Consider the following 115,343-nt stretch of genomic DNA (forward strand, 5'->3'; position numbering starts at 1 on the left):
AGCTCCCGCTCACGCACCGGCAGCACGTCGGAGGCCTCGATCGTGCGCAGGTAGCTCTGCCGCTCGGCCACGTCGGTCGCGTCGATGAGGCTGCGCACCTGGTCGACCAGGTACACCCGCAGCGCGTCGAGCGGGCACGTGTCCGGCCCCCGGTCGCGCACCGCCTCCGCGGGCCCGGAGACCCACGGCGTGCGACCGTCGAAGAAGAGCTCCTCCTTGGTGGAGAAGTGGTTGAACACCGTCTGGACGGCGACGTCGGCATGGCGGGCGACGTCGGCCGTGGTCACGCCGTCGAACCCGTGCGCGGCGAACAGCCGCTGCGCCACGGCACGGATGTGCGCACGAGTCTGTGCCTTCTTCTGCGCCCGACGCTGACTCAGCTCACCCACGGTGCCAGCGTAAGCACGTTCCGTGCGTCCCGCCAACAGGACTGGCCGGCCGGTATGTATCCGACGCGGGGGCGGTAGGACCCATTGCGGGAGGCCCGCGCCCACCAGGCACGATGACGGCCGGTGATCAGGCCCACGCCGGACGGAGGTCACGCCCGACCACCCCGAGGAGGACCCCCGGTGCTCACCCGAGCGGCTGTGCTGCGCGAGCCGGAGACCGAGTACGAGATCGTCGAGCTGGAGGTCCTGGACCCCGGCCCGGGCGAGGTGCTGGTCGAGATGGCCTACGCCGGCCTCTGCCACTCCGACGAGCACCTGCGGCACTCCAACCCGGGTGGGCGGTACCCGATCGTCGGTGGGCACGAGGGCTCCGGCGTCGTCCGCGCCGTTGGGCCCGGCGTCACCTCCGTCGCCCCGGGCGACCACGTCGTCACCAGCTTCCTGCCCGCGTGCGGGCACTGCCGGTTCTGCGCCCGGGGCAGGTCGAACCTGTGCGACAAGGGCGCGACCATCGCCTCCGGCAAGCTGCCCAGCGGCACCTTCCCCTTCCGCCTGGACGGCGAGCCGCTCGGCGGGTTCTGCATGGTGGGCGCCTTCGCCCGGCACACGCTGCTCAGCGAGTTCTCCTGCGTCCGCATCGAGCCCCACGTGCCGCTGGACACCGCGGCGCTGGTGGCCTGCAGCGTCCCGACCGGCTGGGGCTCGGCGGTCTACTCCGGCGGCGTGCACCCCGGGCGACACCGTGGTGGTCGTGGGCCTCGGCGGCGTGGGCGTCAACGCCGTCCAGGGCGCGGCGCACGCGGGCGCGCTGACCATCATCGGCGTCGACCCGGTCGCCATGAAGCGCGAGTTCGCCGAGTCCGTCGGGGCGACCCACACCGTGGCCGGTTCCGGCGAGGCGGTCGCGCTGGCCCGTCAGCTGTCGCGCGGCACCGGTGCCGACGGCGTCGTCGTGACGGTGGGCAAGATGTCGGCCGAGGTCTACGCCGGTGCGGCCGCGTGCCTGGGCAAGGCCGGCACGCTGGTGCTCACCGCCCTGGCCGACCGTCCGGGGGAGGGTGACGTCTCGCTGGGCGGTCAGCTCGCCACGGTGTTCGAGCACCGCATCCAGGGCTCGCTGTTCGGCTCGTGCAACCCGTTCCGCGACATCCCGGCGCTGCTGCGGCTGCACGAGGAGGGCCGGCTGGAGCTGGACCGGCTGATCACCCGCCGCTACTCGCTGGACGAGGTCAACCAGGGCTACCGCGACCAGGCCGCCGGCGTGACCATCCGCGGACTCCTCGACCACTCCCGCTGACGCCCCGCGGAAAGCTGTCACCCCCCGGGCATGGGAAGCGATACATGCGTCGTCGGGCCCAGGACGCATGTATCGCTTCCCATGCCCAGGTGCTACCGGCGGGGGTTGCGGTCGGGCGCGGGAGGGCAGGCAGTGCGGATGAGTGAACCCCGCATCGCCGTCCTCGACGTCGACGGCACCCTCGTCGACACCAACTACCAGCACGCGCTCGCCTGGTACCGGGCGCTCCGGTCGCTGGGCGAGACGTTCCCGGTCTGGCGGATCCACCGGCTGATCGGCATGGGCGGCGACCGGCTGCCGGCCGCGCTCGGGGGCGAGGACGTCGAGGCGCGGATCGGCGACCGGGCCCGCGAGCGGTGGACCGAGGAGTTCGACGAGGTCATCGACGAGGTGGCGCCGCTGCCCGGGGCGGTCGACCTGGTCCAGGCGCTGCGCGAGCGCGGGCACCGGGTGGTGCTGGCGAGCTCGGGCAAGGGCAAGCACGTCGACCACGCGCTGGACCTGCTCGGCGTCCGGGACCTGGCCGAGGCGTGGACCACCAGCGACGACGTCGAGTCCAGCAAGCCGGCGCCGGACCTGCTGCAGGTGGCGCTGAAGAAGCTCGGCGAGCCCGTGGACGCGCCGAGCGTGGTGATCGGCGACTCCGTCTACGACGTGGAGGCGGCGAAGAACGCGGGGATGCCGGCGCTGGTGGTGCGCTCCGGCGGGTTCGGCGACGACGAGCTGCGCGAGGCCGGGGCGCTCGACGTCTTCGACACCCCGGGCGACCTCGCGGCCGCCCTGGACCGCCTCGACCTCACCGCCTGAGGAAGGACCCCGTCCTCCTCACCCCTCGCACGCTCGGGGCGAGCCTCGGGACGGGGCCACGCGGGCAACGGGTGCTTCTCCGCGGAAGGGGTCAGCCGGCCCGGCCGTAGGAGCCGGGTCCGCGGTCGAGCCGGCGGAGGGCCTCGTCGGGCCGGTCGGTGATGAGCGCGTCGACGCCCAGCGAGACGAGGAAGTCGATGTCGGCGGCGGTGTTCGCCGTCCAGACGTGCATCTCCTTGCCGGCGGCGTGCGCCTGTTCGACGTAGGACGGATCGGACCGCAGCAGCGCCACCCCCGGTCCGACGGCGCTCATCGAGCCGGCCAGCAGCTCGGTGCGCACCGGCCGCAGCCGCTTGCCGATCAGCTGCACCGTGGGCACGCCCGGCGCCATCGCGCGCACCCGGCGCACGGCCAGCTGGGAGAAGCTCATCACCCGGAACGCGGGCTTCCCGGCCCACTCGGCGGGCCGGTCGCCGGCCAGCAGCCCGTAGCGGCGCAGGCAGCGGACGAGCTCCTGCTCCACGCGGGCGGCGTGCCGGGTGGGGTGCTTGGTCTCGATGGCCAGCCGGACGGTGCCCGGCGTCGCCGTCACGTACTCGAGCAGCCCTTCCAGGGTGAGCACCCGGCCGTTCTCGACGTCGGGCTCGTCGGTGACGGCGAGGATCTCGTCGTCCTTCCACCTGCTGAGCCGGCTGCGCCGTGCGCCGAACTGGAACTGCTCCATCTCGGCGAGGCGCAGCGTGGAGACGACGCCGCGGCCGTTGGAGGTCCGCTGCACCTTGCGGTCGTGCACGCAGACGAGCACGCCGTCCCGAGTCATGCGGACGTCGCACTCGACGGCGTCGGCGCCGAGGGCGGCAGCGCGCCGGTAGGCGGCCAGCGTGTGCTCGGGCGCCTCCGCGGTGGCGCCGCGGTGGGCGACGACCTCGGGCCCGCTCACCGGCGGCAGGAAGGGCACGCAGCGGGACGGTCGACCGGCACGCCGCAGATGATCCCCGCGTGCCGCGCGCTGCGCGACCGTGGGGTCACCCGGCGAGACGGGCCCGGTACTCCGGCACGGTGATCATCGGTGGCCGCTCGTCGACGGCGACCGGGCTGCTGTGCGGCATGAACCCGCTGCCGTCGTGCCGGAAGCGGGTGAGCAGGCCGCTGGGCTGGCGGGTGCACGCGGCCCGCGCGAGCACCGTCGCCACCACCTGCCCGGCCATCTCGCCGAGCGCCTCGATGGGCTGCGAGGTGTGCCGGCGGACGCCGAGGTCGACCTGCGCGAGGGAGGAGAGCCCGCCCAGGCGCAGCAGGTCGACCAGCAGGCCCACCTCCACCCCGTACGCGGACACGAACGGCACCTGCTCCAGCGCGGAGCGGCGCCCGGCGTACTCGCCGCCCAGGGGCTGGACGACGCCGGCGAGCTCGGGCCAGAGCGCGTTGAGCAGCGGGCGCGCGGTGAGCTCGGTGACCCGTCCGCCGCCCGCCGGCACGACGGTGCCCTCGACCTCCAGCGGGCGGGTGTAGCAGCCCTTCACGTACCGCACCTGCGGATCGGTGAGCAGCGGGGCGAGCAGCCCCGGGACGTAGTGCGTGACGTCGCCCAGCAGGTCGGCGTCGAGGAAGACGACCAGGTCGCCGGTCGTGGCGGCCAGCGACTTCCACAGCGCCTCGCCCTTGCCGGGACGGGTGCCGTGCTCGGGCAGGACGTCGGTGGTGGCGACGACGTCGGCCCCGGCGGCGCGGGCGGCCGCGGCGGTGCCGTCGGTGGAGTCGGAGTCGACGACGACGAGCTCGTCGACCAGCGGGACCGCGCGCATCCAGTGCTCGCGCACGTCGGCGACCAGCCGGCCGACGGTCGTCTCCTCGTTGCGCGCGGGCAGCACGACGCTGACCCGGTGGCCGCCGCGGCGCTTGGCGCGCAGCAGTCCCGCGGGATCCAGGTCGGCGAGCGAGGTCGCGGCTGTGGTGCGCTCCTCGAACCAGGCTCGGGCGTCGGGTCTCACGGTGTCCACTGTCGACCACGCCGACCGGCGATCACCAGTCCGGGGTCCCGCTGTTCACCGGATGGTCACGGCCCCGTCCCGCGGCTCCCGGCTCCCTCCGGCGGAAGGTGCACGAACCGCCCGGCGGAAGGTGCACGAAGTGCGCGGAGGAAAGTGCACGAACCGCGCGGGGAGGGGGAGTCAGGCGGGGACGGGGGACTCGGCGAGCAGCGCGGTCAGGGTCTCGACGGTGAGGTCGTGCGGCAGCGCCCGGCCGTGCAGCAGCTGCAGGCCGGCGGCGACGGCGCCATCGCGCTGCTCGGTGGTCGCGATGCCCCCGGCGATGGACACCAGGCCGAGGTCGGTGGTGGTGCGGCCGATGGCGGCGAGCACCAGCAGCGCCCGGTCGGTGTCGTCGCGGGCGGCCAGGGCGGGCAGCTCCACGCGCACCATGTCCAGCGGCACCCGGGCCATCAGGCCGAAGAGGCTGTAGCCCAAGCCGTAGTTGTCCAGGCAGAGCCGCACGCCGCTGCGCCGGATCGCTGCCAGCTCGGGCACGAGGGCGGCCGAGGACGTCAGCAGCGTCTCCTCGGTGAAGGAGAGGACGAACCGCGACGGGTCGACCCCGGTCTCGGCGAGGGCGTCGGCCACCTCGCGGGCGAGGCCGACGGCGGGGGCGGGGCCGGGCGGCAGGCTGACGGCGAGCGCGACGGACCGGTCCGGCAGGGTGGCCAGTTCCGCGCAGGCCTGGCGCAGCAGCCAGCCCTGCAGCGCGGCGGTGCGGCCGTGCCGGTCGGCGGCGGACCACAGCTCCGGGCCCTGGACGGCGCCGATCCCGGGGTGGCGGTACACCGGGGTGGCCTGCACCAGCGCGATCCGGCCGTCGCTGGTGCAGGCGGCGTCGAAGCGGACGGTCGTCGTCCCCTCGGCCTCGGCCAGCTCCAGGCTCATCTCGTCGGCGCCGGCCAGGACGAGGACGTCGTCGGAGACGCGCACGCAGCCCTTGCCGGCGCGCTTGGCCTCGCGCAACGCGCTGTCGGCGGCGCGGAAGGCGGCCTGCCCGCCCAGGGAGGCCAGGCCGGCGACGCCCACGCTGGCGCCGACGGCGAAGGTCGTGCCGTCGGTGCGGAAGGGCATGGCCATGACGTCGACGATCCGCCGGGCGACGTCCTCGCCGTCGGCCACCGAGCCGGCGACGACGACCGCGAACTCGTCGCCGCCCAGGCGCGCGACCAGGTCGTCGTCCCGCACGACGGTGTGCAGCCGGCGGGCGACCTCGATGAGCAGGTGGTCGCCGGACTCGTGGCCGGCGACGTCGTTGACGGCCTTGAAGCCGTCGAGGTCGAGGACCAGCAGGCAGCGCTCGTCGTCGGAGACGGCGCCGAGCTCGCGGAAGAGCAGCGCACGGTTGGGCAGGCCGGTGAGGTGGTCGGTGTAGGCCATCCGCTCGAGCTCCCGCTCGCGGGTGCGCCGGGTCGTGACGTCGCGCAGGTAGAGGACGCGGCGGGTGCCGCCGGGCCGCTCGGAGGAGATGACCTCCAGCTCGCGGGTCCGGGTGCCCTCGACCGGCACGCGCAGGTGCAGGGCCGCGCCGTCGCCGGCGGCCTGGGCGAGCGCCGCCGCGCGCACCGGCTCACGGTCCTCGGGGACCAGGAGGTCGAGCAGCGAGACGTCGTCGGACAGCTCGCCGTCGATGCCGAGCAGGCTGCGGGCGGCGGGGGAGGCGAACAGCAGCCGGAAGCCGCCGTCCATGATCGCGATGCCGTCCGAGCTGGACTCGATGAGGTCGCGGAAGTCCTCCTCGCTGCGCACGAGGTCCTCGGAGACACGGCCGTCCTCGCGGATGCGCAGCACCAGTCGGACGCTCATCAGCACGAAGGCGAGGCCGCAGCCGAGCAGGGCGGCGGTGCTGACGTCCTCGCCCTGCAGGACGCCCCACACCATGGCCGCCGGCACGCCGAGGATGGCTGCGACGACGAGCGAGAGCCCGGCGGCGCTCACCTGGGGGGCGGACGCGCGCGCGGAGCGGCCGGCCGCGCGCAGCGGCGCGCGGTGCGCGGCGAGGCCGGCGCACAGCAACGCCGCGGCGACGGCGTAGTCGGAGACCGCGGTCCAGCCCCAGCTGGGGTCGACGATGGCCATCGCCTCCGCGCCGGCGGCGCACGCCTGCAGCGAGACGCCGGCGATGAGCGTGGTGGCCGAGCGGCGCATCGCCGCGGTGGACACGGTGCACAGGGCCCCGACGCCGCCGAGCATGACCGCGGCGTAGGCGCCGTAGACCAGCACGAGCGAGCGCAGGTCCTCCGGCGCGGCGGCCGGGCTGACCAGCGGGGTGCGCAGCAGCTCGGTGATCACCAGGATCGCGGTGACGACGATGGCGCCGTCGAGCACCAGCGCGCTCCAGCGGGTGCGGCTGACCCCGCGGGCCAGCAGCGCGCAGGTGATCAGCGGTGAGGTGGCGCCGGCCAGCAGGACGACGTCGTCGACGCCGAACCCGTCGAAGGCCGGCCCCGGGAAGGAGCCGGCGAGGAACTGGGCGACGGCGAAGCCGAGGGCGCCGACAGCCGGCGGCCACCAGGGCCGGGCCGACGCCCGGTCCATGATGCGCAGCCGGCGCACGATCCCCACCGCGCAGCTGGTGGCGACCGCGCCGAGGACGAGCTCGTCCCACTGCATGCCGGTGCCGTCGGGCGCGCTGTGCGGCACCGTCAGCGCGAGGCCGACGATGCCGAGGACGACGGCCCAGCGGATCGGGCGGGGGACCTCCCGCACCCAGCTCACGGCGCGGCCGCCGGTGGCGGGGCGTCGAGGGCGACGGCGTCGAAGGTGCGCCAGGCGCCGGCGGCGAGCTGCTCTGCCTCCAGCGGGCGGGAGAACGCGTAGCCCTGGACGAAGCGGTGGCCCATGTCGCGCAGCAGCGCGAGCTGGCCGGGGGTGGCGACGCCCTCGACGATCACCGGCAGGCCGAGGCCGGCACCCAGCTGCAGGACGGTGCGGCACAGGGCCTGGCGCTGCGGGTCGGTCTCGATGCCGGCCAGGAAGTGCTGGTCCATCTTGAGCAGGTCGACCGGCATGCCGACGAGGTAGGCCAGCGACGACCAGCCGGTGCCGAAGTCGTCGACGGCGACGCGGACGCCGAGGTCGCGCAGGGTCTGCAGGTCGGCGGCGACGTGCGCGTCCAGCAGCATCGACTCGGTGATCTCGACGACCAGCCGGGAGGCGGGCAGCGCGCCGGCCTCCAGCGCGGCGACGACGTCGGAGACCAGCTCGCCGCTGCGGACCTGGCGGGCGGAGACGTTGACGGCCACGGACAGCTCGTCGTCGGTGGTGCGGGCGACGGTGCGGCAGGCCTCGCGCAGCACCCACCGGCCGAGCTCGCTGATCAGCGGGGACTCCTCGGCCAGCGGCACGAACTCCTGCGGGGAGACGTCGCCGAGCTCGGGGTGCCGCCAGCGCAGCAGCGCCTCCACGGAGACGGTGCGGTGCAGGACGACGTCGACGACGGGCTGGAACGCCAGCCGCAGCTCCCCGCGGGCCAGGGCGCCGGCGAGGTCGGCGGCCAGGGTGCTGCGGCGGTCGCGGGCGATGCGCAGGGCGTCGTCGTAGCGGTGCACGGAGCCCAGGCCGGCGGAGCGGGCGCTGTAGAGGGCGAGGTCGGCGCGGCGCAGGGCCTCGCCGGGGTCGACGTCGGAGGCCAGCCCGGTGACGCCGGCGGTGGCGGTGAGCGGCCCGGCGTCGGTGGCCAGCCGGCCGATGGTGGCGACCAGGCGGGTGGCGACCACCTCGGCGTCGGAGACGGTGCCGTCGACGAGGACGACGAAGTCGCCGTCCTTGCCGCGCGCCAGCCAGTCCTCGCCGCGCAGCTCGCGGGCCAGCCGGGAGGTGAGCACCCGGAGCACGGTGGACTCGGTGCCGCGCGGCGTGGCGGCGGCCAGGCCGTCGACCGACACCAGCACGAGCGCGACGGGGGAGGCGTCGACCTGGCGCTGGACGGCGCCCAGCCGGCGGCTGAGCGCGGTGCGGTTGGGCAGCCCGGTGACCGGGTCGGTGAGGGAGAGCTCGAGCAGCTCGGGGTCGGTGCCCCGGCCGCGGGAGGTGACGTCGCGGCAGTACAGGACGATCGCGCCGACGTCGGGGTCGGCGCGCAGGTCCCGCACGGTGGCCTGGACCAGCCGCCACTGGGCCTCGCCGGTGCGCACGCGGACGGTGCGGACGGCGAACTCGCCGTGCTCACCCGGTGCGGGGCTGCTCGGGCCGAAGAGCCCGGGCCGGTCGTCGGGGTGGACGGCGTCGGGCAGGGACAGGCCGACGACGTCGCCGGGCGCGCGGCCGAGCAGGGTGGCGACGGTCGGGGAGGCGAAGGTGATGCGCAGCTGCCGGTCGAGGATGACGACCAGGTCGACGCTGCTCTTCACGAGCGTGCTGAACGCCGCCTGGCTGCTGCGCAGGTCCCTGGTGAGCCGGTTCTGCCGGCGGCTCAGCGCGGTGAGGGCGGCGGTGAGCGGGACCAGCCCGAGCAGGGCGACGAGCAGCCGGAGCAGGGGGTGCCCCGGCAGTGCCACGGGGACGACGGCGGCCAGCGCGATCCCGAGGGCCAGCACGGCGACGATCCCGGTGCGCCGTCGGGAGGGCGCGGCCGGGTGCGCAGCCGTCGGCTGCCCCAGGTCGGGGGCGGTGGTCACGGTGGAGTTGTCGGCGTGCGCGCGGCCCTTGCTGCAGCGCAGTTCCCGGGGCGTCACCCGGACGGGGGGCCCGCGCTCCGCCGGGCCCGTCGACCGGCTCGTCGACCGAGGCGGCGAGGTCTTGCGGTTCTCTTGCGGTTGCCCGCAGGGCACCCTGCGTCTCCTCGGCCAGTGTCGTCGGTGGGAGGGGTGGAGATGCCTCTCCGGACGGCACCGATCGCTGACCCTGGTCGAGGCGTCCCTGATCCGACGACGGCACCCGCTCCCACGGGGGGAGCGGGCGCCGTCGTCGGTGTTCCCGGCCCTTCCCCGTGTGATCGTGGAGCTCGCGTGGCGGCACGCCGGGAGGACGTCGGTGCGGCGCCACCGGAAGTTCATGATCACGCCAGCGCTGCGGTGGGCGGGTCGAGGTGCGGGACGCCGGAACTGCGCCCACGATGCGGGCATGGTTCCGAGGCAGAAGCCTGATCCGGTACCGGCACCTCGCGGCACGGGGGAGCGCGGCACGGTCGACCGCAGGCGGGTGGCGCTGCTGCTGGAGACCGCGGAGGTGCTCGCCGAGCGGGCGCGACGCACGGACGACGCCGCGCAGTCCCAGGTGCTGCTCCGGCGGGCCGCCCAGCGCCGCGCGCAGGCCCAGCGGCTCGCCGCCTCGGGCCGCGCCCCGGAGCCGCGCCGGCTGACGGGTGCGGCCTGGCCCGGCCGGCTCGCGCCCTCCTGAGACGCCCCGGCTGCCCGGCGTGACCGGTGCTCCGGAGCACCTCCCGTCCTGCCCACCTGAACCAGATCGCGCGGCGGGGTGTGCGCACCCCGCGTACCTTGCGGTCATGCTGGGGGGACTGCCGCCGGCCCCTCGCTGGGCCTGGATCGTGATGGCGCTGAGCGTCGTGGCGATCGCGGTCATGTCCTACCTGGTCGTCAACCGGCCCCCGCCGCCCGGTTTCACGGCCCCTGCCGCGGCGGGGGGCTCGGCCGCCCGCGAGGACGCACCCCCGGCCGAGGCGGAGGCCGGGGCCGAGCCGTTGCGGCTGCTCGTGGTCGGTGACGGCACCACCGTCGCACCGGCCGGTGAGCCGGGCTGGGCCCAGCTGCTGGCCGACGACCTCGCCGCCGACGGCCGGCCGGTCGCGCTCACCGTGCAGGCCGCCGCGGGCGCCGGGTACGTGGAGCCGGCATCGGGCGGCGAGACCTTCGACGGCCTGCTCCGGGCGGCGGGACCGGGCCACGACGTCGTCGTCTTCTTCGGGTCGCGGGACGACATCGAGGCCGCACCGGACATCCGCGCCGCGGCGGAGTCGGTGTTCGCCGTCGCGCGGACGGCGTCGCCGGGCGCCGAACTGCTGGCCATCGGCCCGGCGTGGCCGACGACGGACCCGCCGGGCTACATCGTGACGAACCGGGACGCGGTGTCCGCGGCGGCCGCGGCCGCGGGCGTTCCGTTCGTCGACCCGCTGGTGGCCGGCTGGCTGGCCGAACCCTCGCGCATCGGGCCCGACGGGGTCGGCCCGACGCGGGCGGGCCACCGGTACGTCGCCGACCAGATCCGTCCGCTGGTGGAGGACCTGCTCCCGGCGGACCGCTGACCGGTGGAGGGCCGTCGCGGACGGGTGGACGCTCCGCCTCTGCTCCCCGGTGCGGGCAGAGCCGGAGTGCGTGGCGCACGCAGGTGCCGCAGCGGGGCGGAGGGCGGACCGCGCGCCATGCCGCGGCCCCGGGAGTCGCGGCAGATCGGCCGTCCACAACCGATCGGGGGAGAACCGGGGCCTGTCGTCGCGCCACGGGGCGGGGGAGATGGCAGAGTGCCGGGTGTGAAGACCTGGCTCGAGAGCTGGCCGGTGTACCGGCAGCTGACCGGTTCGGACCCGTTGGGTCGCGGCAAGGCCGCCCGCAGCAAGGCGACGGAGGCCACGGTGTCGCGCACCGCGACCGCCGACCGCGTGGTGAAGAGCGTCTGCCCGTACTGCGCTGTCGGCTGCGCGCAGAACGTCTACGTGAAGGACGAGAAGGTCGTCCAGATCGAGGGCGACCCGGACTCGCCGATCAGCCGCGGGCGGCTGTGCCCCAAGGGCAGCGCCAGCAAGCAGCTGGTCACCAGCCCCTCGCGGGTCACGACGGTCAAGTACCGCCGTCCCCACGGGACGGAGTGGGAGGACCTCGAGCTCGACACGGCGATGGAGATGATCGCCGACCGCGTCCTGGAGGCCCGCCGCAAGGGCTGGCAGGACACCGACGCCGAAGGCCGGAAGCTCGGCCGGACCATGGGGATCGCGAGCCTCGGCGGGGCGGCCCTCGACAACGAGGAGAATTACCTCATGAAGAAGCTGTACAGCGCCCTGGGCGCTGTGCAGATCGAGAACCAAGCACGCATATAGCACTCTGCGACGGTGCCCGGTCTGGGTGCCTCGTTCGGTCGTGGCGGTGCCACGAACTTCCTGGAAGACCTCGCGAACTCCGACTGCATCGTCATCGAGGGTTCGAACATGGCCGAGTGCCACCCGGTGGGCTTCCAGTGGGTCGGTGAGGCCAAGGCGCGCGGCGCCAAGGTCATCCACATCGACCCCCGCTTCACGCGGACCAGCGCGATCGCCGATCTGCACGTCCCGCTGCGCATCGGCACCGACATCGCGTTCCTCGGTGGCCTGATCAACTACGTCCTGAGCAACGACCTGTACTTCGAGGAGTACGTGGCCGCCTACACCAACGCCGCGGCGCTGGTGCGCGAGGACTTCGTCGACAGCGAGGACCTCGACGGCCTGTTCTCCGGCTTCGACCCCGAGACCCGGACCTACGACGAGTCCTCCTGGCAGTACGAGACGGAGGAGCCGCCCGAGTCCGCGGCCGACGACCCGGCCGAGGCCGCCGAGCAGCGGGAGCTCGACGACGACCCGAGCGTCCGCCACTCCGACCAGGCGCAGGCAGCCGGCAGCGGTGGGCCGCCGATCCCCGGCAAGCCCAAGCGCGACGAGACCCTGCAGCACCCGCGGTCGGTCTTCCAGATCCTCAAGCGGCACTACGCCCGCTACACGCCGGAGATGGTGGCGGAGGTCTGCGGCATCGAGCCGGCCGTGTTCGAGCAGGTCGCGCAGTGGGTGACCGACAACAGCAACCGCGACCGGACGACGGCGTGGGTGTACTCCGTGGGCTGGACGCAGCACAGCGTCGGCGCGCAGTACATCCGCACCTGCTCGATCCTGCAGACGCTGCTGGGCAACATCGGCCGCCCCGGCGGCGGGATCCTCGCCCTGCGCGGGCACGCCAGCATCCAGGGCTCGACCGACATCCCGACGCTGTTCAACATCCTCCCGGGCTACCTGCCGATGCCGCACGCGCTGCAGCACGGCTCGCTCGAGGAGTACGTGGCCGATGCCGCCGGCAAGGCCGGCTTCTGGGGCAACAAGCGCGCCTACATGACCAACCTGCTCAAGGCGTGGTGGGGCGACGCGGCGACGGCGGAGAACGATTTCGCCTTCGACTACCTGCCGAAGATCAACGGGGACCACAGCTCCTACCGCACGATCGCCGACATGATCGAGGGCAAGGTCTCCGGCTACTTCCTGGTCGGGGAGAACCCGGCGGTCGGGCACCCGAACGGCCGGATGAACCGGTTCGGCCTGGCCAATCTCGACTGGCTCGTCGTCCGCGACCTGCAGCTGATCGAGTCGGCGACCTTCTGGAAGGAGTCGCCGGAGATCGAGACCGGCGAGCTGGCGCCGGAGACGATCGGCACCGAGGTCTTCTTCATGCCGGCGGCCACGCACGTGGAGAAGGACGGCACCTTCACCCAGACGCAGCGCCTGCTGCAGTGGCGGGACAAGGCTGTCGAGCCGCCGGCCGACGCCCGCAGCGACCTGTGGTTCTTCTTCCACCTCGGTCGCATCCTGCGCGCGCGGCTGGCGGACTCCACCGACCCCCGGGACCGCCCGCTGCTCGACCTCACCTGGGACTACCCGCTGCACGGGGAGACGCAGGACCCCAGCGCCGACGCGGTGCTGCGCGAGATCAACGGCACCGGTCCCGACGGCCGCGCGCTGTCGTCCTACATGCAGATGAAGGACGACGGCTCCACCTCCGGTGGCTGCTGGATCTACTGCGGCGTGTACGCCGACGAGGTGAACCAGGCCGCGCGCCGGAAGCCGGCCAAGGAGCAGGGCGCCGTCGCCTCGGAGTGGGGCTGGGCCTGGCCGCTGAACCGCCGGATGCTCTACAACCGCGCCTCGGCCGACCCCGACGGCAGGCCGTGGAGCGAGCGCAAGAAGTACGTGTGGTGGGACGAGGCGGCCGGTGAGTGGACCGGCCTGGACACCCCGGACTTCGAGAAGCACAAGCGGCCGGACTACGTGCCGCCGGAGGGCGCCCGTGCTCAGGACGCGCTGGCCGGCACCGACCCGTTCGTCATGCAGGGCGACGGCAAGGCGTGGTTGTTCGCGCCCGCGGGCGTGGTCGACGGCCCGCTGCCGACGCACTACGAGCCGGTCGAGTCGGTCGCGGAGAACGCGCTGTACAAGCAGCAGGCGAACCCGACGGTGGAGCGCATCCCGGGTCCGTGGAACCGGGAGAACCCGTCGATGAGCGAGGTCTTCCCGTTCCAGGTGACCACCTACCGGCTCACCGAGCACCACACGGCCGGTGCCATGAGCCGCACGCTGCCCTACCTGTCGGAACTGCAGCCGGAGTTCTTCGTGGAGGTCAGCCCGGAGCTGGCGGAGCTGCGCGGGCTGACCAACGGGGAGTTCGCCACGCTGGTCAGCGCGCGCACGGCGATCGAGGCGAAGGTGCTGGTCACCGAGCGGATCCGGCCCATCCGGCTGCGCGGCGGGCAGGTCGTGCACCAGATCGGCATGCCCTACCACTGGTCCTACAGCGGCCTGTCCACCGGCGACACCGCCAACGACCTGCTGGGCATCTCGCTGGACCCGAACACCCACATCCAGGAGGACAAGGTCAGCACCGCGGACATCGTCCCCGGGCGGCGCCCGCGCGGGCCGGGGCTGATCGACTTCGTCGAGGAGTACCGCAAGCGGGCCGGCGTGCAGTCGGGCCGGGTGGGCCTGAACGGCCGTGACCCGGTGGACGCCGACGCGGGTCAGGGATCGAAGCTGTGACGACCGCTGGGATCAGGTTCCCTGATCGTGGCGCGTCCTCCCGCACGGTGGACGGCCAGGGAGGACGCCTCCCGGTGAGGGAGGACGTCGAGACGAACGGGAGGGCAGCGCGATGACGATCAGCTCGGCGAGCCCGGGCCTGGCGATGCCGGACCCGAAGAACCGGCTGTTCGGGCCGCTGCCCGACGTGTCGGCGGAGGCCGGGTACGAGGAGGACCACCCGAAGCGGGTCGGCTTCTTCACCGACACCTCGGTGTGCATCGGCTGCAAGGCCTGCGAGGTGGCCTGCAAGGAGTGGAACACGCTCCCGATGGACGACTCGTTCGGCGTCAAGGACGCCATGGGCCTGTCCGGCATGTCCTACGACAACACGGGGCAGCTCGGCGCCAACTCGTGGCGGCACGTGGCGTTCATCGAGCAGAGCCGCGCCGTCGACCTGCCGATGCCGACGTTCGGCCGGCCCGGCGACGACCGGCACGACCACGGTGCCTCGCCGACGACGCCGGGCGACGACTTCAGCCTGGCCAACGCCCAGCAGAGCGTCCTGAACGCCGAGGCGCTCAGCGAGTTCGACCCGCAGACCGGCCAGACGGGCGCGGACAAGCAGATCCGCTGGCTGATGAGTTCCGACGTCTGCAAGCACTGCACGCACGCGGGCTGCCTCGACGTCTGCCCCACCGGGGCGCTGTTCCGCACCGAGTTCGGCACCGTGGTGGTGCAGCAGGACATCTGCAACGGCTGCGGCTACTGCGTGGCGGCCTGCCCCTACGGCGTCATCGACCAGCGCAAGGAGGACGGCCGGGTCTTCAAGTGCACGATGTGCTACGACCGGCTGACCGACGGGCTGCAGCCGGCGTGCGCCACCGCGTGCCCCACGCAGTCCATCCAGTTCGGCGACCTCGACGAGCTGCAGGAGCGCGCCGACGCCCGGCTGGCGACGCTCAAGGCGCAGGGCGTGGAGACCGCCCGGCTGTACGGCCGGGACGAGAACGACGGCGTCGGCGGGGACGGGGCGTTCTTCCTGCTCCTCGACGAGCCGGAGGTCTACGGCCTGCCGCCGGACCCGATCGTGACGACGCGGGACCTGCCGGCGATGTGGAAGGCGGCCGGCAAGGCCGCAGTGATGATGATCGGGGTCGCGGTCACGGCCGTCCTCGGTTCGCGGAGGCGCTGACATGACCGGCGGTATCACCAGCCCCGACGCCGGGTGGCGTCAGGCCGACCGCGGCCCCTCGACGCAGCACACGACCAAGAAGCGCCGCAAGCGTGGCGGCGGTCGGGGTCGCGGCGAGGTCGCGATGGTCGACGACGTCGAGTTCACCTCGTACTACGGCCGGCAGATCGTCAAGACGCCGGTGTGGAAGTCGCCAGACGTGCCGCTGTACCTGTTCCTGGGTGGGGCGGCCGGGTCGTCGTCGATCCTCGCCGCGATCGCCGACCTGACCGACCGGCCGACGCTGACCCGCGTCGGCCGGTACACCGCCGGCGCGGGCTCGCTCCTGTCGGTGGTCGCCCTCGTCCACGACCTCGGGCGGCCGGAGCGGTTCCTGCACATGCTGCGGGTGTTCAAGCCGACGTCGCCGCTGTCGGTGGGCACCTACATCCTGTCGCCGTTCAGCGCGGCGGCCGCGGCGACGGCGGCGGTGGAGCTGCTGGGCTGGTTCCCGCGGCTCAAGCGCTTCGGGGGAGTGGTGTCGGCGATCTTCGGCGGACCGCTGGCCACCTACACCGGTGTGCTGCTGGCCAACACCGCCGTCCCGTCGTGGCACGCGGCCCACGAGCAGCTGCCCTACGTCTTCGGTGGCTCGGCGATGGCCGCCGGCGGCGGCATCTCCATGATCTTCGTGCCGGTCGACGAGGCCGGGCCCGCCCGCAAGATGGCGGTCGCGGGAGCAGCGATCGAGCTCGCCGTGGTGCACAGGGTGGAGAACGACCACGGCATCGAGAGCGAGCCGTACCACGAGGGTCGCCCCGGAAAGCTGATGCAGGCGGCGAAGACGTGCACCGCTGTGGGCGCCGGGCTGACCGTCCTGGCCGGGCGCACCCGGATCGGGGCCATCGCGTCCGGAACGCTGCTGGCGGCCGGCTCGCTGCTCACCCGCTTCGGGGTGTTCGAGGCCGGCATCGCCAGCACCAAGGACCCGAAGTACGTCGTCATCCCGCAGCGCGAGCGGCTGGCCGCCCAGCAGAACGGGCACGCCTCGACGATCACCCGCTGACCGGTCCGGCGCCCGCGGGCGCCGGACCGGCGGTCGGCCGGGTCTGCTGTCGCGCGACTGCGGCCAGGGCCCCGGTCGGGCACTGGCCGCTGATCCCGGCCACCGGAACCGTTCGGCCCGGTTCCGTGCCTTCCGTCGGTCTCGGCGCCTATCGTGACCGGACCGTGCCCTGCGCGCGGCGGCGGTGCTGGAGCGGTGGGCGGTCGAGGTGGACCGCCCGGTGAGGGTGGTAGTGCGTGAGCGGAAGCGATCCGCAGGGCCCGGCGCCCTGGTACCCCAGGGGCGGCGTGCCCGCGCCGCCGGACGCCCCCGGGAGCAGCGGCCCGCCCGCGCCGGTTCCGCCCGCAGCGCCGATCGAACCCGTGCCCATGGTCGGTCCGCAGGCCTGGCTGGCCGAGGCCGCGCAGACCATGCCCCCGGCCACGGCGGCGCCCGCCGCCCCGCCCCCGTGGCCGGACCGGCAGCCACCGGCGCAGCAGCCACCGGCATGGCAGCAGCCGGTCCCCCCGCAGCAGCCGGCCACGCGTCAGCAGCCGACGCTCGTGGGTGGCCCCTGGGCGTCGCAGGAGGAGCAGCTGCCGCGGGTCACGGCGCGGCGCCGCACGCGACCGATCGGGCTCTCCCTCGCCGCGGTGGCGGCCGTGGCCGCGGTCATCGCCGGCGGGCTCGTGGTCTCGGACCGGTTGTCCCCGGCGTCCGACGAGCGGTCGGCCGGCGAGGCGACCACCGGCGGTACCGGCGAGCAGGGCGACGGCGCGTCGCCGTCGGCCGGTGCCCCCTCCGGCAGCTCTGCGCCGCTGCAACCGGTGTCGGTGACGGCCACGTGCCAGGCGCCACCGGGGCTGGACGCCGCCGGTAACCCGGTCACCTACGAGCCGCAGCTGACGCTCGACGCCGTCGGGGCCACCGCCTGGCGCTGCCCGGGGGCGGCGGTCGGGCAGCAGCTCGTCTACGACTTCGGTGCGCCGGTGACCGTGACGTCGGTGGCCCTGGTGCCGGGCTACGCCAAGGTGGACCCGGCCGACGGCACCGACCGGTTCCTGGAGAACCGCACCGTGACCGCGGTCGCCTGGCAGTTCGACGACGGCCGCACCGAGCGGCAGGACATCGCCGCCCCCTCGGCGGGCATGGCGGAGTTCCAGCTGCCGGAGGCGGTCACCACGCGGCGGGTGGTCCTGGAGATCGCCGGCACGGGGAACGACTCCGCCGTCCGGGACTTCACCGCGATCAGCGACGTCCGGTTCGCCGGCTCCTGAGCCGCCGGGATCAGCCGGTCAGGAACCGCTGCACCGCCTCGGTCAGGGCATCGGCGAGCACCGCTCGTCCGCCCGGGTCGGTGAGCATCGCGGCGTCCCCGGGGCTGCGGAGGTTCCCGGCCTCCAGCATCACCGCCGGCACGTCGGCCCGGTTCAGGGTGCCCAGGTCGGTGCGCACGTCCAGGCCGTCGCGGCCGGTGTAGGTGGCCGGGGTCAGTCCGGCGCCGACGAGCGCATCCCGGACGACGACGGCGGCCCGCTCGCTCTCGCCGGCGATGTCGTCGGTCCACCCCGGCACGACCCCCGGCATGATCACGTGGAAGCCGCGCCCGCCCGCCGCTGCGCCGTCGGCGTGCAGGGAGAGCAGCAGGTCGGCGCCGGCCCGGTTGGCGATGGCGGCCCGCTCGTCGATGCACGGCCCCCAGCCGGCGTCCTCGTCGCGGGTCATCACCACGGTCGCGCCAAGGGCCTGCAGCCGCTCGCGCACGGCGAGGGCGAGTTCCCAGTTGACGGTCGCCTCGGCCACGCCCTGGTCGGTGGCCGTGCCCGTGGTGTTGCACGCCTTCTGGAACCCGCCGGCGTCGACCGGACGGCTGATCTCCCCGGGGTGCCGGCCGTTGTCCCGGTTGTGGCCCGGATCCAGGGCGACGGTCCGCCCGGCGAGCGGCAGGGCTGCGCGGCTCGGCTCGGCGGTCGGTCCCGCGGGGCCGGCAGACGGCGGATCCCCGGCCGGCGCCCGGGCGGAGGCGTCGGAGCTCCCGTCGTCGGGCAGGCGGGTCAGGGCGAGCGCGACGGCCGCCACCGCGCACAGGACGACCGCGACCAGCAGGGCAGCCCGTCGTGCGCGCGGCCACGCACCGCCGACTGGGCCCATCGCCGATCCTCCACCGGTCGCCGGGGACGAAGGGGTTCGAGACCCGGCCGGAGGTCCCAGTCTGCACGCGTTCCACCGCGGGGGTGGGCGAGCAGGCGAGGGGACGTGATCGCGGAACCCCACGGGGACCGGCCGCGGCGATCGGGTGACCGGAGCCGGCCCGGTGATCACCCACCGCGGTGGCGCCCGGTCTCCGGCGTCCCGACGCTGCTCACCTGGTTGGCGTCATCGGCTGCGTGCACCGACGGAGGCCCGCGGCATGAAGCGGTGCAGGCCTCGTCATGGGGCAGGTGTTTACGGCACGGACGTGGGTAGGAAAGGGCGGCTCTCATGGCGCGGCGCTCGACGTCCCTCCCGGGACGGGGGCCTACCTGTGCTCGGGGGAGGGCGGGTCCCTGTCGCCAGGCAGGGACCGTCGAGCGCGAGGAGGCGGAATGGGCCGGCACGGCGGGCGGCATGTGGTTCCAGAGGCAGGGCGGCCCGAGGTGTCCCGGGCCGGTCGCCACCGGGCTCCCGAAGAGGGACAGCCGGCAGTGCCCTACGACGGTCGCCACCGGGCTCACGACGTGGCGCCTTCCCGGGAGGTGTTCCTCCGGGAACGGGCCATCCCGGCGCTGTGGGGTGCGAACGGCGCGCTGGCGGCTGCTGCATTGGCGGCTGCCCTGTTCGTCGGACAGTCGGATTCGGGCCTCGGGCTGCTGGCGGACCCGCCGTACCGACTCGGGCCCTGGGACTCGGGGCCGGACAACGGGGCAGGCGGCGCCGGTGCTGCTGCCGACGTCGCCGAGGTCGGCCTGCAGTTCTCCCTGAACCCCGGGGTCCCGAGCCAGAACTCGCCCGGTGCTGGTCGGGCCTCGCTCGAGGGGGATGCCCTCTTCGCCGAACCCCTCGCGGCGCAGTCGCCGGCGCCCTTCGGCAGCGTTTTCCGCGCGCCGTCGGCCGGTCCGGTCGGAGCGCCGACGCCCGCAATCCCCGCGCAGCGCGCCGGTGGGCAGGCAGCGCCTGGGCCGGTGGCGACTGCCGACGCCGGCCTCGCCTCCCCAGCCGCCCAGCCGGAGAGCCGGATGGTGGGTACGCAAGCGCCGGCGGGGGAGCCGGTGGCGCCCGCGGCGGAACCCGGGAACAGGACGGTGGAGCCGGTGGCCCCCGTGGCGGAGCCCGGGGACAGCACGGTGGAGCCGGTGGCTGGGCCGGTGGCTGGTCCGGTGAGCCGGGTGGTGGAGCCGGTGGCCGAGCCCGTGGCTGAGACGGTCGCGCCGCTGGTGGAGCCGGTGGCTGGGCCCGTGGCTGGTCCGGTGAGCCGGGTGGTGGAGCCGGTGGCCGAGCCCGTGGCTGGTCCGGTGAGCCGGGTGGTGGAGCCGGTGGCTGAGCCCGTGGCTGGTCCGGTGAGCCGGGTGGTGGAGCCGGTGGCCGAGCCCGTGGCTGGTCCGGTGAGCCGGGTGGTGGAGCCGGTGGCCGGGCCCGTGGCTGGTCCGGTGAGCCGGGTGGTGGAGCCGGTGGCTGAGACGGTCGCGCCGGTGGTGGCGCCGGTGGCCGAGCCCGTGGCTGAGACGGTCGCGCCGCTGGTGGAGCCGGTGGCTGAGACGGTGGCGCCGGTGGTGGAGCCGGTGGCTGAGACGGTGGAGCCGGTGGCTGAGACGGTGGCTGAGACGGTGGCGCCGGTGGCTGAGACGGTGGCGCCGCTGGTGGAGCCGGTGGCCGAAACGGTGGAGCCGGCGGCCCAGACAGTGGCCGAGACGGTGGCGCCGGTGGCCGAGCCCGTGGCCCAGACGGTGGCGCCGGTCGTGGACGAGGTCGTGGCCCCGGTGGAGGCCGTCAGTGCCCCCGTGTCGGAGGCAGCGGCGTCAGCCGGAGACGCCGACGTCCCCTCGAAGCCGGCGGACATCCCGCTCGGCGGGGGCGAGACGCTGTCGGGCGGACTCGGCTGAGGACGTCGATCCGCACGGCCGCCGCTGCCCAGGGGGACTACCGCGGTGGCGGGTTCGCGGACGCCTCCGTGCGGCGGGACGTCGGCGGTCGCCACCCCGTCGTGTCGCGGCGCGGGGGCAGCGACCGTTCCGGCCGGGCACGCGGGGCGACGGTGCCGCGGGTGGGCGCCAGGTCGACCGGGTCGACGACGATCGAGCGGAACATCCCCGAGTCGAGCGCCGGCACCAGGTCCGGACGCGCCGCGGGCACCTCCACCTCGGCCTTCCGCAGGTCGAACACGCAGGGGGTGCTGGCCGGTGAGCCCAGGTAGGGCCGGGACGATGCCCCCGCCATCGGGCGCCACGGCAGGCCCAGGACACGCAGCACCCGGAGCACCCGGTCGTCCAGGATGGTGACGAGGCCGTGGACGCCGGTGCCGGTGGCGTACCGCCAGACGCCGTGGCACAGGGCGAGCGTGATCTCGGCGCCCGCCGCACCGGTGCGGTAGCGGGGGTCCACGGCCAGGCTGGCCACGTCCCACACCGCCTCGGGCGTGAGGTCGATCGTCGCCAGGCTGTCCGCGACGGGCAGGTGCCACGGCTCGCCCGCCACGTCGGCCAGCGTCTTCACCGGTGCGGGGCCCGCCGGGATCAGCCGGATGGCGCCCAGGGCGCGGCCGCTCTCGTCGTCGACCACCGCCACGAAGCGCGACCGATCCTCGTACGGGCCGTACTCCTGCTCCATGACCGCCGGGGTGTTGCCGAAGGCCTGCAGGAAGACGTCGGCCTCGACCCGTCGTGCGGCATCCCGCTCCCCGGCGGAGTGCGCCACGAGCAGTCGGAGGGCCATCTCAGAAGGACTTCGCGACGACGGTGCCGGCCGCGAAGAAGTCGGCGGTGAAGGCAACGGCGGCGTCCGGGTCGAACGCCTTGCACGTGTAGACGTCCACCGAGAAGAACAACCGCGGCTGCTCCCAGGCGTAGAAGTGCGCCCCCGAGGTCTCCCAGTGGATCCAGCCGGCCCAGCCGTACCGGTCCGAGCGGTGCGTCACCGGCTCGAGCAGCTGCACCATGTCGACCTCGCGGGACAGCGCGGAGAGGTACGTCCGGATCTGCGCGTCGTCCACGGGCCGGGCCGGGATGCCCTCGATCACCAGCCGCTGCCGGACGATCTCCGGCGCGAGGTCCTGCCAGGCGACGGGGCGGGGGAGCAGCTCGCGGGCGGGGGAGGAGGGCAGCACACCCCCATGGTTCACAGTGCGCTGCGGAGAGTGCTGATCCGTGACGGCGTGTCGCGGCCCGAGGTGCAGATGACCCGTGGTCAGTCCCGAGCCGGATCCCGGCCGAGCTGGGGCATGAGCGCCTCCTCGACGAGCCCGGAGTCCGAGGCGGCCAGCCAGTCCAGGAAGTCCTCGACCGGCATGGGACGGGCGACGGCGTACCCCTGCGCGACGTCGCAGCCGAGACGGGCGAGGGTGGCGCTGGTCGCCAGGGTCTCGACCCCCTCGGCCACCAGGCTCAGGCCCAGGGCGTGGGCGAGGGCGACGGTGCTCTGCACGATCGCCGCCGCCCGGGGGTCGCGGTCGACGTCGGCGGTCAGGCTGCGGTCGAGCTTCAGCTCGTCGGCCGGCAGGTGCCGCAGGTAGGCCAGCGAGCTGTAGCCCGTGCCGTAGTCGTCGATCGACGTGCGGACGCCGGAGGCGCGCAGGGCGGCGAGCACCGCGCGGCCGCGCTCGGGGTCGGCCATGAGGGTGTCCTCGACGAGCTCCAGGGTGAGCGCCCGTGCGGGCAGGCCGTGCCGGTGCAGGGCGGCGGCGACCTTGCCGGCCAGGTCGAGGTCGGTGACGTTGGCCGCCGAGAGGTTGACCGACACCGGCACCTCGCGCTCGGGCCACCACCGGGCGGTTGCCGCCAGCGCGAGCTCGAGCACCCGGTCGGTCAGGGGCCGGAGGAGGCCGGCCTGCTCGGCGGCCGGCAGGAGGTCGGCGGGGGAGAGCAGCCCCCGCGTGGGGTGGTCCCACCGGACCAGTGCCTCGGCGCCGGCGATCCGGCCGTCGCGCAGGTCCATCTGGGGCTGCAGGAAGATCCGGAGCTCGTTCCCGTCCAGAGCGGTGCGCAGCTCCTCCATGGTGCGCAGCCGGTCGCTGGCACCGGTTCCGGTGACCGGGTCGGGCACGTAGAGGTGCACGCCCTCGCGGGTGCGCTTGGCGCTGTACATGGCGACGTCGGCGCAGTGCAGCAGCTCCTCGACCGTCGTCGCCGGGGCCGGCGCGGTACCGACGCCGATGCTGACGCCCACGTGCAGCCGCACGTCGGCCACCGTGAACGGCGCCAGCAGCTGCTCGCGCAGCCGCTCGGCGAGCGCGCGTGCCTCGTCGGGCTCGGCGACCGGCATCAGGACGGCGAACTCGTCGCCGCCGAGCCGGGCCAGGACGTCCTCGGTTCGCAGGGAGCCGCGCAGCCGCGGGCCGACCTGGCGGAGCAGGTCGTCGCCGGCGGAGTGGCCGAGGCTGTCGTTGATCTCCTTGAACCCGTCCAGGTCGAGCAGCAGGAGGGCGGCGGGCCGGTCGATGACCGCCGAGGCGACGACGCGCTGCGCCCGCTCGAGCAGCGCGCGCCGGTTGGCGAGGCCGGTGAGCTCGTCGGTGCGTGACTCGAGCTTGACCTGGTTGTACTCGCGGACCTCGCGGAAGGTGACGGCGATGCGGACGAGGCCGGCCAGCACGCAGCCCATGGCCAGCCAGCCGGCGAGGTCGGGCACGGGATCCGACCAGGCCGGGCTGAGCACGACGAGGCCGGCGACGAGGCTGGCCAGTGGCACGGCGAGCAGCCGCCAGCCGATGCGGGAATCGAAGGCGTCGACGGGAGCCGGCCGTTCGACGGCGCCCGTCGCGGCCGCGGCCGTCAGGACGACGCCGGCCAGCCAGCCCAGTTCGAGCGGGCCGCCGTCGACGTAGGTGCCGCGCACCTTCAGTGCGAACAGGACCAGGTCGGAGATGCAGACGGCGCCGAGCCCGGCGCCGAGGAGCACCGCGGTGCGGTCGAGGCGCATGCCGAGGATGCCGCCGACGGCCATGACGACGGCGATGAGCAGCACCGTCGTGATCGGCGCGACGAGGTCGACGGCGGCGACCGGTGCCTCGCCGGGGTCGGTGCGGAGGTAGGGGCCCAGGACGAAGGCGACCCCGGCGGACAGGCTGCCGAGGGCGGCCACGACGCCGTCGAGCCACATGCTGGGGTGGAAGCGGGCGACCCGGACGCGGATGAGCACGACGACCGGGACGTACATGACCAGGTACGCCGCGAGCAGGACCGCGTGCGAGAGCCAGGACGCCGGTTCGTTGCCCTGCAGGCCGGCGGACAGCACCCGCAGGGCGTTGCCGACGGCGCCCAGGGTCAGTGCGACGGCGAGCGCCACCCAGGCGACCCGCTCCGTCCGGACCCGGCTCGCCGCCAGCACGCAGGCCGCGGCGGCGGCGAGGTAGGGGAGGTTGAAGAGGACGACGTCGTAGGTGCGGTCCCATGCGGCGCCGTCCGGGCGTGGCCCGATGCCGGTGGCGAACAGCGCGGCCAGGCCGATCGTCAGCACCAGCGCACGGCGGGCAGGCCTCGGCGTGGCCGCAGCCTGCGATCGCTGGTCCATGCCTACGACAACGGTCACGGACCCGGCGGGCTTGACGGATGAGCGCCCGGGATCACCCCGAGGAGGGAGGCACGGCGGCCCCTGCGGTCAGATGAGGCCGCTGTCCAGGGACTGCTGCCAGGACATCTCGTCGATGACGGCGCGCTTCTCGACGTCGTCGAAGCGCACCTTCTTCCAGCTGTGTCCCTGCTCGGTGCCGGCCGTGGCGCTGCGGTGCCACTCGCCCTTGCGGGTCAGGAACCAGGAGCGGCCGTGGTAGCCGGAGCCGGTGAAGATCCAGCCGGACAGGCTGGTGAGCCCGTTGCGCTGCTTGTGCGGCTCGCGGGCGTAGGGAAGCAGGTAGAGGCAGACGTCGGTGAACTCGGCGGCGGTCAGCCGGCGCAGGGTGTGCGCGGCGGAGCGGATCTCCTGCTCGGTGCGCTTCTCGTCGCGGGCGTAGAGGATCCAGACGGCGTCCTCGTCGGCCAGCTCGAGCAGCGTGGTGCGCTGCCGGAGACGCTCGGCCTCGGCGGCTGCTGCCTCCTCCTCGCGGCGGCGTTCCTCGGCGGCCGCGGCCGAACGAGCGCGCACCCTCGCCAGGGCCAGGTCGCGATCGCAGACCCGCCACCCCTGCCAGAGGTCGGAGTGGTCGGCGCACACCATGCGGGAGCACTCGGTGCACTCACCGACCGCGGGGTCACCGCACCGGCAGCGCGCGGAGCCGGGGCCGTCGTCGCGGGTCTGGATGTAGACCTTGCCGCAGCGGGTTTCCGTCACGGTGGCAACCGACGCCGTGGCGTCGCCGACGGCAGCGGGCCGGCCGGCCGGGACGAGGGCGTCGCAGCGCCAGTACCCGGGAAGGATCTGCGTGCGTGCGTCCGTCGCCCCACACGAGGGACAGGGCATGAGCCGAAGGCTAAGGGGCCAGTAGCACCGGACCGCGGAAGGGCTTGGATGTCGTCCGACACGGATGAAGCAGGCGTAACTACCGTCCCGGTTGCCACGGCAGCGCAGCCCCGGTCGCTGCCGGCCGGCAGTCACCGGGCGATGCAAGGTGGCCGGGCCTGGAGGCTTGATGGACCAGGAAACGATGCGCGGCGTGGAGCGGCGGCGACATGGCTGGCTAGCTCATCAGCGCGGGCTGTGGCTGCAGCCGGCCCGACACGAGCCGAGGACGCAGAGGACGGCCACGAACCGCCGGCGCGGTAAGGGCCAGGTGGCGAAGGCCGACGTGCGGGATTCACGGGACACGGTCCGCTGGATCGCTACTACGCCCCGTGTGGATGTCGCCGGACGGAAACCTCAGCCTTACGACGGATCCCCTCCTGCGGACCTAGCGGCTCTGGAGCCGACGCCGGCGCCTACGGCTGTTCATCTCTTCACCAGAACGGTGTGAACGACGTCCGCCATCGCACGTCGAAAGGCCGGGCGGGAGAAAGACTCCGCGTGAGTGCGGATGCGGTGGGCGTCGTAGGTTGATTCGTCGAAGGTTCTCAGCGCTCGGGCCCAGGTACTCACGTCGTCAGACCCGTCCGTCGGCACCAGCTCACCGGAGACGCCGGGAAGTACGGAATCCCGCGCACCTCCGGCGTCGATGGCGATAACCGGCGCGCCGCAGGCTTGGGCTTCGACCGGCACGATGCCGAAGTCCTCGATGCCTGGCATGAGAAGGGCACGGCAGCGGCGGAAGAGGTCGCGCAGACCATCGTCGTCGACGCGCCCCACGAATCTCGTCTGTGGTCCGGCCAGCTGTTCGACCTCGGTACGCGAGCGACCGTCGCCGGCGACGACCAAGGGGACCCCGGCTTTCTCGGCGGCCCGGACGGCCAGGTCGGGTCGCTTGTACGGGACCAGCCGTCCGGCGAGCAAGAAGAAGTCCTCACGTTCGACGGCGCCATCCGCCGTGTAGAAGTCTGTGTCCACGGGAGGGTGAACAACGACCGACTCGCGGCCCCACCAGTCCGCGATGCGTTCTGCGACGGCGCGGGAGTTGGCGACCAGCGTGTGCACCCGCGCGGCGGCGCGACGGTCCACGGGCCGGAATGCCGCCGAGAACGCGCCAAGAGCGACTCCCCCCAATCGTCCGCCGAATTCCCCGGTGCGCATGACAGGGTCCCAGACCCACCGGGCGGGGGAGTGCACGTAGGCAACGACCGGAGCTGACGTCGCATGGACGACCTGCGTCGCGAAGGCGTGATGAGAGGCGATGACGACGTCCGACTCAGGGATCGTCATACACCGCATGGCCACCGGCAGTGCCGGCAGCAGGTGCGCGTAGGTCGTCCCGCGCAAGAGCCGGCTCAGTGGCGTAGTGCGCAGGCGCGCCTGCATGTCATGAGCCAGGACACCCGGGCGGGCGATCGGCGCCAGAATCGGCGCGCCGGGCCACTCGAGCGCCAGTTGCTCGACGACGGCCTCGGACCCGGCAAATTCGGTGAACCGTTCGTGGGCAAGGGTCACGCGCGCGCCGTCTGCGCTATCGGGCATTTGCACGTGGTCATAATGCCGGTGCACGCGTCGCTACAGCGATCTCGTGCGCGTTGATTGTTCGGCCCTTGAAGATGCTGCGGCGGCCGAACCATGCCGGTTGCCCTGTGCAGCGGCGGACACGACCGACAGGATGCCGCTGTATCACCGATGTGGGGGGAGATCGCTGTGACGTCGACCGACACGCTGACGCGCGGGCGTCATCATCAGGCGGTTGACGGACTGCGTGCCGTCGCGGTAGTCGCCGTCATCGCCTTCCACTTGTCGGAGCGTCGAGTGCCCGGCGCCTTCCTTGCCGTCGATGTCTTCTTCGTCATATCCGGCTTCGTCATCACCTTGACCTTGCTCCGGGAGCATGACCGCACTGGTCGGATCAGTCTCATCGACTTCTACCGCCGTCGCTGGTGGAGGCTCACGCCGGCGCTAGCACTCGCCGTCCTTCTCGGGCTCGTCCTGACAACGGTCTCAAGTCACCAGTCGCTGGGTACATGGTTCCGCGAGGCCGTGCTGGGGCTGACCTACACCTACAACATCGGCCAGGCCGTCCGGCAGGACGGCGGCGGGACGATTCTCAACCACCTGTGGTCGCTCTCCGTCGAGGAGCAGTTCTACCTGGTGTGGGCGCCTCTGCTCGCACTGTCTCTCGGGCTCGTCGCAGTGCGCAGTCGCCGCATGGTATTCGTGGCAGCAGCCGTGCTGGTCCTCGCCATCGGACGGTCAGTCACTGCGGTCGCCCTTGGTAATCTCAGCGCCTTCTTTCTCCCCTGGACCCGCTTTGACGAGTTTCTCTGCGGCGCGCTAGTGGCCGTGGCACTGCACGGCGAGCAGCGGCCGGCGCGCCTGTTCACTTCGGCGTGGCCGGCGGTCGTTGCCGCAGCCGCTCTAGTCCTGATGATCCCGTTCGTGCACATCTTCGTCGACGACTGGATGTACCACGGCGGCTTCCTGCTGGTGGCGCTGCTGACGGCGGTCGTCGTCGGCCACGCCGCCGCACCCGGTGGATCGGTGGTCAAGACGGTGCTCAGCTGGGGGCCGGTGGTCTGGCTCGGGCAACGCTCGTACGGCGTCTATCTCTACCACCTGCCGCTCATCTTGGCGATGTTCACCATGGGTGCGCCCCGTTGGCTGTACGGGACGGCGGCGCCGGCCCTCACCGTCCTGCTCGCCGCGGCGTCCTACAGATGGGTCGAGGTGCCGCTCCGGCGGCGCGGACAGCGACGACCTGCTTGGCGAGGAAGCGAGCAGGTTCATGCAGCACCTGGCGGGGAGGCGCAGTCGGCGAGGCGCGTCCGGCGTCCTGAGGGGGTTTCGGAAGGCTGACTGCTGACTCGCCGGCGATGCGACTTCTACGAGCGTGTCGCGACGCGCAACGCGGGAACCGGACGCATGTGTACCAGGGGCTGGCGAGCGCCCCGAGGCCTGCGCGCGTCGAGTCTCGGCGGACGTGACCCAGCCGATGCCGGTCATCAGCACGACGGACGGCCTCGAGCACGTGCTGGTGGCTTCCGGCCGTCGTTCAGCGCTTCCCGTCTCCCCGGGGGTAGACGCCGGAGCCTCGGCCGGCGCCCGAGCATTGGGTCACCGACCAAGCCACGGCAGCGATAGGCGCCGACGAGGGCACGCGCGCTTCTTCTCGGAAGCTAGAGGCTCCTGACTTCTACCCGGTCCACGAGCATGACAGCTGGCTGGGTAGCCCGGTTCTGCTGTCCGCCAGCCCCGCCTACGGCAAGGTCCAGGATCAAGAAGTTCGGGTCGGTCAGCTGTGGGCCGAACGCGTACGGCTTGCCAACGCCCAAGTCGGGGGTGATGGTTCGCCCGCACTGCTTGTCGTCGAAGAAGAACGTGAGCCGGCCGGGTTCGACGCGCGCTGTGTACTTGTGGAACCCGGCGGTCAAGTCGACGTTGCCGCAGACCGCGTCACCGCCGTGCCAGGTCCGGTCGCCGTTCCAGTTGTGCACTGCCCTGTGGTAAAGCGTGTCCCAGGTCGTGTACTGCTCCATGATGTCGAGCTCGCCGACCGGGAGCTTCTTCGCGGCGCAGCAGGTTTGTTCGGCGTTGAGGGTCCAGAACGCCGGCCAGTAGCCGTCCTGAGCGGGCACCTTGATCCACGCGGAGACCTCGCCGTACACGAAGTCGAACTTGCCAGCGGTAGAGATGGCACTACCGGCTGTGGGGGTGGCCGGTATCCGCAGGTGCCCTTGCCCATCCAGGGTCTCGGTGTCGCCGCAACGGATGTTCCCGAACGCCGCGGAGGAGTGGTAGGTGCACGACGACCAGTCGCGCCACTTGGTGCGGTCGAACGACTGCCCAGCGGGGCCGGTGAAGTCATCGACGAAGAGCAGGTTCGACGGCGGCTCTGGTGCCCGTTCCTGCTCTGCCGCGGGTGCGGGTGCGGGTGCGGCGAAATACAGCAGGCAGTCCGCCTTGCCGTCCAGCGCAACCCCGACACGAACTCGCACCTTTGCCCCAACGCCGGCCGGGTCGTGTGCGTCGACGCGGTACCGACTATTCGACGTGCCGTAGTCGTATCGCGTCTGTCCGCGGAGGGTGCCGGCCACCGAGGAGTCCCCGTTGTAGGACCGCACCTCCCATTCCGTCAGTACGGTTTTAGTGGAGGTCCAGCGCACCTCCAGTCTGGTGCGCTGCACCCCGCGGCTGTCGGTGAAGGGAGCCCCCCACTGGGCAGTGACCTGCCACGGTTTGCCAGAGGTGCACGACTGACTCTCTGCGGCGGCCTGCGCTACCGCGGGAAGCCAGGCAACGGGTAGTAGCAGGGCGCACAGGCAAACGGCGATCGCGCGCAGCGTAGTCATGAGTCGTCATCCGGTCATCGTCGGCAAGCAACATGGGCCGTTGGATCAGGCGATGCGGCGGGCCCAGGGCAGAGCCTCGGGCGGGGCGCATGCGGCCCTCTCCCTGGCCTGGCGGTACGTCGCCGCTAACGGCAAATGATCACAAAGCGTAGTTACATCGTAACGCTATATTGCTATTGAGGCAATCCGTAACCGACCGATCACAGACAGGCGGGCATCTCAGCGGAAACGTCGCCCGACTGCTCCGACGCCTCGTAGCAAGGGGCACTGATCGCGCACGCGGCCGATCGGAGCCAGTCAGCACGGCAACCGGCGCCCCTGCCGGTCATTGGCGACTCAGGGGCGACCTGCAGTGGACCCCGCCGTCGCGACGTCCGAGTGCCGCCCACTCAGAGCCTGGGGTGGCTCATTCCTGCGAAGGGTCGCCCGAGGCGCCAGAACCCGCGCTGTCGGCCTGGGCGATCTTCCCTAGAGCAATTTCATACGCGCTGGCCAATCCATGACGCGGTGCGTACCCAGCCGCACGCAGCGCGTCGTTCGGAAACCGCATTCTCCAGAGGGGGTTGCGCAACGTGAGCCTGCGGAAGCGCAGGAAGTCGTGTGCCCAGTCGGCCACGCCGGGGATTCGTGCCACTCGGAACCTGGGGTCCCCACTGGCCTTGAAGGCTCGCCGTAGGAAGTCGGCGTGGGTGGGCTCGGGGTACTCGTCCTCGGACAGGTTGTAGACCGCCACGCTTCCCGGCTCACCGCGCCCCGCGAGGGCGCCCTCCATCGACCAGATGAGGGCGTCGGACACGTCGCGCACGAACACGTGGTGCGCGTGGCGATGCGCCGTAAGCACGCGCTTGATGGGGTTCCAGTCCCGGATCCGGAGGATGTCGTCGATGTCAACGACGACCGTCGGCCGGAAGATGACGTAGCGCACTCGCTTCGCCGCTGTTCGGATGGCCAGTTCCCCGGCCAACTTTGTCCGCCCGTAGGTGCGGACGTAGGGAAGCGCCCAGTACTCCGAGGGCACGTCGTGATCGACCGTCAGGACGGGGGCGTCCTCCGACATCACGCGGCCGCGGCCGCTGCCGTAGACGGAGACCGAGCTCGTGTAGCAGAACGCGTCGACGCCGGCCCGTTCCGCCGCTTCGGCGAGGTGCCGGGTCGCTTCGGCGTTCACCCTCGGCATCCGCTCGGCATTGCCGATCGCTGCGGCGAGGTGCAGCACCGCGACGCACCCGTCGATCAGGCCGTCGTAGTCGTCGGCTGTGGCCCGCAGGAGGTCGAACGTCCGCCACTCCAGCTCGGCACCTCCTGTGTGCGAGTCACCGGGCGTGCGGGAGGTGGTGGCGCGCACGTGGTAGCCGCGTTCGAGCAGGTCGGCGAGCACCACCCGGCCGATCCGACCGGTGGCACCGGTGAGGAGGACCGTCGTCGGCTGTCCCTCGCGCTTGCGAGCTCGCAGGACCGCTGCGGTGTCCGCGGCCGCGTGCGCTTTGAGGTGGTCGGCCAGCCTGATCGCCATGGCGACGATCATCTGGGTGGGATTGCAGTGACCCACGGTCGGGAATACGGACGTTCCGGCTACGTACAAGCCGGCGACGCCGTGCACCTGTCCGTCCGCATCCACCACTCCCTGGGTGGGGTCCGTCGACATCCGAGTCGTGCCAGTGGGGTGCGCCACGTCGACGAAGGACGAGGGGAAGTTCTCGCCGTTGGCCACCCAGTCGGCGAGGTCGGGTGCTGGGAAGCCCATCCGAGCCAGCTGGTCGGCGACCAAGACGGCCATCCGCCGCATGGTGTGTGGTTCGTCGTCGTGGATGCGCCAGTCGATGCGGGGCAGCCGCTGACCGAAGCGATCCCGCCGGTCGGAGAGGGTCACCCGGCTGGCCGGGTCCGGCCGCTGCTCCACCATGCCGACCAGTTCCAGGCCGGCAAGTTTCCGTGGCACGCCGTTGCGCTCGATGAAGTAGTCGCGGGCGCCGCGCGCGAGGAATCCCACGTTCTTCGTCAGGGCGACGACATCGTCCGGCATCCGGGGCCGGCCACCGAGGACCCGCCGCATGGCCGCCCACGGGTCGTCAGTGGCCCATTGCTCGCCGAGCCATGCGGAGCAGTTGAGCAGCCCCTCCGCCTGTTGGACCTCCGGGCTCAGGCGGAAGCCGGCGCGGAAGAAGTGCCCGTGCACGTTGTAGCGGCCCAGTCGCTTCTGGAGATCGCCCGTTCCCCGGACGGGGAACGTGCCGACGGTGCCCCTCGGATGATCCATCAGGTAACGGCCCACCAAATCGTGGTCGTTCCCCAGTCCGTCCGGCGTGACGGTGTCCGAGGCGAGGAGGAGTCGAGCGTTCTCGATCCCGCCGGCGGCTAGGACGACGGTCTCCGCTGCCAGCGAGCGGGTCCGTCCGTCCGGACCGGTGAAGCGGACGCCTCTCGCGGCCCGGCCCGACTCCACGGGGTCGACTCCGGTCACCGTCGCATGCAGCACCACGGTGACGTGGTCGCCGAGCCGCTCCAGCAGGCCGCGGCCGAACCTCGTGTACTCGAAGGGGTAGGACTCCGCCGGGTCGCGGCTGAACTGCCAGAAGAACGACAACAACTTCGAGGGATCCGGCGTCGCGGTCGGCGGGCGACGTCCCGCCAGGTCCCAGAAGCGGTCGTCTTGAAAGCCGTTCCCGACCGCGAGACCGAGATGGGAGGTCGTCCGCTCGAGGTAGGGAACCAGCTCATCGAGGCTGAACGGCCATCCTGACGCCGGCACCCAAGAGCGGTACGAGAAGTCGATGGCGTCGAAGGGCGCGCACCGACCGCCCCATGTGTGCGAGGAGCCGCCGAGTATGCGGTTGCGGACGCTCCACTGATCGACAGCCCTCGCCCGACCGACGTTCTCGACGTCATTGAGCTGGTCTACATCGGGGTCCCGTTCGATCCCGCCGCTCTCGAGCACCACGACCCGGAGCGCCGTGCCTGAGAGCTCACGGGCGAGTGTGGCGCCGGCTGGACCGGTGCCGACCACGCAGACATCACACGCGGTGATGGCGGAAGACGCGTCCTCGCCGGCCGCGCCCAGATCTATGACGGGCATGTAGCTCCCGGACGTCCGGCCCCGGAGTCACCAGGGCGCCCTGTGCTGCTCAGAACTCGTGGCCGTTCGGATCGCGCGGCCCCTGGAATCTAGGCGAGCGCTTGAGGGCGACGCCAGAGGTTCGGCCGACCACGTGCCGCTCGTTCAACCTGCTGGCTGACGACCATCCGGCATTCCGGGGCACTGCTGCGGCCACCACTGCCGTCGCGGTCCGCGTGCGGGCAGAATGCCCCCAGCCGGACGGGACAGGTCCCGTGCCAGTCGCCCCAGGAGGCTCCGTGTCGGTCAGGCAGTGCCACGTCGTAGTCCTGCTCGCGTCGGCGGGTCGCCCGGGACTGCTCGGTGAGGTGGTCGCCGACCTAGGACGCCAGACGTGGCAGGACTTCACGCTCGTGCTCTCTGTGCCCGACGCCGACAGCCTGCCCTCCACCCCCCTGCCGGAGAACGCGATCGTGGTGTACGGCCGCGGCCTGGCTGCCCAGCGCAATGCTGGGCTGGACGCAGTACCTGAGGCGACGCATATCTTCTGCTTCGACGACGACGCAGTGGTCCGTGAGGACTACCTGGAGCAGGCGCTGGCCTTCTTCGAGTGCTGCCCGGATGCCGTCGCTCTCACGGGACGGGTGCTCGTGGACGGGGCTACCGGCGAGGAGGTGTCGCGGGAAGCCTCCGAGCAGGCGCTGGCGACGTCGCGGCTGGAACCGCCTGGCGGTCGCTGGGAAAGCAGTCGGGAGTTGTACGGCTGCAATTTCGCCTTCCGCCCTGACGCTCTGGCCGGCCAGCGGTTCGACGCCCGGCTTCCGCTCTACTCGTGGCTGGAGGACCATGACTTCGCCCGACGTGCCATGCGCCATGGCCTGCTCGCTCGAGTCGAGGACTGTGTGATCGTCCATAGAGGCGTGAAGTCCGGGGGTCGGGTCGCGCACGAGAGACTCGGGTACTCGCAGGTGATGAATCCGGCGTACCTCCACCATGTGGGCAGCTTCCCGTTGTGGCTGACACTCCACGAAACCCTCCCACGTGTGGGGAAGAACGCGCTCCGCTCGGTCCGCAGTACGGAACGGTCGTGGCGGCGCGAGCGGTTCCGTGGCAACTTGCGGGCGGCCGTGGACGTCGCCCACCGGCGGTTCACCCCTGAACGCGTGCTGGAGATCCCGGTTCCAGAAATTCGCCCCCCGGCCGGCTGAGCGGTCCGCGCGTCAGGTCCGGCGGCCGTCACTCAGTTCGCTTCCTACCAGCGGTCTTGGAGGTGGGAGTGGTCCTGACGTCGTGGCGCCGTCGGCTGGGGAGCAGTCGCCGCGTCAGCCGCCCCATTTCTTCCACGGCCACTCGGGCGTCGGAGGGCCGGGGGAGCAGGAAGTCGCTGGGCCGAGCCTTGATCAGCCGGCAGGCGACGCTGACCATGTAGCTCGTCAGGACCACGTTGCTTATCAAACTCGTCCAGCAGGCCCCGTACACGCCGAACGGAGGCACGAGCAGCACGAACGAACCTGCGTTGGCGACGAGGGTGACGACTAGTCCGAGGCTGCGCAGGCCCGGGCGGCCCCACGCGGCGACAGCGGAGGCCGCCATCAGGCCCGGAATGCAGATGAGGGCTGAGACCAGCAGCATCACCGTCGGCAAGGTGGCCGCGGCGAATTCCGGGCCGAACAAGAAGCCGATCCAGAGGGGCAGCGTGATGCCGATCAGCGTGCATCCCAGCACCCCGATGAGCAGCGTGGTCCGGGTGGTCGCGGTCAGGCGCCGTGCGTCTGTCGATCGGCTGTCGACGCCGTATAGCGCGCCCTGAACCGCCAGCGCGACGACCAGCGGGAGATCCGAGATGGTCGTGGCGACCGTGTAGAGCCCCAGGTCCTCCACGGTCGAGAGAGGGACCATGAGGAGAGGCGCCAGTCGTGCCAGCAGCATGCTTGCGACCGAACCGAGCCAGGCACGGCTGCCGAACGACACGATGTTCCTCAAGGGAATGGGTGAGGAGGAGTCTCCCGAAGGCGATGCGACCGGGAGGAACAATCGCCAGTAGGCGAGCCCCGTGATCAGCGGGATGAGCGCGCTGACCAGGACCGCGACGAATACGGTCAGCTCGCCGAGAAGCCACAGTGCGCCGAAGGTGAGAACCCGCAACGATGAGTTGATCAGGCGTTCGGTCGCGACGGCGAACCACATCTGCCGACCGGTCGCAGCTCCCCGGAGGACCCCTACCAGCAGAGCTGGCACGGTAAGGGCCGTCGCGAGGAGGATGAGTTCCCCGAGGCCTTCATCGCCCGACGAGAGGAAGGGGCGGGTGTAGTACACGGCAAGCAGGCAGAGGCTGCCGAGCGTCGCCGTCAAGAGGAAGGCCCACAGGACGGCCGGCCGAGTGATGCCTGGGCGCTTCGCGATGTAGTAGGTGAGCGCGTCCGGCAGACCCAAGGTCGCGACCGCCAGCATGAGTACCGACGGTGCGAGCGCCGCTGCCATCTCCCCACGGCCGTCGACATCGAGAGCTCGCGCCAGGATCGGTGCCGTGATCAGTCCTGCCGCCGGGATGAGGAAACTGGAAGCGGTCATGAGAGCGACCGCACGTCGGAATGATGTCTCCGGAGCCCCGTCCGTCGCCATCGGTCGCCCACTCTTTCTTGTCGTCCGCGCGCAGGGCGTCATCGTCTGCGTCGGCTGATGATGCCCGCCCGGCCGTCGAGGTGGTGCGGGGCCTCGGCGCCTGCGCGCGTGTCAGGCTCAGTCCACGGGGTCAGCGAGGTCGCTGACCGTCGTCGTCGACCCGACGTCGTGCGAGGGCCTCGGCAGCGGCCAGCGCTGGGACGACAGGTTGCAGACAGCATGGCCGTGCTGCCCGTCGCCCGACATTCGACGTGCTCGTACCGACGGGCCGTTCGCACGGATGTGGTGTGCCCGCAGATGAGAGCCGTTGCCACCCGGCACCCGGAACGGCAGAGTGCGAGAAATCGCCGATTCCGACGGAAGCTGACTCATGAAACGTGTGATCAGGGGGCGCTGGTCGTCGGTCACCGCCGCAATCCCGTTCCGCAGGGCGCGGCGTGGAGGCTCACCTTTCGCGGAAATGTACGAGAACGTCGATTGCAGTGCGACACCGATGGAGAGGTGTGGCTCGTCGACCGCCTGGGTTCGGCCGGTCTGCGGTGCGCCTTCGATATGGGCGCCAAGGTCGGGGATTGGCCGGCACCGGTTCTCGGGCGAGCCCCCGCTGCTTGCGTGGACGCCTTCGAGATCATGCAGTCGACCGCGGAGCTCATGGCGCAGCGCTTTGCCGGGGCCGACTGTGTGGTCGTCAACGCGATCGGTCTGATGCAGGAACCGGGGTCTCGCTCGAGTACTCTTCCTCCGGCACGACGCAGACCGGCGTCTTGGACTACCCCCGCGAGGCGCCGCACGGATGGGCGTGAGTACCTGTTAGGCCGGGGGATGCGTATTGCCAGGAGTGCGGCATCGAGCGCATCGACCTGCTGAAAAGGGAGATTGCGGATAGGACCGGCTGAGCAGTCATCGGCCGGCGCTCTTGCGGGCCACGTGGTGACGCCTCGGCCCCAGGTGCCGCCCCGTGCAGAGACCGTGATCGGTCTACCGGCTTGGGGTGCCCTGGGCAGCGTCGGTCTCGTGCGCCGGAAAGGTGCTCCGCCGTTCCAGTATGGAGGGAGTCTTCAGGGCAGAGCCTGCCGGAGCCGTGGAAGGCGCGGTCGCCAGTAGGGCCCCCTGATCGTGGATGCACTGTGTCATCGACTGCTCTGGACTACCGTCGACCTGCCGTCTGCGTTGGGAGGACGCCATGGCTGACGCTGATGAATCGCCTCCCGCAGGCGGGAGTCACGGCGACGAGGTGGAGCCCTTAGACGCGATCGTTCTCGGAGCCGGGATCAGCGGGCTGGTGTCCGCGTCGATCTTGGTCGATCAGGGCAACTCGAGGATTCTCGTCGTCGACGAGTACCGGAGCGCTGGAGGCAACCACCTCGACTTCACGTACGGCCCGTACACCTTCGACGTCGGAAGCTTGATCTTCCAGGACGATTCGCCGCTGCTCCAGCACTTTCCCGAACTGCTCTCCAGATACGTCGCGATCGACCCTCGATGGTCACGTCTCAACCCGCAGGGACGGGTGACCGAGTACCCATTCTCCTACCGGGACGACTTTCTCTCTGCAGGGCCGTTCGAGTGCGCCCGGCTGGTGCTCTCCGCAGTGGCTGGTCGGCTCCGGTACCGGCACCCGAGAAACGCGCGGGACTTCGCACGCCGGTGGATCGGCCCCCGGTTGCTTCGCCGGTCCGGCCTGGAGAGCTACATGACTAGGTTCTGCGGGCTGCCGCCGGAGCGCATCGAGCTCCAGTTCGCCGAGCAGCGCATGATGTGGATCGCCGAGCACGCCACGGCCGCCTCGCTCGGCCGGCGGGTCCTGCATGCCTGGCGGAGTCGTCGGTCAGGCCGAGCTGGCAGCGCACCACCGGGTGATGAGCGGCGCAACCAGCAGCTCGCCCGGCCGCCTGAGGGCTTCGCGCACCTGTACAGGCCGGCCGTGGAGCGGCTCGAGACCCGCGGGGTGGAGTTCGCGTTCGGGGCACGTGCCGATCGGCTGAGCAGAGAAGGTGCCCTCTTCCGACTCGACATCGGCGGCCGGGTCATCCGGTCGCGTCGCGTCCTGTCCACGATCCCGCTGGACCGGGCCTTGGACCTCATCGGCGCGTCGTCCGATGAACAGCTCCCGACCGTGACCCTCATCAGCCTCTTCTACAGCTTCGACGGGCGACGAGGCTTCTCCGACCCGATCCTCTACAACTTCTCGCACGGTGGGGCGTGGAAGCGTCTGACCGTCCATTCGGACTTCTACGGGCGGGCGGGCGGGCGCGAGTTCTTCACTGTCGAGGTGATCGGGGATCATATCGGGCGGTCGACCGAGCAGGCGGACCAGGACTTCCGGCAGCACACGGCTGACAACGGGCTCCTCGTCGGGCAGCTCAGCCTGGAGGGCAGCCATGTCCTCGAGCACGCCTATCCGATATACACGGCGGGCGCAGGTGAACGATCGAAGCGGAATATCGCTCGCCTACGAGAGTTCGGCCTGGAGTCCTTCGGCCGGCAAGGTGCTTTCCAGTACCAGCCGACCGCCCGGGTGTCCACCCGAGAGGCGGAACGCATTCTCGGCGCACGGTGAGGCCAGGGTGGTCACCCATGGTGGGCAAGGGGTTGGCGCCCTCGCGCCTGACCAGGCAAGATCATCTCCGGACGCGACCACGGGAGCACGGTGTGAGTAAGACGCCTGACCAGCGCCTTGGCACAGGGGGTCATGGGGGGCCTGACGCATCCGGCGGCACCGGATCAAGGGCGTCTCTCCCGGGGGAGGCTCCCATCGGGCGGATCAGCGTAGTCATCGCCAACTACAACTACGGCCGATACGTCGGTCAGGCCATCGAGAGCGCCCTGGCACTCGAGTGGGACGACGTCGAGGTCATCGTGGTCGACGACGGCTCTACCGACGACTCCCGCGAGGTCATCGACCGGTACCGCGATCGGGTCACCGCTGTGTACCAGGAGAACGCGACGCAGCGGGTCGCGCGCAACCGCGGCTTCGAGCTGACCACCGGGGACGTCGTCATCCACCTCGACTCCGACGACGTCCTCTTCCCGTCGCTGGCCCGGGAAGTGGCCCGTGTGTGGCATCCCGGCATCAGCAAGGTCCAGGTCCAGATGCAACGCATCGACGAGGACGGGCGCCCGGCGGGAGGCGTCTTCCCGACCTTCCGCCACGAACCGACCCCTGAGCAGATCCGGCACTGGGCTCAGCGCACGTCGGCCTACCCCACACCGCCCGGCTCGGGAAACGTGTACTCCAGGGAGTTCCTGGAACGCATCTTCCCGCTCGACGACAGCTGCGGGGCCGCCACCGACTCGGCGTGCCTGGCCGCAGCCCCCTTCCTGGGTGACGTCGTCACTATCGCCCAGCCGCTCGTCGGATATCGAGTTCATGGTGCGAACGTGAGCGACATGGTCGCCGATTTCCGCCGCTTCCCCAAGGCGGTCGAGCGGGCGCGTCAGCGGCGGCTGTACGCGAACCGGGTCATGGGTACCGCGGCGGATGAGCGGGCGTTGTCCCGGAGTCGGGAACTGCTCCAGCTGAGGGTTGCCGCTCACCGGATGGTGCCCGATGTACGAGCTCTTCCGGACGAATCGCGGTGGCGTCTGCTTCGCGACGCCGTCCTCTGTCCGGTCCACCCCGGTCCCGAGTCGCTGGGCGCCCGAGTCCAGATCCTCCTCTGGTCTCTGGCAACTCTGCTCGCACCCCGGGGGATGGCTGAGAACCTGGTACGACTCCGCTACCGGCGGGATGTCGCTCGGGTCACAGACCGCGTGGCCGCTGGTGTCCGGGCCCTACGACGCCCGGGGTAGGCCGGGTCGGTATGTCACGATCATGTCCGACGCGGGGGTGTTCGCCCCGCGCGCAGCTGCTGGGTCTACTGCAACAGTGCTGAAGGGGAGTGAATGTCGCTCGCTGCGCTGTCGCAGGCCATAGCGTCCACGCCGAATCCCGTCGTGTCCACGGACCTGTTCGACACGGTGCTTCTCCGCGATCACACGACCGAGACGCAGCGGCTCGCCAAGGCGGCCCGGCGCGCCGGGGTGCTGCTCGGGGTGGATCCCGACGTCGTGGTCAAACTCCGCTGGACCTGTCATGACAGCGCGTATCGCGCCGTGGCGATGGAGCGACCGGGTGGCGAAGCGACCCTGCAGGCGATCTGCCGCACGATGGCTTCGGCCATGGGACTCGACGACCGGGCCGCCGCTGTCCTGCTCGACACGGAGGTCTCGGTCGACATCGAGCATCTGCGGGCCAACCGCCGCCTGACCGCCGTCCTTCGCCGAGCCCGAACGGCGGGGGCTCGGGTGGTCGCGGTGTCCGACACCTACTACTCCGGTAGGGAACTCCGCAGGATCCTGAACGCTGTGGTCGGGGATGCGCCGATCGACGCCGTCTACTCGAGCGCTGACCTCGGCCGCACCAAGCACGCTGGCGGGATCTTCGACCTGGTCGCCGAGGCCGAGGCCGTGCCAGTGTCCCGGATCCTCCACGTGGGCGACGACCACCCGGCCGATGTCGTACGGGCGCGGGCGGCCTCCTGGGTCCCGATCCACCTGCCTCGCGGAGGTGCCTACCGCGCCGTCGCCACAACGGGCCGTGTCCTGGGCATGCCCTCCCGATTGCGCAGACTGCGTTGAGCCGGCGAGCCCTCAACGTTCGCCAGTTCGGCGAAGAGATCCTGGGTCCGGTCGTCGCGGAGTTCTGCCTCCGTCTCTGGTCGGTCACTTCGTTGTTCGAGCGACCCGATGACGCAGCGCTGCTCTTCTGTGCACGCGGTGGGCTGCGGATGCAGCTGGCTTATGAACGCTTCCTGCAGGCGACGGCCCTGCCGTCGGCGGTCCGGATCAGCCCGCTGATGGTGTCGCGCCTGGTTGCGGTGCGGCCGACGCTCCAACGTTCCCTCGAGGAGGGGCTGCCCACACTGCTGCCCGCGGCCACGGCCGCGTTGACCACGGAGTTCCGCCGGGGCACCATCGCCGACGTCTTCCGCGCCGTGACCGGGGTCTCGCCGGAGCAGGGTGATCAGCGCTGGAATGCCGACTTCACCCCAGCGGGCTTGCTCGAACTCCTCCGGCAGCCGCACGGAGCAGCGGGAGCAACTGCTCTCGCTGAGCAGGCGCAGCTCTTCACCCGGCACCTGCGCGAGGTACTCGGTGACCGACGGACCGCTGTGCTGGTCGACACCGGGCTCTTCGGGACGACGCAGGACCTCCTCGCGGAGGGGTTGCCGGATCTCAACATCAGCTGCGCGCTGATGGTGCGGTCGTTGCGGCCGAAGATCGCCGGGGTCGACCCGCGCACCTTCGGACTCTCCGTCGAAGCCTTCGACTACTCACCGATCCGTGCTCGTACGGCGGTCCTGCGGTACTGGCACTACATCGAGTGGCTCTTCGAGCCAGACCTGCCAAGCGTCCGTACCTTCGTGACCGAGGACGGGAGGGTTCGGTCCAACCTGGAGGTGACCGGTTGGCCGGACCGTGTGGAGCCTGCCCCGGAAAGCGCCTTTGCCGGCGTCCTGCACTACCTCGACGGGCTCGGCCCGGGGCCGGCCGAGCAGATCAGTGCTGATGCTGATCGAGCATGGCGGCGATACCGGAGGATCGTCGTGTGGCCGCACAGGGAGGACGGCGACGTCCTAGCAGTGGGCACGAGGTCCCACGATTTCGGCCGCGCCGCGACCTGGGATCAACCCACGGTGCACTCTGTCGTCGCGGCTCTGCGCGGCAATCCCATGTGGCGAGAGGGTGAGGTGGCGCGAAGTGGGTCGCCGTTCCGGGCTCCGCTGCTGCTGGCACTGGAAGCGGCCCATGCGGCCCGGTTGGCGCGGCGGATGGTGCGTCGTGGCCGTCGGACGGGGCCGGGAGAGCCGCTGCAGCAGTGACCGGAGGTGGAAAGCCTCTGGTGAGATCATGCCGGACTGAGCGCAGGCAGGGAACGAGGCCTGAGGTCGGGACATCGGCCTTGGTGTGCCGCCTGTCGGACGGCCCGCCCCCGTGACGCCTGGGGGTCATGGTGGCGAGGGGCCCATGCGTCGATCCGCCACCCCGCTCTGGCGCCGCCTCAGTGCGGCCACGCCCACCGGCGGTCACACGGTTGACGAGCGGCGGTGGAACGTCCGACCGGGCCGCATCGGCCAGGCGGGCTCAGCACGATGCCGGACCGCGCCTCAGACATGCGAGGATGCGGTCGACGGTCGTCCACCGCGGACGTGGGGTGGGCCGCGACGATCATGGGTGGCTCCGTGAAAATCATGCACCTGCTCAAGCACAGCGTGCGTGGCAACGGCCACGTGCACGTGGCAGTCGACCTCGCGTGCCGGCAGGCGGACGAGGGGCACACTGTCGTCTTCGGCAGCGCGGGTGGCACGTTCGACGAGCTCCTGACACGGCACGGTGTCGAGGTGGCGACGCTCCCGCCGGCTGAGGGCGTCCAGGGTGCCGCGCGGAGTGGAGCGGCATTGCTCTCCCTTAATCGAAGGACCCGGCCCGACGTCATCCACGCGCACATGATGACCTCTGCGGTCTTGGGGTTCGGCGTGTCGAAGCTGCTTCGGATACCCATGCTGACGACGATGCACAACTCGTTCGAGAAGCACTCCGTGCTCATGCGTCTGGGCAAGGTCGTCGTCGCGGTCAGCGAGGCGGAGCGCTCGCTGCTCCTGTCCCGTGGCTACCGGCCGTCCAAGGTGGTCACCGTGCTCAACGGTGCCGACGGTTCCCCTCGCGAGGAGGAGGGCGAGGCCGAGCAACTGCCTCCGCTGGCGAGGCCCTGTGTGATGACCCTCTCCGGCTTGCACCGCCGTAAGGCGGTGGGGGACGTCATCGCGGCGTTCGCACGCCTCGCCGGCGACTTCCCGGACTGGCACCTCAACGTGGTGGGCTGGGGAGCAGATCGCGAGCGGCTCGAGGCACTGGCTGCAGACCTAGGAGTCGAGGAGTCGGTTCATTTCCTGGGCTCAGCGCTCCGGCCGCGCCCGCTGCTTGAGCAGGCGGACATCTTCGCGACGGCGTCCCTCGCCGATCCCTGCCCTCTCACGGTCGCCGAGGCGCGTGCCGCTGGCTGTGCCGTGGTCGGGACCGCGGTCGGGGGGATTCCCGAGTTGCTCGGGAAGGGCGAGGCTGGGCAGCTCGTGCCTCCCTCGGATCCGCCTGCGATGGCCGCCGCATTGCGTCGGCTCATGGCCGATCCCGATGCACTGGCCGAGTGGCAGAGGAGGGCGCGCGAAGGCGCCGAGTACTTCCGCGTGGAACGCATGGCTGCCGACTACGAGCGGGTGTACGAGTCCCTCCTCACGCGTCGTCCGCTGAGCGTGCGGTGATCTCGGCATGACAGGACCGGCCGAACGGGTACGGGTGGCCTACTTCGTCCCGCCGTCCGCACACTTCGCCGGGATCGAACGCGTGGTGCACGAGATCGCCACCGGCCTCGTGGAGGCGCACGGGGACGTGCTCGACGTGCACGTCCTGTTCTCGACGGGCTATGACGAGCCTCTGCTCGCGGACACGCGGTACACCCGGCACGTGCTCCACGTGGAGCGGCTGCGGGGCATGGTGCGCTCCTTGCGGCGCCACGTGGCCGCTCTCGGCGTGGACGTGCTCGTCGTCCCCCAGGTCGAGGCGTCCGTCATCGCGTGGACGGCTACACGGGGATTGCGCCTCCCGGCCTTCGTGACCCATCTGCACGGGAACCCCAGGATCGAGGAGGCCGATGGCACCCGGCGGACGCGGCTGGCGTTCGCCGCCTTCCAGCATCTCGTGTCCCGGCGGATCGCCGGCATCCTGGCGGTGTCGCCCTCGCTCCGGGACCACGCAGCGCAAGCGGTGACGCGCGCGGCCCCTGTCCATTTCGTCCGCAATCCGGTGCGCGACCTGCCGGAGGATGTGAACAGGGAGGCGGCGCAGGACGTGTTCCACTTCCTGACCGTGGCGCGGTTGTCGCGGCAGAAGGGGCAGGACATCCTGCTCCGGGCGCTGGCGTTGGCACGGACGGACCTGCCCGCCGTGCGGTTGACCCTGGTCGGTTCCGGTCCGGACGAGTCGGACCTCCGGCGGCTGGCACGCGAACTGGCAATCGACGATCTCGTGGACTTCGCCGGGTACACCACTGATCCCACCGTCTATTACCGATCAGCCGACTGCTTCGTCCTACCGTCACGGTGGGAAGGCTTCGGCGTGGTGCTGGTGGAGGCGCTCGCCTTCGGGCTGCCGCTGCTCGCCGCCGACTGCGAATTCGGTCCAGCCGACGTCATCTCGTCGCCCAGGATCGGCGACCTGGTGCCGGTCGAGGACGTCACAGCTCTGGCCGAGGGGCTCCGGCGTGCCGTTCGCCGGGCCCGGATCCCGGAGGACGAGGCGCTCCGGCGGGAAGTGGCGAGCGCCTACAGCCGTCCTGCGGCATCCGAGGACCACTTCGACGCACTCCGCCGGATCGCCACCAGTCGTCCTGATGGCCGCCTCACCGCGCTTGCCGCCGGGTGACGTGAACGCATGACCTCCTTGACGCTCCTCACCCTGGCGGTGGTCGTCTTCGGCATGGTGAACACCCGGGGGTACGGACGCGCCCTCGCGCTCGGAGCGTCGACGCCGGTGGGCGCAGCGGCCGTTCTGGGAGGAACTGTCGTCCTGACGTTCTACGCGGTGTCCATCGGTGCCGCAGTCGGCCTCGTCGTCCGTCTGCTCACTCGAAGCCGTCGGCAGGAACGCATCCCGGACCCTGCAGCCCCAGGTGTGTACCTCCTGGTGGCCTTCACCGGCTGGGCGGTCCTGGTCACCCTGCTGGCGCCGTACCTGTTCACGGGGCTGGAGGTCCTCGGTCCGCTGGGAGCCCGACGGCTCGACCCGGGCGTTCTGAGCCAGTCCAATCTCGCGCAGACGATATACCTGGTGCTCGGCGTCTGCGTCGTCGCCTTCCTGTCCCGATCGCGCTGGGCCGGCCCGGAGATCATCGGCACGGCGGTCGGGATCCCGGTCCTCTTGTCCCTCTGGGCCTACCTGGGCACCCTGGGGCTGCCATTTCCGATCGGCTTCTTCGACAACGCGCCGAACTTCGCGTACATCGACACAGCGGCCGGCGGCATCGACCGCTTCCGGGGCATCTTCTCCGAACCATCAGGCCTGGGTGGCACGTGCCTCGTGGCTATCGCCTACCTCTGGTCGCGGCTGAGCCACGTCGACGGAGCACGACGGCTGGGAACTCTTCTCGTCATGGTGGTCGCCGGGTACCTCGGCCTCATCTCCACATCCGCCACCTTCGTCGTCGCCGGGGTGGCGGTGCTCGTGATCGCCGGTGGCGTCAGCATCGCTCGCCTCGTGCTGCGGCGCGGGCCTGTGACGCTGCTGTCGTTCTCACTGACGTGGGCGGCCGCCGTCGCGGCGCTGTGGTATCTCCCCCTCCTGGCGACCCTCTTCAACCAGGTGGTCGACGACAAGGTGGTCTCGGACTCGTTCACCGTCCGATCCGGGGCTGACAGCTACTCCTTCGGGCTGGCGTGGGAGACCCTGGGCGTGGGAGTCGGCATCGGCAGCAATCGCCCGTCGTCCTTCGTCGCCACGTTGCTGAGCACGGTCGGTGTTGTCGGTACGGTGCTGTTCGTAGCCGTCGTCGCGACCCTCGTCCGGCGGGGCTATGACTTCGCCGAGATGCGACCCGTCATCTGGGCTCTGGTGGCTCTCCTCGTGACGAAGGCAATCGCGGGCCCCGACCTCAACGATCCCAATGGTCTGACGTGGCTGTGTCTGGGCATCCTCGCGCACCACGCCGTCGTAGCGCGAAGAACTCGAGGTCGCGTACTGGGCAGCCTGCCCACCTCACCGCCGGGCGACGGAGTTCTGCCTGCGCAGGCCGACTCCCGGCCGGTTCTCGCGCCCCCCCGTCAGGTGTAGACCCGCACCCAGTCGACGTAGAGATCGCTCGTGTCCTGGGTCGACGAGAGGTCGACCGGCCAACCGCCGCCCAACGCCAGATTGATCAGGAAGAAGAATGGCTGGTCGGTGTGGATCAGCCCCGATCTGGTTCCTACTTCGTGCCCGTCGATGAAGAAGATCGCGCCCCCCGGCACGATGCGTACGCCGTAGGTGTGCCAGGTCATCGTCCAGTCGGTGAATCCGTTGGTCGCGCGGCACCTTGGTGCTCCGTCGTTCTCGGGAGGGGGCGCGGGCGCGGAGTCGTTCCAGCTGTGCAGGGTGTGGCAACTGCCCCGCGGGTTGTGTCCGTACAACTCCACCGCGTCGACCTCCGCGGCGGTTCCTGTGTCCCTGGCAGCAGCCTCACTGTTCAGCATCCAGAACGCTGGCCACGTTCCCGCCCCGGGCGCACCCATCAGCCGGGCCTCGAAGTAGCCGTACTGGGCGGAGAATCCGGAGGCGCCGACGCGGAAGGAGGACAGCAAGCCGGATTCATGCTGCTGACCCCACGAGGCGGTCACGCCCACACCGATCGGCTGCGCCCGGATACGCAGGTATTCGCCCTCCAGCGTGCTCAAGGTCTGGGTCCCCGTGGCTGGGTCGGCGAAGACGGCGTCGCCGAATTGAGAAGACCCGCCCGGCTCCGGCTTCGAGGCAGCGTACTGCGCGCCACGCCCGGAGGCGCTGACGGAGAGGGGTTCTCGGAACTCTTCGGACCACTGCAGCGTCATCCCGGGAGGCGCGTGGTCGGGCTGCTTCACGACAAGCCCGGCACGGTTGAAAAGCTGCACGGACAGGGGCGTCGTGTATGCCCGACTGAGGCCGAGGGCGCTGATCTCCAGGGTGACTGGACCGTGAGGAAGCATGGCCATGTCCACCTCGAGAGCCGCGTGTCCGCTGGTGCCCACGGTGACCAGCGCGACGGGTCGGGGAGTCGTCAGCGACTGGGCGTCCTCGGCCGACCACGCCACTGCCTGTAACTCCGTCCCGGGCGTTCCGGCAACGACGATCCTCGTGACACCCTCGACCGCCGCGCCCGGCGGCGGGCAGACGAGTCTGAGACTGCCGGGCGCAGCCATGCCCGACAGGGTGGCCTGGTCGCAGCGCTCGGCCACCGGAGCCTCAGTGGCGTAACCGCGGCCAGGAGCAAACTCCGGCCACGTGGGCGGGGTCACGCCGGCGCGGTAGGCGACGAACTCCCGCAGAGATATCGCACCATCCGGTTCGGGCTCGAGCTCGAGACGGACCCAGCTGCTCATCCGAGGGGCGAACGCGACCGTGGTGGGACCTTCGTCGCCCGCCACACCCGAGACCACCACGCTGCTGCCGTCGGAGAAGTGCAGTTCACCGCGCAGCGTCTGTGCTGCCGACTCCGTCACGGCAGCCGAGGGGCCCAGCACCTGCACGCTGGCCACCTCATGGGCAGCGGACCAGGCCAGCTGTACCCAAGGTGCCGAGTCGTCGGCGGCCGCGTGCCACTCGCCGCCGGGGTCACCGCTCGACAGGTTTCCGTCCACGAGAGAAGCAGCGGGTGACCGGCCTGTGCTTGACGCGGTTGCCACCACGGGCGGGGCAGGATCGACGGTTGTATCTGGCGTTCCCGAGGAGTCGGCCCAAATGCTTGCCAGGCCCACTGACGTTGATTGCTCACTGGCCCCCGCGACGGTCACGCGGACAGCGGAGGCAGTCCGCGGCGAGAAAGTGATCTCGGCGTCTCCGTGGACATCCGCGGTGACGAGCAAGGGGCTGCCGCCGTCGAAGGTCAGCAGTACAGAGGTCGGACGCAGTAGCGGCTGCGCCACCCCGTCGAGCGACAGGCGGTTCACGGCTCGGGGACGGCGTGTGGTCAGCTCCACCCATGCGCCGACGGTCTCGTCGGCGCTGCGCCAGGCGACGGCCCCATCCAGTTGCTGGCGGGCTGAGCCATCACCGGACGACGGGATCAGCGCCATCGGATCGTAGCCGGCGGCGGTGGAGGATGCGCTGACCCGGACCTCGATCGACGACTCCGGCGGCGGGGTCACGACGACCCACGTGATGAGCATGAGCGAGGTGACCAGAACGGCCAGGCTCGACAGGCTCAAGGAACGGGGCATCCGTGCTGCCGAGATCGACCCCGGCTACCTCCCCCCTCAGGACCGTGCAGAGCTGTCCGTGAGCCAACTATTCCAGACCCGGAGATCGGAGACGTTGACACGGTCGATCGCAACGTTCACCGAGGTCACGCGGACACCGGCGAGTCGCTCCAGGGCCAGAGAGACGTCGGCGCGGCGTGTCCTCCCCGCTTCCACCACGACGAGGGTGCTATCAGCGAGGGCTGCCACGACGACCGACTCGGAGCGCTCGACGAGAGGTGGCGAGATCACGATCACCAGATCGAAGCGTGCCCTGAGGTCTGCGAACAGCTGGGCCGTGGCCGGCGTGCTCAGCAACTGCGCCGACGAGGGGCGAGTGGTGCCCGCCGGTATCCAGAGCAAGTCGTCGGTACCGTGGTCCCCTGACTGGATCACCGCGTCCAGCGGCGCGGCACTGCCCAGCACGTCTACGACGCCCAACGGTTGCTTGGCTCCCGGGCGCGAGGCCTTCTCTGGGCGTTGACTCTCCTGACGCAAGTCGGTGTCCACGACGACGACTCGTACCCCGACTTCTGTGAAGGCGCGGCCCAGCTGCCGGGCCACCTTGGCTGCATCGGCAGCTGCGCTGACGCCGACCACGGCCACAACCCCGGTGCCCCGGCCCCCGAATTGCAGGTTGGCACGGAGACTCCTGAAGGACTCCAAACGCAGATCCGACGTCGGACCGCGGCGGAAGCGAGTGGGGCTGGTCGGCACGGACGTAATCGTTGCGATGACCGGGGATCGGGGCAGGTCGCGGGGGGTTCGCACCCGGGTGTTCAGCGCGTCGGCGACGACGAGGAAGCCCACTCCCAGAAGCAGCCCGACCAGCGAGCCGATCACGATGTTGTTGCCGGGTCGAGGGGTGAGCGCGTTCTCCGGCACCTCCGCCGTCTGAACGATCGTCAGCTGAATGGGCGTGGTACCCCCCGGCGAGTCGAGCAGCGGCGCTTGGGTCGAAAGGGCCCCCGCGACGGCGTTTGCCTGGTCCGCGACGACGACCGGATCACGGCCTGTGGCCGTGATGTCGATCAGAGCCGACTGCTCGCGTGCGACAGCCGAGATCGCCTGACGCAGATCCCTGATGTTCGTTCCGTCGCGCAGTTGGGTGACGGCACGATCGAGGACCGTCTCCGTGGTGGCCAGGCCGGCATAGGTTGTCACACGCTGGACGGTGAAGACGCTGCCCTGCTGGAGTTCCCCGGCTGACGCACTACCTGGCAGGCCTACGTAGAGGGTGGCCTGTGTGTAATACACGGGCGTGGCCGTGAGAGTGAGGATGACGGCCGCGCTGGCGCCGAGGGCGATGAAGCTCACGACGAGCCACCATCGGTGCGCGAGGAGCCGCACGTAGTCGTGCAGGATCACCGGCGACTTCCTTCAAGGACAGGGGTGCATCGTGCGGCCTCGGAAGTGCACACCGTAGCAACAGAGGCCTCCGCGCTCGGCACCTTCGCATAGAGCTGCCCGGCGTCGCCAACGGCTAGCGTGGTCGAGTCGGTCTGCACCGGGTGGCCAGCGGGGTTGTGGCCGACCACCTGCGCGCATCGGCAAGGTATAGGACGCCGTCGGCCTAGCCGTCAGCGCGCGAGCATGCAACAGCCCGAACGGTGTGGGACACGCGGTCCCGACCGCAGGGAAGGTCGAATGAGTTCGTGAGGCGTTGCGCGGCTCTGAACTGCCGGCTTCGACGGGAGAGTCACTTCGGTGGTTGACGACGCGATGGCCCGAATCGGTATTCGCGCCCTCAAGAATGGGCGCCTTTATGGCCGCTCCGGGGCATTCGCCGATAGTCGGGGATGAAATTCTATGTCCGTGACGTACTCGGAGATGGGGCTGGTCAAGGGCCTTCTGTTTCCGTTGGCGGGCTGGGGCGAGGCTGGCCGCACCGGAGCGCGGGCACCGACCTGTCGGACAGCCTCAACCCCGTCATGGCTGCTGTTGCGCTCCTGGCGCAGTGACGACCGCGGCGACGGTCTCTGCGGCGACGTCATCCCATGTTCGGGCGCTGCGGCGAGGGGCAGTGGCCGGTGGGTTCTCCAGTCGGCGCAGCACGGCCTGCGCCCACCCGGTGACATCTTCGGCGGGCAGGTGTTCGGCGGCATCTCCACTGACCTCCACCAATGCCGGGTCCATTGAGGTCACCAGTGGTGCCCCCAGGTCCAGTGCCTCGACGGCGGGCAGGCCGAAGCCCTCCACCAGGCTGGGTGCGAGAACCACCGCGCAATTCTCATAGCACCAGCGGAGCATTCCGTCGTCGATACCGGTCAGCTGAACGATGGATCCGGATGCGGCCAGGGCGGCATGATCGGGTCCGTAGGCTTCCGCACCCCAAGCCGGTGGACCGACGAGCGCGAGAGCGGCGTCCGGACGTCGCCGCACGACCTCCGCCCATGCGGAGACGACGACGGAGACGTTCTTGCGCTTCGAGGCATCGCCCACCACCAGGGCGAACGGTCGCCGGGCCAGGGCGTCGACGGGTGTCGGCGGGCTGTCCAACAGATGCGGACTGGTCGCGGAGAGCACCGTGGTCGCACGGTCGGTCAGTCCGCTGTCCCAGTGCAGCAGACGGTCGCGAGTTGCCGCACTGACGCACACCAGCACGTCCGCCTGTCTCAATGATGCGGCGTAGGGCCGGCGGAGCAGCGTGCGCTTGGCGAGTGGGTAATCATCCGGACGGTCGAAGAGTAAGAGATCGTGGACGGTGAGCACCGTCCGCGCCGATACCGTGCGGGGCAGCAAATGCTTGGGGCCTTGGACGACGTCGAAGGCGGATCCCAGCCTCGGTCCGAGTGCGAAGCGCTCCCACATGGGCAGGAGGGCGCCGGAAATCGTCGGGTGTCGGATGACGCGGTCCGCGCTGCCGATCAGCTCGGCCAGCGGATCGGCGGCGGCGGGCGAAGAAAGGACGTGTAGCTCGACGTCGTCCCGGCGAGCCAGGGCGTGGGTCAGCTCCACGGTGTAGCGAACGATGCCGCCGCCACGTAACGTCGGCGGGACGTGGCCTGCCATCATCAGCCACCGCGGCACACTGGTCACGCGGCCCCCTCGGGGGGCGGGTTTGTCCTGCGGTTTCGCCGGCCGGTTCCAACTCGTCGGGTCATGCGGCCACCCTCACACACCCGGGGGATCTAAGACACGCATGGCGGACGAGCTTCTTCGGAGCGTCGGCGACTTCCCGTGCCGGCAGCAGTGCGTCAATCAGTGCGCGTGTCACAGCGCACTGATATGCCCCAGCTGCAGAGAGTGAATGCCCCGTTCTCGGGCGACGACTCCTCGAAGTGGGGGGATTAGGTCCCTTCCATGACACCCCAGGCGCCGCTACCTTTCTCCTGCCGGTTGAACGATGAAGTTCCCTGGCCACAAGGTCATTGTCGCTTCTGGCGCCCACGGGGGCTCTACACATGTCTATGCTCGGAACTAGTGATGAGACGCGCCATGTCGTCACGGAGACAGTCGGCCGACGGTGGTGGTGGCTCGCTCCCCGGCTGCGTGGAGAGGGAACAGCCGCCCGTCGGGCCTGGCGCAAGGCCTACCTCCGCCAGCTGATCATCCTGGACGGCCTCGGCGCGCTGGTGGCCGGTTGGGTGGGGTCGCTCGCGCCGGGAGATCGCTACGCCATCGGCCTGGGTGGATTTCCCTGGCTCGTGGTCCTCCTGCCCATCGTGTGGTTGGGCGCCATGCTCGTCGCCCGCACCTACGAGGAGCGCTACCTCTGGGTCGGTCCCGACGAGTTCCGGAGAGTGTTCTCCGCTGCCGCGCTGCTGCTGGCCACGGTGGGCACGGTGTCCTGGGCGTTCAAGCTGGACGTCGCCCGGAGCTTCGTCGTCGTCGCCCTGCCGCTAGCGACCCTGCTGACTCTCGCCAGTCGCGTCACGCTGCGACTGTGGTTGCACGGGCGGCGGGCGCAGGGCCGGCACGTGCAGACGGCGGTCTTGGTGGGGCACCGCAGCGGCGTTGCCGCCCTCAGTGCGCAGTTGGAGCGCGAGTCACGCCACGGCTACCGGGTCATCGGCTGCTGCCTGCCGCTGTCCGCGAATGATCGCGACACCTTCGATGGGCTGCCGGTCCTGGGCAACCTCGACGAGGTCGTAGACGTCGTCCGCCGCTACGAGATCGACGCCGTCGCGGTGTTGCCCTCACCGGAGCTCGACGGTCCGCGGCTGCGAAAGCTCGGGTGGGATCTGGAGGTCACCGAGGCGGAGTTGATGCTCGCTCCTGCCGTGACCGAGGTGGCCGGCCCGCGGGTGCATGTCCGGCCCGTTGCGGGTCTGCCTCTCATGCACGTCGAGCGGCCGGAGTTCACCGGTCTCCGCCGCATCGTCAAGGACGTCGTCGACCGTACGGCCGCAGGGATCGGCGTCGCGCTGCTGCTTCCGCTCCTGTTTACGCTGGCCGTGCTGGTGAAGACCAGCAGCCGGGGCCCGGTGTTCTTCAAGCACGAGAGGATCGGGCGTGACGGGCAGCCGTTCCACGTTCTGAAGTTCCGCAGCATGGTGGTCGACGCGGACAAGGTGGAAAGGGATCTCCTCGACTGCAACGAGGGCAACGCAGTGCAGTTCAAGATGCGCCGAGACCCGCGCGTCACCCGCATCGGCGCGGTCATGCGTCGCTATTCGCTTGACGAGTTGCCGCAATTGTTCAACGTGCTCGGCGGCAGTATGAGCCTCGTAGGACCGCGCCCGCATGTCACCCGTGAGGTCGAGCAGTACGGCTACGACATGCGCCGTCGGCTGCTGGTGAAGCCAGGGATCACTGGCCTTTGGCAGGTGAGTGGCCGGTCTGACCTGTCCTGGGACGACTCTGTGCGCATAGACGTCCGATACGTCGAGAACTGGTCGTTGATGTTCGACTTCATGATCCTGTGGAGGACGGTCGGTGCAGTCGTCCGTGGGTCGGGCGCCTACTGACGGGCACGCTGTCTCGCGTTCACCGGCTGGGCGCGCTAGCACTGTCACCGCGACCGCTACCGGGGACCTGCTCGCTATGCCGGGCGGCCGCTACTGGAAGGTCGCGCGCGCGTTGCCTGACGGCGGCTCTGCGGTGTACCGGGTCAGGCCCTGGCGGAACGTCCGGCGAGGCGCGGTGGTCGTGGAGGAGGAACCGTGCGGGTAGCCCAGCAGGCACCGCGCGCTCGGCAGCTCGTACCGTCGACGTCGAGCTTCCGACGAACCCGCCTTGGTGCGCGCAGACTCGACCATTAGGACGGCGGGCTCTCTGTGTCCGTCTGTGCGGCCCTCTCGTCGGATGCTGGGCGCTGTGCCCGATCAGGCGTCCGAGCGCGACAGCGATGAGCACCCACGCCGCGGTGATCACCGAGGCGCGGGACTGGCTGGTGGCGTCGGCCGCACTGAGGGTGTGCACCACCGCTGCCGGGCGCCAGCGTGACCGCTGAGCCTGTCCGCCGAGGAGCGGCGCCGCACGGTCAGGCCAGGGTGTCGCGCACGATCGGCTCGATGAGGTCGGCCAGGTAGCGGTGCCCGGCCGGGGTGGGGTGGACGCCGTCAGCGGCGATCAGCCCGCCCTCCTCGCCGAACCAGCCTTCGGCCAGGGGGTCGACGAAGCGCACGCCGGCCTCGGCAGCGGCTCCCGCGATCGCGTCACGGTTGGCCGTCACCTCGGCCGGCACCTCAGCGCCCGGCCAGGCCGGGCCGATGACCACGATGCCGGCGTCGGGCGCCGCGGCGCGCGCCTGCGCGAGCACGTCGCGCGCCGCCGTCCCCACCTCGCCGGCGACGTCGGGCCCGTCGGCCCGGCCGGCGAAGACGACGACCACGTCGGCCCCGGCCATCGGGGCCGCCGCGGCCAGGCTGCCGATCGTGCGCCCGAAGACGTTCGTGGTCACGAAGCCGGCACCGTCCGCGGCGGACACCTCGACGGTCACGTCGTCACTGCGGCGGTCCAGCAGCGCCGGCCACGCGCCAGGGTCCTCGCGTCCCTGCGCCGTGCCGGCGGTGTAGCCGTCGCCGATCACGACCACCCTGGCGTCCTCGGCCGGGCCGGCCATCGCGGTGGACCGCCCGGATGCGGCATCCATGGTCACCGAGGCCCGGTCGCGCTGGACGGCGAGGGCCGTGGCCACGGCGAGCGCCACCGCCCCGAGCACGATCAGGACCCAGGCCCACCACGGCGCCTCGCTCCACCAGTGGCTGCGCGCAACCCGGTGGTGGCGGCGTCGCCGCTCCCGTCGCCTCGAGAGGACGGACATCTCCTACCGCCTTCCGGCGTGTCCCGTACCGCCCAGGCTGATGGGCATCGTGCCGCCGCGCAAGCGCCTCTCCAGCGGTCGCTCGACGAACGTGTAGAGGACGAAGGCGCTGGCGAGCGCGCCGACCAGGCTCAGGGCCGAGGCGGCGATCGCCTGCCCCGCGCTGGTGGGTGCCAGCACGTAGTCGATCGCCCGGATCACCAGCTGGTGCGTGAGGTAGAAGGCGAAGGACCATTCCCCGAGCTTGACGAGCACCGGGTGGCGGAACACCGAGCGGGAGCCCTCGAGGTCGGCCTGGGCGGCGGCCGCGATCGTCAGGGCGAACGGCACGAACAGCAGCACGACCCAGATGAGGTACGCGGGGGAGAAGACGGCCACGGTGTAGGCCAGGGCGACCAGGCCCAGGCTGCCCCGCAGGCCCACGTGGCGCAGGCGGCCGCCGTTCCTGATCCACAGCGCGATCAGGATCCCGAGGATGAACTCCCACAGGCGCTGGACCGGGAAGATGAAGATCGCCCAGTCGGCGACGGCGGCGCCGTGGGTGAGCGGGCGCAGCACGAGCGGTGGGACCACCACGAGCACGGCGAGCACCCCGGCGGCCCACCACCGCGCGCGCGGCGACAGCCGCACCGCCTGCACGATGAGCAGCGGGAACAGCGCGTAGAAGAACATCTCGCAGGAGATCGACCACGTGACGCCGTTGCCGGCCCAGTAGTAGTCGGCGTCGGGGATCCAGGCGTGCAGACCGAGGAACTGCGGGGCCATGTGCAGCAGCAGCGACCCGGTCTCCTCCGGGCGGGCCACCGCGGTCATGGGGATGAACAGCACCACGGCGACCCAGTAGGACGGGGCGATGCGGGCGAACCGCCGGCGGTAGAACGGGCCGGCCCGGTCGCCGGGACGGTGCGTCCAGGTGAGCACGAAGCCGCTGAGGATGAAGAAGAACGAGACGCCGGCCGCCCCCGGCTCCAGTGCCGGGTAGATCGACCCGCTCAGCGGTGTCTCGTCGAAGAACGCCAGCGTGTGGGAGCCGAACACCAGCAGAGCGGCGAGGAAGCGGAGCCCGGTCAGGGAGTCGAGCCGGGTGACCGGGGTCGAGGAGCGTGCCCCGGTCGAGCCCGCCGGCTGCCCGACCTCCTGGCCGGGGCGCGCCCTGGTCGGGTCGGGGCCGGCGGACCGGCTGGCGGGGGTCGTCGACACCGCTAGCGCCTCCGCGGCGCGCAGAGCGCCCGGAGGACGTGCAGGCGTCCGGTCGAGGTCATCCCCGGTGAGAGTAGTCGGTGATGCTGTCGGCGAGGGGGCCCGTCACATGCCTGACACGTGAAGAGCAGGTGCGGTGGAACGGCGGCGCTGCAGGAGGCGGCTCGCCGTGGGTAACCTCGGTCGTCCGGTCGATCCAGCAACCTCACCGGCGGGTTCGACGGCGCAGGTCGGACGCCGTCCGGCTCCGCTCCTCCACGTCGAGGACCTGTCGCGAAGGGCTCGCTGTGACACCACGACGCCGGCAGGTCCCCCTCACCCTCGCGGTGGCGACCGCTCTGCTCGTCGCCGGGTGCGGATCGGAGGACCCTCCCGCGCCGCCGGTCGACACGGTCTCGACGCCCATCGAGACCTCCGAGGTGCCGGCGTCCGAGCTGTCGGACAGCGGGGCCACGTCGTCGCCGGGAGCGGCCACGCGGACCGCCGGCGATCCCGAGCACGAGTGGAGCTACGCCGACGGCACCCTCGACGAGTGGAGCGAGGTGCAGGTCGCCCGGCCCGAGCAGGTCGAGGTGGTCCAGGACCCGGTGCGGCCGGGCTACGAGTACGCGGCGGCGTTCACGGCCGGCCCGGGGGACCACACCTTCGGGGTGACCACCACCATCCGAGGCGAGGTGCGCTCCACGGTTGCCGAGGCCGGCTCCCCGACCGAGGGCGACGTCCAGTGGTACTCCTGGTCCAGCTACTTCCCCGAGGACTTCGAGTGGGACGGCGAGGACGAGTTCCTCATCTACACGCAGTGGCACCAGGAGTCCAACAGCGGCTCCCCGAACATCGACCTGTGGGTCACCGACGGGGACGACCCGCAACTCCGGCTGTCGGTACGGGGTGGGCTGCTGGGCGGGGAGGTCTCGCAGTACACCGCCGTCTACGACCTGGGCCCGCTGGTCCTGGGCGAGTGGCTGGACCACACCGTCCGCATCGACTGGTCCGCCGACCCGGACGAGGGCGAGACCCGGGTGTGGATCGACGGGGAGCGGAAGGTGCACGCCGTCGCGGCCAACCTGTACGAGGGCCAGAGCGTCTACTTCAAGCAGGGCATCTACGCGGCGAGCAACACCGACCGCGAGCACACCGTCTACTTCACCGACGCCCGCCGCGGCCCCTCCCGGGAGAGCGTGGCGATAGAGCCACCCGGCGACTGACCGCGCAGCATTCCGGGCACGGTGGTGCCCGGAGCCAGGGCTACCCGCGACCGAGGTGCACCGTGAACGCCCGAAGGCTTGTAGGCTGCTGAGCTCCGAACCGGGGGCGAGCGATCCGTTGAACATATATGCGCGTGGCCGTCGCGCGTACTACGGGGCGATGGCGCTGTTGCCGCTCGCCCTGCGGCGCCGGCTGATGTACGCCGTCAAGCACCGCCGCTTCCCGCGGGTGCGCGATCCGCGTACCTACACGGAGAAGATCAACTGGCGGATCCTGCACGACCGGCGCGACCTCCTCGTGCGCACGTGCGACAAGCTGGCCATGAAGGAGTACGCGGCAGAGCGGGCCGGGGACCTGGTGCGCATCCCGGAGACCTACTGGCACGGCGTCGACCTGCGGGAGCTGGCGGACGTCGAACTGCCCGGCGCCTGGGTGCTCAAGCCGACGCAGGGCACGATGCGGGTGGTCGTCGGCTCGGGTACGGCCGACGTCCCGGACCTCCTCCGGAGGACCGCCGGGTGGCTCGACGAGTTCAATGCCGAAGTCCTCGGTGAATGGGCCTACAGCCAGGCGGAGCGTCAATTCCTGGTGGAGGAGTTCATCGGAGCGCCCGGATCGTCCCCGGACGACTACAAGATCTTCGTGTTCGACGGGGAGCCCCGGCTGGTCGAGGTGCACCAGGGGCGGTTCACCGAACACCTGGAGCGCATGTACACCTGCGACTGGGAGCCGCTCACCGTCACCAACCAGTCGTCGCTGGGCCCCGTGGTCGACCGGCCCGAGACCCTGGAGCGGATGCTCGCCGCTGCCGCCGCCCTGGGAGCGGGCTTCGACTTCCTCCGCGTGGATCTCTACACCGTCGACGGTGTGGTCTGGTTCGGCGAGACCAGCCCCTACCCCTCCAGCGGTCTCGCGCCGTTCACGCCACGCAGCTTCGACCGTCAGCTCGGCGACTGGTGGACGCTGCCCGAACTCTGATCCCGGCCCGCGGTCCGTCCAGCGTTGCCGTCAGGGGGCGGCGGGCAGCGCTCCGGCGACGGGGTCGTGCCCCGATGTGGCAGGAACCGGCTCGGGGTCCTGCTCCGCGTCGGTGCGTGATCCGCCGCGGATCACCCGGACGGCGGCGATCCAGCTGACCAGGGACATCGCCGCGGCCGCGACGAGGATCCCGGCCATCAGCCCCGTGCGCCCCCACAGTGCGGTGAACAGCAGCGGGACGACGAGGGCGATCGGGGTCACGATGACCCGCACCCACAGCGCCGCACGGGTGTTGCTGGAGCCGCGCAGTGCGAGCAACGCGCCGTGGGTGATGCCGAACAGGACCATCTGCACGCTCACGGCGGCCACGAGCAGGCCCGACCCCCACGACTGGCCGAACAGGGCCCGCCCGGCGTCCTCGGGGAGCAGTGCGAGCGCACCCCCGTAGACGACGGCGACCCCGGCGAGCGCGGCCGAGGCGAACAGGCCGATGCGCAGGGCGACGGCCCGGCCCGAGGGGGAGTCGACCGCTCTGGCCACCATCGGCAGGCAGATGACGGTCGCGGCCGCCACGGTGATGTTGAGCGGGCCGTTGGCCACCTGGGCGGCCTTGAACGAACCGAGCAGCGCCGTGCTCGCCACCAGCGGCAGGAGGAACACCGTCAGCTGGGAGGCGCCGTTGGAGAGGGCGAAGTCGCCGAGCAGCGGGCCCGACACCGGCCAGATCTCCCGGAGCCGCCGGCGCAGGTGCAGCCGTGCGAACCGGACCCGGAGGAGCAGGAGCCCGAGCAGGTTCGCCAGGAGCGCCCCCAGCACCCACAGGCCGAGGACGGCAGCCGTTCCCGAGATGACGCCCGTGACGGCGAGGACCGTGGCCCCGACCATCACGACCAGCCAGACGCCGTCCAGCAGCACCACCCGGCCCGGCCGGTCGGCCAGGAAGCCGACGTAGCGCAGCGCGTCCTGCAGGAGCAGCACCGGGAGCCCCAGGAAGAAGACGGCCCAGGCGACGTCCAGGGGCGTGAGCAGCAGCGCGAGCCCGATCGGTATGCCGAGGGCGCCCACCGCCGTCGCGGACAGGGCGGCGATCGAGTGGACCGGCGCGTCCTTGAGCGTGTTGTGCTGCACGATCAGCAGCGGGTCGAGGACGGCTGCGCGGGTTCCGCCCAGGAGCAGCCAGTAGATGCTGTAGATCAGCGCGAACTCGCCGAAGACCGCCGCGCTCACGCCCGAGGCGATGGACACCGACAGCAGCATGTTGCTGGCGCTGGAGATCCCCTGATCGGCGAAGGTCAGCGCCCGGCCGGCGAACTTTCCCCCGCGCAACGCCCGGCCGAGGCGCCCTCTCCTGGGGGGAGGGGCGTCGAGGGCGCTGGGTGGTCCGTGCACGGAGCCGTCAGCCGGCGCGGCGGCCGAGCGCCCGGTACGCCCACCCGGCGGCGGTCCAGGCGTCGCGGTCGAGGGCGTTGCGGCCGTCGAGCACCCGCTTCTGGCGGACGACCGTGCCGAAGGCGACCGGGTCGAGCTCGCGGTACTGCTTCCACTCGGTGAGGACCAGGACGGCGTCGGCCCGCTCGGCGGCCTCCTCGGCGGTGTCGGCGTAGTCCAGCTGCGGCCACAGCCGGCGGCTGTTCTCCACGGCCGCCGGGTCGGTCACCCGCACCACCGCGCCCTGCAGCTGCAGCTGCGCGGCGACGTTGAGGGCCGGGGAGTCGCGGATGTCGTCGCTGTCGGGCTTGAACGCCGCGCCCAGGACCGCCACCCGCTTGCCGAGCAGCGACCCGTCGCAGACCTCCCGGGCCAGCTCGACCATCCGGATCCGCCGGCGCATGTTGATGTTGTCGACCTCGCGCAGGAAGGTCAGCGCCTGGTCGGCCCCCAGCTCCCCGGCGCGGGCCATGAACGCGCGGATGTCCTTGGGCAGGCAGCCGCCACCGAAGCCGAGACCGGCGTTGAGGAACTTGCGGCCGATGCGGTCGTCGTAGCCGATCGCGTCGGCGAGCAGCTTCACGTCCGCACCGGTGGCCTCGCACAGCTCGGCCATCGCGTTGATGAAGGAGATCTTCGTGGCGAGGAAGGAGTTCGCCGCCGTCTTCACCATCTCGGCGGTGGCGTAGTCGCTCTCGACCTTGGGCGTGCCGCGTTCCACGATGGTCGCGTAGACCTCGTCGAGCAGCCGGCGGGCGGTGTCGGCGTCCGGCCCGGCAGGGAGGCCGTAGACCAGCCGGTCGGGGTGCAGCGTGTCCTGGACGGCGAAGCCCTCGCGGAGGAACTCGGGGTTCCAGGCCAGCAGCGCGCCCGGCACCTTGCCCGCGACCAGCTCCGCCAGCGCGGCCGCCGTCCCCACCGGCACCGTCGACTTCCCGACGACCAGCTCGCCCGGGGCGAGGACGCCGAGCAGGGACTCCACCGCACCCTGCACGTAGCGCATGTCCGCCGCGTACTCGCCGCGCTTCTGCGGGGTGCCGACGCAGACGAAGTGCACGGACGCCCCGGCGGCATCGGCGAACTCGGTGGAGAAGCGCAGCCGCCCGGTCTCCAGCGTGCGGGCCAGCAGCTCCTCGAAGCCCGGCTCGAAGAACGGCGCCTTCGCCTGCGACAGCAGCTCGATCTTGGCGCGGTCCACGTCGATGCCGACGACGTCGTGGCCGAGCTCGGCCATCGACGCTGCGTGCACGGCGCCCAGGTAGCCGCAGCCGATGACCGAGATCTTCATGCCAGTGCTCCACTCGTCGAACGGGTCGTGCGCGGGATGTCCGCAAAGATGGCCTCACCCGTCGCAGGCCTCAGCCATGGTCCGCCACGAGGCAGCACGATGACCACCCCGGATGCCGCCGGTAGCCCGACAAGGTGGTGGAGGAGCCGGATTCCGGCACGATCAGTCGCACAGCGTGACCAGCGGCGGCCTGGACGGCGTGCGGCGAGTGCGGGGGGTCACACGCGATCGCCCGGACGTGCCGTCGGAACCGCGGGGTGGCGCCGCCGTGGCATCCTCGGGCGTCGGCCCCTCGTGTCACGCTCCGTCGTCCGGAGCGGGCCGGCTCGCCGGGGCACCTCGGCGCACGGGAAGGAGGCGGGAATGGGCGACGCGCTGACCAGGAGCATGGCGCGCACCCTGGTCCCCTGTCTCCTCGCCGTCGTCGCGCTGACCGTCGCGGCGGCCTTCGAGCCGGTGCTGGTGCTCGTCGCGGTCTTCGGTCTGCCGTTCGTCGCGTGGGGGTTCCTGCGGCCCAAGCGCTTCGTGGCGGTCGCGCTGCTGATCTGCCTGTTCACCAAGTCGGCGGCCGTGCTGACCGGCATCGCCGCGGTCGACTTCGCCGACGAGGCCATGATCGCCGCGTCCCTGCTCGTGTGCCTGGGCCCACGGCTGCTCCGCGGCCGGCCGATCAGGACGTTCCCGGGCTTCGGCTGGTTCGTCGTCTTCCTCGTCCTGGGCGTGGTCAGCGCACTGGCGGTCGACGTGCCGCTGGTGGTGCTGGGCGCCGGGACCTCGCTGGCGGCGAAGGGCATCCTGCTGAGCCTGGCCATCGCGCAGATCCGGTGGACGACGTCGGACGTCCACCGGCTGGCGCGCGGCGGGGTCGTCGTCCTCCTGTTCATCATCGCCTGCTCGCTGGTCAACCTCGCGATCCCGCAGACGTGGCAGCTGCTGATCGGCAACATCGACACGGTGAGCTACCGGGCCTCGGTCCCCTCGCTGATCGGCCCGTTCGTGGAGCCGGGGACGCTCGGCCTGATCTCGGCCATGGGGTTCCTCGCCGTGGTCGCCTGGAACACCGCCGTCGGCTCCTCCCGCACCACCCTGCTGCTGTCGCTCGGGATGGCGCTGGTGGCCGTCTTCTCCTTCCGCCGCAAGACCTGGCTGGGCATGATGGCCAGCTTCCTGTGGCTGAGCTCGCGGGCCCGCCGACCCGGGGTGTTCGCGACCGCGGTGCTCACCGTCGTCGGCATCGTCGTGCTGTTCGCCTCCACGCTCGCCAGCGCGATGACCGCCCTCGTGGCCACCTACTTCGACCAGTCCGAGGGCACGGCCGCCCGGACCGTGATGACGACCGACTCCTTCTTCGTGGCCCTCGACCACTTCCCGCTCGGCGCCGGGTTCGGCAGGTTCGGGTCGGAGACGGCGTCGGAGTACTACAGCCCCGTCTACCTGGAGCGCGGGTACCAGTACATCTGGGGCCTCTCCGAGGCCGCGGGGAACGACCTGTTCCTGACCGACACCATGTGGCCGGCCATCCTCGGCGAGGCCGGCATCTTCGGGCTCCTGGCCTTCGTGCTGGCGCTGGTCGCCGTCTTCCGGCGGCTGCGCGCCCTCTCCTTCGACGAGCGGCCGATCGTCCGCTGGCTGGGGCTCACCGGCATCGCCTGGATCGCGCAGTACCTGCTGGAGTCCACCGGCAACCCGGTGTTCGTCTCCCCGCCGTCCTACGTGCCGCTCTTCCTGCTGATCGGCCTCCTGGGCTCGTTCGGCGGGAAGCGGCAGGCCGCCGAGGCCGGCGCGGAAGAGGCGGTGACCGAGCGGGAAACGGTGGCACCCGGGAACGGCGGGGGGTCGGCGGAGCGCCGCGATGCCGAGCCGGCGGAGGACCGCGCGGTGCTCGCGCACCGCTGAGCTCTTCCGTCACGCCTTCCGGGCGAAAGATGCCCACGGGGAGGGCCTCCTAGCGTGGGCCCTCTACGCTCCTGATGTGTCAGCTCAGGGCAACCGGTACGAGACGGCAGGTGAGACGGTGGATCTGTCCACCGCACTCCGCGGCAAGCGGGCGCTCCTCGTCGCCTCGACGGGCGGCCACCTGGCGCAGATCGTGCGGTGGGCGGAGGTCCTCGGGCTGCGCCCGGACTCCGTCTTCGCCACCTTCGCCTCCGAGCAGAGCCGGTCGCTGCTGCAGGGGCGCGACGTGGTCACCCTCGACTACGTACCGCCGCGCGGCTACCGGGAAGCGGTGCGCTCCGTCGGCCAGCTCTTCCGGCAGACGCGGCGGGAGCGCTTCGACGTCGTCCTGAGCACCGGCGCCGCGGTCGGCGTCGCCGCCTACCTTGTCGGGCAGGTCCGGCGGATCCCGGTGATCTACATCGAGAGCGTCTCGCGCTTCGACGGGCCCTCCGCCACCGGTCGCATCCTCGAGCGCCTGCCCCGGGTCGATCGCTACACCCAGCACGCCGGCTGGGCGGACCGGCCCCGCTGGCGGAAAGGCCCCTCGCTGCTCGACGACTACCGGGTGATCCCCGCGCCCGAGCGTGCCGCCCGCCGGCCGGGTGAGCAGCGCAGCATCTTCGTCAGCCTGGGCACCATCCAGCCGTTCCGCTTCGACTCGCTGGTCGACGCCGTGCGCGATCGCCTGCGCCCGGGCGACACCGTGACGTGGCAGCTGGGCGCCACCGTCCGCGACGACCTCCCGGGCACGGTGGAGCAGGAGCTGACCGCCGAGGCCTTCGACCAGCTCATCGTCGGCAGTGACGTGTTCGTCACCCACGCCGGCGTGGGCACGCTGATGCGGGCGCTCGAGCTCGGTGTCCGCCCCCTCGTGGTCCCGCGGCGGGTCGAGCGCGGGGAGCACGTGGACGACCACCAGCTGCAGGTGGTCCGGGAGCTCGCCGAACGTGGGCTGGTACTGCTGCGGGAGCCGCACGACCTGACCGACGGCGACCTCGAGCCGCCCGACGTGGCCATCCGCCGGGGTGTGGCGCCGTGACCGACGGTCCCGGTCGCGTCCTGCGCGTCACGCAGATCGGCAACGCGTCGCAGGGCCCGGGCGGTGTCGCTTCGGTGGTGCGCACCGTGAACTCTTGGGCCGACGAGGCCCTCGAGGTCCGGGAGTGGCCGACCTACTGGCACGGGAGCCGGCGTCGGACGCTGGCGTCCTTCGCCCGGACGGCGCTGCGCGTGGTGTTCGGCCGGGTGAGCAGCAGGGACGTCTGGCACTTCCACCTGACGCAACAGGGTTCCTTCCTGCGCGAAGGCCTGCTGCTCGGGATCGCGAGGCGGCGCGGGGTGTGCTGCACCGTCCTGGTCCACGGCTCGGACTTCGTCGACTTCGCGCAGGACCACCGCCGCCTGGCCGGCCGGGTGCTGCGCCGGGCGGCGGTGGTGTTCGTCCTGACCGACCCCGCCTCCACCGTGCTGGAGTCGCTCGGGGTGTCCGCGGTCAAGGTGGCGAACGCGGTGCCGGTCGAGGGCGAGCCGGGGCCCGGGCCCCGCTCGGGTTTCGTGTTCGCCGGTGAGGTCGGGCTGCGCAAGGGAGCCGACATCCTGCTCAGCGCCTGGGCGGACGCGCGGGTCGACGGTCACGAGCTGGTCGTCTTCGGCGATCTCGAACCGCGGTTCGAGCTGCCGGCGCCCCTGCCCGACGGCGTGGTCGTGGCGGGACGCGTCGAGCCCGGTGACGTCCTCGCCCGGCTGCGGACCGCGGTCGCCCTGGTGCTCCCCAGCCGGGCCGAGGCCATGCCGATGAGCATCCTGGAGTCGATGAGCCTGGGCACCCCGGTCATCGGCACCGACGTCGGCCAGGTCGCCGAGGTGGTCGGCGAGACGGGGCTGCTCGTCCCACCGGAGGACCCGGCGGCCCTGGGCGCGGCGATCCGCCGGATCGCCGACTCGCCGGACACGGCACGCGAACTCGGCCGCTTGGCCCGGCAGCGGGTGCAGGAGCGGTACTCGACGGACGCGGTCAAGCACACCTTCGTCACCCGCTGGGCGGCGTGCGTGGCCGGCCTGCACCCGCCCGGCACGGCGACGCCGGACCCACCGCCCGGCACGCGGGAGGACCCGGCCTAGAAAGCTGCTCGCCCAGAGCCGGTGCCCGGCACCATGGGCGGAGCCGTCGGGAGAGGCCGCACCTGGCACCGTGCGAGGTGCGGATACCGGAAACGAGGAACCAGTGGAATTCAGAGAGACGATGGCGGCGATCCGGACCGGGTGGTTCCTGCCCGTGATCGGACTGCTCCTCGGCGGAGCGGTCGGTGCCGTGACCGCTCTGCTGATGACGCCCACGTACACCTCGGCGACGCAGCTGTTCGTCACCTCGACCGACGCGACGTCCACCGCCGCCGCCTTCCAGGGCAGCCAGTTCTCGCAGAACCGGGTGACGTCCTACGTCCAGCTGCTCACCAGCGAGCGGCTGGCCGACCGGGTGATCTCCGACCTCGAGCTCGAGCTCTCCGCGCAGGACCTGCAGGAGAGGATCGAGGCCTCCGTGGTCCCGGACACCACGGTCCTGGACATCGTGGTCACCGACTCCTCGCCCCAGCGTGCCCGCGACCTGGCGGACGCCATCGCCACCGAGTTCACCTCCCTGGTCGAGGAGGTGGAGACGACCACCACGACGCCCACGGACCCGACCGAGGAGCCGGTGACGACGGTGCCGGTGAAGGTCACCGTGCTGGACAGCCCCGAGGTCCCCAGCTCCCCCGCATCGCCGAACCTCTACCGGAACATCGCCGTCGGTGTGCTGATCGGCCTGGTCGTCGGCTTCGTCAGCGCGTACTTCCGGGTGCGGCTGGATCGCTCCGTCCGCGATCCCAAGGTCGCCTCCAGCGTCGCCGGTGCCCCGGTGATCGGTGTCGTCACCCGTGACCCCCAGCTGGCCTCGGACCACGTCCTGGCGCGTCACAGCCGATCCGCGGCCGCGGAGAGCTTCCGCCAGATGCGCACCAACCTGCAGTTCCTGGACGTCGACCGGCCGCCGCGGGTGATCATGGTGTCCAGCGCGATGGCCGGGGAGGGCAAGAGCACGGTCGCGGTCAACCTGGCCATCACCCTGGCCGAGGGCGGTCACCGGGTGACGATCGTGGAGGCCGACCTGCGGCGTCCCCGGGTCACCCGGTACCTGGGTCTGGTCGACGGCGCAGGGCTCACGAGCATCCTGTCCGGCGCCGCGGACCTGGACGACGTCCTCCAGTCCTACGGCGACGGCAGGCTCTCCGTGCTCGCGGCCGGATCGATCCCGCCCAACCCGAGCGAACTGCTGTCGTCCTCCAGGCTGGCCGGCCTGGTCGACGAACTGCGGGCGCGCAACGACTTCGTCATCGTCGACACGCCTCCGCTGCTGCCCGTGTCGGACGGCAGTGCGGTCGCCGTGGTGATGGACGGCGTGCTGCTGGCCGCCCGTCACGGCAAGACCCGGCGCGAGGAGCTGGAGCAGGCGGCGGCGGTGCTGGCCCGGATCGGCGCGAAGACCCTGGGCGTGGTGCTGACCATCGCGCCGCCCTCCGCGGATGCCTCGAAGGTGTACGGCTACGACTCCGACGTCCCCCTCCCGGTCGCCCCTGCGGAGGAGGTGTCCCCCGTACGCGCGTCGCGGGGCGGGCCGCCCGGGGCGACACCTGCGGCCGACCAGGCGGCAGCGGCCACGAAGCGCCGGCCGGTCCGGGGCCCGGGTGGTGTGCAGGGCGCTGACGGGCTCGGGACGACGAGCAAGCCCACCGGAGCGGCGGGACGGTGAATCCGGCTCGGGTCCAGGCGTGTCGTGGCCCCGGGCGAGCCGCCGAAGTGCGAGGCATCTCGGCGCACGCTATGTGATCGCACGCAATCATTGCGTGCTGTGACGCATTTCGTGTTAGGGCAGTCACAAGAGTGGTTACCCTGGGTCACGTGGCCCGGGCGATCCTGCCCGTCGTCCCGTGCTCCCGACGAGCCGGGATGCAGCGCCGTAACGACGACACGACATGCACGGGGGTGCGGGATCTCCATCCATTCGCGCGAGGCCGTGGCCCCCGACCGGACAGCCCGCCTGACCAGCCGGCCCTCACTGATCCGCCGCCTCCGGGGTGAGGGGACGGATGCCCGCCGTGCCTGGCGGTCGGCCTACGTCCGCGACATCGTCGTCGGCGATGCGATCTGTGTGGTCGTCGCGTCGGTCACCGGCTACTTCGTCCGGTTCGGCACCTACGTGGAGGGGGCGGCCCAGCACTCCCTCTGGGCCGCGGTGCTCCTGCCCTTCCTGTGGCTGGCCGCGATGCACGCCGGGCGCACCTACGAGGAGCGTTTCCTCTGGGTGGGGCCCGACGAGTTCCGGCGCGTCTTCGACTCGGCCGTGCTCCTGTTCGCGCTCGTGGCCGCGGTGGCGTGGGGCCTGGACCTGGCGATCTCGCGGGGCTTCGTCGTCGTCGCGATCCCGCTGGCGACCCTGCTGACGCTGGCGCAGCGCTACTGGCGCCGGCAGCGGTTGCACGTGGCCCGGACCGACGGGGCCTTCCAGCAGACGACCGTCGTGGTCGGCCACCGCGCCGCCGTGGCCTCGTTGCACGCCCAGCTCGAGCGGGCGGCCTACCACGGCTACCGGGTCATCGGCTGCTGCCTCCCGGGTGGGCGGGACGTCGACGGTTCCACCGACTTCCACGGTCTCCCGGTGCTGGGCGGGATCGACGAGGTCGTCGACGTCGTCCGCCGGTACGAGGTCGACACCGTGGCGGTCATGCCGTGCCCGGAGCTGGACGGTGCGGCGCTCCGCCGGCTCGGCTGGGAACTGGAGACCACGGAGGCTGAGCTGCTGCTCGCCCCCGCCGTCACCGAGTTCGTCGGTCCGCGGGTGGGCATCCGGCCGGTGTGCGGGTTGCCGCTGCTGCACGTCGAGCGACCCGAGCTGCGGGGCGTGCGACGGATGGGCAAGGCCGCCGTCGACCGCGGTCTGGCCGCGCTGACGCTCGTCCTCACCCTCCCGCTGTTCCTCGGCATCGCGCTGGCGGTGAAGTCCACCAGTCGAGGCGCAGTGTTCTACCGCCAGACCCGGGTCGGCCGGGACGGGCAGACCTTCCCGATGCTGAAGTTCCGCAGCATGGTGCACCGTGCTGACCGGATGACCGAGGTGCTCACGGCGGCCAACGACGGCAACGGTGTGCTCTACAAGAGCAAGGCCGACCCGCGGGTGACCCGGGTGGGCCGGGTGCTGCGCCGCTACTCCCTCGACGAGCTGCCGCAGTTGCTCAACGTGTTGCGCGGCGACATGAGCCTGGTCGGTCCGCGGCCGCCGCTGCCGAGCGAGACCGAGCGATACGGCGCCGACATGCGCCGTCGCTTCCTGGTCAAGCCCGGTATCACCGGCCTGTGGCAGATCAGCGGGCGCTCCGACCTGTCCTGGGACGACTCGGTGCGCATCGACGTGCGCTACGTGGAGAACTGGTCGCTGAGCTTCGACCTGATGATCCTCTGGAAGACCGTCGGGGCCGTCGCGCGGGGTCGCGGAGCCTACTGAGCGCCCGGTCCGGTCCTCGCCGCGCGTTCAGCCGGCCGCCTGCGCCCACAGGGCGCGGAGGTCCTCGTACATGGACCGGGCGTCGAAGCCCTGCGCCCAGGTGTCGTGGGCGGAGCGGGCCATCGCGTCGCGCAGCGCCACGTCGTCCAGCAGCCGGCGCAGCTGCCCGGCCAGGGCGTCGGGGTTCCCCGGCTGGACGAGGACGCCGTTCACGCCGTCGGTGACCGCTTCCTCCATGGCGCCCACGGGCGTCGTCACGCAGGGGACACCCAGGGACATGGCCTCGACGACCACCATGGGCAGGCCCTCCGCGTGGCTGGGCAGCGCGAGGAGGTAGGCCTCGCGGAGCAGGTCCCGGGACCTGGCCCGCGCGAGGGCGCCGGCGTAGCGGATCCGGTCCGGGCGGGTGCGGACGGCCTCCTCCACCTGCCGGACGACGTCCGGGTCCGACGGGGACGGGGGACCGGCGAGCACCAGCTCGGCGTCCGGGACGGCGTCGAGCTGCTCGAAGGCCCGGAGCAGCTCCGGAACGCCCTTGCGTGCACCGATCTCCCCGAGGAAGACCACCCGTTTCCGGCGGTCCGCCGGCCAGGGGACGTCGGGCGGTGCGCCGCCGGAGACGCCGTTGTGGACGATGTGGATCCTCGACCGCGGAACGGAGAGCTCGTCGGCCACCAGACGTGCCCACGGCTCGCCGAGGACCACCACGTACGCCGCCCCGTGGAAGAAGTGCTCGACCAGGCGCTTCCCAGCCGGCGAGGACGAGGACAGGAAGCCGGCGTACCCGGCGCCGTGCAGGTGGATCCCGTAGGGCAGCCCGCGCAGCGAGCACGCCCGGGCTATCGCCGCCTTGCGCCACGTGCTGCCCCGCGAGGCGACGTGGAGGTGGGCGACGTCCACGCGGGCGGTGACGGCGCCGAGCAGTGCCCGGGCGAAGCGGGCGCCACGCCGCGGCGGGGAGCCGATCCCGCCGGAGTCGACGACGCGGAGGTTCACGGGGGCGGCGCTCAGCCGGTTCTGGTCGGCGAGCTCGGCCACGACCGACGCCATCCCGCCCGGCTGTTCGGCCGTCGGCCCGACGTTGAGGACTCGGATCACGGGTGCGGTCGCCACCGTTCGTAGGTCGGAGTGCGAGCCCGGCGGTGTCACGGTTAGGAGCCCAGGTCGCGCAGGACCCAGAGGCTACCGAGCCGGTCGTCGCACTCCTGCGGCTCGTAGCGGCGGACGCCGCCTGCCGGGGACGGGGTGACCTCGCCGGACCAGATCGTGCCGCGCACGTCGGAGAAGTCGATGCGCGCGAAGTCGAACGAGCAGCCCAGCTCTCCGGCCGGCCGGTGGGCGGGCCGGAGGTGCGTCCGGATCCTGGCGTCGGCCCTGTTCGGCGGCATGCTCACTCCTGCTCGGCGGGCGCCGGCGCCCCGAGTGGCCCCCGGTCCGTCAGGTGCCGTGGCGTCCACGGCCTGGGACGGCACCGAGCGGAGGCAGGGCCCACTGCTCACCGAGGTACAGGTCGAACTCGCGCGGGTGGTACTGGATGGTGCCGCCGGCGGGATAGGGGGTCAGCTCGCCGAGCCAGACCTTCCCTCGCGTGCTGTAGAGGTCGACCCGCATGAAGTCGTACGGCCGCCCGAGCGTCTCGGCCGCGTGCACCATGGCGTCCAGGTCCTCCGGCGGGGGCGCCTGCTCGCCGATCGGCATGATGTCCGCGACGGGAGCGGGTTGCCAGTCGACGGTGTAGAAGGTGCGCGCGTGGCCGCTCGTGAACCTGCCGCGATCGACCTGGATCAACACGACCTTGCCGCCGAACACGAAGAACTTGTAGTCGTCCAGGGGCTCGCCGGCGGCGAGGTCCTCCTCGATGAGGTGCAGCCTGCGCGCCTGGCTGTAGGCCCATTCCCCGAGCAGGACGCTCTGGTCGTCCTGCAGCCAGGTGCGCGTCGACTCGACCATGTCGGCGTCGACGGCCTCCGATGCCGCCCCGAACCGGACGAGGCCGCTGCGGTGATTCGGCTTGAGGACCCACGGCCGATCGAACGTCCGCCCCAGCACTGCACCCAGGTCGTCCCCCGCCCACAGCGTCTCCGGTACCTCCAGCCCGGTCTCCCGGTGCAGGCCGATCGCGTAGTCCTTCATCGCCAGCTTGTCGCAGGTCCAGGCGAGTTCCGGTCGTCGGTCGTGGACGATCCGCCAGTTGATCTTCTCCGTGAACAGGCGCGGGTCGTTCAGGCGGGGGAGCCGGCCGTGGCCGGCCAGGTAGAGGTAGCGCCGCCTGGCGGGCAGGGGGAGCAGGCTGGCGATCGTGCGGTGCACGGGTCTCAGGGACTTGCGGAGGGTCGTGTTGAACCCGCTCCGGGGCATCGTCGGTCCTTCTCGCGATCGCGGGCGTGTCAGCGGGTGAGTGGCCGGAGGCACACACCCGAAACCGAAGTTCGCACGAATGTCACCGCGCGCCCCGGTCGACCGCTCGCCGTCGTGCGCCACCCGGGCCGGTGAACCACCCCAACGGAGGTGTCGGGCGATGACACCGCCCCGTCACACTGGGAGCCGTGTCCGCACCAGAGATCTCCACAACGCCGTTCACCGTCCTGCTGGTGTGCACGGGCAACATCTGCCGGTCCGCGCTCGGCGAGCGTCTGGGGACCACCTATCTGCACGACGCCCTCGGGGCGGCAGCGGGCGACATCCGCCTGGCCAGCGCCGGCACGCGCGCGCTCAGCGGCTCGGGGATGCACCCTGACACCGCACTTGTCCTGCAGGGTCTGGGTGGCGATCCCACCGGGTTCACGGCCCGGCAGCTCGAGCCGGGCATGATCGAGGACGCCGATCTGGTGCTCGCCCTGACGCGGGAGCACCGTCGCACGGTGCTGGAACTGGTGCCGCGCGCGCTGTCCCGCACGTTCACCCTGCGGGAGGCGGTGGCCCTGGTCGACGTCGTCGACGACGGCGACCGCCCGGCAGGAGCGGACTTCGCGAGCCGGGCACGCGGACTCGTCGCGGCCCTGGCGGCGGCGCGTGGCCGGCGAGCGAGTGACGCCGACGACGACATCACCGACCCGATGGGTCGGCCGGTCGAGGCGCACCAGGAGGTCGGGCAGGACGTCGCCGAGGCGCTGCTCCGCGTGCTCGCGGAGCTGATCGCGGCCCATCCGGAGCTCGACCCCGAGGTCGCGGCCTCGGTCGCCGCCTCGTTCCTGCACGAGGCTCCCGCCAGCGCCCTCGTCGACGACGTGCCGGCGGATGACCGCCGGCCGGAGCGCCGGCGTCGGTTGCGACCCTTCGGGCTCCTCGGTCGGCGCGGCGCCAGCGCCTGAAAATTTCTGGGCAGCGCGGTGGCCCGCGTTCCGCCCACCATCCCGGCTCCGACCTGCGGGGATCGGCCGGAACGTCCACGCACGTGTCCACCGACCCGGTCGCCGCGGGAGGAAATCGAGCCGAACGGTCCTGGCGTTACGTAATCGTGATGCTACCGTCAGTTTGTGTCACGAACCCGTAGCAGTCAGTGGTGGAACAGCGGTCGACGTGGGCGCTCGTGGGTGCAGAGACTGATCGCGTTCCTCGTGCTGGCGTTCTCGGCCCACCAGGTCCTCCCCGTCCAGGAGGCCGGGGTGGTCGCCGGCCAGGAGGCCGGCGTCACCGGCAGCCCCGAAGGGGGCAGCTCGGGCGCCGGCACCGGCGTTCCCGGTTCGTCCGACACGGACGGACCGGTGCCCCCCGGCCGGCCGGTGACCGCCCCGTCGACCGAGCCTGAGCAGGAGCAGGCGGCCAACGAGGCCGGAGCTCGCGCCCGGACCGATGCCCGGGCGCAGGACCTGGCCGCGGCCGGCGAGTCGGAGGACGAGGCCCCCGCTGCCGCGACGACCCCGGATGCGCCCGCCCCCCGGCCGGGCAACAGCCCCTCCGCCACCTCCCACCGTGGTACTGCCACCGGCACCGCTCCGGCTCCGGCACCGGCGCCTGCTGCGGCCGGTGGAGCGCTGAGCTGGGCCCCGCCGGCGGGCTGGGCCGGCTACCCGGTGACCCGCATCACGGCGACGAACTCCGTCACGACGGTCAGCGGAAAGGGCGGGGACGTGCTCGTCCAGCTGCCCCCGGACCGCGCTGTCGCGCCGATCATCATCGCCAACTGCCGGAACGCGGTCGTCATGGGCGGGCGGATCGACGTCCTCCCGACGGCGCGACCGGACGGGAACGACCAGCGGGCCATCTACGTGCACAAGTGCACGGGGACGGTGCACATCGAGGGCGTCCTCATCAACGGGAACGTCAGCGGATCCCAGGCCGACGGCATCGCCGTGAACGCGCCCGACGCGCTCGTGCAGATCCAGAACGTGCGCATGGAGGGGCTGCGCGGCACGTACTCGGTCAACCACGCCGACGTGTTCCAGCCCTGGGGCGGCGTGCGGGAGTTCCGCATCGACCGCCTGACCGGCTCGACGAACTACCAGGGCATCCAGGTGCGCCGCGACCTCGGCGCGATCGGGCGGGGGACGATCCGCAACGCCAACGTCTCGAGCTCGGGGGTCACGCCGACCGACCGGGGCGGCCAGTTCATCCGGGTGGAGTGCAACGGCTACCCGCTGGCGCTGGACAACGTCTACGTCGCCGGCCGCGAAGGAAGGTCCTTCGGCACCAGCGTGTGGCCGCAGAGCGATGACCGCAGCTGCCCCGCGGTCATCCAGGGCGGCGTCGCCTCGTGGCCCTCGGCGTCGAACATCGCCGGCGGCGTCCGTCAGGGCAGCCCGGCGGCGGGCGACTTCGTCCCGGCCGGGACGGTGGGGCTGGGCTACGTCTCCCCGGGCTATCGGTGAGCTGAGCGGGCCTGCTCAGTAGGCGCCGTCGCCCTTCAGGACGGCGCCCACCGTCCGCCACAGGATGGTCAGGTCCATCACCAGCGACCAGTTGTCCACGTAGTGGACGTCCAGGCGCACCGAGTCGTCCCAGGACAGGTTCGACCGACCGCTCACCTGCCACAGCCCGGTCAGCCCGGGCTTCACCACGAGCCGGCGGTTCATCTCCACGCCGAACCGTTCGACCTCGGACGGGAGCGGCGGCCGCGGCCCCACGAGGGACATGTCCCCCTTGAGGATGTTGATCAGCTGCGGGAGCTCGTCGACCGAGTACCGACGGAGGATCCTCCCTGCCCGGGTGACCCGGGGATCCTGGCGCATCTTGAACAGCACCCCGTTGCCGTCGCTCATCGCGGCCAGCTGGGCGACCAGCTGCTCGGCGTCGGCCTGCATGCTCCGGAACTTGAGCATGGCGAACCGGCGTCCGTCGCGGCCCACCCGTTCCTGGCGGAAGAGGACCGGGCCGGAGCTGTCGAGCTTGACGGCGAGTGCCGCAGCCACGAGGAGAGGCGCCATCACGAGCAGGAGCAGGGCAGCGGAGGCGCGGTCGAAGGACTCCTTGACCAGCAGCCGCAGGCCGCGCAGTTCCGGCCGCTCCATGTGCAGGAGGGACAGGCCGCACACCGGCCGGACGCGGATGCGTGGACCGGCGACCTCGGACACCGAAGGGGCGAGCAGCAGGTCGGCCCGGGTCTTCTCCAGCTCCCAGCCCAGCCGGCGCAGCGCCGCGCCGTCCAGCTCGGGCGAGGGCAGCACCGCCACCGTGTCGACCTCGTAGCGGCGGACCACCTCGATGACGTCCTCGGGTCCACCCAGCACCGGCAGCCCGTCGAACGTCTCCTGCGCTCCTGAGCCGGACGGCAGGCAGCAGCCGATCACGCGGTACCCGTGGCTCACGTCGCGGTGCAGCTGCTCCCGCATCGCCACGACCCCGTTCCGGTGCCCGACGAGCAGCGTCGTCTGCTGGAACCGGCCGTGCACCCGCTGGCGGCGCAGCCACCATCGATGGGCCTGCCGGCTCCCGAGCGTCAGCAGCGTGGCCAGCGGGAGCGCGACGACGACGAAGCCGCGGGCCACCTCGAGCTTGAGTCCCCACGAGACCGTGCCCACGAGGGCCAGCAGGAGCGCGGCGGCGAAGAAGACCCGGCGGAACTCCTCGGGTCCCTCCCACAGGAACCGGCTCTCGTAGCTCGCGGCGACCAGCATGGAGAAGACCCAGACGGCCGGCATCGTCACCGCGATGACCAGCGACGCGGTGGAGACCCCCTCCTCGGTCGGGCCGAAGCGGGCGAGCAGCCCCACCCCCGCGGCCGCGGACGCACAGACGGCGTCCCACAGGACGAGGCGTCTGACGAAGGGGCCACGCCATGCACGGCGGGCGACGGTGCCCGCGCCGCGCAGCCCGTCGGCCGGGCCGGGCCGGGCCGGGTGCTGCTGCGCATCGGGGAGGGCGTGCTGGGACTGTGCCGCGTCATGGGTCATGGAGCAGGTCCTTGGCAGAGCGTGGGTGCCCGTGGGGGCTGGGAGCGTGGTGGGATCGAGCCGATCCGCGATGCCGCATCCGGTGGTCCGGTGCGGCGGGTCGGTGCGTGCGGCAGGACGGGGCGCAACGCGACCGGCTCAGTCGGGGGTGGCCCCCGAGTCGGCGACGCCGCCGACGACGGCAGGGACGAAGTCGAGACCGGCCCGGCCCGCCGAGCCCCCGGCCGACGCGGGGAAACCCGCGTCCAGGATGGCGAGGGACGAGTCCGAGTCGTGCGCTCCGTGCCCGTGCCCGCAGAGGGCGCCGCCGGACGCCGACGTCGCGGTCGGTGACGCTGGTGGCGCCGGTGCGGGAGCAGGGGAGGAGTACGGGAGGCCTACGGGTCCGGCGGGCGCGAAGGGCCTCACCGGATGCGGGAACGGCTCGTGGCGCGGCTGAGCCTGCCCGGTGGCGACGATCGGCTCGTCGTCCGCTCCGCTCTGCTGCACAGCAGCACCACCGGGCGAGGCCTGCGCCGGGCTGCGGGCGGCACCCGGGGCCGGCTCGGCGACCGGGGGAGGGCCGGCCGGGGGTGCCGGCGCGGAGATCTCAGGACCCGGCGCCGGGCCGACGGCCGCCGGTGCCGGCTCGGTGGCTGTGGCGACCGGCCCGGCCGTTGCGGATCCGGTGACGGGAGGTGCCGCGCCGGCGGCTGTTCCGTCGCCGGCCGACTCCTCGGCGGCTGTTCCGTCGCCGGCCGACTCCTCGGCGGCCGGTCCCTCGGCGGCCGGTCCCTCGCCGGCCGACTCCTCGGCGGGTGACTCCTCGGCGGGCGACTCCTCGGCGGGCGGCGCGGCGCTGGGTGGTGCTCCCGCTGATCCGTCGTCGGCCACCGGCGCCGGGGCAGGCGGCACCGCTGTTCCCGAGGCGGCAGGCTCCGGCTCGACCGGATCGGCGCCGGTCACGATGTCGTCGATCGGGATCGCCGCCGCCGGCAGGACCTGGCTCGATCGTCCCGCGGGCGCGGGCACCGAGCCCGGCGGCATGCTGGCAGCAGCCGTGGCCGCCGAGGGAGGCACACCGCCCTCCGCCGGCGCATCCGGCGGAACGGCGGTCGTCGGCGGGAGCAGGACGGCGGTCGGCCCGGCATCACGGGTGGCCGGCTCCGACGATCCGGCGGGCCGCTCCTGCTGGGGCGACGTGTGGTGAACGCCCTGCTGGCCCTGCTCGGCCAGCGCGACGTCGGCCACCGTCACGAGCGCTGCGCAGAGGCCGAGCAGGAGCAGGCCGGTGAGCAGGAGGCGCCGCTGCCACGACGGAGCCGCGGTCGACGGACTCACGGCAGCCCGGGGCGAGGCGTGGCCATGGGGCCGCCCCCTCGCCGCCGTGCTGCATGAGTGCAAGTCGTGCTCCTGCCGGATTCCCCCGAACGATCGTTCTTCGTGCGCAACGATCGGCGGGACTCCGAACCGGAACAACCCCTGCCCGTAAATGAACGGTGAACACGAGCGACGCGCGGCCCGGGCTCACGCTCCGTGACCGCGATCAGCGGGTCCGTGCGACCACGGTCGGCCGGTATCCCGACCACCGGCGCGAGCCACGCTGGATCAGAGGCCGGATCGCACGACGCCGCAGCGGCAGCGGTACAGCGAGCCGTTGCCGAACGGGTCCTCGCCGTGCCAGCGGAACCAGTGCGCGTGCGTCCTGGCCGCAGCGCCGGACGCAGGGCGCGCCGGCCGTTGCAGGGACAGGTGGAACTGCCTGGTCATCGACGTTCCCTCCTGCTCCGCGGACGACGCGGGGCCGGTAGTTCGATCATCTGGGACTGTGTCTGCGGGTCTGCCCAGTCGGCCGGCACGCCGTCCGGGGCGTCGAGGGGGTCCTGCGGCGGTTGCCGGCGGTCGGCGAGCTGGATCGAGCGCCCGACCGCCCACCCCACGAGGACGGCGAGCGCCACCCACGCAGCTCCGATGACCAGCAACCAGGTCATGGCACCGGACCTTCCGGACTGGAAGGCGGACCGCTTCTTCGATCCGACCAGCTCGCACCGGAGAACGAACGAGCGACCGCGGCGGTGCCCTTACCCGTTCCGGACGGAGCCCAACCCCACGGCGCCGCTACCGGGGTACGTCGGGCAGCGCCTCGTTGGCGAACTCGTCGGCGTTCTGGCCCAGGGAATCGCTGCGCAGGTACTCCCACATGCGCTGCCCGGCGGTCTGGTCCAAGTACACGACGCTGGCCGGGCCCTCCATCCCGGTGCCCAGCACCGGGGCGGTGAAGAACTCGACGCGCTCCGGGGTCAGGTTGCGCAGTGAGTAGGTGAGGGACAGGAGTTCGCCGTTGCCCAGCCGGTCGTCCAGCGCGACCGCACTGGTGACGGCCAGCAGCGCGGCGTCCAGGCGCGCCGGGTCGGTGAAGGTGTCAGAGCTGAAAAGCTTGCCGAACATCGCCTGCAGGTACTGCTGCTGCCGGCGGACCCGGTCGAAGTCGCCACCCGTCAGCCCGTAGCGCTGTCCCAGATACCACCGGGCCTGCTCCCCGTCGAGGTGGTTCACGCCTGCTGGGAACGTGTACGGGCCGTTCGACGTCGTCTGCGCGACCACCACGTCCACCCCGCCGAGGTCGTCGGTCACCTGGATCAGGCCGTCGAAGTCGATCGCCGCGTAGTGGTCGATGCGTACCCCGGTGAGTTCTTCGACCGTCTGGATCAGCAGGCTCGGCCCGCCGAAGGAGTAGGCGGCGTTGATCTTGTTCATCCCCCGCCCGGGGATGTCGACCCAGCTGTCGCGGGGGATCGAGATGACCTGAGCGTGCCGGCGGTCGGCCGAGAAGCGGGCCAGCATGATCGCGTCCGAGCGGCCGTCCGGCGTCTCGCCCGGCTCGAGGTCTGCCCGGGAGTCCGAGCCCACCAGGAGGAAGGTGACCGGGTCCTCGGCCGCAGCCTGCTCGGGGGTGGCCGGTGCCGGGCGAGCGTCCTCGTCGATGTCGGCGAACACGTCGCTGACGCGCTCGATGTTGCCGGCGTAGCGCTCGGTCAGGTACCAGAGGCCGCCTCCGACGAGCAGGAGCAGCACGGCCGTCAGCGCACCCAGGGCGATCAGAACCTTGCGGAACTGGCGCTTGCGGGGGGTGGGATCCGCGTCGTCGTCCGTGAAGGAGTCCAGTGGAGGGCGCTCGCCGTCCGCGGCCGGCACTGCCGTCGCGCGGTCGGGCCCGACGTCATCGGGCGTCGTCGCGCCCGGTCCTTCCGTGCTCATGGGTCCCCCGTCCGGCCTGTCCGGCACCGAAGGTACCGCCGGTGTGGCCGCCGGCCGACCGGTTCTGCTTCCGTCGGGTGAGCTCGGGGACGAGAGGCGTGGAGTGCGTCAGCCCTGACGAACGGAGCGGCCGGTGCGCGGCGCGAGCAGCAGCGCCGGCGCTCCGGCGGTGTCCACCGACGGCGGCGCCGGCAGCGGCGCGGCGAACGGGTTGCCATCGACGACGAAGTTGCGTGCGGCGTTCGTGGCCGTCTGTCGCGCATCGGCCAGGCGGATGCTGCTCCCCAGGAGGAGGGCGAACCCCACCGCGAGTGCCAGCCACACCGCTCCGACTACGACCATCGCGCTCATGTGTCCTTCTTAGGGGAGGGGCACGTCGCCCCCTCGGTTCCGGCCCGGCATGGCTTGCCGAAATCAGGTGGGAGGTTCTGTGATCGGCCTCCATGCCCGGTACGGGAGTGGTTCATGCATCAGCAGGGGCGGCTGGGGCGTTACCCGGCCGTGCACGCGCCGGTGACCAGGGGCAGAACCCCTGCGGGGCCGGCCGGCGATACCGAGCCGGACCGGTCCTCCCGTACCTTCCGCGGCATGGCACGGGGACGTCGGGGGGCAGCGGTCCTCGTGGTGTTCGTGCTGCTCAGCGGGGTCTCCGTGCTGATCCCGGGCAGCCCGACCCGCGACCTGGCCGGCGGGGTGGTGAACGCGGAATGCGTCTCGTGGTTCGGGCGGGACGGGGGCCCCGTGCTGGCCGCCTACGGCGATTCGCTCACCGAGGCCGACAGCCGCGCGCACTTCGGCCTGCACGGCGAGGAGTCCTGGTACTCGCACTCGATCTGCGCGGACGAGTTCGCCCACGGCCGCAACGCCGCGGTGCAGGGGGAGACCTCCGAGCAGGTCCTGGCCAGACTCCGGGCCGACGATGTCGAGGCGGACGTGATCGTGGTCGCGGCAGGCACGAACGACCTGCGCCTCGGGATCGACACGGCCACAACCCTCCGCAACCTGCGAGCGGCGGTCCGGCTGGCGTCCGAGCGGGCCGACGTCGTCGTCGTCACCACCGTCCAGCCGTGGACCGGGACGGACGTGGGAGAGCTCAACGAGGGCGTGCGCGAGCTGGCCGCCGACGCCGGGGCGCAGGTCGCCGACTTCGAAGCGATCCTCTCGGTGCCGGGTGCGACGACGGACGGGGTGCACCCGACGGTCGCCTCCGCCCGGAGGTTGGCCGACGAGGTGCGGACGGCCGTCGACGCGGCAGGCTGACCTCCACGGGGTCACCCCGTGGGGGGCCGCGGCCGGGAAGCCGCCGTCGTTCGCGGCTACGGTCTCCCCAGGACATGCCCGCCTCGAGCGGGAGCCGGCGGGTATCCGCATGGCGACGACGGTTGAGGAGAGTCAGCAGACGATGCGCATGCTCGTCACCGGGGGCGCCGGCTTCATCGGCGCCAACTTCGTGCACCAGACCCTGCGCGAGCACCCCGAGTTCGAGGTCGTCGTCCTCGACGCCCTGACCTACGCCGGCAACGAGGCCTCGCTGGCCCCGGTCCGCGACGACATCGAGTTCGTGCACGGCTCGGTGGCCGACGCCGAGCTCGTCGACCGGCTGGTCAGCCGCTGCGACCTCGTCGTCCACTTCGCCGCCGAGAGCCACAACGACAACTCGCTGCGCGACCCGTCGCCGTTCCTCACGACCAACATCGTCGGCACGTTCACGTTGCTGGAGGCCGTGCGCAAGCACGGCGTCCGCTACCACCACATCTCCACCGACGAGGTCTACGGCGACCTCGAGCTCGACGACCCGGCGAAGTTCACCCCCGAGACGCCGTACAACCCGAGCAGCCCCTATTCGGCGACCAAGGCGGGGTCGGACCTGCTGGTGCGGGCGTGGGTGCGCTCCTTCGGCATCCACGCCACCATCTCCAACTGCTCCAACAACTACGGGCCGTACCAGCACGTGGAGAAGTTCATCCCCCGGCAGATCACCAACGTGCTCTCCGGGCTGCGCCCCAAGCTGTACGGCGCGGGCGAGAACGTGCGCGACTGGATCCACGTCGACGACCACAACTCCGCCGTCCACGCGATCCTCGACCGCGGCCGCTCCGGCGAGACCTACCTGATCGGCGCCGACGGCGAGAAGAACAACCGCGAGGTGCTCGCCCTCATCCTCGAGCTCACCGGGCAGCCGACCGACGCCTTCGACCCCGTCACCGACCGGGCCGGGCACGACCTGCGCTACGCCATCGACGCCACCAAGCTGCGCACCGAGCTCGGCTGGACCCCGAGGTACACCGGCTTCCGCGACGGGCTAGCCGCCACCATCGACTGGTACCGGGCCAACGAGGGCTGGTGGCGTCCGCAGAAGCAGCAGGTCGAGGCGACCTACGCGGCCCAGGGGCAGTGAACGCGGTCATCGTCGGCGCGGGCGGCCAGCTCGGCCGCGCGCTGCGCCGCGAGTTCCCCGACGCCGTGGCCCTGGACCGCGCCGCCCTCGACGTCACCGACGCGACCGCCGTCGCGGCGCACGACTGGTCCGGCGTCGACGTCGTGCTGAACGCCGCCGCCTGGACCGCCGTGGACGCCGCGGAGGACCCGGCCAACCACGACGCCGTCCGCGCGGTGAACGTCGACGCCGTCGGGCACCTGGCCGAGGCCGCCGTGGAGCACGGTTTCGCGCTGGTGCACGTCTCCAGCGAGTACGTCTTCGACGGCAGCCACCCCGGCCCCATCCCGGAGGACCTGCCGCCCTCGCCGCTGAGCGTCTACGGGCGCAGCAAGGCCGACGGCGACGCCCGCGCCACCGCGATCGAGCGGCACTGGCTGGTGCGCACCACCTGGCTGGTGGGAGAGGGCGGCAACTTCGTGCGCACCATGGCCGCCCTCGCCGACCGGGGGACCAGCCCCTCGGTGGTCGACGACCAGATCGGCCGGCTCACCGACGCCCGCGACCTCGCCGCCGGCATCCGCCACCTCGTGGAGACCCGCGCCCCGTACGGCACCTACAACCTCACCGGCGACGGCGAACCGGGCAGCTGGGCCGACGTCGCGGCCGCCGTCTTCACCGCCCGCGGCCGCTCGGCCGACGACGTGACCCGGGTGAGCACCGCCGAGTACTTCGCCGGCCGGAGCGGCATCGCGACCCGGCCGCTCAACAGCGTGCTGGATCTCGGCGAGATCACCGCCAGCGGATACCGGCCGCGTGAATGGCGCGCCGCCCTGAGGTGCTACCTCGACGAGCTGGGTGGAGGCGGATCCCGGAGGGGGTGACCTCCGCGGGGGTCGCCCCCTCCGTCGCAGTCGTCCCACGTGACACACGCGTCCCGACGCCCTCACGGGGTGAAGTCGAACCCTTACGATTTCCGCATGCGACGACTGGCTCTCGAGCGTCCACCTTCCTGGGGCATCCTGGCGCTGGTCCTGCTGGTGCTGGGCAACGTCGCGCTGTTCACCGTCATGGGCATGCGTCCGGCTCCGGCGGACACCTACGAGAGCCAGGCGCCGGCCGGAGCGGGCTCGCCGGTCCCGGCGGAGTCGCCCGTGACTCCTGCGGAGACGGAACCGAGCGAGCCCCCGGTGCTCGCCGTGTACGGCGACGGGTACGCCGCCGGGAACGAGATGGGTGGTCAGGGGGCGACCGGCTGGCCGGCGCTCGTGGCCCAGCGGACCGGAACCGAGCTGGCCCTCCACGCCGTGCCGCAGGCCGGGTACGCCTCGATCGGCGTCACCGGCCAGGACTACATGGGTCTCCTGGGCGCCGCCCCGGTTCCGGACGCCGACATCACGCTGCTCTTCGGCAGTCGCAACGACGCCGACGAGGACCCGGCGCAGGTGAAGGCACAGGCCGTCGCCGCCATGGCTGCTGCAGCGCAGAACGCCCCCCAGGCGATCCTCGTCGTCATCGGGCCGGTCTGGGACGACGGCGACGCGCCGGCGAGCGTCCTCGCCGTGCGTGACCTCGTCCAGGCTGCGGCGCAGGGAGCCGGCGCCGTCTTCGTGGATCCCCTCGCCGACGGCTGGTTCGGCACGGGTAGTGGGCTCATCGCGACCGACGGCATCTCCCCCACGGACGCCGGGCACGCCTACCTCGCGGAGCAGATCGCCCCGGTGGTCACCGCCGCCCTGCAGTAGGGCGGGCTCGACCCCTACCGGGTCCCGCGGCCGCAGCCCCTCAGCGGGTGGAGCTGCTGCCGCCGTGCGTGGCGGTCGGAGTGGCCGGGCACGCCCTCGGCCCCTGTCGCCGCACCGGTGCCGGTCCCGTCGCCCGGGCTCCGCGCATGCCTCGGCCCGGCCGCAGCACGCGCTGCGACCGGGCCGAGAGTCCAGTGGGCTACTACCGGGAGGCGGCAGGCAGCGCACGCGCCGGGACGGGAGGCCGGGCAGGGACCGGAGGAAGGTTCCTCGCCGTGCCCACCTGGGTGTCGGCCAGGTCGACCGGCGCCTCGGCACTCGTTCCGCAGAGGGCCTGCAGCAGGGGGATCAGCGCGCCGAAGATCTGGTCGCCGACCTCCTGGTGGACCGTAGCGGCGTGACCCATGGGGTCGACCACGTCGTCGGACTCCCGCTCTGCCAGGCGGCGCGTCGCCCGCTGCGCGCCCAGGGCGGCGACCAGGGCCTTCGCCCGCTCGTCCAAGGCGCCGACCGGGGGGAGCGCACGGAGGTCGACACCTTCGAGCAGTTCCGCGGCCTCCCGCAGGGTGTAGGTGCGGAACATGGCCCGCGGGGCGAGCTTGAGCGCCGAGCGACGGTGCCGACGAGTCATCGTCAGCGTGAGATCCGCGGCGTCGACGAGGTCGCCGGTGAGCTGCTGGGCGGTGAAGCCGGCCGGGTCCCCACCCAGGCCCGCCAGCACGCGCGCCGAGGAGGGCTCCATGCCACTCCCGACGACCGCGTGCGTCCCGGCGCTCGACGTCCCGACCACGGCTGCCGAGGCGCCGAGCGTGTCGTCGAGGAAGGCCCGGGTGAGCCGCTCCCCCATGGGAGAGCGGCAGATGTTCCCGGTACAGACGAAGAGGATGCGCACGAGGCGGATTCAACCGTTCCGCTGGGCGCGGACCGGTCCGCGACCACCGAAGAGGGCGCGGTGTCTCCGGGCGGAGGAACTTGCGTCACACTGGTGACACGGCGTCCCAAGACGCACACGTTCAGCGACATATCGACACCTGGACGTTACGTTGCTCGAGTCATCGGAACGGCGCCATCCCCTGAGCGGTGCTGGCCCTTGACTGGATCTGAGAGCGGGGGGTCCGTGGACCTGAAGGATGTCGTTCAGGCGCTGCGAGCAGGATGGTGGCTCGTCGTCACCGCGGTACTCCTGGGTGTCGCCGCGGGTGGTGCGGCCACGTGGTCGGCAACGCCGCTGTACGAGTCGACCACGAAGCTCTTCGTGTCGACGTCCACCACGACGGACACGTCGTCGGCCTACACGGGCAACCTGTTCTCCCAGCAGCGGGTGGCCTCGTACGCCGAGTTGCTGACCGGCGTGCAGCTCGCGGCGGAGGTCGTCGAAGAGCTCCGGCTGGACATGGCGCCGGACGAGTTGGCCGAGATGGTGTCGGCCACCATCGTCCCTGACACCGTGATCCTCACCGTCACGGTCAGCGACACCTCTGCCCGACGGGCGCAGGACATCGCCGACTCCCTGGGGCGGCAGTTCGCGGAGCAGGTCGCCGAACTCGAGACGCCGCCCGGCGCCGAGGTCTCCACGGTCAAGGTCGCCACCGTTCAGCCGGCCGCCTTCAACGACACTCCGGTGAGCCCGGACGAGGTCCGGAACGTCACCCTCGGTGCGGTGCTGGGAATCCTGGCCGGCCTGGGCCTGGCCCTGCTGCGCAGCCGGATGGACAACACGGTGAAGAGCAGTGAGGACGTGACCCACCTGACCGGCGTGGGGGTCATCGGGACCGTCCTGGAGGACGCGCGGGTCGGCGAGGACCACGTGGTGACCGACCAGGACCAGCACTCGATCGCTGCCGAGGCCTACCGGTCGATCCGGACCAACCTCCAGTTCCTGAACGTCGACAACCCGCCGCGGGTCATCGTCGTCTCGAGCGCCGTCCCGGGCGAAGGCAAGTCCACGCTCGCGGTCAACCTGGCGACGGTGCTCGCCCAGGCCGGTAGCCGTGTCATGCTCATCGAGGCCGACCTGCGCCGCCCTCGCGTCACGCGCTACATGGGACTGATCAGTGGTGCCGGGCTGACCAACGTGCTCGGCGGTACGGCCATGCTGCACGAGGTGGTCCAGCCGTGGGGCGACGGTCGGCTCAGCGTGCTGGCTGCCGGCCCCATGCCGCCGAACCCGAGCGAGATGCTCGGCTCCCGGCACATGCAGGTCCTGCTCGACGAGCTCCGCGAGCGGTACGACTACGTCCTGATCGACGCCCCGCCGCTACTGGCGGTCACCGACGCTGCGGTGCTGACGGCCGTCTCCGACGGCTGCCTGCTGACGTCCCGCTACGGCAGGACCCGGCGCGAGGAACTACAGGAGGCCGCGTCCTCGCTCGCGCGGATCGACGCCTCGCTGCTCGGCGTCATCCTCAACCGGGTGCCGCAGTCGGCAGGCGCGGCGCGGGGCTACGGCTACGCCTACAGCTACGAGGCCGACCCCTCCCGGGACACCACCGGCGTGGTCCGCTCCATGACCAGCGCCCGTTCCGGGCGGGGACGTGGCGCCCAGCCGGTCGACGACACCGGCCCCGTGGCGGCTGTCCGGTCCCGGCGCTGAACGACAGGGGTCCGTGATGGCGGTGGCAGGCGGTGTCGGCCGGAATGAGCGGGGGCCGACCGAGCACGGCAGCCGAGCGGCTGCGGCAGGCGACGGCGTGACGAACGGGGGCGGTCCGATGGAGCGGCGCATGACGTGGCGCTGGCGGCTTCGGCGATGGGGGCTCCTCTCGGCCGACGTGCTGCTGATCGGCAGCGGACTGGCCATGGCGAGTGCAGCTCGCTACGACGGCGAGCTCGGCCGGATCGACCAGTCCGGTCTGATCGCGGCTGCCGGCATCGCCATCACGGTCTACCTCCTCGTGTCGGTGGCGCTCCGGCTGCACCAAGGCCGGCACCCGGTGGGGAGCGCCGACGAGGTCACCGTGATGGGCCTGGCCGTAGCCGTTGCCTGTCTGACGGTTCTCACGATCGACACCGCCGGCGGTGCGGCGAATCTGGTGCCACGTTCGGTGCCCCTGATTGCCGTGCCCGTGGCTTTCGTGTCCATGCTCCTGGTCCGCCTGACGGTGCGGCGGCTGCGCGACTTGTCGGTGCGCCCGCAGCAGGGCCGACGCACGCTGGTGTTCGGCGCGGGCGACGCGGGCCACCAGCTGGTCCGTTCCATGCTGGGCCGGCCGGAGAGCCCCTTCCTGCCGGTGGGCGTGCTCGACGACGACCCCAAGAAGCGCTACGTCCGCATCAGTGGAGTCCGCATGCTGGGCGGGCGCGACGACATCGCCGACGTGGCGCGGACGACGGGCGCGGAAATCTTGATCATCGCCCTGCCGTCGGCCGAATCGGCGATCGTCCGCGAGCTCTCCCGCCTGGCCATCGCTGCCGGTCTCTCGGTCAAGGTGCTACCCGGTCTGTCGGACCTCGCCGGGAACGGCGTGGGCATCCGCGACGTCCGGGACATCGACATCGCCGACCTGCTGGGCCGGCGCCAGATCGACACCAACGTCGACGCGATCGCCGGGTACCTGACCGGTAAGCGGGTGCTCGTCACCGGCGCCGGGGGATCCATCGGATCGGAGCTGTGCCGCCAGATCTCGAAGTACCAGCCGGCCGAGCTGATCATGCTGGACCGGGACGAGTCGTCTCTCCACGCCGTACAGCTGGCCATCCACGGCGAGGCCCGTCTCGACCTTCCCGAGGTCGTGCTGGCCGACATCCGCGACTCGGAGACGCTGTCGGCGATCTTCCAGGCCCGGCGCCCCGACGTGGTGTTCCACGCCGCCGCGCTCAAGCACGTCACGATGCTCGAGCAGTACCCGGACGAGGGCTGGAAGACCAACGTGCTCGGCACGCGGAACGTTCTCGAGGCGGCGTCCGCGGTGGGGGTCGGCCACTTCATCAACGTCTCCACGGACAAGGCCGCGGACCCGGTGAATGTGCTCGGGCGCACCAAGCGCATGGCCGAGCAGCTCACCGCCACCTACGCGCAGCGCAACGCCGGCGCCTTCCTCTCCGTGCGGTTCGGCAACGTGCTGGGCAGCCGCGGATCGGTCCTGACCACCTTCGCCGCCCAGATCGCGCGCGGTGGGCCGGTCACCGTGACCGATCCGGAGGTGACCCGCTTCTTCATGACCATCCCCGAGGCGGTGCAGTTGGTCATCCAGGCCGGGGCCATCGGCCGCGGCGGCGAGGCGCTGGTCCTCGACATGGGCGAGCCGGTCCGCATCGCCGACGTGGCTTGCCAGCTGGTCGCCCTGTCGGGCGAGCACATCGACATCGTGTTCACCGGATTGCGGTCGGGGGAGAAGCTGCACGAGGAGCTCACCGGAGAACAGGAAACGAGCCGCCGCGCGGTGCACCCGCTGATCAGCCACGTTGCTGTCCCGCCGCTGGATGAGTGGGTCCTCAGCCGGCTCGGTCGCCGTGCGGGCGACGGTCCGGGCGTCCCGTCCCAGGCCGTCAGCGCCGAGGAGAGTGCCTCGCTGGGCCTGCTGCCGGTCGCGAGGGGATGATCGGCGTGGTGGCTGGAGGCGCTGTCCTGCTCAGTGGCGTGCTCGCGACGGCATTCCTGGCATTCACCCCGCGGCTGCTGCGCAGACTCGACCTCTACGACGTCCCTTCCGCGCGGTCCTCGCACGACCGCCCGGTGCTGCGCGGTGCCGGCGTCGCGGTGGCCACGGCGATCGTCGTGGTGCTCTTGGGAGCGAGCGCTGCGGTACCCGAGACGGACGCCGCCGTGCTGCGAGCGGTCGCGGCGGCAGTCGCCGTCTTCGCAACGCTCGGGTTCGTCGAGGACCAGCGGGGCCTCGGCGTGGGAGTGCGGCTGCGCCTGCAGGCAGCGCTGGCCGTACTGGCGGCCGGTGCGCTGGCGGCAGCGACATCTTCCTGGTGGTGGTGGCTGCCGGCCGCGCTGCTGGTCGCGGGGTACGTCAACGTGGCCAACTTCATGGACGGCATCAACTGCATCTCGGCTCTCCACGGGACAGTGGCCGGCGTCAGTCTGGCCCTCATGGGGGTTCTGGAAGGCCAGCGGTGGCTGATTGTCGCGGGGCTGGTCGGCGGCGCCGCCTTCGCCGCCTTCCTGCCCTGGAATGGGCTGGGCCGGGTGACCTACTTCCTCGGTGACGTCGGCAGCTACACCTTGGGGGCGTTCGTCGCCGCGGTTGCGGCCGGCGCGGTGGTGACCGCGGCCCACCCGTGGCCGGTCCTGTCCATCCTGTCCGTCTACGTGCTCGACGTCGGGCTGACCCTGCTGCGGCGCCTGCGTGCCGGCGAGGACATCACCCAGGCGCATCGTGACCACGTGTATCAGCGGTTGACCCGCACCGGGCTCCTCGGGCACCTGCCGACGGGCATTCTGGTGGGCTGCTGCACCGTGGGAGTCACTGCCGCGGGATGGATCGGGGCGTCAGCCGGTCGCGTGGGGGTGGCCGTCCTGTGCGTCGCGGCCCAGGCCGCCATGCTGGGCGCCTATGCGGTCCTGCCCGGCGTGCTCGCCCACCGACGTCCGGCCCAGGGCGGCGGCGTCGGGCCGATGGCCGCGGCACCAGCCCGTACCGGCTGAGCCCAGCGGCGAGCGCTTCCGGCCACTGGGGAAGCCACGTGGCGCAACCCGACGGAGTGCGGGTAGGCGACCAGCCGGTCGGTGGCGAGCATCGACACGCATGCAACGCGTGATGACGTTCCATCAGTGCGACCGCTGGGCGGTGGCTCGGCCGGAGCGGAGCGGAACGGGCCGGACGGCGAGCAGCACGGCGATGTCGTCGACCGGCCGAGCAAGGGGCAGCCGGTGGGCGCTTGCCCGGGTCAGCTGCCCCAGCCCGACGTGCCGCCGGCCACGCGCGCACTGGTCACGGCAGAACCTCCAACGATTCGTAGGATCGGACCAGGCGGTCGTACACACCGGCCTCCCGTCGACTCGGGTCGGCACTGCGGCGCGCTTCCGTCACCATGCGGGCATAGTCGTCCCGGTTCAGGTTCCGCATCGCCACGACGGCCCGCCGGAGAGAGTCCACGTCTCCGGCTGGGTGCATCAAGCCGTTCTTCCCGTGCGTGACAAGTTCCCGATTGCCCCGAATCTCCGATGCGATGACCGGCCGGCCCGCCGCCAGGGCCTCGATCACGCTGCGTGGGACGCCCTCGCGGTAGCTCGGCAGGGACAAGGCGTGGGCTCGCTCCACGAGCGCGCGGACGGTTGCCGGCTTCGCCATGCCGTGCACCGTGACGAAAACCGGCCCGAGCGCCGCAGCTCTCGCCCGCACCTCGTCAGAGACTCCGTCGCGATCTGACGGCAGGGCGTCACCGACGATGTCCAGGTGGACCCCGTCAACGCCGTTGACTGCTTCAAGCAGGTCGAGGATTCCTTTTTCTCGCACCAGCCGACCGACATATACCAGGCGCAGGGGTCCTGTTCCTCGGTGTTCCGCCGCGGATATTTCGAACCATTCATCCTGCACGCCGTTGCCGAGCAGGACGAGTGGTTCGCCGTATTCACGCGCGGAAGCCTCGGCAAGGTCCTCCTCGCTTTGGAAGAGCAGCAGGTCTGTTCGCTTCGCCAGGCCCTTCTCCAGGCGTTGTACGAGCCTTTCGCCCGGCCCTCGAGGAGGCCATTGATGGGAGAAGCCGTGCACTGTGTAAGCGATCTTCATGTGGCGTGGCCAGAGCGACCTCGGAACGAGGCGTGCAGGCAAGGCGGCGGCTGGGGTGTGGAGGTGCAGCAGAGCCGGGCGCACCCGGCGGACCACGCGAACCAGTTCGCTGGTGGAAGTCAGCATCCGGCTCGGTGAAGGAGACCGCGGGAAGGCGATGTCGTGCGTGGTGAACGATGACAGCCGGCCCCAGTGCTCCTCCGACGTGCGGCCGCATGCCACGTGGACGTCGTACCCCCGCGCACTCAGGTGCTCCAGCTGGGGTGCGAGCAACTTCGCGGCTGTGAAGTCCACCGCCGCCACGTGCAGAATTCGTCGGGTACTCTGATTCACACGACTTCCCCTCGCTGCGGAGCACCGTTGACACTCATCTCGAGATTCCCTTGGTTCGGTGCTCCCGTTCCTTTGCACAAGCATCAACAGTCACATCAGAATCGTCTGCACCACGTGCCTCACGAATTGCGGGCCACAGTGCTCCGGAATGGCGTGGAGCGTACCTCTCCGTCCACTGGCGGGCTCGTGTCGGCCTCACGCGTGCGCCGATGAGCGGACTGGCACAGGTCTCCCAGCGCTTTCAGCTGCCGGCCTGGTCGGCCGCGCAGGCGGGCCTGCAGATGCTGGTCGCCGTGTTGAGCGCCCGGTGGCTCGGCCCGGCCGACCGGGGCTCTCTGGTGCTGGCCACCACGCTCGCGACTCTGCTCCTCCTCCTCAGTGGCCTCGGCGTCGGCACGGGCGCGCGGGTCGTGCTTGCCGAGCCGTCGACCTGGTGGACGTGGCCCCGCTACGTCGTTCTCGCCGGCGCCATGGCGGTGCCTCACGGGTTCGTCGCCCTTGTCGTGGGGCTTCCCGTCCTGGGTGTTCTGACAGACCCGGACCCGGCGACCCAGGCTCTGTTCGTGTTGTACTCCGCACTGGCGCTGAGTGCCTCGCTGCTCCGAGAAGGCCTCCACGGCCGGGGGCTGCACCGGCAGGGGATCGGCCTGGACGTGCTGGCAGCGGCGATCCAGCTGGTGTTGACGGCGGCCATCCACCATGCAGGTCGGCTCACCGTGGCCACCGCCCTGGCCGCAGCGAGCGCATGTCTGGTGCTCACCGTGCTGGGTCAACTCGCCGTCGGGCAGCGTGGCTCCGGGCAGGGGCCGCGCCTCGGGTGTTCCTGGCGGGTGCTCCTCACCCAGGGGCGGATGTTCGTGGCGTTCAGTCTGCCGGGACTGGTCACCTCTCTCGGGCAGTCCTTCGTCATCCACGGTGACCGTCTGGTGCTCGGGGCGGTCGGATCCAGCGCCGCGGTCGGCGTCTACAGCGCCGCCTCCTCCCTCGCCGCCCTCGCGTGGTTCATCCCTGCCGCCTTCACCGGCGTGCTCACCCGGCGGGTGGCGGCAACGGGATCCCTGCAGGCGTGGGAGCGGAGCTGGAAGCCTTTCGTCGCCTCCTCCGCCGTCCTCGCATGCGTGACGGGATCGCTGGGCACGATGATCTTCCCCCTGCTCCTGGGGGCGGACTATCGAGAGGGAGCCTCGCTGGTTGCAGTGCTGTCCATCGCGGCAATCCCCTACGCCGTCTATCAGTACGATTCGGCCGCCTGCCAAGGCCTGCGCGACCTGAAGACAGGGACCCTCGGGGCCCTCTCAGGATCGCTCCTGGTCCTCGTCGTCCTCGTGCCGATCATCATCGAATTCGGCCCGCCTGGTGCGGCGGTAGGGATGATCGCCGTGTACACGGCGATGGCGGCCGTCGCGCGGTTCCGGCTGCGCAGGTTGCAGAACCACGCGACCGAGGCAGCAAGAGGAGCGGTGGCGGTCCATGTTGCCTAGCGCATCGACACCCCGGCTCGTCACGGTGTCGGCGTACGGCCACGCCGGTCCCAGTAGTCGCGTCCGGGTCTATGACTGGCTGCGCCACCTGGAGGCGTCATCGACGAACCATGACTACCTGGGCGCGGCCGACGCTTCCTTCCGGCGCATCATGTCGCGCCCCGGTGCGGCGTTCCGGTCAGAGATGGCTCTCCGTCGGCTGAGCGGGCGGCTCGTCGACGCCACGCTGTTGCTGTCCAGAACCGCCACCCCCCTGACGACGGGGAGGTTGGAGGCCGGTCTGCTGACAGCGGCCAGGCGAGGCGTCTACGACTTCGACGACGCCCTGTACGCGGACCGGCGGGGCGGCGTGCACCGCCTCTTCGCCAAGCCGCGCGCCTGGTCCCGCGCCGTCGCGGCAGCGGACGTCGTCGTCGCCGGCAACGCCACCCTGGCCCAGGCTGCCCGCGAGTACAACGACGCAGTCGTCGTGGTACCGAGCTGCGTCGAGCCCGGCGACTACGACGCCAAGGACTCCTACGAGGTCACCGGTCGACCTAACCTCGTCTGGGTCGGTTCCCCGGCGACCGAGCAGTACCTCGCGCACCTGGCGCCGGCGCTGTCCCGCCTGCACGCCGCGTGCGACGCGGTCGTGACGGTGGTGAGCCGCGGGGACCGACCATTCCCCGGTATGGATCACATGGTCCGCCGGGTCGACTGGTCCCCTGCTGCGGCGAGGGAGCAGTTGGCCCGCGCCGATCTCGCGCTCGCACCACTGGTCGACGACGAGTTCACCCGCGGCAAGTGCGCCTACAAGCTGCTCCAGTACGGCGCTGCCGGCGTGCCGACCGTCGGGTCTCCCGTCGGGGTCAACCGCACCGTCCTGCAGGATCTCGGCGGCTCCGCCGCAGCCGATCTCGAGCAGTGGTTCGCCCGGGTGGCGGACGTGCTCGCCATGGCACCTGCCGACCGCGCCGAGCTGGGACGGCGTGCCCGTGCCGCGGTCGCGGAAACGTACAGCTACGGCGCGTGGGCGCCGGTCTTCTGGCGGATCCTCTTCCCGGATCTGCCGTGGAGCGCCCCCGACGCGGGCGCGCCACCACACCGAGCATCCCCGGGGGACGAGCGATAGATGTCCGACCTTTACGCCTTGATCCTCGGCCTCATCCTGACCGCGGCGACCGCGGTGACCTGGCTGGCCCACCGGCGGATGGCGGTGGCCGTGGCGCTGCACAACGGTGCGTGGGCTTGTGGGCTGTTGATCGTGGGCAGCGGCCTGATGAATTACGTCGCCCTCTCGGTGACCGCCTGGATGGTGATCACCGGTTCCATCGTCGCCTTCAACTTCGGTGCGTGGGTGGTGGCCCGGAGGGGCAGGCAGGAGCCTGTCGCGGACGGGGAGGAGGCGGCGTCCGGAAAGTCCATCGCCTTCATGGGACTGTCGGTCTATTGGGCGATCTTCGTCCTGTTCAACATCGGCTTCGGCCTGTACCTGTCGACGATTGCCCGGCTCTACGGTCTGTCCACGCTGATCCACGACCCGGTGTCCATCCGCGGAGACACCGAGATCGGGTACATGGAGGCCTTCCCTGTCTACGGCAAGGCGCTGTTCTACCTGGCGCCGCTGTGCTTCGTGCTGACCCTTTTCCCCGGGTTCGTCCGGGGTCTGCGCAACGTGCCGGTCATGCTCCGCTACGGAGTCATGGCGTGGTTGATCGTGGCCCAGGCCGCGACGCTGCAGCGGACCAACATCTTCACGACCCTCGTGTGGGCGGCCGGTGTCTACCTGCTCGCCCAGGCCGTCGGTTCGGTGGATCTGGGTGTGCGGCTCCGCCTGCGTCACGCCGTCGCGGTGCTGCTGGTCGGCGTCGTCGTCTTCCAGGGGATCGCGTTGATGCTGGGCAAGACGGGGACGACCAACCCGGCCGTCCGGTACACGGTCAGCCCGGAAATGCGGGACAGCAGTTTCACCGGAGTCCTCCATTACGCGGGCGGCGGGATCCCCGCGTTCGGGATGCTGGTCGAGTCGCGGAACGACAGCTGGCCGTCCGACGCACGTGGCGCCACCTACTACGGGGACTACAACCCGCAGACGTGGGGAGCGGCCACGCTGAGCGCGGTGTTCGACGTCGTGCCCGGTGCGCCGAAATGGGACGAGATCGCGGCACACATCCGGGTGCCGGCACCCACGAACGTCTACACCTGGCTCGAGCCTTGGTATCGGGACTTCCGGGCCGTCGGGGCGCTCGCCGGGTGCCTGCTGACGGGCGCCCTCTGCGGCTTCTTCACCCGCCGCACCGTCCCGTCGCCCGGAGCGCTGCTGGCGGGAGGGCTGATCATCGGTGGCACCGGTCTGGCGGTCTTCGCCAACCGGATGACGTCCACCATGACCCTCGTCCTGTTGCTCGCGCTGGGGATCCTGCACCTCTCCAGCCGCTGGCGGACCGGGGGCCGGCCGATCGCCGGGCCGCGCCGGCTCACGCCCAGCGGCTCAGCCAGGCGTGCAGCATGAGCACGTGCCAGAGGGCGTGAGCGTGGTCGGCTCGGCCGGCGAGGTGGTCGGTCCACAGAGACCGCACGGCCTCTGCGTCCACCAGCCCGGTGCGGGCCAGCGTCTGCGGGGCGAGCAGGTCAGCGGCCCACGGGCGCAGCGGCCCCCGCAGCCACTCCGCCACCGGCATGGCGAAGCCCATCTTCGGCCGTTCGAACAGGGCGGGGTCCAGATACTCGGACAGCAGCGCTCGCAGGACCACCTTGCCGCGAGACCCGTCGACCTTGTACTGCTGGGGCAGCGACCAGGCCAGGCGGTAGACGGCGGGATCCAGCAGCGGCATGCGGGTCTCCAGCGATGTCGCCATGGCCGCCCGGTCGACCTTCACCAGGATGTCGTCGCGCAGGTAGCCCTGCACGTCGGCCAGCATGATGGCCGACGTCAGCGGGAGGTCGCGGGAGAGCGCCGCGGCCGCGGCCGGTGCGCCGATCAGGGCGCCGCGTGCAGCGGTCGCCGTGAGTCGTCCGTAGAGATCGTCGGCGTCCCGGAAGTCGAGCACGCTGGCGACCTTCTGCACCCGCGCGCCGCGTGAGCCGGTGGGGGTGCCATCCACCCCCGGGCGGTGCAGCCCGTCCCACCAGTCGACACGGGGCCAGCGCAGGGCCCGGGCCGCCAGCGCGCGTGCGGGGCGCGGGAACCGGCTCAGGTGCCGGCTCAGGCGGGGTGCGAGGGTGTGCCGGTTGTAGCCGCCGAAGAGCTCGTCGCCGCCGTCGCCCGAGAGTGCGACGGTGACCTGCTCCCGCGCGAGCCGCGCGACGAGATGGGTGGCGACCTGGGAGGAGTCGCCGAAGGGCTCGTCGTACATGGTGGCGAGGCTGGGCACGACAGCAAGCACGTCGGCGGTACCCAGGGTCCAGCTCGTGTGCTGCGTGCCGAGAGCGCGGGCGACCTCCGACGCGTAGCGGGCCTCGTTGAGGCGGGTGTCCTCGAACCCGATGGTGAACGACTTCACCGACGCGCCTGCCTGCGCCTGCAGGATGGCGGTCACCAGCGAGGAGTCCACGCCGCCGGAGAGGAACGCGCCCACGGGCACGTCGCTCACCGTGCACCGGCCGACGCTTCGACGGAGTTCCGCGTCCACTGCCTCCACCGCCTCGGGGAAGGTGCCGGAGAAGGGGTCGTCGCGGGCCCCCCGGGCCTCGGCGCCGGCGTCCCAGTAGGTGATCGCTGCGGCGTCGGCCGGGACGACGGCGCTCGACAGGCGGAACCCGAGCACCTGGCCGGGCTGCACCTGATGCACGCCCCGGTAGATCGTCCGCTGCTGCGACACGCACCCTCGGGCGATGACGTCCGTGACGCCTGCCGGGTCGAGATCGCGGGAAAAGCCGGGCATGCCCACCAGCGCCTTGAGTTCGCTGGCGAAGGCCAGCGTGCCTTCCGAGGCGTACCAGTAGAGGGGTTTCTCGCCGAAGCGGTCACGGGCGAGCCACAGCATGCCGGCATCCAGGTCTGCGTAGGCAAAGGCGAACATGCCTACCGCCCGGCCGGCCAGGCCCGCGACCCCCCACTCCCGGCAGCCGGTCAGCAGCACCTCGGTGTCGGAGCTGGTCCGGAACGCGTGCCCGCGGGCCTCCAGCGCTGTCCGCAGGTCCCGGAAGTTGTAGATCTCCCCGTTGAAGGTGACGGCGGTGCGCCCCGACGGGTCGAGCATGGGCTGGCTCGCCGCGTCGCTGAGGTCGATGACCGCGAGCCGGCGGTGTGCGAAGGCGATGGGCCGGTCGGCTGCCACCCACTCGCCCGATCCGTCCGGCCCCCGGTGGGAGATCGCCGCCGCCGCCGCGCGGAGCATGTGTCGGACGTCGGCGCGATCACCGGTCGCACCCGTCCCTGCAATGCCCACGATGCCGCACACGAGCACCCACCCTAGGCGTTTTCAAGCCCCTCCAGGACCGGTCCGTCCCACTCACCACAGCAGCCCCCTTCGTCACGCAGGTGGGTCAGGGGGTCGCTTACCGTCTGCACCATGGCCACGGCTGCTCAGCCGGCCGGTGGGGGGAGACCGTTGACACGCTTGCTGATCACCGGCGGCGCGGGGTTCGTGGGCTCGAACCTGGCGAGAGCCGCACTGCGTTCGGATGCCATCACGTCCGTGCGCGTCCTGGACGACTTCTCGACCGGGTCGCGTCGCAACCTGGCCGGGGTGGACGTCGACCTCGTCGAGGGGTCACTTCTGGACCCGGATGCGCTGGAGTCCGCCGTACGGGGCGTCGACGCCGTGGTGCACCTGGCGGCCATCCCCAGCGTGCCGCGCTCGATCGCGAACCCGGTGGCCTCGCACGCGGCCAACGCGACCGGCACGTTGCTGCTGCTCGAAGCCTGCCGCGAGCACGGTGTGTCCTACGTGGCGGCCGCCTCGTCGAGCTCGGTCTACGGCGCCAACCCGGCACTGCCCAAGCACGAGCGGGAGTGGGTGCGGCCGCTCAGCCCGTACGCGGTCAGCAAGCTCGCCACCGAGCAGTACCTCCTCGCCTACCAGTCCTCGTTCGGGCTGCAGACGCTGCCGTTCCGGTTCTTCAACGTCTACGGCCCGGGCCAGGCGGCCGGCCACGCCTACGCCGCCGTCATCCCGGCATTCGTCGACGCGTTGCTCGCCGGTCGTCCGCTCACGGTGAACGGCACGGGGGAGCAGTCCCGTGACTTCACCTACGTCGGCACTGTGTGCGACATCCTTCTGGACGCCGTCGCGCGGCGCACGGTCTCGACCGAGCCAGTAAACCTGGCCTTCGGCTCTCGGACGACCCTGTTGGAGCTCATCGGGCTGATCGAGGAATTGACCGGCCGCGCGGCGACGGTGACCCACGGTCCGCCGCGAGCCGGCGACGTCCCGCACTCGCAGGCCGACAACACCGTGCTGCAGGGCCTCTTCCCGGGTGTTCTCCCGACCGAGTTGCGGGTCGGGCTGGAGCAGACGGTCTCCTGGTTCCGCACGGGACTGACGCGGTGAACACCGTCGTCGTCGTCGGCCTCGGATACGTGGGTCTGCCCCTCGTCGTCGAGATGGTCCGGGCCGGGCACCGGGTTCTGGGTCTGGATCGCGACGAGGCCGTCGTCGCCGGGTTGGCTGCCGGCCGATCGCACGTCGATGACATCGACGACGACACCGTCACGGCGATCCTCGGGGGTTTCACTCCCACCACAGACCCGGAGTCCATCCGGGGTGCAGATGTCGTCGTCGTGTGCGTCCCCACTCCGCTGTCGGGCGACGGGGCCCCGGACCTGGGCGCGGTGGCAGCCGTCGGTCGGCTGCTCGGCGACCAGCTGCGGCCAGGCACGCTCGTCGTGCTGGAGTCGACCACATACCCCGGAACGACCGAGGAGCTCTTCCAGCCTCTCGTGGAGGGCGGCGGACTCCGGGTGGGTCACGACTTGAACCTGGCTTTCTCCCCGGAGCGCGTCGACCCCGGCAACGCGAGGTACGGGATCCGGAACACGCCGAAGGTGGTCGGCGGGGTCACCGCTGAGTGCACGCGCCGGGCGGCGACGTTCTACGGCAGCTTCGTCGACACCGTGGTGCCCGCGAAGGGGACCCGCGAGGCCGAAATGGCCAAGTTGCTGGAGAACACCTACCGGCACATCAACATCGCGCTGGTCAACGAGATGGCCCGCTTCTCGCACGAGCTGGACATCGACCTGTGGAACGTCATCGAGTGCGCCAAGACCAAGCCCTTCGGCTTCCAGGCCTTCTACCCGGGTCCGGGCGTCGGGGGCCACTGCATTCCCATCGACCCCAACTACCTGTCCCACACCGTCCAGGCGCGGCTCCGTTATCCGTTCCGCTTCGTCGAGCTGGCTCAGGAGATCAACGCGAGCATGCCCGGCTACGTCGCCCGGCGGATCCAGGACCGGCTCAACGACGAGAGCAAGGCCGTCCGGGGGTCGCGGGTGCTCCTGCTCGGCGTGACCTACAAGGCCGACATCGCGGACGAGCGGGAATCCCCCGCAGTGCCGGTGGCGGAGAAGCTGGCCGCGATGGGCGCCGACGTCCGGTTCCACGACCCGTACGTCACCGACTGGAACGTGGCCGCCCACGGCGAGCCGCCGCGGTACGTCAAGGTCGAGCCCGACCTGGTGGAGGCGCTGCAGGCGGCCGACGTCGTGGTGCTTCTCCAGGCGCACCAGGCGTACCTCGGCGGGGTCCTCGACGATGTCTCGGTGTTCGACACCCGCGGTGTCCTCGCCGGGGACGCGGTCGAGCGGTTGTGAGCGCCGCGCCCACCCGCTGTCGGCCGGCACCGACCTCCGAGACGTGACGGGCCTGCCGACCGTCACGGCGGCCCGGCCCTTGGCGCACGTCCCTGCACTGGACGGGTTGCGCGGCGTGGCAGTCATGCTGGTGATGGGTCTGCACGTGGGGCTGGCGGTCGTCCCCGGCGGCCAGGTGGGGGTCCTGATCTTCTTCTCGCTGTCCGGATTCCTGATCACCCAGCTGCTGCTCGACGACCTGCGCGGTCAACGGCAGCGAGTGCTGCGGCGGTTCTACGCCCGCCGTGCGTTGCGCCTGGTGCCTGCCTGGCTCTCGGTCGTGGTCGCCTGTGGGGTGCTGGCGTGGCTGTGGCCGGAGATGGAGCGGGCCGAGGCCACGATCGATGGTCTCCCGATGGTGCTGCTCCACCTGGGGAACTGGAGTCGGGCCTTCGAGGGCGCCGGCTCGCTGGGCGTCCTCGACCACACCTGGTCCCTGGCCGTCGAGGAGCAGTTCTACCTCGTCTGGCCGTTCGTGCTGCTCCTGGTCCTGCGGCTGACCCGACGGATGTGGGTGGTGGCGGCCGTGGCCGGAACCGGATGCTGCGCGGCGCTCGCCGCGCGGATGGCGGTCGACGGCGTCGGTGCCGGAGCGCTGGACCGGGTCTACAACGGGACGGACACCCAGGCCGATCACCTCATGCTCGGCTGCGCTCTCGCCGTCGTCGTCACCCTCGCCCGGGAGCGAGGGGGAGTCCCGCAGCTCCGGGCCGTCCTCACCCGGCTCGCGGCGCCGGCTGCGATCTTCCTCGCCGCCCTCACCGTGGTCTTCCCGTTCGAAGGGGCGAGCGTGGGCTACAGACTGACCCTATCTGCGGTCGCGGTCGCTTCCGCGGTGCTCGTCGGCGCGGCCTACCTCTCCGGTGCGGGCTGCATCGCCCAAGTGCTGGGCGCCGCCTGGCTGCGGTGGGCCGGAGTGCGTTCGTACGGGCTCTACCTGTGGCACTACCCGGTGATCGCCGTGGTGACGTCGACGGGGTTGGTGCCTTTCACCCTGCCCAAGCAGGTCATCGAGGTGGCGCTGTCGCTCGCCGTGGCGGCGGCCTCCTATCGCTGGGTCGAGCAGCCCTTCCTCCGTCGGAAGAAGGGCTGCCGAGCGGTGGATCCGGGGCTGAACCGAGCCGGACCGCCGATGTGCGGGACACCCCTCCCCGCTGGCCATCGACAACAGCGAAGCCCGTGAGGGGTGTGGCGGCGTGAGCGAGTCCGCAGGTCATGTGGCGCATCTACATCAGCCGTCACTGTTGACCCGCGGCTCCATGAACATGTGTCTGATTGGTCCCAACCTCGTGCTGCGGTCGTGATGGAAGGGGGGATCTGGTGAGATCCCGATGGTCGGAAGTCCTCGACGACGAGGCCGAGGTCACGGAGAACCCGCTCCGGAGCCGGCGGAGGCGACGGCTGCTCCAGTCACTGGCCGCCGGCGTGGTGGTGGCTCTGCTCCTCGTGGGGGGCGCGGCCTGGTATTTGACAGACCGGTACGCGGGCGGCCTCGAGCGCCTGGACGGCGTCTTCGCCGGCCTGGACGAGACCCAACGACCGGCGGCTCCGACCGGTCCTGCCCGAACGGCCCTCACGTTCCTCGTCGTCGGATCGGACACGCGCGCCGATGTCCCCGAGGGCGAGCGTCCGGACGGTCGCTCGGACGTGATGATGCTGGTCCGGGTCACCGCTGACCGCCAGAACGCTCAGGTGATCTCGCTGCCCCGGGATTCATGGGTCTCCATCCCCGGGATGGGCATGGCAAAGCTGAACGCGGCCTACGCCTACGGTGGGCCCACGCTGTTGGTGCAGACCGTCGAGAACCTGACCGGCGTCCGCGTCGACCACTACGCCGCCATCGACTTCCAGGGCTTCGTGCAGATGACCGACTCGCTCGGCGGGGTGGACGTCCAGGTCGCCGAGGCGACGAGCAACGGCCCGTACACCTACGAGGCGGGACTGAACCACCTCGACGGTGACGAGGCGCTGAACTACGTCCGTCAGCGGTACGGACTCCCGGGCGGGGACTTCGACCGGGTCAAGCGCCAGCAGCAGTACCTGCGTTCGGTGTTCGGTGCGCTCTCCCAGCAGAACGTCCTCACCGACATGGGTGCCCTCGGTGGGTTCATGGACGCCCTCACCGGCGCGATGGCCGTGGACGAGCAGCTGTCGAACGCCGACCTGATCCAGATGGCCTACGACATGCGGTCGTTGCGCCCGGACGCCCTCACGTTCCTGACCGCGCCGGTCGCCGGCACCGGTCGGGAAGGCGCGCAGAGCGTCGTCTACCTCGATCCGGCCCGCTCGGCACAGATGTGGAACCACCTTCGCGCCGACTCGCTGGGCGAGCACGCGGCTGAATTCGCCGTCGACGCGTTGCCTGCGGTGCCGAACTAGCTCGGCCGGGGCACCGGTGGGATCCGGGGCATCCGGACCGTCTCGTCGCTGAGCGGCGTGCGGTCCTCCAGCAGCGGGAAGACGAGCTCGAGCGCGGTCACGATCTGGTCGACGGCCTCGGCGTGCACCCGTGAGGACCCCTCGATGGGGTCCGGCACGTCGAACTGCGGCCCGCGGGACCGCGCGTACCGTGCCCGTGCCTCGCCGAGGGCCTGGGCGAGCTCAGCCCCCCGCCGGTGTGCCGAGTCGGGGGACCAGTCCTGTCCCAGCGTCTGTGCCAGCGCAGCGGCCTCCATGACGGTGAAGACCTTCTGGAGCCCGCGGGGACTGATCCCCGCCACCTCGTCGCGATGCTCGCCGGTCATCGTCAGCACGAGGTCGGCCCAGTCGACGTCGGCGTCCGACAGGCGCCGGGAGGCGAAGCCGTCGGCCCGGACCCCGTGCCGGGCCAGCGCGCGTTCGGTGCGGGGGTGCATGGGTCGACCGGGGCGTGCCTGGGTTCCGGCGCTGCGCGCCTCCACCCGCAGATCGCCGTCGGCGGTCCAGGCGCGGAGGAGTCGTTCGGCGGCTGCGGAGCGGCAGATGTTGCCGGTGCAGACGAAGAGCACCTTCGCGGTCGTCTGCTGCGGATACGTGGACACCGGGGCCCAGCCTATGCCGGAAGCTGGGGCTACCGGAGCAGGCGGCAGTCCCATGCGTCGTTCCTGATCTTCGTCGGCCCTCCCTCCGCCCGACATGGCCTTCTCCGGTCATCGACGGACGGGGACTGGTTCCCGCACGAGGTCGGTCCGCCGTGGCGCTCGGCGCCGGGGAGCCACCTCAGCAGACTCGACTGACCCGCGCGCACCCGAGGTCACGCCACGTGGGACGAAATGGTCATGTTCTCGGGCTGACCTGCCGATGATCTCTGCGTGTGGTGGCTCTGGGTCGTGGGTGGACTGGTCGCGTGGTTCGTCCTCGCCTTCGGGCTGGCGGTCGTCATCGGCCGGGGCATCCGCACCGCTGACCTCCGAACCCCCGACTCGACGGGCGTGCTGACGACCGAGGCCCTCGCCCCACAGGCCGCCCCCGCGCGCGTGCGCCGCCGTGCCGTGCCGCTGCCCCCCATCGGGATCGCACTCGCCGCCCTCGCCGTCGGCCTGATGACCGTCGGCTACGGCTTCCGGCTCTCCGGCACCTCGGGGCCGCTCGCCCAGGCGCTCTCCATGGACGCCCCCTTCTCGCTGCCGCGCATGTACGTGGCGGCGCTCTTCGCTGCCGCCGCGCTGGCCGCCGTCGCCGGCGCGGGCACCACCCGGCGCACCTGGTGGCTGGGTGTCGGCATCGTGGCCGCCGGGATCGCGGCCGTGAAGGCGGGCAGCACCGTGCACGTCGACACGATGGCGGCGCTGGGCTCCGCGATCGGCGGACACGCAGCCGTGCTGATCAGCGTGGCCGTCGCCGTCGCCGTCGTCTCCGCCCTGTTCTTCCTCAGCCGCACCGATCGCCGTGACCGGCGGCGCGTCCTCGGCGCCCTCACCGGTTACGCCGCCGCCTCGGTCGGGCTCTCCGCCCTCAGCGGCGTCGCCCCCGGCGGCTGGGCGGTGACGGCCACCTACCTCGAGGAGTCCGGCGAGGCGCTGGCCGGCGTCGCGTTCCTCGTCGCCGTGCTCGTCGGCGTCGCCCCGCGCCTGGTGCTCCCGGCCGACTGGGCGCTGCGCCGAGCCGCCGACACCGAGACCCTCGACGTCCGCGACGCCCTTCCGGGCCGTCCCACGACCGGGGACGCGTTCCGCGGCTGACCGCCGGCAGCGGTCAGAGGCCGGGGCGCACCACGCCGCACCGGCAGGCGTACAGACTCGACCCGCTGAACGGGTCGGCGCCGGACCAGCGGAACCAGTGCACGTGCCGGACGGCGATGGACGGCAGCCGCTGCTGACGGTCCGCGGCCGTTGCCGGAGCTGCCCCCGGACGTGTGTGCATGGCGGCAGTGTGCCATCGCAGGCAGCCGATCGGGGAGGGGGTTCCTGCTGTTCCCCCGATGTTCGGCGGGCGGCCGCCGAAGAGGGGATGCCCCGCCGCCCCGCCGGTTCCGGTCAGCCCGCCGTCCAGGTCACCAGATCGTCGGCGGACCGGGTGTTGACGACCCGCTCCACCGGGACCCCGCACTCGAGGGCCCGCTCGCAGCCGTTGCCCAGCCAGTCCAGCTGGCCGGGGGCGTGCGCGTCCGTGTCGATGGCGAACTCGCAGCCCAGCTCGACCGCCAGGGTGAGCAACCGGCGGGGTGGGTCGAGCCGCTCCGGGCGGGAGTTGATCTCCACGGCGGTGCCGAACTCGACGCAGGCGCTGAACACGGCCTCGGCGTCGAACTGGCTCTCCGGGCGCGGCTTCTGGGTGCCGTTGCGCTGCCGGCGGCCGATGACCAGCCGCCCGGTGCAGTGGCCCAGGACGTCGGTGTGCGGGTTGGCGACGGCGGTGAGCATCCGCGCCGTCATGGCCTTGGCGTCCGCGCGCAGGTCGGAGTGCACGCTGGCGACGACGACGTCGAGCCGGCCGAGCAGCTCGTCGGTCTGGTCGAGGGAGCCGTCGACGTTGATGTCGCACTCGATGCCGGTGAGGATCCGGAAGGGAGCCAGCTCCTCGTTGAGCTCGGCGACGACGTCCAGCTGCTTCTCCAGCCGCGCGGCGGTCAGCCCGTTGGCCACCGTCAGCCGGGGGGAGTGGTCGGTCAGCGCCATGTAGTCGTGGCCGAGCGCCATCGCGGCCTCGGCCATCTCCCGAATGGGGCTGCCGCCGTCGGACCAGTCGCTGTGCACGTGCAGGTCGCCCTTGAGGGCGGCGCGGAAGGCGGCGACGTCGTCGGCTGCCGGCAGCTGTTCGGCGTAGTCGCTCTCGAGCTTCGCCAGGTACTCCGGCACCTGGCCCTTGTGCGCCTGGACGACGACGGCGGCCGTCTTGGGGCCCACGCCCTTGAGGTCCTTGAGCGTGTTCGTACCGATCTTGAGGTCCAGCTGTTCGTCGGTCAGCCCGTCGACCACGGCGGCCGCCGTCCGGAACGCCTGCACCCGGTAGCTGGGCTCGCGGGCGCGCTCCAGGAGGAAGGCGATCCTCCGGAGCGCGGCCGCGGGCGGGAGCGGTGTGCTCAGCGGGAGGCCTTCTTCAGGCGCTTCTCGGTCTGCTTCTGGGCCTTCGCGGCGCGCTTCTGCGCCTTCGCGAAGTTCTTCTCGGTCGCGTCGGCGGCCTTCGTCGCCGCGCGGCGGGCCCGGTAGCCCACCGACGGCTTGCCCTCGGTGTCCACGGCGGCCAGGAGCAGCCCGCCGAGCATGCCCAGGTTCTTCACGAAGTGGGCGGTCTTCTCGAAGGAGACCTTCGGGTCGCTCTCCTCCCAGAAGCGGTGGCCGGCCAGCGTCGTCGGCACGGTGGAGCCGGCCAGCGCCAGGGACGTCAGCCGCGGGAACCGGCCGAGGGCGAACAGCACGCCGGCACCGACCTGCAGGGCGGCGTTGGCCTTGACGTACTGCTCCACGTCCCGGGGGACCTCGACGGGGAGCTGCTTGTCGGCGGTCTCGGCGATCTTCTCCACCACGGGGCGGGCGCCGGGCACGCGGTCCTGCGGCTTCCGCAGGGTGCTGATGCCCCCGTAGATGTAAGGCGTGGCGAGCAGTGGCCGTGCGATCCGGCGGACGAGCATGGTGACCTCTTTCCTCGATGTCACTGGGGAGTCCCGGGTGCACTGCCCGGAAGATCCATCTCGCAATCCCGGAACCGGCGTGCGCCGTCGTTCCGGAATCCGCCGCCGTTCCGCGGGCGGACCACCGCTACCGTCGCAGGACATGAGCCGCCGGCTGTCCGTTGCGGGGCTGGTCGTCTACCTGGCGGTCCTCGCCGCCGTGACCCTGGGAGCGTCCCCGGGTGCCCTCTTCGTCCGGGGCGCCGACGTCGCCCGGCGCTTCGACGGCCTCGGGTGGGTGTCCAGCGGCGACGTCGAGCGCGCCGCCAACGTGCTGCTGTTCGCGCCGTTCGGGCTGCTGCTCTGCTTCGCCCTGCCGCGGGTTTCGCGCCTGCTGGTCTGGTTGCTCTGCGTCGCGGTGTCGATGTCGGTGGAGAGCGCCCAGGTCTTCCTGCCCGGCCGCGAGTCCACGCCGGTCGACGTCGTCACGAACGCCACCGGCGCCGCGCTCGGTGTCCTCGCGCACGTCGTCTGGACCTGGTGGAGCCGGCGAGGAAGGAACAGCGAGGTCGCCGAACCGTCCTGACCGGGTCGGATCACCGGGTCACTGCAGGTCCACGAACCGTTCCACGTCCTGCGGCCGGCCGGCGATGACGATTTCGCAGCCGTAGCGGAGCACCGTGTCCATCCCCGCGTGGGTGTAGGCGTCGCCGCCCTCGGGCTTCACCGAGACGACGGTGACGCGGTGCCGCCTGCGCAGCCCGGTCTGCCCGAGCGGCACGCCCACGATCTCCCGCGGCGGCTTGGTCTTGGCGAACACCCACTGCGGGTCCAGCTCGACCCAGTCCAGCAGCCGGCCGGAGACCAGGTGCGCGACGCGCTCGCCCATCTCGTGCTCGGGGAACACCACGTGGTGGGCGCCGATGCGTTCGAGGATCTTTCCGTGCTGGCTGCTGAGGGCCTTGGCCCAGATGTCGGTCACCTCGAGCTCCACCAGCAGTGACGTCGTCAGGATGCTGGCCTCGAGGTCGGTGCCGATGGCGACGACGACGCGGCGGAACTCACCGATCCCGAGCTCCCGCAGCGCGTCCATGTCGGTGCCGTCGGCCACCACGACCTGACCGAGCTGGCCGGAGAGCCGCTGGACGATCTCCGGGCGGTGGTCGATCGCCAGCACCTCGGTGCCGCCGCCGGCCAGCTCGGTGGCCAGCGAGGTGCCGAACCGGCCCAGCCCGATGACCGCGACCGGGTCCCTGTGACTAGCCAACGATGGTCCTCTCCTCTGGGAGCTGGTAGCGCCGGGCGCGGTCCCGCAGGGCCAGGCCCGAGGCCAGTGTGAGCGGACCGATCCGGCCCACGAACATCAGCAGGACGACGAGCAGCTGCGCGCCCGGCGGCAGCGCCGGGGTGATGCCGGTGGACAGCCCGACCGTGGAGAACGCCGAGATCGTCTCGAACAGAACCTGCTCGAAGGAGAAGTCGGTCATGGCCTCCATGAGGAAGGTGGCGACCGCGATCACCCCGATGCTGAGGAGCGCCACCGCGAGCGCCTGCCGCTGGTTGGTGGGAGGTACGCGGCGGCGCCCTACCTCGACGTCGACGTCACCGCGGAGCTCCGCCCAGAGCACGTAGGCAAGCAGGCCGAACGTCGTCACCTTGATGCCGCCGGCGGTGCCGGCGCTGCCGCCGCCGATGAACATCAGCGCGTCGGTGAGGAACAGCGTCTCCGGCTGCAGGGCCGAGATGTCGAGGTTGTTGAACCCCGCGGTGCGCGGCATGGTGCCCGCCACGAAGGCGGCCATCACGCTGTCGACGGCGCTCAGCGGCCCGAGCGTCCGCGGGTTGCGCCACTCGGCCAGCAGGTAGCCGACCGTGCCCACGACCAGCAGTACGGCGGTGACGACCACGGTGATCCGGGTGAGCACCGTCCACGTCCGGGGGCGGCGCCAGGACCGGAGGAGTTCGAAGACCACCGGGAAGCCCAGCCCGCCGATGATCACCGCCGCGGCGATGGTGAGGCTCACCCAGGGGTCGCCGACCCAGCCCATCAGGTTGTCCGGGCGGAGCCCGAAGCCGGCGTTGTTGAACGCCGAGACCGCGTGGAACACCCCGCTGTACAGGGCGTCGGGCAGCGGCTCGTCGTAGCCGAGGGCGAAGCGGGTAGTCAGCACGGCCGCCGCCACCGCCTCGCAGGCGAGGCTGAACAGCACGACCCGGCCGATGACACGGCGCACGTCGGAGCCGGAGAGCGACTTCGTCTCGGCCTGGGCGATCAGCCGTGCCCGCAGGCCGAGCCGGCGGGAGAGGAGCAGCGCCACCAGAGTGGCCAGGGTCATGATCCCCAGCCCGCCGACCTGGATGAGCGCGAGGATGACGCCTTGCCCGAAGCCCGACCAGTAGGTGCCGGTGTCCACGGTGACCAGGCCGGTGACGCAGACGGCCGAGGTGGCGTGGAAGAGCGCGGTGAGGAAGGGCGCCCGCTCCGGCCCCGGCGTCGCCAGCGGCAGGGAGAGCAGCGCCGTGCCGATGAGGACGGCCGTGAGGAACGCCCCGGAGATCACCCGCCCCGGATGCCGGAAGCCGCGAGCGGTGGCCGGTTGGGCCGGGGCGCGGAACCCCTGCGTCACCGTTCCTCCTCTTCCCGTGCGGCACCCGGCGTGCGCCGGACACCTTGGCACACCGTCGTTCCTGCCCGGCGACGGCTCGCGCGGCCGCTCTCAGCTCGTCCGGCAGCAGTAGACGGTGAGCGGTTCGCGCTTGCGGAAGCGGAACTCGGTGGCCGCCGCGCCCATCTCGCCGTCGTAGGCCACCCGCTGCGGGCCGGAGCGGGAGACCACCCGGACCTCCGCGGCGGAGAAGTGCCCGTAGCTGCGGGCGTGCTCGCTGACGCCGAGCAGCGTGGCCAGCACCGCACGGGTGCGGCCGAAGCGCAGGTCGGCCCGCAGGTACTGCACGTCGAGCAGCCCGTCCTCCAGGCGCGGCCGGTACGCCGGCGCCAGCCCGCGTGGGGTGTAGGTGCAGTTGCCGACGAACAGGATCCAGGTGCGCAGCCGCCGGCCGTTCACCTCCAGCTCCACCGGCGTCCCCGTGCGCAGCACCTGCGCCGCCGCCACGCTCAGCGCCAGCCACTTGCCGAGCGAGCCGGCCAGCCGGTCGCGGCGGCGCACCATCTCCGGGTAGGCGCCGATGCTCGAGGTGTTCAGGAACGGCGTCCCGTTGACCTCGGCGACGTCGACCTTGACCGCCTGGCCGGCGAGCACGGCGTCGACGGCGTCCTGCGGGGTGATCAGCCCGACGTCGCGGGCGAAGTGGTTGAGCGTGCCGGCCGGGATGACCGCCAGCGGCAGCCCGTGCTCCAGGGCCACCGCGGCGGCCGCGGCCACGCTGCCGTCCCCGCCGGCCACGCCCAGCGCCGTCGCCCGGCCGGACGCGGCCGCCTCGCCCAGCAGCTCGGCGACGCCCGCCTGCTCGCTCAGCTCCAGCACCTCGGCGCGGGGGAGCAGCCGGCGGATGTCCTGCGCGGGGTCGTAGTCGTCGGGGCCCGAGCGCGGGTTGACCGCCACCACCAGGCCCGCCCCCTCCTCCAGTGCCGGAGCGGCGAAGGACGAGCGCACCTTCGCGGGCACCGTGGGACGCCGCAGCCACCAGTGCTGGCTGGCCGCGGCCACCGCGCTGCCCACGGCCAGGCCGGCCAGGACGTCGCCGGGGTAGTGGACGCCCACGTGCACGCGGGAGTAGCCGACACCGAGCGCGAGCGGTGCCAGCGCGGCGCCCGCGACCGGGCTCTCCATGGCCAGGCCGGTGACGAACGCCGCCGCCGAGCTGGAGTGCCCGCTCGGGAAGGAGAGGCTGCCCGGCTCCCGCCGCAGCCGCCGGTCGGTCCGCAGGTTGGCCAGGTCGGGGCGGACCCGCCCGAAGAGCCGCTTGAGGACGGCGTTGACCACGCCGCTGGAGACCAGCATCGACCCCAGGCCCCGGACGGCGCCGCGCCGCAGGGCGCCGCGGCGGGCGCTCAGCGCGAGGCCGATGACCATCCAGAGCTTGCCGTGGTCGGCGGCCGTGGAGAGCCGGCGCAGCCAGCGGTCGGCCGGCGTCGTGGGCAGCGAGCCGACGAACGCGTGCAGCCGTCGGTCGAGCTGCCGGGGGGAGGCCATGGCCGGACGCTAGAGGAGCCGTCTCGCCGCGGTACCGGCGGAGACCCGAAGGGGTGGGGTCCTGGCCGGCGGCCTCCGCTCGCCCAGGGGCAGCCGCTGTGCGCCCGTCCCGCACACTGCGCGCTCATGCGCACGAACGCGGTCATCGAGCGCCCGATGGCCGCGTTCATGCGGATGACTGCGGTCTGGGTCGTGACCCGCACGATGCCGGGGGCTGCTGAACGGACCGCTGCGGGCGGCGGTCCCGACCCCGCGCAGGCATCCGTGCACGCTCACGCTGTGCCCACCCGGGTGGGCAGAGGGGAACTGTCGCGGGCGGGGTGCGGCCGGTCGGCCGAGCCCGACGCCGGCTCAGGCCTTCTGGCGGGCCCGGTACGCGGCGACGGTCGAGCGGCTCGCGCACGTGTTGGAGCAGTAGCGCCGGCTGGCGTTGCGCGAGGTGTCGACGTAGACGTCGTCGCAGCCCTCCGCCGAGCAGACGCCCAGCCGCTGCCAGCCGTGCTGCACCACGACCTGTGACAACCCCATCGCGACCGTCGTCGTCAGCTGCTCGAGCACGGGGGCGTCCGGGCGCGCGTAGTGCAGGTGCAGCTCGCCGTCGTGGTCGGTCGCGTACGGCCGCGGCCGCGCCAGGGCCAGCAGTTCGTTGAGCCGGCTGAGGACGTCGTCCTGCGTCTCGGCCAGCGCCACGGCGCGCACCAGCCGGGCGGTGGCCGCGGCCTCGTCCACCTCGCCGGGGGTGAGGTCGAGCGACGTCCCGGGGGTGAACCACTCGTCGTGCGACGTGAGGAAAGCCGACACGCCGTCGTCCGGGTCAAGGTCGGCGTTGGCCAGGGCGATGGCCAGTTCGACGGCGCTTGACCCGTAGGTGTCGTAGTCCAATTGACTCCCTACGGTCGAGTCCCTACTCTCGGGACTGCGTAGGCGGCCAACGGTCTTTGACCGCCTACTGTTCCTTCCCTGCAGTGTGAAACGAGTGCTCAGCGTGCGTGCTTACCTCACCGTGTGGCGGCTGCCCTCCGCTCCGGTGCTCCTCCTCGCCGGCTTCGCCGGTCGTCTGCCGTCCTCCATGGTGCCGCTCGCGCTGCTGCTCATGGTGCAGCAGCAGACCGGTTCCTACGCCGTCGCGGGGCTCGCCGCGGCCACGCTGGGCATCGCGTCGGCCGTCATGGCGCCGGTCCTGGGCCGGGTGGCCGACCGGAGGGGCCCCCGCCGGGTGCTGCTGACGCAGGCCGCGCTCTACCCGCTGCTGCTGGCCCTGCTGGTGGCCGTCGCCCTCGGTGGAGCGCCCGACGCCCTCGTCATCGCCGCCTCGGGCCTGGCCGGCGCCACCACGCCGCTCGTCTCCGGCACCGTCCGCGCCCTGTGGGCGCGCACCGACCCGCGCAGCCGCCCGACTGCCTACGCGCTCGACGCCACGGCCACCGAACTCGTCTTCGTCGTCGGCCCGACGCTCGTCGCCACGCTGGCGGTCCTGGCCGCGCCGGCCTGGGCGGTCGGCGTCGCCGGCGCCCTCGCGATCGTCGGTACGGTCGGCGTCGCCGGTGCCGCGCGCTCCTGGGTGCCGGCCCCGGCCGCCCCGGCGAGCCTGTTCAGCACCGTCCTGGCGCCCGGCATGCCGCGGGTGCTGCTCAGCGGCTCGGCGCTGATGCTCGGCTTCGGGGCGCTCGAGGTGGCCATCCCCGCGTTCGCCGACTCCGCCGGCTCGCCGGGGATGTCCGGCCTGCTGCTGGCGGTGTGGTCGCTCGGCTCGGTCATCGGTGGCCTCTGGTTCGGGGCCAAGGTGCTCAGCGCCTCCCTGCCCCGGCAGTACCGCTGGCTGCTGTTCGGCGTCACCATCGGGCTCGCGCCGCTGGCCTGGGTCTCCAGCCCCTGGGCGCTGGGTGCGCTGCTCTTCCTCGGCGGGACCGCGATCGCGCCGACGCTCACGGTGCAGAACTCGCTGGTCGGCTCGATCGCCCCGGTGCACGCCACCACCGAGGCGTTCACCTGGCTCTCGACCGTCGCCGTCGGCGCCTCCGCGGTCGGGGCGGCGCTCGGCGGCGCGCTGATCGAGGGGCGGTTCGGTGTGTCCGGCGCGCTGGTCCTCGCCTGCACCGGTGCGGCCGCCGCGGTCGTCGTCACGCTGGTGCCGGGGCGCGATCTGCGGCCGCTGCCGCCGGTCCGGGAGTCCGTCCCCGCCTGATCCCGCGGCCCGACTGCCACGAACTCGTGGTCATCAGCCCGGCTGATCGCCACGAGTTCGTACCACTGGACGCCTGGCCGGTCCGGGTCCTCGGCACCCGGGCTGGGAGGCCTCCGGAGGCGCTGGTAGTCTCTCTTCTCGGCGGTTACGAGGGAACTCGGACCCCGGGAGGCTTCGCCTAGTCCGGTCTATGGCGCCGCACTGCTAATGCGGTTTGGGTTAATCCCCATCCCGGGTTCAAATCCCGGAGCCTCCGCGCTCGAGAACTCAACGCGTGAACCGCAACCCGTGATCCGGTCCAGCCGGTCACGGGTTGCGTGCTACTGGGTGGGGTGCCGGTCCCCGGCGAGCATCCTGAGGTAGCGGTCCGGGAGCCAGGTACCCCGTGCGAGCCCGACGTCGGGCGTGAAGCCGCGCCAGTCGGGGAACCGGCCCTCCAGGTCGGAGGCGGGCGCGTCGACCGGGCGCCGTTCGGACATGACGAACGCCAACACGCGGACGTCGGTGGCCGCGTCCTTGCGCCGCCTCCGCCGCCAGCCGGTCCGCCGTTCCTCGGCGAGGGCGCGGGCGGCGGCCAGCCGGTGGTTCCCGTCGAGCACCAGGCGCTGGGTCCGCCCGCCGGCGGTGACGACGTCGTACACCAGGACGCACACCGTGGCGATCTCCTGCTGGCGCAGCAGGTCGCGCAGGTTTGCGATCGCCCGGCGGCGCATGCCGGCGGGGAGACCGCCGTGCCTCAGCAGCTCGGGGAAGCGGGGCAGGCCGGGACGGTCGACGACCGGATCATGGTGCGCGGCCTCGTCCAGGTCGTCGAACAGGACGTTGACCGGGTGCAACGGCGGCGGCATGTCGCTGACGTACCAGGGTGCGAGCCAGTGGTCGGTGCCGGAGAGGTCGCTCAGGACCACCCGGCAGGCGATCGCGTCCCCCGCGTCGAAGACCACGCGCCAGTCCTTCTTCACGGTGAGCTCGCGCCGGTAGAGGCAGGACAGCCGTTCCCGTCGGACGAGGAGTGCCTCGCCCTGCCGGTCGGCGTCGGCCGCCCCCTTCTCGGCCGCCGCTGTTCGCGCCGCCTGCTGCTCGGGGCTCTCGACGCCGTCCGGCCGGGTCTCCGGGGCCGGCGGGACCCCGTCCCAGACGCACCGGAGCACCTGGGGCCGTCCCGGGGGGAGGGGTGGGCGGTGCTGCTCGCGGACCTGGCGGCCTATCGACAAGGCGAAGGTGACGTTGTCGGCCAGCCGTGACAGATCGCCTCCCTGGCTCTCGGCGCGGCGTCCCAGTCCGGCCGCCACCTGCCGCGCCTCCGCGACGACTCCTTCCGCCCCGGCCGCGAGCTGGTTCCAGACGGACCGGGGGAGGGCGTCGGCGCGGGCGAAGGTGCCGAACGCCAGGTCGCTGAAGGCGTCCTCGATCGTCCGCAGGAGTGCGGACTGCTCGTCGGCGCTCGCGTTCGGATAGTGCTGGAGCGCGGCGCGGGCGTCGGCCGCGATCCGCAGGGCGTGCCGGTCGGAGCCGGCGAAACTGCGGGCGCTGCTCATGTGGAGAGCCCCAATCGTCGTCATCAGCTCGGCATCGGCGACCGCGCGGGCCCGGCGCTCGCCGTCCCGGCCCAGCACGTGCGCCAGGACGAAGAAGAGCAACCCGAGCAGCATCGAGATGATCAGCGCCGCCCAGTCGTCCCACAGCCACTGGTCGGCGTCGCGGTAGCGAGCGTAGAGCGCCACGCCGAGCGGCAGGACCACCGCGAGCAGCAGGATCAGCGCACCCACCGCAGCGGTGCTCCGCGTGCTGCGCCGGCGTCCCACGGAGCGCTCGCCCTCCACCACGATGCCCGAGCGCTCCTGTGTGCCGGTTCCGCAACGACCCCGGCGCACTACCCGTCGTCGCTGCCCCGAACCGCAAGCGCCGGCCGCCTAGACTCCGGCGCATCGAACGCCACCGTCCAGCGGCCCCAGGCAGCATCCCGCCCGATCTCGCCGCGGCGCTGGCCGGACAGCGCGCAGCGGTCGCGGCGTCCGGGACGGACGACCTGGCGGCCCTCGACGCGGCTCTCGGTGTCCTGCCCGGTCTGCTCGTCGATCTCGGGCTCGGGACCTTCCTCGGTGCGCTCGCCGACTTCAAGCCTCGCCTGGTGCTGCGGTTCCGCCGCGATCCGGCCGGGCGTCCCACCGGCGTGGGCGACGACGTCGTGCTCAAGGTGTACGGCGACAGGCCGCGGGGAGAAGGGCCGCTGCTGCAGCTCTGGCACGGCCTCGGGGTGCCCACGCCGCGTGTCCGGTCCGGGGAGCGCGGCGGTTGCAGCTGGCTGCTCCTCGAGCACCTCCCGCTGCGGCCGGTGCGCGTCCCCGACCGCGCCTCCCGGCTCGCGCTGACGCGGGAGGTGGCGGCACACGGAACCGTGATGCACCGCCCTGCGCCGCGGCTGGACGCGGTCCTGCGGCCGCTCCCAGCCGTCATGGTGCCGCGGTGGACCTCCGCCGTCGCCGTGCTGGCGGCCGCCGGTCACGAGGTCGCGCCACACCAGCGGGCGGCTGTGCTGCCGGCGTACGGGGCCGGCCCGTCCCGCCCGCTGCACGGTGACCTCGGCCTGCCCAACCTCGCCCGAGGACCAGGCGGGCGTCTGGTCCTCTACGACGCGTCCGCGCTGGCAGGGCCCGCGGCCTTCGATGCGGCGCGGTGGTCGGCCCGACTGGCCGGCGACGACCTCGGTCCCGAGGAGCTGCTGCACGTCTGGTCGGAGCACGAGCCGCTGGAGCACGGCTGCATGGCGACACGGCTGCTCGGCGCCGAGTGCCTGCTCGAGGCCGGATCGCGCCTGGTGGTAGCGGCCCAGGATCCCGATGCGGCCCCGCCTCCCGCGATCGACGTCCTGCTCGACGCGGCCGCCCGGCTTCTCACCTGAACGACCGCCGAACCCCCGACAGGTGCCTGGATCGGACCCGGTACACTTTTTCCGTGCCGCTCGCGCGGTGCCGCACCCGTAGCTCAACGGATAGAGCATCTGACTACGGATCAGAAGGTTAGGGGTTCGAATCCCTTCGGGTGCACGTCTGGTTGAGACACCGAGCGGCCCCGCACTTCGACGGAAGTGCGGGGCCGCTTCGTCGTCCGCACCCTGCCGCTCCGCTCCCCCGGCTGTGTGGGGGCGTTGTGCGTGCTCCCGGACTCCTGCAGTGACCCCTGAGCGGAGGCGCGACTTCCGGAGCGGAGCCGGCCGGCCACTTTGCGATCGCGTGACAGAGCGGCCGTCGGGGTGACGTGCCCATCTGGATCGGGCACGACGGAAGTCGGCCTCGCTGCGCGCGGGCGCCACCGCTGCCGTCTGCGCCGAGGAGTTCCGTGCCATCCCGCCCCACCATCGACGGCCTGCCGCTGCCCGGCATCGAGCAGGCCACGGGGGCGGTGGCACCACGTCGTCGGCCGGGGGTCCTGGGGCGCCTGGCGCTGGCGGTCGTGCTGGCGGGTGCCCTGCTGGCCGCGCTCTTCGCGCCGGTCCTGGGCGGTGCCTCCTTCCTCACCCAGCAGGGTGCCGGCCTGCTGCGCCCGATGGCCGACGCCGACGTGCTCGACCGCACCCCGCCCGGCAACACCCGCATCCTCGCCGCCGACGGCTCGCTGATCGCCGAGCTCTACCGCCGCAACCGCACCGTGGTGCCCGGCGACGCGATCGCCCCGGTGATGAAGGACGCCCTCGTCGCGATCGAGGACAGCCGCTTCTTCTCCCACGAGGGCGTCGACGGCAAGGGACTGCTCCGGGCGCTCGTCCGCAACCTCTCCGCCGGTGAGGTGGTCGAGGGCGGTTCCACGCTCACCCAGCAGCTGGTCAAGCAGATCCGGCTCCAGTCGGCCGACGACCCCGACGCGCGGCAGGCGGCGACCGACCAGAGCGTCGGCCGCAAGCTCCGCGAGGCGCAGCTCGCCCTCGCGCTGGAGGAGCGCTACAGCAAGGACGAGATCCTCACCCGCTACCTCAACCGCGTGTACTTCGGCGCCGGTGCCTACGGCGTGGCCGCCGCCGCCGAGACGTACTTCGGCGTGACGCCCGACGCCCTCACCCTCGCCCAGGCCGCCACCCTCGCCGGGCTGGTGCAGAGCCCGACCCGGTACGACCCGTTCGTCGCCCCCGAGCGGGCCACCGAGCGGCGCGACGTCGTCCTCGCCCGGATGGCCGAGCTCGGCATGGCCGACCCGGCCGCCGTCGAGGAGGCACGTAGCGCCCCCGTCCTCCTCACCCCGGGGGAGGGACCGCCGCGCGGTTGCCGCGAGGCGCGCATCGGCGGCTTCTTCTGCGACTACGTGCTCGACCACCTCACCGGCACGCTCGGCCTCGACCGGGAGCAGCTGGAGACCGGCGGCTTCACCGTGGAGACGACGCTGGACCCGGTCGTGCAGCGAGCCGGCGACGCCGCCGTACTGCAGACCCTCGACCTGGGCGACCCGCGCGCCGGCATCTACACCGCCGTCGAGCCCGGCACCGGGCGGGTGCTGGCCATGTCGGTCAACCGGATCTTCGGTGTCGCCGAGGGCGACCCGGCGCGGACGACGGTGGACCTCAACGTCGTGGCCGGCCAGGGCGCGGGCTCCACCTACAAGGTGTTCACCGCCGCCGCGGCGCTCGAGCAGGGCATCGGGCTGGACCACCGGATCACGACGTCGGACCCCTACGTGTCCACGGTCTACCGCGACGGCGACGGCCCCTACGACGTCGAGAACGCCGGCCGCTACCCGCGCACGCTGGACATGGAGGAGGCGCTCTACAGGTCCTCCAACACCTACTTCCTGGCGCTGGAGGACCAGCTCGGCAGCGTCGAGGGGCCGGTGCGCATGGCCCAGCGGCTGGGGCTGCGGTCGCTGGACCCCGTCGCCGACCGGGTGAGCGCGGAGAACCGGGGCTCGTTCACCTTCGGCGCCGAGCGCACCAGCCCCCTGCACCTGGCCAACGCCTACGCCACGCTCGCCGCCGGCGGCACGCGGTGCGAGCCCTCGCCCGTCCACCGGGTCCTCGACCGCGACGGCGAGCCGCTGCTGGACGACGAGGGCCGCCCGCTGGGCGAGCCGCGGTGTGAGGCCGACGTGGTCGCGCCCGGCCTGGCGCACACCCTCTCGCAGGCGCTGCGCAAGGACGTCGAGCCCGGCTTCCCGGGGCAGACCGGCCGCCGCGCCCACGTGCCCGGGCACCAGATCGCCGGGAAGACCGGCACCACGCAGAACAACTACTCGGTCACCTTCGTCGGGTACACGCCCGAGCTGGCGGCCAGCGTGATGGTCTACGACCCGGTCCGCAACCAGGACGTCGGCGGCTTCGGCGGCGGCATGCCGGCCCAGATCTGGCACGACGCCATGCAGCCGGTGCTCGGCGCCCGGACCCCCGTGCCCTTCCCGCCGGCCGACCCGCAGTACGTGGCGGGCACCCTCGAGACGGTCCCCGCCGGCTGCGCCCGCCGGTCCGTCGACCGGTGCCGCACCCTGCTCGGCGCCCGCGACCTGGCCGCCTCCGTCGTGCCGGTCGACAGCGCGCTGGCACCCGGCGCGGTCGTGTCGGTGGACCCGGGGCCGGGCACGCTGGTGCAGACCGACCGCGCCGTGACGGTGTTCGTCAGCAACGGCGCTCGGTGGACGCCGCCGCGTCCCGAGCCCGAGCCCGAGCCCGAGCCGGCGCCCGCACCGGCCCCTGCATCCGCGCCGTCCCCGGAGCCGACGCCGGAACCGACCCCTGCGCCGTCCCCGGAACCGACGCCGGAACCGACCCCTGCGCCATCCCCGGAACCGACACCGGAACCGACCCCTGCGCCGACGCCGACGCGCACTCCTGAGCCGGCTCCGGAGCCGTCACCCAGTCCCGAGCCCACGCAGGAGCCGGAGCCCACGCAGGAGCCGGAGCCCACGCAGGAGCCGGAGCCCACGCAGGAGCCGGAGCCCACGCAGGAGCCGGAGCCCACGCAGGAGCCGGAGCCGACGCAGGAGCCGGAGCCCACACAGGAACCGGCACCCACCGCGGAGCCCGCACCGACGGCGGAACCCACGTCGAGCACGGCGGAGTAGGTGTGGGGGCGGGGGGCCGGTTCTGACGGTCTGGCCGCGTTGGTCGGTCTACCCAGCGATGGGTAGCCACTCGGTCCCGGCTACCCCCGCCCGGGGCCTACTGTGACCCAGGCCACTCCGTGGCGTCAAGACGACGCCGGGGTGTCGCACGCGCGCCGATCGGCGAGTCGGCGGGACAGCCGACGAGCGGGCACACATGACATTTCCTATAAGATCGGCCCTCCCCGTGCCCCCGTGACCGCTGGAAAGGACGAGCCTGTGTTCTCGAACGTGCTCATCGCCCTCAAGGAAGACCTCGATCGGGAGCCACTCATCGAGCTCGCCAAGCGGGCGGCCGCTCCGGACGCGCGCCTGCACCTGCTGACCCTCATCAAGGTCGCGGCCAACGAGGACGGCGTCCGCCGGCTGAAGTCCGCCGAGCAGGCCCTGGAGGGCCGGGCCGACACCCTGCGCGCAGAGGGCTACGACGCGTCCTTCGAGGTCGGGATCGTCGTCGTGGCCGCAGCCATGGACATCGCGCGGATCGCCGAGGAGCGCGGAGTGGACCTCATGGTCATCGGCCTCGCGAAGCGCTCGCGCGTCGGCAAGGCGCTGGTCGGCAGTGACGCGCAGCGGGTCCTGCTGGGCGCGACCTGCCCGGTTCTGGTGACGCACCTCTACGAGCGGTGACGCCGTGACCCGGCCGCTGGGTCCCGGGGCCGTGAATCCGCGCGTCGCGCTGCGCGAGCTGCTCTCGCGCCCGGGCATCCGCCAGGTGCCGGGCGTGTACGACGGCATCACCGCCCGGCTGGCCGAGCAAGCCGGCTTTCCGGCGCTCTTCGTGACCGGCAACGGGCTCGCCGCGGCACTGCTCGGTGCTCCCGACGTCGGTCTGGTGACGATGACCGAGAGCCTCTCGGCCGCCCGGGGGGTGGCCGGTGCTGTCGAGGTGCCGGTCATCCACGACGCGGACACCGGCTACGGCGGCGCTCTGAACGTGGTCAGGACCGTCCGCGAGGCCGAGGCCGCCGGTCTGGCGGGCGTCACGCTCGAGGATCAGGTCACCCCGAAACGGTGCGGGATCCTCGACGCGCCGCCCGCTGTCGTCCCGCAGGAGGAGTTCC

At 71.9% G+C, this 115,343-nt stretch carries 92 protein-coding genes, 2 tRNA genes and 1 pseudogene (2 of these 95 only partly in view); 53 read left to right on the forward strand and 42 right to left on the reverse strand.

Annotated features, from left to right (window positions below; translation table 11 throughout):
* Positions 1-389 carry the 5' portion of a TetR/AcrR family transcriptional regulator gene (locus C5507_RS02665; protein WP_104526991.1) on the reverse strand. Its footprint begins 328 nt before the window's first position, so the window shows 389 of its 717 coding nt (coding positions 1-389); its start codon is at positions 387-389; its stop codon lies off the left edge, out of view.
* Positions 390-668: 279 nt separating this feature from the next.
* On the opposite strand from C5507_RS02665, the pseudogene C5507_RS23020 reads away from it, so the two are divergent.
* The 3 genes and pseudogenes from C5507_RS23020 to C5507_RS02675 form a co-directional block, all read left to right on the forward strand.
* A pseudogene (locus tag C5507_RS23020) lies at positions 669-968 on the forward strand (alcohol dehydrogenase catalytic domain-containing protein); the annotation flags it as partial.
* Positions 969-1,140: 172 nt separating this feature from the next.
* A complete protein-coding gene (locus C5507_RS23025; protein ID WP_242611280.1) occupies positions 1,141-1,686 on the forward strand; it encodes a zinc-binding dehydrogenase in 546 nt (181 codons plus the stop codon).
* 138 nt (positions 1,687-1,824) lie between these two features.
* Positions 1,825-2,493, forward strand: coding sequence for an HAD family hydrolase (locus C5507_RS02675; protein WP_104527109.1), 669 nt, complete (start codon positions 1,825-1,827; stop codon positions 2,491-2,493).
* A 91-nt stretch (positions 2,494-2,584) separates the two neighbouring features.
* Here the strand turns inward: C5507_RS02675 and C5507_RS02680 are convergent, their stop codons facing one another.
* The 4 genes from C5507_RS02680 to C5507_RS02695 form a co-directional block, all read right to left on the reverse strand.
* Positions 2,585-3,451: a glycerophosphodiester phosphodiesterase gene (locus C5507_RS02680; protein ID WP_242611281.1), complete on the reverse strand. Its 867-nt coding sequence runs from the start codon at positions 3,449-3,451 to the stop codon at positions 2,585-2,587.
* Between the two features lie 67 nt (positions 3,452-3,518).
* Positions 3,519-4,484: a glucosyl-3-phosphoglycerate synthase gene (locus C5507_RS02685; protein ID WP_104527111.1), complete on the reverse strand. Its 966-nt coding sequence runs from the start codon at positions 4,482-4,484 to the stop codon at positions 3,519-3,521.
* Positions 4,485-4,664: 180 nt separating this feature from the next.
* A complete protein-coding gene (locus tag C5507_RS02690) occupies positions 4,665-7,235 on the reverse strand; it encodes a diguanylate cyclase domain-containing protein (RefSeq protein WP_130504306.1) in 2,571 nt (856 codons plus the stop codon).
* Positions 7,236-7,240: 5 nt separating this feature from the next.
* Positions 7,241-9,202, reverse strand: a complete 1,962-nt coding sequence (locus tag C5507_RS02695; protein WP_158657465.1) for a putative bifunctional diguanylate cyclase/phosphodiesterase — start codon at positions 9,200-9,202, stop codon at positions 7,241-7,243.
* A 388-nt stretch (positions 9,203-9,590) separates the two neighbouring features.
* Here C5507_RS02695 and C5507_RS02700 point away from each other — a divergent pair, with 388 nt between their 5' ends.
* The 7 genes from C5507_RS02700 to C5507_RS02730 all read left to right on the forward strand — a co-directional run bounded on the left by C5507_RS02700 (position 9,591) and on the right by C5507_RS02730 (position 17,722).
* A complete protein-coding gene (locus C5507_RS02700) occupies positions 9,591-9,866 on the forward strand; it encodes a hypothetical protein (protein WP_130504307.1) in 276 nt (91 codons plus the stop codon).
* Positions 9,867-9,972: 106 nt separating this feature from the next.
* Positions 9,973-10,728 (forward strand): SGNH/GDSL hydrolase family protein, encoded by a 756-nt coding sequence (locus C5507_RS02705; RefSeq protein WP_130504308.1) that lies wholly within the window; start codon positions 9,973-9,975, stop codon positions 10,726-10,728.
* A gap of 225 nt (positions 10,729-10,953) precedes the next feature.
* A complete protein-coding gene (locus C5507_RS23605) occupies positions 10,954-11,517 on the forward strand; it encodes a molybdopterin-binding domain-containing protein (RefSeq protein ID WP_104526996.1) in 564 nt (187 codons plus the stop codon).
* A gap of 12 nt (positions 11,518-11,529) precedes the next feature.
* Positions 11,530-14,247, forward strand: coding sequence for a formate dehydrogenase (fdh, locus tag C5507_RS02715; protein WP_104526997.1), 2,718 nt, complete (start codon positions 11,530-11,532; stop codon positions 14,245-14,247).
* Positions 14,248-14,359: 112 nt separating this feature from the next.
* A complete protein-coding gene (locus C5507_RS02720; RefSeq protein WP_104526998.1) occupies positions 14,360-15,421 on the forward strand; it encodes a 4Fe-4S dicluster domain-containing protein in 1,062 nt (353 codons plus the stop codon).
* Position 15,422: 1 nt separating this feature from the next.
* Positions 15,423-16,466 (forward strand): NrfD/PsrC family molybdoenzyme membrane anchor subunit, encoded by a 1,044-nt coding sequence (nrfD, locus tag C5507_RS02725; protein ID WP_104526999.1) that lies wholly within the window; start codon positions 15,423-15,425, stop codon positions 16,464-16,466.
* Between the two features lie 368 nt (positions 16,467-16,834).
* Positions 16,835-17,722 carry a discoidin/SUN/FTP domain-containing protein gene (locus C5507_RS02730; protein WP_104527000.1) on the forward strand — a complete coding sequence of 296 codons (888 nt, stop codon included), beginning with the start codon at positions 16,835-16,837 and terminating at the stop codon, positions 17,720-17,722.
* 10 nt (positions 17,723-17,732) lie between these two features.
* Here C5507_RS02730 and C5507_RS02735 read toward each other — a convergent pair whose 3' ends face one another.
* Positions 17,733-18,596, reverse strand: coding sequence for an N-acetylmuramoyl-L-alanine amidase (locus C5507_RS02735; protein ID WP_104527001.1), 864 nt, complete (start codon positions 18,594-18,596; stop codon positions 17,733-17,735).
* Positions 18,597-19,162: 566 nt separating this feature from the next.
* Between C5507_RS02735 and C5507_RS02740 the strand changes: the two genes are divergently transcribed.
* Positions 19,163-20,524: a hypothetical protein gene (locus C5507_RS02740; RefSeq protein ID WP_158657467.1), complete on the forward strand. Its 1,362-nt coding sequence runs from the start codon at positions 19,163-19,165 to the stop codon at positions 20,522-20,524.
* Positions 20,525-20,561: 37 nt separating this feature from the next.
* Here the strand turns inward: C5507_RS02740 and C5507_RS02745 are convergent, their stop codons facing one another.
* From C5507_RS02745 to C5507_RS02765, 5 genes are all read right to left on the reverse strand, one after another.
* Positions 20,562-21,353 carry a hypothetical protein gene (locus C5507_RS02745; protein WP_104527003.1) on the reverse strand — a complete coding sequence of 264 codons (792 nt, stop codon included), beginning with the start codon at positions 21,351-21,353 and terminating at the stop codon, positions 20,562-20,564.
* A gap of 1 nt (position 21,354) precedes the next feature.
* The gene (locus C5507_RS02750; protein ID WP_104527004.1) at positions 21,355-21,744 is read right to left on the reverse strand and encodes an S-adenosylmethionine decarboxylase; all 390 of its coding nucleotides are present in this window, start codon (positions 21,742-21,744) and stop codon (positions 21,355-21,357) included.
* Between the two features lie 80 nt (positions 21,745-21,824).
* Positions 21,825-24,146: a putative bifunctional diguanylate cyclase/phosphodiesterase gene (locus C5507_RS02755; RefSeq protein WP_104527005.1), complete on the reverse strand. Its 2,322-nt coding sequence runs from the start codon at positions 24,144-24,146 to the stop codon at positions 21,825-21,827.
* An 87-nt stretch (positions 24,147-24,233) separates the two neighbouring features.
* The gene (locus tag C5507_RS02760; protein WP_104527006.1) at positions 24,234-24,902 is read right to left on the reverse strand and encodes a hypothetical protein; all 669 of its coding nucleotides are present in this window, start codon (positions 24,900-24,902) and stop codon (positions 24,234-24,236) included.
* Positions 24,903-25,496: 594 nt separating this feature from the next.
* Positions 25,497-26,585 carry a glycosyltransferase gene (locus C5507_RS02765; protein WP_207225894.1) on the reverse strand — a complete coding sequence of 363 codons (1,089 nt, stop codon included), beginning with the start codon at positions 26,583-26,585 and terminating at the stop codon, positions 25,497-25,499.
* Positions 26,586-26,780: 195 nt separating this feature from the next.
* Here C5507_RS02765 and C5507_RS02770 point away from each other — a divergent pair, with 195 nt between their 5' ends.
* Positions 26,781-27,932 (forward strand): acyltransferase family protein, encoded by a 1,152-nt coding sequence (locus C5507_RS02770; RefSeq protein ID WP_158657468.1) that lies wholly within the window; start codon positions 26,781-26,783, stop codon positions 27,930-27,932.
* 320 nt (positions 27,933-28,252) lie between these two features.
* On the opposite strand, the gene C5507_RS02775 is transcribed toward C5507_RS02770, so the two are convergent.
* Both C5507_RS02775 and C5507_RS02780 read right to left on the reverse strand, forming a co-directional pair.
* A complete protein-coding gene (locus C5507_RS02775; protein WP_104527008.1) occupies positions 28,253-29,425 on the reverse strand; it encodes a glycoside hydrolase family 16 protein in 1,173 nt (390 codons plus the stop codon).
* Positions 29,426-29,831: 406 nt separating this feature from the next.
* The gene (locus tag C5507_RS02780; RefSeq protein WP_104527009.1) at positions 29,832-32,498 is read right to left on the reverse strand and encodes a GMC family oxidoreductase; all 2,667 of its coding nucleotides are present in this window, start codon (positions 32,496-32,498) and stop codon (positions 29,832-29,834) included.
* A gap of 278 nt (positions 32,499-32,776) precedes the next feature.
* Here C5507_RS02780 and C5507_RS02785 point away from each other — a divergent pair, with 278 nt between their 5' ends.
* Entirely contained in the window at positions 32,777-33,685 is a 909-nt protein-coding gene (locus C5507_RS02785; RefSeq protein WP_104527010.1) for a glycosyltransferase family 2 protein, read from the forward strand.
* A 28-nt stretch (positions 33,686-33,713) separates the two neighbouring features.
* Here the strand turns inward: C5507_RS02785 and C5507_RS02790 are convergent, their stop codons facing one another.
* Both C5507_RS02790 and C5507_RS22070 read right to left on the reverse strand, forming a co-directional pair.
* A complete protein-coding gene (locus C5507_RS02790; RefSeq protein ID WP_158657469.1) occupies positions 33,714-35,048 on the reverse strand; it encodes an oligosaccharide flippase family protein in 1,335 nt (444 codons plus the stop codon).
* A gap of 168 nt (positions 35,049-35,216) precedes the next feature.
* On the reverse strand, positions 35,217-35,507 hold the full coding sequence (locus C5507_RS22070; RefSeq protein ID WP_130504310.1) for a hypothetical protein: 291 nt from the start codon (positions 35,505-35,507) through the stop codon (positions 35,217-35,219).
* A gap of 775 nt (positions 35,508-36,282) precedes the next feature.
* On the opposite strand from C5507_RS22070, the gene C5507_RS02795 reads away from it, so the two are divergent.
* The 7 genes from C5507_RS02795 (at position 36,283) to C5507_RS02825 (ending at position 44,963) form a co-directional block, all read left to right on the forward strand.
* Positions 36,283-37,659: an NAD(P)-binding protein gene (locus tag C5507_RS02795; protein WP_104527012.1), complete on the forward strand. Its 1,377-nt coding sequence runs from the start codon at positions 36,283-36,285 to the stop codon at positions 37,657-37,659.
* A gap of 92 nt (positions 37,660-37,751) precedes the next feature.
* Positions 37,752-38,891 (forward strand): glycosyltransferase, encoded by a 1,140-nt coding sequence (locus tag C5507_RS02800; RefSeq protein WP_242611282.1) that lies wholly within the window; start codon positions 37,752-37,754, stop codon positions 38,889-38,891.
* A 93-nt stretch (positions 38,892-38,984) separates the two neighbouring features.
* On the forward strand, positions 38,985-39,719 hold the full coding sequence (locus C5507_RS02805; protein ID WP_104527014.1) for an HAD family hydrolase: 735 nt from the start codon (positions 38,985-38,987) through the stop codon (positions 39,717-39,719).
* Positions 39,716-40,963 (forward strand): glycosyltransferase, encoded by a 1,248-nt coding sequence (locus tag C5507_RS02810; RefSeq protein ID WP_104527015.1) that lies wholly within the window; start codon positions 39,716-39,718, stop codon positions 40,961-40,963. The genes C5507_RS02805 and C5507_RS02810 overlap by 4 nt, the downstream gene beginning before the upstream one ends.
* A 369-nt stretch (positions 40,964-41,332) precedes the next feature.
* Complete coding sequence (locus C5507_RS02815; RefSeq protein ID WP_158657470.1) at positions 41,333-42,400, forward strand: glycosyltransferase family 4 protein; 1,068 nt, start codon at positions 41,333-41,335, stop codon at positions 42,398-42,400.
* 34 nt (positions 42,401-42,434) lie between these two features.
* Positions 42,435-43,559: a glycosyltransferase gene (locus tag C5507_RS02820; protein ID WP_158657471.1), complete on the forward strand. Its 1,125-nt coding sequence runs from the start codon at positions 42,435-42,437 to the stop codon at positions 43,557-43,559.
* A 9-nt stretch (positions 43,560-43,568) separates the two neighbouring features.
* Entirely contained in the window at positions 43,569-44,963 is a 1,395-nt protein-coding gene (locus tag C5507_RS02825) for a hypothetical protein (protein WP_104527018.1), read from the forward strand.
* Here C5507_RS02825 and C5507_RS02830 read toward each other — a convergent pair.
* From C5507_RS02830 to C5507_RS02840, 3 genes are all read right to left on the reverse strand, one after another.
* Positions 44,954-47,068, reverse strand: a complete 2,115-nt coding sequence (locus tag C5507_RS02830) for a DUF7402 domain-containing protein (RefSeq protein WP_158657472.1) — start codon at positions 47,066-47,068, stop codon at positions 44,954-44,956. The two genes, C5507_RS02825 and C5507_RS02830, sit on opposite strands and share 10 nt — an antisense overlap.
* Positions 47,069-47,116: 48 nt before the next feature.
* Positions 47,117-48,466 carry a Wzz/FepE/Etk N-terminal domain-containing protein gene (locus tag C5507_RS02835; RefSeq protein WP_104527020.1) on the reverse strand — a complete coding sequence of 450 codons (1,350 nt, stop codon included), beginning with the start codon at positions 48,464-48,466 and terminating at the stop codon, positions 47,117-47,119.
* Between the two features lie 561 nt (positions 48,467-49,027).
* On the reverse strand, positions 49,028-50,137 hold the full coding sequence (locus C5507_RS02840) for a glycosyltransferase family 4 protein (protein WP_242611283.1): 1,110 nt from the start codon (positions 50,135-50,137) through the stop codon (positions 49,028-49,030).
* A gap of 365 nt (positions 50,138-50,502) precedes the next feature.
* Between C5507_RS02840 and C5507_RS02845 the strand changes: the two genes are divergently transcribed.
* Positions 50,503-52,008 (forward strand): sugar transferase, encoded by a 1,506-nt coding sequence (locus C5507_RS02845; RefSeq protein ID WP_242611284.1) that lies wholly within the window; start codon positions 50,503-50,505, stop codon positions 52,006-52,008.
* Between the two features lie 515 nt (positions 52,009-52,523).
* Here C5507_RS02845 and C5507_RS02850 read toward each other — a convergent pair.
* Together C5507_RS02850 and C5507_RS02855 are read right to left on the reverse strand one after the other, a co-directional pair.
* Positions 52,524-53,306, reverse strand: coding sequence for an SGNH/GDSL hydrolase family protein (locus C5507_RS02850; RefSeq protein ID WP_104527021.1), 783 nt, complete (start codon positions 53,304-53,306; stop codon positions 52,524-52,526).
* 3 nt (positions 53,307-53,309) lie between these two features.
* Positions 53,310-54,506 carry an acyltransferase family protein gene (locus C5507_RS02855; protein WP_158657473.1) on the reverse strand — a complete coding sequence of 399 codons (1,197 nt, stop codon included), beginning with the start codon at positions 54,504-54,506 and terminating at the stop codon, positions 53,310-53,312.
* Positions 54,507-54,832: 326 nt separating this feature from the next.
* Between C5507_RS02855 and C5507_RS02860 the strand changes: the two genes are divergently transcribed.
* Together C5507_RS02860 and C5507_RS02865 are read left to right on the forward strand one after the other, a co-directional pair.
* Positions 54,833-55,711, forward strand: coding sequence for a polysaccharide lyase family 20 protein (locus C5507_RS02860; protein WP_104527023.1), 879 nt, complete (start codon positions 54,833-54,835; stop codon positions 55,709-55,711).
* Positions 55,712-55,871: 160 nt separating this feature from the next.
* Complete coding sequence (locus tag C5507_RS02865) at positions 55,872-56,690, forward strand: ATP-grasp fold amidoligase family protein (protein ID WP_104527024.1); 819 nt, start codon at positions 55,872-55,874, stop codon at positions 56,688-56,690.
* Positions 56,691-56,720: 30 nt separating this feature from the next.
* On the opposite strand, the gene C5507_RS02870 is transcribed toward C5507_RS02865, so the two are convergent.
* Together C5507_RS02870 and C5507_RS02875 are read right to left on the reverse strand one after the other, a co-directional pair.
* Complete coding sequence (locus C5507_RS02870) at positions 56,721-58,016, reverse strand: MATE family efflux transporter (protein ID WP_104527025.1); 1,296 nt, start codon at positions 58,014-58,016, stop codon at positions 56,721-56,723.
* 70 nt (positions 58,017-58,086) lie between these two features.
* Complete coding sequence (locus C5507_RS02875) at positions 58,087-59,406, reverse strand: UDP-glucose dehydrogenase family protein (RefSeq protein ID WP_104527026.1); 1,320 nt, start codon at positions 59,404-59,406, stop codon at positions 58,087-58,089.
* A gap of 363 nt (positions 59,407-59,769) precedes the next feature.
* Between C5507_RS02875 and C5507_RS02880 the strand changes: the two genes are divergently transcribed.
* From C5507_RS02880 to C5507_RS02900, 5 genes are all read left to right on the forward strand, one after another.
* Complete coding sequence (locus C5507_RS02880; RefSeq protein ID WP_104527027.1) at positions 59,770-61,302, forward strand: O-antigen ligase family protein; 1,533 nt, start codon at positions 59,770-59,772, stop codon at positions 61,300-61,302.
* 118 nt (positions 61,303-61,420) lie between these two features.
* Positions 61,421-62,383 (forward strand): glycosyltransferase, encoded by a 963-nt coding sequence (locus tag C5507_RS02885; RefSeq protein WP_158657474.1) that lies wholly within the window; start codon positions 61,421-61,423, stop codon positions 62,381-62,383.
* On the forward strand, positions 62,380-63,465 hold the full coding sequence (locus tag C5507_RS02890; protein WP_104527029.1) for a glycosyltransferase: 1,086 nt from the start codon (positions 62,380-62,382) through the stop codon (positions 63,463-63,465). The genes C5507_RS02885 and C5507_RS02890 overlap by 4 nt, the downstream gene beginning before the upstream one ends.
* Before the next feature lie 103 nt (positions 63,466-63,568).
* A complete protein-coding gene (locus tag C5507_RS02895) occupies positions 63,569-65,131 on the forward strand; it encodes a tyrosine-protein kinase domain-containing protein (RefSeq protein ID WP_130504311.1) in 1,563 nt (520 codons plus the stop codon).
* 264 nt (positions 65,132-65,395) lie between these two features.
* The gene (locus C5507_RS02900) at positions 65,396-66,880 is read left to right on the forward strand and encodes a sugar transferase (protein ID WP_242611285.1); all 1,485 of its coding nucleotides are present in this window, start codon (positions 65,396-65,398) and stop codon (positions 66,878-66,880) included.
* Between the two features lie 27 nt (positions 66,881-66,907).
* Here the strand turns inward: C5507_RS02900 and C5507_RS02905 are convergent, their stop codons facing one another.
* Genes C5507_RS02905 through C5507_RS02915 form a run of 3 tightly spaced genes read right to left on the reverse strand, consistent with a single transcriptional unit; the run spans position 66,908 to position 69,238 of the window.
* On the reverse strand, positions 66,908-67,978 hold the full coding sequence (locus tag C5507_RS02905) for a glycosyltransferase family 4 protein (protein ID WP_104527031.1): 1,071 nt from the start codon (positions 67,976-67,978) through the stop codon (positions 66,908-66,910).
* A gap of 53 nt (positions 67,979-68,031) precedes the next feature.
* Positions 68,032-68,268, reverse strand: coding sequence for an ATP-grasp fold amidoligase family protein (locus tag C5507_RS02910; protein ID WP_104527032.1), 237 nt, complete (start codon positions 68,266-68,268; stop codon positions 68,032-68,034).
* A 49-nt stretch (positions 68,269-68,317) separates the two neighbouring features.
* Positions 68,318-69,238 (reverse strand): ATP-grasp fold amidoligase family protein, encoded by a 921-nt coding sequence (locus tag C5507_RS02915; RefSeq protein WP_104527033.1) that lies wholly within the window; start codon positions 69,236-69,238, stop codon positions 68,318-68,320.
* Between the two features lie 188 nt (positions 69,239-69,426).
* On the opposite strand from C5507_RS02915, the gene C5507_RS02920 reads away from it, so the two are divergent.
* On the forward strand, positions 69,427-70,191 hold the full coding sequence (locus tag C5507_RS02920; RefSeq protein ID WP_207225895.1) for an arsenate reductase/protein-tyrosine-phosphatase family protein: 765 nt from the start codon (positions 69,427-69,429) through the stop codon (positions 70,189-70,191).
* 222 nt (positions 70,192-70,413) lie between these two features.
* Positions 70,414-71,688, forward strand: coding sequence for a hypothetical protein (locus C5507_RS02925; RefSeq protein ID WP_104527034.1), 1,275 nt, complete (start codon positions 70,414-70,416; stop codon positions 71,686-71,688).
* A gap of 15 nt (positions 71,689-71,703) precedes the next feature.
* Here the strand turns inward: C5507_RS02925 and C5507_RS02930 are convergent, their stop codons facing one another.
* From C5507_RS02930 to C5507_RS02955, 5 genes are all read right to left on the reverse strand, one after another.
* On the reverse strand, positions 71,704-73,209 hold the full coding sequence (locus tag C5507_RS02930) for a sugar transferase (protein WP_104527035.1): 1,506 nt from the start codon (positions 73,207-73,209) through the stop codon (positions 71,704-71,706).
* Between the two features lie 138 nt (positions 73,210-73,347).
* Positions 73,348-74,529 carry a hypothetical protein gene (locus C5507_RS22075; protein ID WP_158657475.1) on the reverse strand — a complete coding sequence of 394 codons (1,182 nt, stop codon included), beginning with the start codon at positions 74,527-74,529 and terminating at the stop codon, positions 73,348-73,350.
* 267 nt (positions 74,530-74,796) lie between these two features.
* Positions 74,797-74,958, reverse strand: a complete 162-nt coding sequence (locus C5507_RS22620; protein ID WP_165400481.1) for a hypothetical protein — start codon at positions 74,956-74,958, stop codon at positions 74,797-74,799.
* Positions 74,959-75,306: 348 nt separating this feature from the next.
* On the reverse strand, positions 75,307-76,446 hold the full coding sequence (locus C5507_RS02950; RefSeq protein ID WP_104527039.1) for an LCP family protein: 1,140 nt from the start codon (positions 76,444-76,446) through the stop codon (positions 75,307-75,309).
* A 108-nt stretch (positions 76,447-76,554) separates the two neighbouring features.
* The gene (locus C5507_RS02955) at positions 76,555-76,797 is read right to left on the reverse strand and encodes a hypothetical protein (RefSeq protein WP_130504313.1); all 243 of its coding nucleotides are present in this window, start codon (positions 76,795-76,797) and stop codon (positions 76,555-76,557) included.
* A gap of 237 nt (positions 76,798-77,034) precedes the next feature.
* On the opposite strand from C5507_RS02955, the gene C5507_RS02960 reads away from it, so the two are divergent.
* From C5507_RS02960 to C5507_RS02975, 4 genes are all read left to right on the forward strand, one after another.
* Positions 77,035-77,706, forward strand: coding sequence for an SGNH/GDSL hydrolase family protein (locus C5507_RS02960; protein ID WP_158657476.1), 672 nt, complete (start codon positions 77,035-77,037; stop codon positions 77,704-77,706).
* Positions 77,707-77,815: 109 nt separating this feature from the next.
* Complete coding sequence (gene rfbB / locus C5507_RS02965) at positions 77,816-78,844, forward strand: dTDP-glucose 4,6-dehydratase (protein ID WP_242611286.1); 1,029 nt, start codon at positions 77,816-77,818, stop codon at positions 78,842-78,844.
* Entirely contained in the window at positions 78,841-79,707 is an 867-nt protein-coding gene (locus tag C5507_RS02970; RefSeq protein ID WP_158657477.1) for an SDR family oxidoreductase, read from the forward strand. The genes rfbB and C5507_RS02970 overlap by 4 nt, the downstream gene beginning before the upstream one ends.
* A gap of 96 nt (positions 79,708-79,803) precedes the next feature.
* Positions 79,804-80,568 (forward strand): GDSL-type esterase/lipase family protein, encoded by a 765-nt coding sequence (locus tag C5507_RS02975; RefSeq protein ID WP_104527043.1) that lies wholly within the window; start codon positions 79,804-79,806, stop codon positions 80,566-80,568.
* Positions 80,569-80,770: 202 nt separating this feature from the next.
* On the opposite strand, the gene C5507_RS02980 is transcribed toward C5507_RS02975, so the two are convergent.
* Positions 80,771-81,460 (reverse strand): arsenate reductase/protein-tyrosine-phosphatase family protein, encoded by a 690-nt coding sequence (locus C5507_RS02980; RefSeq protein ID WP_104527044.1) that lies wholly within the window; start codon positions 81,458-81,460, stop codon positions 80,771-80,773.
* A gap of 225 nt (positions 81,461-81,685) precedes the next feature.
* Between C5507_RS02980 and C5507_RS02985 the strand changes: the two genes are divergently transcribed.
* The 3 genes from C5507_RS02985 to C5507_RS02995 all read left to right on the forward strand — a co-directional run bounded on the left by C5507_RS02985 (position 81,686) and on the right by C5507_RS02995 (position 86,161).
* Positions 81,686-83,161 carry a tyrosine-protein kinase domain-containing protein gene (locus C5507_RS02985; RefSeq protein WP_158657478.1) on the forward strand — a complete coding sequence of 492 codons (1,476 nt, stop codon included), beginning with the start codon at positions 81,686-81,688 and terminating at the stop codon, positions 83,159-83,161.
* 130 nt (positions 83,162-83,291) lie between these two features.
* Positions 83,292-85,109 carry a polysaccharide biosynthesis protein gene (locus C5507_RS02990; RefSeq protein WP_207225896.1) on the forward strand — a complete coding sequence of 606 codons (1,818 nt, stop codon included), beginning with the start codon at positions 83,292-83,294 and terminating at the stop codon, positions 85,107-85,109.
* Positions 85,110-85,117: 8 nt separating this feature from the next.
* A complete protein-coding gene (locus tag C5507_RS02995; RefSeq protein WP_158657479.1) occupies positions 85,118-86,161 on the forward strand; it encodes an MraY family glycosyltransferase in 1,044 nt (347 codons plus the stop codon).
* 286 nt (positions 86,162-86,447) lie between these two features.
* On the opposite strand, the gene C5507_RS03000 is transcribed toward C5507_RS02995, so the two are convergent.
* Positions 86,448-87,539 carry a glycosyltransferase gene (locus C5507_RS03000; protein ID WP_158657480.1) on the reverse strand — a complete coding sequence of 364 codons (1,092 nt, stop codon included), beginning with the start codon at positions 87,537-87,539 and terminating at the stop codon, positions 86,448-86,450.
* A 248-nt stretch (positions 87,540-87,787) separates the two neighbouring features.
* Here C5507_RS03000 and C5507_RS03005 point away from each other — a divergent pair, with 248 nt between their 5' ends.
* From C5507_RS03005 to C5507_RS03015, 3 genes are all read left to right on the forward strand, one after another.
* On the forward strand, positions 87,788-89,059 hold the full coding sequence (locus C5507_RS03005; protein ID WP_104527048.1) for a lipopolysaccharide biosynthesis protein: 1,272 nt from the start codon (positions 87,788-87,790) through the stop codon (positions 89,057-89,059).
* Between the two features lie 184 nt (positions 89,060-89,243).
* Positions 89,244-90,170: a glycosyltransferase gene (locus C5507_RS03010; protein WP_158657481.1), complete on the forward strand. Its 927-nt coding sequence runs from the start codon at positions 89,244-89,246 to the stop codon at positions 90,168-90,170.
* Positions 90,171-91,550, forward strand: a complete 1,380-nt coding sequence (locus C5507_RS03015) for an O-antigen polymerase (RefSeq protein WP_104527050.1) — start codon at positions 90,171-90,173, stop codon at positions 91,548-91,550.
* Here C5507_RS03015 and asnB read toward each other — a convergent pair.
* Positions 91,516-93,447, reverse strand: coding sequence for an asparagine synthase (glutamine-hydrolyzing) (gene asnB / locus C5507_RS03020; protein WP_104527051.1), 1,932 nt, complete (start codon positions 93,445-93,447; stop codon positions 91,516-91,518). The genes C5507_RS03015 and asnB overlap by 35 nt on opposite strands.
* Positions 93,448-93,552: 105 nt before the next feature.
* On the opposite strand from asnB, the gene C5507_RS03025 reads away from it, so the two are divergent.
* From C5507_RS03025 to C5507_RS03040, 4 genes are all read left to right on the forward strand, one after another.
* Complete coding sequence (locus C5507_RS03025; protein ID WP_104527052.1) at positions 93,553-94,533, forward strand: NAD-dependent epimerase/dehydratase family protein; 981 nt, start codon at positions 93,553-93,555, stop codon at positions 94,531-94,533.
* The gene (locus C5507_RS03030) at positions 94,530-95,792 is read left to right on the forward strand and encodes a nucleotide sugar dehydrogenase (RefSeq protein ID WP_104527053.1); all 1,263 of its coding nucleotides are present in this window, start codon (positions 94,530-94,532) and stop codon (positions 95,790-95,792) included. Before C5507_RS03025 ends, C5507_RS03030 begins: the two co-directional genes overlap by 4 nt.
* Positions 95,734-97,014 (forward strand): acyltransferase family protein, encoded by a 1,281-nt coding sequence (locus C5507_RS03035; protein WP_104527054.1) that lies wholly within the window; start codon positions 95,734-95,736, stop codon positions 97,012-97,014. Before C5507_RS03030 ends, C5507_RS03035 begins: the two co-directional genes overlap by 59 nt.
* Before the next feature lie 137 nt (positions 97,015-97,151).
* Entirely contained in the window at positions 97,152-98,210 is a 1,059-nt protein-coding gene (locus C5507_RS03040; protein ID WP_242611288.1) for an LCP family protein, read from the forward strand.
* Here the strand turns inward: C5507_RS03040 and C5507_RS03045 are convergent.
* On the reverse strand, positions 98,207-98,851 hold the full coding sequence (locus tag C5507_RS03045) for an arsenate reductase/protein-tyrosine-phosphatase family protein (RefSeq protein WP_158657484.1): 645 nt from the start codon (positions 98,849-98,851) through the stop codon (positions 98,207-98,209). The two genes, C5507_RS03040 and C5507_RS03045, sit on opposite strands and share 4 nt — an antisense overlap.
* Before the next feature lie 270 nt (positions 98,852-99,121).
* On the opposite strand from C5507_RS03045, the gene C5507_RS03050 reads away from it, so the two are divergent.
* Positions 99,122-99,991 carry a hypothetical protein gene (locus tag C5507_RS03050; protein WP_104527056.1) on the forward strand — a complete coding sequence of 290 codons (870 nt, stop codon included), beginning with the start codon at positions 99,122-99,124 and terminating at the stop codon, positions 99,989-99,991.
* 13 nt (positions 99,992-100,004) lie between these two features.
* Here the strand turns inward: C5507_RS03050 and C5507_RS22080 are convergent, their stop codons facing one another.
* The 3 genes from C5507_RS22080 to C5507_RS03060 all read right to left on the reverse strand — a co-directional run bounded on the left by C5507_RS22080 (position 100,005) and on the right by C5507_RS03060 (position 101,880).
* Positions 100,005-100,172 (reverse strand): hypothetical protein, encoded by a 168-nt coding sequence (locus C5507_RS22080; RefSeq protein ID WP_158657485.1) that lies wholly within the window; start codon positions 100,170-100,172, stop codon positions 100,005-100,007.
* 113 nt (positions 100,173-100,285) lie between these two features.
* Entirely contained in the window at positions 100,286-101,335 is a 1,050-nt protein-coding gene (locus C5507_RS03055; RefSeq protein ID WP_104527120.1) for a PHP domain-containing protein, read from the reverse strand.
* Positions 101,332-101,880 carry a DoxX family protein gene (locus tag C5507_RS03060; protein WP_104527057.1) on the reverse strand — a complete coding sequence of 183 codons (549 nt, stop codon included), beginning with the start codon at positions 101,878-101,880 and terminating at the stop codon, positions 101,332-101,334. The genes C5507_RS03055 and C5507_RS03060 overlap by 4 nt, the downstream gene beginning before the upstream one ends.
* A gap of 142 nt (positions 101,881-102,022) precedes the next feature.
* Between C5507_RS03060 and C5507_RS03065 the strand changes: the two genes are divergently transcribed.
* A complete protein-coding gene (locus tag C5507_RS03065; protein WP_158657486.1) occupies positions 102,023-102,445 on the forward strand; it encodes a VanZ family protein in 423 nt (140 codons plus the stop codon).
* A gap of 18 nt (positions 102,446-102,463) precedes the next feature.
* On the opposite strand, the gene C5507_RS03070 is transcribed toward C5507_RS03065, so the two are convergent.
* The 4 genes from C5507_RS03070 to C5507_RS03085 form a co-directional block, all read right to left on the reverse strand.
* Positions 102,464-103,126: a potassium channel family protein gene (locus tag C5507_RS03070; RefSeq protein WP_104527059.1), complete on the reverse strand. Its 663-nt coding sequence runs from the start codon at positions 103,124-103,126 to the stop codon at positions 102,464-102,466.
* The gene (locus C5507_RS03075; RefSeq protein WP_104527060.1) at positions 103,119-104,486 is read right to left on the reverse strand and encodes a TrkH family potassium uptake protein; all 1,368 of its coding nucleotides are present in this window, start codon (positions 104,484-104,486) and stop codon (positions 103,119-103,121) included. The genes C5507_RS03070 and C5507_RS03075 overlap by 8 nt, the downstream gene beginning before the upstream one ends.
* A 90-nt stretch (positions 104,487-104,576) precedes the next feature.
* Positions 104,577-106,013, reverse strand: a complete 1,437-nt coding sequence (locus C5507_RS03080) for a bifunctional phosphatase PAP2/diacylglycerol kinase family protein (RefSeq protein WP_104527061.1) — start codon at positions 106,011-106,013, stop codon at positions 104,577-104,579.
* Between the two features lie 351 nt (positions 106,014-106,364).
* Entirely contained in the window at positions 106,365-106,895 is a 531-nt protein-coding gene (locus C5507_RS03085; RefSeq protein ID WP_104527062.1) for a CGNR zinc finger domain-containing protein, read from the reverse strand.
* 103 nt (positions 106,896-106,998) lie between these two features.
* Here C5507_RS03085 and C5507_RS03090 point away from each other — a divergent pair, with 103 nt between their 5' ends.
* A complete protein-coding gene (locus tag C5507_RS03090) occupies positions 106,999-108,198 on the forward strand; it encodes an MFS transporter (RefSeq protein WP_104527063.1) in 1,200 nt (399 codons plus the stop codon).
* Positions 108,199-108,365: 167 nt separating this feature from the next.
* Positions 108,366-108,454, forward strand: a tRNA-Ser gene (locus C5507_RS03095).
* A gap of 64 nt (positions 108,455-108,518) precedes the next feature.
* Here the strand turns inward: C5507_RS03095 and C5507_RS03100 are convergent.
* Positions 108,519-109,967: a hypothetical protein gene (locus C5507_RS03100; RefSeq protein ID WP_130504316.1), complete on the reverse strand. Its 1,449-nt coding sequence runs from the start codon at positions 109,965-109,967 to the stop codon at positions 108,519-108,521.
* A gap of 74 nt (positions 109,968-110,041) precedes the next feature.
* Between C5507_RS03100 and C5507_RS03105 the strand changes: the two genes are divergently transcribed.
* From C5507_RS03105 to C5507_RS03125, 5 genes are all read left to right on the forward strand, one after another.
* On the forward strand, positions 110,042-111,100 hold the full coding sequence (locus C5507_RS03105; RefSeq protein WP_104527065.1) for a hypothetical protein: 1,059 nt from the start codon (positions 110,042-110,044) through the stop codon (positions 111,098-111,100).
* 72 nt (positions 111,101-111,172) lie between these two features.
* Positions 111,173-111,245 (forward strand) — tRNA-Arg (locus C5507_RS03110).
* A gap of 292 nt (positions 111,246-111,537) precedes the next feature.
* Positions 111,538-114,240, forward strand: a complete 2,703-nt coding sequence (locus C5507_RS03115) for a penicillin-binding protein (RefSeq protein ID WP_242611289.1) — start codon at positions 111,538-111,540, stop codon at positions 114,238-114,240.
* 258 nt (positions 114,241-114,498) lie between these two features.
* A complete protein-coding gene (locus C5507_RS03120) occupies positions 114,499-114,909 on the forward strand; it encodes a universal stress protein (RefSeq protein WP_158657487.1) in 411 nt (136 codons plus the stop codon).
* Positions 114,910-114,940: 31 nt separating this feature from the next.
* Positions 114,941-115,343, forward strand: partial view of an isocitrate lyase/PEP mutase family protein gene (locus tag C5507_RS03125; RefSeq protein WP_158657488.1) — the 5' end (the start) only. 500 nt of this gene lie beyond the right edge of the window; the window shows 403 of its 903 coding nt (coding positions 1-403); its start codon is at positions 114,941-114,943; the stop codon falls past the right edge of the window.

This window comes from Blastococcus saxobsidens (assembly GCF_002938435.1).
Taxonomy (GTDB): Bacteria; Actinomycetota; Actinomycetes; order Mycobacteriales; family Geodermatophilaceae; genus Blastococcus; species Blastococcus saxobsidens.

Coding starts and splice junctions, on each gene's coding strand:
- C5507_RS02960 (WP_158657476.1), top strand. CDS start 77,035: ATGGCACGGGGACGTCGGGGGGCAGCGGTCCTCGTGGTGTTCGTGCTG.
- C5507_RS03080 (WP_104527061.1), bottom strand. CDS start 106,013: ATGGCCTCCCCCCGGCAGCTCGACCGACGGCTGCACGCGTTCGTCGGC.
- C5507_RS02745 (WP_104527003.1), bottom strand. CDS start 21,353: ATGGCCCTCCGACTGCTCGTGGCGCACTCCGCCGGGGAGCGGGATGCC.
- C5507_RS02910 (WP_104527032.1), bottom strand. CDS start 68,268: ATGCCGCCGAACAGGGCCGACGCCAGGATCCGGACGCACCTCCGGCCC.
- nrfD (WP_104526999.1), top strand. CDS start 15,423: ATGACCGGCGGTATCACCAGCCCCGACGCCGGGTGGCGTCAGGCCGAC.
- C5507_RS02845 (WP_242611284.1), top strand. CDS start 50,503: ATGTCTATGCTCGGAACTAGTGATGAGACGCGCCATGTCGTCACGGAG.
- C5507_RS02705 (WP_130504308.1), top strand. CDS start 9,973: ATGCTGGGGGGACTGCCGCCGGCCCCTCGCTGGGCCTGGATCGTGATG.
- C5507_RS03010 (WP_158657481.1), top strand. CDS start 89,244: ATGGCTCTCCGTCGGCTGAGCGGGCGGCTCGTCGACGCCACGCTGTTG.
- C5507_RS02875 (WP_104527026.1), bottom strand. CDS start 59,406: ATGAAGATCTCGGTCATCGGCTGCGGCTACCTGGGCGCCGTGCACGCA.
- C5507_RS02975 (WP_104527043.1), top strand. CDS start 79,804: ATGCGACGACTGGCTCTCGAGCGTCCACCTTCCTGGGGCATCCTGGCG.
- C5507_RS03015 (WP_104527050.1), top strand. CDS start 90,171: ATGTCCGACCTTTACGCCTTGATCCTCGGCCTCATCCTGACCGCGGCG.
- C5507_RS02815 (WP_158657470.1), top strand. CDS start 41,333: ATGCACCTGCTCAAGCACAGCGTGCGTGGCAACGGCCACGTGCACGTG.
- C5507_RS02790 (WP_158657469.1), bottom strand. CDS start 35,048: ATGACCGCTTCCAGTTTCCTCATCCCGGCGGCAGGACTGATCACGGCA.
- C5507_RS22620 (WP_165400481.1), bottom strand. CDS start 74,958: ATGACCAGGCAGTTCCACCTGTCCCTGCAACGGCCGGCGCGCCCTGCG.
- C5507_RS02990 (WP_207225896.1), top strand. CDS start 83,292: ATGACGTGGCGCTGGCGGCTTCGGCGATGGGGGCTCCTCTCGGCCGAC.
- rfbB (WP_242611286.1), top strand. CDS start 77,816: ATGGCGACGACGGTTGAGGAGAGTCAGCAGACGATGCGCATGCTCGTC.
- C5507_RS02850 (WP_104527021.1), bottom strand. CDS start 53,306: ATGTCCGTCCTCTCGAGGCGACGGGAGCGGCGACGCCGCCACCACCGG.
- C5507_RS02950 (WP_104527039.1), bottom strand. CDS start 76,446: ATGAGCACGGAAGGACCGGGCGCGACGACGCCCGATGACGTCGGGCCC.
- C5507_RS02735 (WP_104527001.1), bottom strand. CDS start 18,596: ATGGGCCCAGTCGGCGGTGCGTGGCCGCGCGCACGACGGGCTGCCCTG.
- C5507_RS02675 (WP_104527109.1), top strand. CDS start 1,825: ATGAGTGAACCCCGCATCGCCGTCCTCGACGTCGACGGCACCCTCGTC.
- C5507_RS02915 (WP_104527033.1), bottom strand. CDS start 69,238: ATGCCCCGGAGCGGGTTCAACACGACCCTCCGCAAGTCCCTGAGACCC.
- C5507_RS02730 (WP_104527000.1), top strand. CDS start 16,835: ATGGTCGGTCCGCAGGCCTGGCTGGCCGAGGCCGCGCAGACCATGCCC.
- C5507_RS02775 (WP_104527008.1), bottom strand. CDS start 29,425: ATGACTACGCTGCGCGCGATCGCCGTTTGCCTGTGCGCCCTGCTACTA.
- C5507_RS02930 (WP_104527035.1), bottom strand. CDS start 73,209: ATGACCCATGACGCGGCACAGTCCCAGCACGCCCTCCCCGATGCGCAG.
- C5507_RS02880 (WP_104527027.1), top strand. CDS start 59,770: ATGGGCGACGCGCTGACCAGGAGCATGGCGCGCACCCTGGTCCCCTGT.
- C5507_RS02780 (WP_104527009.1), bottom strand. CDS start 32,498: ATGCCCGTCATAGATCTGGGCGCGGCCGGCGAGGACGCGTCTTCCGCC.
- C5507_RS02755 (WP_104527005.1), bottom strand. CDS start 24,146: ATGGACCAGCGATCGCAGGCTGCGGCCACGCCGAGGCCTGCCCGCCGT.
- C5507_RS02955 (WP_130504313.1), bottom strand. CDS start 76,797: ATGAGCGCGATGGTCGTAGTCGGAGCGGTGTGGCTGGCACTCGCGGTG.
- C5507_RS03005 (WP_104527048.1), top strand. CDS start 87,788: ATGAGCGGACTGGCACAGGTCTCCCAGCGCTTTCAGCTGCCGGCCTGG.
- C5507_RS03060 (WP_104527057.1), bottom strand. CDS start 101,880: ATGCTCGTCCGCCGGATCGCACGGCCACTGCTCGCCACGCCTTACATC.
- C5507_RS03025 (WP_104527052.1), top strand. CDS start 93,553: ATGGCCACGGCTGCTCAGCCGGCCGGTGGGGGGAGACCGTTGACACGC.
- C5507_RS02825 (WP_104527018.1), top strand. CDS start 43,569: ATGACCTCCTTGACGCTCCTCACCCTGGCGGTGGTCGTCTTCGGCATG.
- C5507_RS02720 (WP_104526998.1), top strand. CDS start 14,360: ATGACGATCAGCTCGGCGAGCCCGGGCCTGGCGATGCCGGACCCGAAG.
- C5507_RS22080 (WP_158657485.1), bottom strand. CDS start 100,172: ATGCACACACGTCCGGGGGCAGCTCCGGCAACGGCCGCGGACCGTCAG.
- C5507_RS02700 (WP_130504307.1), top strand. CDS start 9,591: ATGGTTCCGAGGCAGAAGCCTGATCCGGTACCGGCACCTCGCGGCACG.
- C5507_RS03035 (WP_104527054.1), top strand. CDS start 95,734: ATGTCTCGGTGTTCGACACCCGCGGTGTCCTCGCCGGGGACGCGGTCG.
- C5507_RS02865 (WP_104527024.1), top strand. CDS start 55,872: ATGGCGCTGTTGCCGCTCGCCCTGCGGCGCCGGCTGATGTACGCCGTC.
- C5507_RS02805 (WP_104527014.1), top strand. CDS start 38,985: ATGTCGCTCGCTGCGCTGTCGCAGGCCATAGCGTCCACGCCGAATCCC.
- C5507_RS03065 (WP_158657486.1), top strand. CDS start 102,023: ATGAGCCGCCGGCTGTCCGTTGCGGGGCTGGTCGTCTACCTGGCGGTC.
- C5507_RS02795 (WP_104527012.1), top strand. CDS start 36,283: ATGGCTGACGCTGATGAATCGCCTCCCGCAGGCGGGAGTCACGGCGAC.